Here is a 95,073-nt window from a genome sequence, read left to right as displayed (position 1 = left end):
AAATAATTACCATTATTTTTCAAAAGGTTATTCTTTTGGGGGGGTAAAGATAAATTAGCTTTTTCACTACTTTGTTGAAAAATATAGTGATTTAATAGCAAAAACTGAACAACAATATGCTAATTTTAGGCTAATTTAATGAATTGGTTTTCAATAAATAGGCCTAAAATAATTGTTTTAGGCCTATTTATTATAATTTTGTCATAATTCTTGGTGGTATTGAATAATAGCTATTGTTCTTCATTATAAATTTCAAGATTTTCAGATTCTTTAATTGATAAAGGTATTTTAGTTTCAGCTCTATTATTCTCTAATTGATTAAAATAATTATCATCAACACCTTCTGTAATATACTTGCCATTAAATACGGAACACTCTAAATGGTGAATATTGGGATTTTGTTCTCGAATAGAATCAATTAAATCAGAAAGATCTTGAAATATTAATCTATCAGCTCCGATTTCTTTTGCAATCTCATCAACAGATCGATTATAAGCAATTAACTCACTCGCAACAGGCATATCGATACCATAAACATTAGGATGTCTAATTTCTGGCGCAGCCGAAGCTAAATAAACTTTTTTAGCACCGACAGAACGTACCATTTCAAGAATTTTTTCAGATGTCGTTCCTCGAACAATAGAATCATCAACAAGAAGCACATTTTTGCCTTCAAATTCAATACGGTTAGCATTAAGCTTTCTTCTTACTGACAGTTTTCTGGCATTTTGTCCAGGCATAATGAAAGTACGCCCAACATAACGATTTTTAACAAATCCTTGTCTATAAGGTTTATCTAAAATACGAGCAATTTCAAGCGCTGCATCGCAAGATGTTTCTGGAATTGGGATGACGACATCAATATCAATATCCCTCCACTCTCTGGCTATTTTTTGTCCTAGTTTTTGGCCCATTAATATCCGTGACTGATAAACAGATACACCATTCATAAATGAATCTGGTCGGGCAAAATAAACATACTCAAAAATACATGGATAAAACTGCGGATTATCAGAACATTGCTTAGAATAAAGCTTACCATCTTGGGTAATATAAATTGCTTCACCTGGTTCGACATCGCGCATAAATTCAAAATCAAGAATATCTAAAGCGACACTTTCTGAAGCAACCATATATTCTGTTTTTTCATCATCAATAACTTTTTTACCAATAACTAACGGTCGTATACCAAAAGGATCACGAAAAGCAACCAGTCCATGACCAATAATCATTGCAACACAAGCATAAGCACCCTTAATAATTTTATGAACTTGATGAACAGCACTAAAGATATTATCTGCGGTTAATGGGTAAGTCGGAAATTTATCCAGCTCACTAGCAAAAATATTAAGTAATACTTCTGAATCAGAGCTAGTATTTATGTGACGTCTTGCTAATTCAAACACCTTATCTCGTAACTGATCAGTATTAGTTAAATTACCATTATGAGCCAATGCTATACCATACGGCGAATTTACATAGAAAGGTTGAGCTTCTGAAGGACTTGAACTACCTGCGGTTGGATAACGAATATGGCCTATACCTAAATTACCCTGCAAACGTTGCATATGATGTTCTTGAAAGACATCTTTCACCAAACCATTTGCTTTACGTAATCGAAAGCGATTTTGTTCATCAATGGTTACAATCCCGGCTGCATCTTGTCCACGATGTTGTAAAACCGTTAAAGCATCATAAATAGATTGATTAACTGTACTACATCCTACAATACCAACAACACCACACATACAATGATTACCTCAAACTTATTGAACTAAAAATGAAGACGACTGCTGTATAAAATCAAAAAACCAGCGAATAATAAAATGGAAATGCGGAATAAGTTGTGATTGCACCCAATATGGGGATTGGGATAAAGGCGTAAAGGTATCAACAAAAAAGAGCACTGCTGCAACAACTAAAATACCTCTTAATACTCCAAAACAAATTCCCAATATCCGATCGGTGCTTGATAGTCCTGTTTTTTGAACTAACTCCCCTATAATATAAGAAACAATTGCACAAACAATTAATGTCGAAATAAAAAGTATCGCAATAGCAACGGCTATCCGAATGACATCACTATCAAAATAAGTCAAATAACTAGTAATGTACATATAAAAACGACTGGCAATAAAGAACGCTAGCACCCAACTAATTAAAGATAATGCTTCTTTGACAAAACCTCTAATAATACTAATCAGTGCCGATAAAATAATCACGCCGATAATCGTAAAATCAACCCAATTCATCATAATAACTCACAATTTTTATATTAATATTTATACATCATAAAATGGTTGTTAATTAGTAATAATTACACCTTTTAATTTGGTTAAATTATTTAAATTGCTAATCAACTGTTCGGCTTGCTCTCTTTTTGCATAAGGACCCACTTGTAATTTTATTAGTTGATTTGGTCCAGGATTATTTGGTATCACTTTAACGTTATAGTTATTCAGTCTTAATAAGGCAACTAGTTCCTCAATTTTTTTCTTATTTTTTAATGCACCAAGTTGGATCATATAGGGTTTATCAGTTTGTTCAGAAGATGTTGTGATTAAAGAATCAAAATTCTCATCAATAATATCGGGCGAACCTAAAGGGCTAGGATATTGATCTGAATCAGGCGTATAAGAGGATTCGCTTTTCAATTTAACATCTTGATTTTGTTCATCTATTACACCTGATTGTAATATAGGAATGGTTGATGTTAGCGAATTAGATTTATCAGTGATTATATTTGGAGCAATAATAGCAATTATTAACAAAAATGTAGCAAAACCAACAAGTTGATTTCTAACTTTATTTGATCTACATTTAATTTTCTCTTGATTATTATCCATGTTCACATTTACCTAGTTGCCTACTGTATCCAAAACGGCAGAAACGGTATGAAATGAGCCACAAACAACAATAATATCATCTTCTTTTGCTTCTTGCATAGCCTTTTGATATGCTTCATACACCGAATCAAACGTTACAATATTCGCTACATTTTCCTCTTGTAAATACTGCTTTAATATATCCGCATTACATCCACGCTCGCCATAAAGTGAAGCGCAATACCATTGATCAGCATTAAGTATAGATAAAGTACTTTTGATATCTTTATCCTTAAGCATCCCTATCACAAATCTCACTTTTCCAACTGTTGATTGTTGCTGTTTTAATAACTCAATTTGCTTGACTAAATAACTGGCCGCGTGAGGATTATGCGCAACATCAACAATGACTATTGGTGAGGATTGGATAATTTGAAAACGCCCTATCAAGCTAGTTTTTTCAAGAGCATCATCTATTTGTTCTTGAGTGATAGAAAATGGTGAATAACTAAGGGCAGCAATTGCCGTTGCCGCATTAGCTAGAGGAACATGTGGAATCGGTAGATTTTTATATTGCTTTATCGAAGAATTAAATTGCCACGATAATTTATCAATTGGTTGATAAGCCCAGTCTTTATTTACAGCAAATACAGGACAATTTACAGCATGAGCAACGTCTAAAATGGACGATGGTATTTCAGGTTCGCCAACTATAGCGATGCTTTTAGGCTTAAAAATACCCGCTTTTTCTTGTCCAATACTTTCTCGAGTATTGCCCAGATATTCAACATGATCGATACCTATTGTTGTTATAATTGCAATATCAGCATCAACAATATTGGTGGCATCTAGTCTTCCCCCTAGCCCCACTTCTAAAATAACAACATCTAATTGAGCTTGCTTAAATTGATATAAAGCTGCCAGTGTTGCATATTCGAAATAGGTTAATAAAACATCACCTCTGGCATTTTCAATCGCAGCAAATGCTTTAACAGTATCTGATGGCGTTGATTCTTGATTATTGATTCTAACCCGCTCAGTAAAACGCAATAAATGTGGAGAACTATAAACACCAACACGCTTATCAGCAGCAAGTAAAATCATTTCTAACGTACGACAAGTTGTCCCTTTGCCATTAGTGCCTGCTACGGTGAAAATATAAGGTGCTGGTTGTAATAGATCTAATCGCTCAGCAACTGATTTTACCCTTTCCAGCCCTAATTCAATGCTTGAAGGGTGTAACTGTTCCAAGTAACAAAGCCATGTCTCAAGATCTGACATGGCATCAGGGATTTTATTTTGCATGATCAGTTAAATTGTCTCATCATTAGCGAGATTATCAAAAGGATTAGGAAGTTTCATTAATTTAGCCAATAAACTAGCAATTTTTGGTCGCATATCTCGACGATGAATAATCATATCAATTGCACCTTTTTCAAGTAAAAACTCACTACGTTGGAACCCTTCAGGTAAGGTTTCACGAACAGTTTGTTGTATTACTCTAGGACCAGCAAAACCAATTAGTGCTTTAGGTTCAGCGATATTAATATCGCCCAGCATAGCTAAACTTGCTGATACACCACCCATTGTTGGATCTGTCATTACTGAAATGTATGGCAAGCCCTCATCTTGCATTTTGGCTAAAATAGCACTCGTTTTTGCCATTTGCATTAATGAGAATAGTGCTTCTTGCATACGGGCGCCACCACTGGTTGAAAAACAAATTAGCGGGCATTTATCTGCAATTGCTTGCTCAGCAGCACGAGTAAATAAAGCACCGACAACAGATGACATAGACCCACCAATAAACGCAAATTCAAAACAAGCTACGACAACCGGAATACCTAGCAGTGTTCCTTTCATAACGACCATAGCTTCTTTTTCATGAGTTTCTTTTTGCGCAGCAGTTAAACGATCTTTATATTTTTTAGTATCTTTAAATCTTAAAATATCTTTCGGAGCAAGTTCTGCACCAATTTCGATATCAGATCCTTCATCTAAAAATCGATATAAGCGAACTCGGGCAGGAATATGCATGTGATGATCACATTTCGGACAAACCTCTAAGTTTCGGTCAAGTTCAGCTTGATAAATGACCTGCTCACAATTGCTACATTTAGTCCAAACACCACCTGGAATATTCGCCTTTTTATGATCTGACGATATATTATTTTTACTCAGAATTTTTTCAATCCAGCTCATTATAATTCTCTCATTCGGTACTCTTTACAATTAACGACGTATTGTATAATACTTTGCAATAATTCTTAATACTTGTTTTTGCTTTTATTCCAATTTATCTACAATTAGATAAAATTTTTGATACTAATTAAAAATAATACACAGCCAAACTTTAAAAAAGTTTAGATAAAACAAAAATAATAATCTAAATTAAATGTTGAATGTAACATTTAACAATAAAACTATATTTAATATGACCGCAAAAAATTATTGGTATATAATTAAAAGATAATTGTTTTTCATTTTTCAGAAATAAGGGGTTATAGATGGATAAGGAAAAATCAGCCGCACCATCATTTCAAGATGTTCTTGAATACATTCGTTTGTCACGTCGTTTAAACAAATTAAAACGCGAAATCTCAGATAATGAGAAGAAAATTCGTGACAACCAAAAGCGCGTATTATTACTTGAAAATTTAAGTGATTATATTAAACCTGATATGACTTACGAGGAGCTTCAAGCTATTATTGCCAACATGAAGAGCGATTACGATGATCGTGTTGATGATTACATTATCAAAAATGCTGAAATTTCTAAGGAACGTCGCGACATCAGTAAAAAAATGCGTGGTTACCGTTCTAATTAATTTCTTTTCAAATAATACCCTTTTCAAAAAGGGTATTATTTTCTAATTAACTAACCACCAGCAAGTTTAACTTTGAATCCTTTTTCTTCTATTAATGATTTTAATAGATCACGTTTATCACCCTGAATCTCAATTTTTCCATCCTTAACTGAACCGCCACAACCACAACGCTTTTTAAGATCGGCAGCTAATTGCTGCAATTGAGAATCATCTAAGTCAAAACCTTCGATCACACAAACACCTTTACCTTTCCGACCGGATGTCTGACGTGAAATGCGAATAATACCATCGCCTTTAGGACGAGGCTTAACAGCTTTTTCAGGTGTTATTCGACCATGCTCAGTTGAATAGACAATTGGATTATCTGACATATTAATTGCTCTTAGATGAATCAAGGGTTGATAAAATAGTCTGTAATGCTTTGCTTGGCTCATCCGCTTGAGTTATAGGACGGCCAATAACTAAATAATCTGCACCTGCTGCTTGTGCTCGTTGTGGGGTCATAATTCGACGCTGATCATCAGGAGTTGAGCCCGCAGGACGGATACCCGGTGTAACCAATTTAAAATCACTACCAAGCCGTGTTCTAAAGCTCTGTACTTCTTTGGCTGAACAAACTACACCATCAAGCCCACAGTTTTTAGCCAATAATGCTAAACGAGTTGCTTGTTCTAATGGTGATACCTCAATACCAATTTCTTTAAGATCTGAAGATTCCATACTTGTTAGTACAGTGACCGCAATTAATAAAGGTGCATCTTGTCCATATTGGTAAAGCGCATCTTTTGCTGCCTCCATCATGCGCACTCCACCACTAGCATGAACATTTGTCATCCAGACACCTAGCTCAGCAGCAGCAGCTACTGCTTTAGCTACCGTATTAGGAATATCATGAAATTTGAGATCTAAAAAGATATCGAAACCTTTTTGTTGTATCTGTTTAATAAAATCAGGACCAGCATGAGTAAATAATTCTTTACCGATTTTAAGGCGGCAATCTTTAGGTTCAACTTTATCAATAAAATTCCATGCGGATTTTGTATCAGAAAAATCAACAGCAACAATAATTGGAGATGACATAACTTAGTTATTCCTTTTAATTATAAATTTTTAACTATTCTTTTTAATAAATTCATTTAAATCAGCATAGAATATACGAGCACTTTCTTTATAGCCTTGTAATGTTTGATGTATTAAATCTGGACGAGCAAGGTCTTGTTTAAGCCAATCTTTAATAGAATGAGGGCCACCCATAGCCCGTTGCCAATCCCAAAATAGCGTTTTTTCTGATTTAGCGACTTGCTTTTGGATACTCATTACTTTAGAAAAAGACTTTGGAAAACTCTTTTCATTTAACATCGTATCAGGTGGCGTCATTAATAATATTACCGAATTTGGTGATGTTTTGCGAATTTGACGAATATTTTCCACTAAATTTTTTCGATAAGTATTAGCATCTAAAGTTTCATCAAAACTTTCATTTGTGCCATATTCAAGAATAATCAAATCACTTTTTAATGCTGATAATTCATTTAACCAGTTTGGTCCCCATTTCTGCCATATCGTCAGTTTGGCACCATTGGTCGCAATCGAAGAGACAATAATCCCAGATTGTTTATAACGAGTTAACCTTATACCACCAATTTCAATATCGCTAGTTGCTTTGATAGAAAAAGGGGCTTTAGTGATAAAAGATATTGTTTGCCAGATATCACTTTTGGATGAATAATTAATATCTATTTTTTTATCATTAGCATCATATATATTCAACAAATTAGAACTATTTTTTAAAGCTTTAAAAGTTAATTGTACTTGCCAATTTTTATTGCCAGCATTTTTAGGTAACAGTTGTATAGTCGCAACATCTTCAATTGGTTTAGCAATAAATCCACCCATCGGGAAATCTAAATTACTTAATGTACGGCTACTTAATACACTCCAATTTTCTGCTTTCCAAGTCACCTCCGCATGGCTTTGACCTTTTATCGCTATTGGGGTAACCCAACCAATCCCCGCATTACCATATTTTTGTTGCATCAATGTTCGAAATTCACCAGTAAAAAAATCTGCTGCAGAGTGAGAATCGCCAAGCTGAGTAATATTCACAACTTGATTTCTATTGTTATTTTTAGACAATGAATTTAGACGTTGGATAAATTGTTTGCTATTGGGATCGCCAAAGTCAACTATACTTGATAATGTACTTGTTCTACTTTCAGCAATACTGCAACCAACAGAAACAGTGACAATCATTACAGTAAAAATATACTTTAAAAGTTTAATCACTATCATTGTCCTCTAATTGTTTAAAAATAATTTTTTCCATAATAGCGGTGGCTAAAATTTTCTGGCCAGTGATTGTAAAGTGGATGCCATCATCAATCCTTACTTTTATTTTTCCTTTACCGGAATCAACAAAACTAGTAAATTTCTCATAAGTACAACCTAACAACTGATTAGTAATTAAAAAATGTTGTTGTACTTTTTCTATTTCAGATTGATACAACATATTTAAATACACCATGTCATCATTAAGTTTTGATTTACGCATACAAGGTGGGGCCAGCCAAAGGACTTGTACATCATGTTCATAAGCACTATTCAAAATAGCAGCTATACGCAAACGATATTGTTCTTCCCATACAGGAGATTTGTATTTCACATATTTAGGGTATCCTTTTACAGGAAAATCCCAAGGATCATTAGGCCCCAAAAATACTACAAGTAATTTAATAGAAGGATCTTTATTTAAGTTATCACTAATTGTTTTCGGCCAATTAAAGGCATTTGGATAAGCAAGACCAGTGCTTTGTTTACTAAGATCAATGCTTTCTATTTTATATTGTTTGAATAACATTTTTTTGGCATATGGTGCAACACCTTGCATTAATGAATCACCAACAAAAAAGACCTTATCATTTTTGGTTAACACTATTGGTTGTGGTTCAGAAATTAATGGGACATCACGTTTTGGCTCTTTAGGTGTTTCAATATCAGTCAATAAAGGTGTTTGATTGTTTGTGGGCTCATTCACTTGGTTATCTAATTGAGTAACTTTTTTATTATTAGAAATGGATTGATTTTGTTGTTTATTCGTTTGGTTTATTTTAACAATCTCTGGTTGTGAAATAATTAGAACATTTTTAATTAAATGAATATTGGTATCTTTTAAGTTTTCATCCTGATCGACAATTATTGCTTGTGATTCTTTTACATCTCCTTCAAAATCTTCTTTTATGAAGTCTTGGGTAACACTTCCTGTACTAAAAAGGTCGGAATGATAAGTTTGTTGCCAATAGATTAAAATTGAGCTGTGATAAATTGTAATTAGTGCAATACCGGTAATAAATAACAAAACAAAAATCTTTTTTGCTGAAAGCGTGTCTTGCTTATTTAGTAAGCAATCTGATTTTTTAAAGATTTTTTTATTATTAAAAGTGTTATTTTTCAACACCCGATTTTGCTGTCCAGTCTTTCTGGACCTATTTCTTCTATTTTTCGAAAATGTTTTTTTGTAGGTCATTTTAGTTTTTCATCATAATCAAAAATTAGCATAAATAAAATTAGGAACGCCAGAAGGTGCTAAATAGATTGTTAGCCATAGTATAAGGACAAAAAAGACTGGCAAGTAAATACTATTTATTCTACTAAGTTGTACCGCACACCACGTAGGAATATTTTTACATATTGGATATATTAAAAATACGACACATATACTTATAAGTGCCCCTATATAATGAGGTTGAACTGTGAAATTATGGCATAACGCATTTAAATAATCTAATGCATCTGCGAAGCTCTCACAGAAGAAAAATAGCCAAGTAAAACAGACATAGTGCCAAGTTAATAATCGAGCAATAATTGGTGAACGTTGCGCTATCCATCCACGACCTAAATAACGGTCTAAAATATTAAGAAAGACGATGCCTATACCATGACAAGCACCCCAAATAATAAAATTAATTCCAGCTCCATGCCATAATCCAGACAATAACATAGCTAACATCACATTAATTTGAGTGCGAACAAAACCACATCGACTGCCACCTAGAGGAATATAAATATAATCTCTAATCCAATGAGATAAACTAATATGCCAACGCTCCCAAAACTCGCGTAAATTAGAGGCTAAATAAGGAAAATTAAAGTTAATCGGCAGCCGGAAGCCTAATAAAAGCGCAATCCCAGTCACTAAGTCAGTATAACCAGAAAAGTTAAGATAAATTTGCATAGCATAAGCATATAAGCCAACTAATAAATCGATGACACTATATTCTAATGGATTTGAAAAAATTGGCGTTACCCAATTTTCACTAATTAATCCCCCCAGACAATAAACTTTTATGACTGCTAGAATAATTAGTGTAAAAGCTCGGAAAGGATCTAAAATATCTCTCGGTTGGCTTACCGCAATTTGAGGCAAAAACGTTTTTGCTCGATTGATTGGCCCTGCAATGATACTAGGAAAAAAAGCTAAAAATAAGGCAAAATCCCAAAAGTTTGCTAATGGCAATTCTCTTTTTTTAATTGAAACTAAATAACTTACCGAATGGAAAGTATAAAATGAAATGCCGATTGGTATAAGAACTGTAACAACAGGTAATAAAATTGGTAAGTTTAAAAAATTACATAATGACTGTAACTCATATCGAAAAAAATCAAAGTATTTAAATATAGCTAAATTAGTAATTGAGGCAACCAATCCTAAAATCAACCATCGCTTGGCATGATTTTGGGAGGAAGTAATCATAACAGAAATAAAATATATCGAACAAGTATAAATAAAAAGGATAATAGCAAACTGTAAACTATAGCTACCAACAATAAGATAACTTGAAATCAAAAGTAATTTATTCTGAAATTTTGGTAATACTCTAACAGCCCAATATATCGCAAAGAAAACCACAAAAATTAGACCAAATTCAATCGATAAATAACTCACTGCAATCCTTTCATTTGTAAATATATCGTTGACCAAAAACTTACTACATTATCACTATATTAATTCTGCTGCTGATAACCAATTAATTGTGATTGAGCTAAAACATTATAGATAATCAATTCTTTATTTAATCCAGTCACCGATAACAATAAATTCCTCGCCTGTAACCAAATTTGATACAACGAAGCTATTTCATCATTGTTTTTTGTCGCAAGAAGCCTGACTAAAGGCACTTGATCGCGATTAACTATGTATCGACCTACTTTTTGTTTGGCTTTTAAGGCATCGCTTAACAATGCACAAAACCAAGTAATGCGCTCAAAAAAACTTTCATGATTAAAAGTTTTAGCTAATTGCCAAAAATTATTTTGCGGTAAGATCTCTAATAAATTATCACAAAATGATTTTCTCTGCTGCCATTTTTCAGGTTGTAGTAATGTTGCTGCATTTAGTGGCGCATTTTCGCTCAATAATAATGCAGTGGCAAGTTCATTATCACTGTATAGGTGATTGTGTTGCTTTTTTAACCAATAAATAGATTGTTCTAATTTTGGAATAGGTAAAAAATAACAAAAACAACGACTGTGAATCGTGGGTAAGAATTGGCTATTATGCTCATCGCTCAAAATAAAATAGGTATTTTCTGGTGGCTCTTCTAATGTTTTTAACAATGCATTAGCCGCCGCCTCCGTCATTGAAGCCGCATGTTTGATCCAAATTATTTTATTGCCGCCTTGTTGTGATTTTTCATAAACTTTAGTCGAAATATTACGTATTTGATCAATACCAATTGATTGTTTACCTTGCTCATGTGTAATGATGTAATAATCAGGATGATGCTGAGATAAAAACAACTGGCAATTATGACAATTACCACAAGGCTCTAATTGTTGTGAAGATTGACAAATTAATAGATTAATCAGTAAATTTATCAATTCTTCTTCACCACTTCCCTGAATATAATTAATTAACAAGGCATGGTGTGCCCGATTATTAACAATCGTATCAGCAAGTTGCTGAAAAGGTAATGCTAACCAAGGATATTTATTAAAGATCATAAAACTAAAACCTAATTTATTAGCCATGAATTCAAAATAATTTCAATTTGAGCTGTCACATCTTCTATAGATTTATTAGCATCAATGGTAATAATAGTATTATCACGTTCAGCTAGTTGTAAATAACGCTGACGAATACGCTCAAAGAACGGTAATGATTGTTGTTCAATACGATCAAGTTGCCCGCGAGATCTGGCACGCATTAAACCGAGCTCTGGTGCAATATCTAAGTACAATGTTAAATCAGGTTTAAAATTACCCAAAACCTGAGCTTGCAATGTTTCAATAAAAACCTTATCGATCTGTCTCCCACCACCTTGATAAGCTTGAGTAGATAAATCATGTCGATCGCCAATAACCCATTTCCCCATTTTTAATGCCGGTTTAATTACATTATCAACCAATTGAATACGAGCAGCATATAGCATTAACAATTCCGCTTTATCGGTTAGCGGCTCATTACCAAAACCATTTTTAATAATATTTCGTAATGCTTCTGCAATTGGAGTACCTCCAGGTTCGCGAGTAAATTTTAAATCAGCAATATGATGTTGTTTTAAAATACGTGCAACTGTATTGACGGCTGTTGTTTTGCCGGCACCTTCTAAACCTTCGATGACAATAAATTTACCTGTCATACAAAATTCCCAAATGATTGATAATAAATTTATGATTAATGTTGAGTATTGTACGCTATTTTTAATAATTATTTTAGTTTAACTAAAAAACCTCTATTTCATATTATCTATGCATATGATTATTAAATTTTATTTTTATAAATAGCTATCATTAGAGCCTTGTAAAAAATATTGAGGAGTGTATACCATCTACTCACATAAAGGTAGATAATTCAAAACCATATGGATGTAATTTTTAACTAGTACAGTTATATCCCTGTACCTACAGGGAACTCATCATCTAATTGTAAATAAACTTCAGTAAATACGGTATATCCCTGTACCTACAGGGAACTCAAAATCAACAATATACTGGCGGGACTGGAACGCGGTATATCCCTGTACCTACAGGGAACTCAATATATAGCTAAGGTTCGGGTTGAATTAGGGCGGTATATCCCTGTACCTACAGGGAACTCAATTCGATAGAGTGTCAATATAAGATAGCGTGCGGTATATCCCTGTACCTACAGGGAACTCATCATCTAATTGTAAATAAACTTCAGTAAATACGGTATATCCCTGTACCTACAGGGAACTCCATGTTTCGACGGATGGCGGCAATAGCTGCCTAGGTATATCCCTGTACCTACAGGGAACTCTATCATATAAATTATAAATTAGTTATTAATAACGGTATATCCCTGTACCTACAGGGAACTCATAAATTTATCGGCAACATTTCGAGTGATTGGCGGTATATCCCTGTACCTACAGGGAACTCTTAAATTTGATATTGATGCACCTAAATACCTACGGTATATCCCTATACCTACAGGGAACTCTTTCATTCCTCTTTTAGTAAAATCAGTTAACCCGGTATATCCCTGTACCTACAGGGAACTCTTTTTATTTCAATTATATTTTTAATTTGCCAACGGTATATCCCTGTACCTACAGGGAACTCTATTTCCATCGCTACTTTTATTATGTCTATTGCGGTATATCCCTGTACCTACAGGGAACTCTAAACGAACAATTGACGATTTGTCAACGCCGACGGTATATCCCTGTACCTACAGGGAACTCGGCGCCCAAAGGAATAATAAGAATTTCGTTACCGGTATATCCCTGTACCTACAGGGAACTCTTCCCACAGCGGACGTTCAATTACTGTTAGCTCGGTATATCCCTGTACCTACAGGGAACTCGTCTAATGGCAATTTTAAATAGCCTAAATTTTCGGTATATCCCTGTACCTACAGGGAACTCTCTAAATATAGATAATTGTTTTATATAATATTTTTTAGTTAGTTAAAATCTACCAAATTTTCCTAATTTTTAAAGAACATTAACTTATTGATTTTCAATAGGTAAAAAAGATACTAACCTTAGTCCATCTAAATCTACCGGAACCCTTCTATTTGCGCCATAAGTTTGGAAGTCAAATCCTGACTCAGTATTAGTCGCCCAAGCAAGGACAACATTGCCTTCCTCAGCAAGTTTAGTAATTTGTTGCCATAGCATTTCTCTTATTGGTCTTGATATATCACCGATGTAAACCCCGGCTCTAATTTCAAGTAACCAAATTGCTAAACGACCTCGTAACCTAGGCGGGACATTTTCAGTTACTACAACACACATACTCATTTTTAGCGACTCCTAAAGCCACTGTCAGCAAGAGATTGAGGTTCTGGGATAGCGGGAGGTTGGGCATCGTCTGGAGCTGGAGGCGGTTCAATTCCACCAGCAGATAAAACTTCTTCAATAAGCGGAATTAATATTGCTAATGTTTTTTGGCTTCTAAAAATTTCACGGCAGGCCACACGAACTTCCCGATCGGGATCTGCATTGTTTTTTGCTGCTATTTCAAAAGCTTTAGGTACAACGGTATCAAATTTAATAATATCAGCAATATCATAAACAAATGAGAGAGGTTTTCCACTATGTACAAAACCGATAGCCGGTGCGTAACCGGCCGCCAAAACAGCTGCTTCGGTGATGCCATATAAGCAAGACGTGGCAGCACTTATACATTGATTAACCGTATCTCCTTTTTGCCAATCTTTGGGATCGTATTTTCTTCCATGCCATTTAACATGATAACGTTTAGCCAGTAATGAATAAGTTTCACGTACTCGCGATCCTTCAATGCCTCGTAACTGTTCAATAGAGCGACGACTCGGTGCCGGTTCACCAAATCGTAACTCAAACATTTTTTTGACCACTTTTAAACGTAAATCATCATCTAAAGCCAATTTAGCTTGATAAAGTAGTTTATCTGATCTTGCCCCGCCTGGTTGACCCGATGAATACATTCTGACGCCAGCTTCACCGACCCAAACGAGCAAAGTACCAACCGTTGCCGCTAGTTTGATAGCAGCATGAGAAACTCGAGTCCCAGGTTCTAACATTATGCAAGCTATCGAGCCCACTGGAATATGCGTTCTGATGCCGGTTTTATCAATTAATACAAACGCTCCATCTAGAACGTCAATTTGTCCATATTGCAAAAAAATCATTGACGTTCTATTTTTTAGAGGAATCGGATTAAGTGGAGCATAAACCATAATCGCGCATCCTATTGATAATGTTTTAGCAAAAATAAACCACAACCAAATCCTTTACTTTTGCCAACTCCTTGATAGATGGTATTTAAAAATAAGTCAACATCCGTTACGGTTAACACCCCTTGATAATCAACACTGCTATAAGTAATGGGTTTAAGATTGCTTTTTTTAATAAATTGCTCTTGGGTATAATTAATTACTGTGCAATCAAGTTGTTGATCATTAGTCGATAATGAAAATCCTCTGCTTTCACTTTGTTTAATTAACCAATTTATGGCAGCTTCATTCTGACGAATTTTTATCTCATTAGTATCTAAACCTTGTTGTTTAGCCAGATATTTAGCATTCATCATCACATCACTACGCTTACCATTTTTAAACACCACTGGATTTGCTCGCAGGGAAAAAATCAATTTCATACCAACGGTTAACTTTGGCTGGTATGGTTTAGTTTCTACTAAAAATAGCTCATGATTGGTTAGCGGTGCTATTTCCGATAACAGATAGTATTGATAGCCTTTGCCAATTCTCTCTTCACGAAATAAAAAGCAACGTTTTTCTTGATTAGGAAAGAGTTGCCATAACCATTGATGAATAGCATAAGGTCCTGAATTTTGCATTTTCTGTTGCATAACATAAGGAAGTCGATTTAATTTTAAAGTAACTCGAGAAAAATACATCTATTCACTCCCTTTCAAATGGCCTGAAAACTGCTGACGATCACTAAATTGCCAACGGTGACGGCTTATTGGTTGATCTTGACGACGCTGAATTTTAATTACCTCAAAGTAATCTTCTTGAATGGCCTGTTCCCAATAATATTCATCAGCAATACCTTTTAATAGTTTATCAATAACCGGATCTTGCCGATGACACTCTTGATAGTGTTTATCGGCAAAACTAAAAGCCTCACGCAATGTTCCTTGATACAAAATAGGCGATAACGGTAACGATAAAGGTGAGTTTTTTCTTCCTGCGTATAAGGGAAAAACAGGTTTAAGTAATGCTTGCTGAATTTGCTCTAAACTATAAGGTGCATTCTCAGTCTCAGTCATGACTATTTGATAATAAACGTCATTATAATATTCACGCTGTGATAATAACGTCTCTAGTTCAAGAGGGTTTTGTCGTATTTCATCAAAGCGTGTATACCAGACTTGCTTTTTATTAGCCCTAGGAGCTTGGACGGTATGAAAATCTCGAAACCAACTACTATTAGCAATAAAAGGACGAATCGCAAAATGATAATGCTGATTAAAATGATCAATCTGATTATCATCACGACGAATGCCGAGTGCAGCCGATACTAATCCCAATAAAGCAGAGCGAGAGGGAATAATATTGCTGTGGCGAACTTCGCCAACAGCAGGTTCGCCCCAAGAGGTAAATGGGGCATAAATCTGAAAAATAAGATGGTTGATCATCTTGTCCACCCCCCTATTTTTGCGCAACAAAATCTAATGCAGCACTAAGGGTTCCTTCTCCAGTTTCACTATTGAGAACATAGCGACTATCAGCACATTGACCATAAACTTTATCAAATTTATCTCGTTGCTCTTCCAAACGACTAATAGCATCATTTACCATATCTTGACTACGAATTGGATTAAAATAAGCTACCGCTAAAGAGCGCGGTTGTTGGTTACCTTTTTCTATTAATAAATAGGAAGTATATGCTCGTGAAGCAAAACTATTTTGCATCCCTGTTGGTGCAACTTTGGCGGCTGATTCAGTTAAAGCTTTTAAGGTTTTTTCAACCAATGCTTCATCACCATTTAAATTTTCGAGAAGTAAATCACGGCTGATACAGACATAAGTATAAAACAGCGCCGAAGCAAATCCACGTTCGCCCAAATGCGCTGAACCAGCATCAACATCATTATTATTTAAATCATCAACAGCAGTAAAAAAATCATCCTCAATGGTTACCGTACTTACGCCTAATGCATGAGAAACTTGACAGGCAGCTTCAATATTAAATGCCGGGCTATCAGCTAACATTCTGCCAAATAAGGCAATATCAATACTACTATTTTCTTTACGTAATAATTTAACTTCATCATCGCTAGGTTCGCGTTTTTCACTAATTAATAAATCAACTAATTGTTTAATTACTTGTTGTTCATTACTACTAATATGTACCAATTGTTCTATTTCTAAATTATCCAATGGGTCTTTTGGTGATTTTTCATTTTTTAGTTTACCAAACTGATTCGCTATTTTAATTGCACTTGCTGTAGCTATTTTTTCAGAAACGCCGTTATCAATCATTGCAGTATAGACCCAGTCTCGAGCAAAACGGCGTGAGCGAATACCAATATGATCACTTAATGATTGATAAAAACAGTCAGAAGTACGCCACGCTCTTTTTAAGCTTTGTGACGAAATACGCAAACGGTCAGTATTTCCCATTTTAGCGGTTTTTGGTCGACCTAAATCATCACGGTTTAAGTTTGAAGGAGCATAAGCGGTTAATAGATGTAATTGAATAAAAGTAGTCATGATGATTATTCCTTAGTATTATTTTTAGTTGAAAAATAGTCCATAGCCCAACGAGTAGAAAAGCGTTTAAACGGATTAGTATTAGCTGGCCAATTGTGTTCACGAGCATACCACTCTTGCATCCATAGAAAGATGCCGTCAGCAAGGGAAGTTAGATTAACGCCTTTTTCACCGCGCAACTTAACGGCACGAATTAAACGCTGACAAAATTCTTCTGGGGTTTCACTATTAAGAAGACGTTCAAATCGCAATTTAGATAAATAATTACGTTCTCCGCCTTTGATTTTTTCACTTAATTGTGCAGCAAATGGCGCTTTATCATTATTTGACTCTGCAAAAACAGCCACATTAACCAATATCTGTAATGCATGATAATGAATATCCGTTTGCGCTAATTTACTGTCGTTATTAAGAAGTTTATTAGCTAAAATCGTATAGCCATCCTGTAGAATTATTAATTCAGACAATGAAACCCGGCGTAATTCAGCACGTAATTTTCGTCCATTGTAGTTAATACCATTAAATTTACATTGCCGTTGCTGCAACATAGAAAACCATTCATCGATAATCTTTTTGTGGCTATCATTTAAGATTATCAGCTTTTTTTGGATAGTGTCTGACATGTTGTTCTCCCTACATGCAATCAAGACGGTTTATTAAGTTTAATCTTTTTGATATTTCTAAGTTTGTTAAAGTCTTTAAGTAATTTTTCTCTGGTTGTAATTTTTTTGGAACTTATCATCTGTTGATCTGGATCAGAAAAAGCAGCGTTATCGTAGATTTGAGTAATATATTTTAATAAGGTATTTGTCCAATCTAACAACAAATGAAAACGCCCATTCGGATTCTCTTTTTCTTTGATAAGTTGTTTCACAAATTGGTAAAAAGGCATTTCTGTTTCTTTCCAATAAGCAATATCAACTGAACTGGACTGTTTATTGATAGCTGTCAAGGCTTTACGCTGTAATGATAAAGTGTCTTTGCTAAATTCTAATGCTTGTTTAATCAGCTCTTTAAGATCGCTGTCAGGATCAGCTAATGCAGGATATACTGGAAAAGTGTGTTCATACCAACAGCGTGCCTTCATATTGTCAAAATCGTATCCAAAGCACCAAAGGTGATATTTTTCAGCAGATTTCAATCCTCGATTATAATGAACTCTTACCACCTGAGCTGATTGGGTTTCATCATTAGTGCTAACCATGCCTAGCCAATCGCGGTAAATTAACCCGCCAGGTTGTCCTTTAATCGCAATGGGTGCATTTGTTTTGCTATCAGTTCGATATGGTGATAAAGGATGGCGCCAGTTTTGGTATTGAACACCATAATTTTTAGTTTGATAATGGCTAATAAGCTCAGACGACTCTTCGCCACAAAGATCACAATGGCCTTGTGTTGTATTTTCAAAATCGAGCTCAATGCGACGAGGCATACCCCAAAATGCTTGACAACAATTAGCTTGTTCAGGAAATACACTTAAATTTTTAGGTGGTTCACTGGTTATGGTTTTGTTTAACCATGGGAAGACAGTTTCATCATAGCATTGTGGTTTTTCGTCATCAAGTGGCATCACATTTAACCATAATTTTTTCCATAATGGTGTTGAGGTGTTTAGCTCTGGCATCATTAAAGTAGTAATTGGTCCACCACCTCGCAAACTGACTCGATGCCCTTGTCCACCTGATGGGGCATTAATTTGTAAAGTAAATAATGCCATAACAGCACAATGTGGACAAATAGCGTTAACAAAATCACGCTTTATAAAATGGTCTGTATTTTTCTTTAGTGCATTTTCACCCGGAGCTTCAACCAATAAACTTGAAATCGGTACTTTATTACCATTCAATGGTGTAAAGTCTTGCATAAAGGCTGGTTTAGCTGCACCAAATTGCATTGCTGGTTTAACTTGTTCAAATGCCTCATCGAGTTGCGCTTGAGTTATACCTTCATGCCAATAATCTAACCATTCATCATTATCTTCAGGGGAAAAAGTAGTTTGCAGTAAACCTATAAGGAATTGATAAGCAGCACCTTGAAAATCCGGTCTAAAATAGGCTAAGTCGGCAATGGTTTCGTTAACTAACTGACTAGGTTTAATTTTACTAATATGACCATCAAAATAAACAACAGGAATCCATTCATGGTCTAACAATGATAAAGAAGACAATTTATCCCCCTTTTTTTTAGTTTAAAATAAGCGAAATATACGTTATTTCGCTTATCTGTTTAAGTTTAAATTACTTAAGTCTATATGAAGCCGATTTATTGATTTCAAAACTTAAAATAAACGACCGAATTTCTTGATCATTTATTACATTTTTTAATTCAATAGTCTATCGATTTTTTTGTAATTGCACTTATTTTGTAGTGTATTACATATTGATAATAATTTTTTAAATGATTGATAATGAATTGATGATTAATGTTGAGTATTGTACGCTATTTTTAATAATTATTTTAGTTTAGCTAAAAATTAGCTATTAATGATATAGTAAAAATAAACTTTATTATTAAGAAGAGATGATAGAGATCTTATATGCCACAAAACTTTAAAAATTATAATCAAGATCTATTAAAAAAAGTTGTATTAAAGAAAAATATAACAACAATAGTACAGCTTTCAGTGGCACTCTTGTTTATTCTTAATATTCTTTTTACTTTGCGATTACACCAGAGAACTATTATCTGCCCTAAAATTGAATTTTCATTTTTTGCTGTAGCCATCCTGCTTAGTTTTCTTCTCACTTTTTCTAGAAAAAAAATGTTGAAAAAACCATTTTTAGAACGAATTAAACAGTACCTTGCACGTGCTTTTATGATTTTTTCTTTTAATCTCCTAATTTTTTTAGGTCTACCAATAGATATCATTTATTTCTATCCTACTGAATCCAAAATTTATACCACTGAATATAAAATTACCGCGCCAGGGCCAAGTAGAGGTAAACATGGGCATTGTAAAAATGGTTTAAAGATTCTTGATAAAGATAACAATTATTTCTTTTTTCTATGCATAAATTTAAATGACAAAATAAAATATGGTACTAAAGCTCAAGTAAGAGTCAAAGAAACACCAATAGGCTCATACTTAATTGATTATAAATTATTTGTTACTAGCAAATAATTTACTAATTAATCACATTTGCAATGTCATGCAAACTATTTCAACGCACTTTCTGCCTAGTGTTATTACCTTAAAAACCGATATTATGCAGGACTTTAATTTGACGATTTGAATCACTTAATGTTTATAATACAACATTAAACATTCAGCCCTAGAAACGTTAATACATAATAATGTTACTCACATTGAGAAAGTTATGATTAAGAAGAATAATGATAATTATCCAGCAAATAATGATTTAAATAATAACAATACTGGTACACAATCCGAAATCCCATCGTTACAGAGAAAACGGCCGTTGTTTCTTTCAATCATTGATAAATTAACGCCTTTTTCCATGATTTGGGTTAGTTTGGTGTTGATGTATGGTGTTATCTGTATGTATACAAATAGAATGGGACAAGATGAGTTTTATCGTTTTATCTTTTTCTTACAAAGCCCTATTGTTGTAGTGCTAAACTGTATTGCCTTATTACTCGCTTTATTTCATTCAATAAACTGGTTTAGGTTAATGCCAAAGGTTATTTTTAAGCAAAATATTCATAAAAAGAAACAAGGATATTTACTTATTATTGGCTTATGGGGTGTAACAATTTTACTTTCATATTGCTTACTATTATTGACAATTAAATAAGTGGTATTTGATCAATGAAAAATCAAGAAACTCAACCAATACAGTCTGACTCAAAAGTGGCAAAAGGATTATTTGCTTTTGGTGGACTTTGGGCAGCTATTTTCGCACCAGTGGTATTAATCATTATTGCGTTTATCATTCCTTTTGGTAACGCAATAACGCGTTCATATATTTTAAAGTTAGCCAATACTGAATTAGGAAAATTATTTTTATGCTTAATGATTTCGCTACCAATTTGGTGTGGATTGCAACAGATTCTAAATTTATTACATCAATTTAATATCTATCCAAAGCGAGAAAAACTACTTACGTATGGTTTAGCGTTAGCATGGACAGCTCATGCAATTTATATTTTATTTGTAAGATAAAACTAGAATGATGTTAATTCATTGGCGTTATCGAGTTCACTTGTGATAACGCCATGTTTAATTGATTAATAATAAGTAATCTGCCGAACTATATTAGTTTGTTTGTTTTTTCTATTTTGTTTTGATTGTGTTGCACTCAACCAATCATTTTTCTCATTAAAAGTTAAAAATTCAGTCATATAATGAGTGGTATTTTTTCCAACTATTGAATAAGTCGACTGGATTACATTTAATCGATTTTTATCATCATATTGGTAAGAAAAATCGCTTTCATTTTTAGTTTTATTACTATATTGTGCCGATACTTTTGCTAAATGACTATTTTGATAACCAAATGCATAAATCGAAGCACCTTTTTGCACTGTTCCTACTACTTGGCCATTAGCATCCAACTCTTTTAGCTGCCATTGCACATTTTTATTAATTAAACAATTGTTATTATCAAATTGATAACTATCATTCTCAATAAAGGTAAAATCGGGCGCTTGTTTTATCTGTTCGGAGGCAATAATTCTACCTTGTGTATCGATTTTGAACTGAGTGGTGCTCCTTGTTTTATCCTCAATATCCTCAATCAGATTTTGCCAACCAGATTCGTTTTTTTGTAGATGTTCAGAATAAAGTTTTTCATTGTTGCCGGAATAAAGATCGTAATGACTTTCGGTAATCAAACCATTTGGATCATAATTCAAACTATGTTTGACAATTGAACGTATCGTACCAGTATCTAATGTAATGGTTGAAGTTCTCACTTCTTGCTTAATTCCTTTAGCTGTTGAATCAATAAAGTCTAATATTTTAAAAATATAGTTATTTGCCTCAACTTTATTTTGTTCGGGATTATCTGAACACGTCAATGCCATTGCATTTATTGAGATAAATGATAAACATGAAGCGGTTAAAAAACGGAATATATTTTTTTGCATAATGAACCTGTTAACTCGTTTACTAAACTAAATATTTAATAGTGGCTTATAGCTAAGCCACAAAGTTGTACATTTATTTTTTTCGCATTAATAATGCGTCTTCCCAATTAACCTTTTGTTCTTGTTTATGCTCTTGCTGAGCTTGTTGTTTTTCATCAGACTGTTCATCTTTTTCTACATTTTCAGGTGATCCTACTTTTTGAGCTTTTCCGATAATATCAGCATGAATTAACGTTTTAGTCGCTTTTCTCGGTGGTTTATCTAAAAATGATAGTAAAACTTTGGTGTACTCTGATTCCGGCGTATAAAACACTTTTTCTCGTGAACCTTGTTCAACAATTTTACCGTCTTTCATAACTACAATCTGATGACATATTGAATAGACTAAGGCAAGATCATGGCTAATAAACAGATAGCTAAGATGATGTTTCTCTTGCAATGATTTAAGTAAATTAATTATCTGCTTTTGAATTGTATGATCTAAAGATGACGTTGGCTCATCTAAAATTAATAGTTCCGGCCGCAATATTAAAGCTCTAGCAATCGCTATTCTTTGCCGTTGTCCACCAGAAAACTCATTTGGATAACGAAAACGCATTTCAGGATCCAAACCAACCTCTAGCATAATATCAATTACCGCTTGTTCTCGCTCTGTTTTAGTCAATTTTTTGTGCGTCATTAGACCTTCACTGATGATCTGCTCAACATTAAAGCGAGGATTAAGTGATGAAAATGGATCTTGAAATACAACCTGAATTCGGCTACGGAATGGTAATAACTTCTTACCAGATAAATTCTGGATAGGATGGCTATCAAATAGGATATCGCCTTTAGATTTTATTAAACGTAAAATAGCTAGTGCAGTGGTACTTTTACCTGAGCCAGACTCCCCAACAATACCAACTGTCTCACCTTGATGTACCGCAAAACCAATATTATCAACAATTTTTTTCTTTTTGCTGCTAAATAATCGTTTTTGAGTGACGACCTCAACATTAAGATGATTCACATTCAGCAATATACCGGGAATATCAGGTAAAGGAACCGGTTCACCACTAGGCTGAGAATTTAATAATGTTTGAGTATATTCTTGTTGTGGACGCAAAAAGATACGTTGTTTATTATTGAACTCAACAATTTGGCCATCTTGCATTACCGCTACTTTATCTGCTAATTTTTTTACTATGCCCAAATTATGTGAAATAAATAACATGCTCATATTAAGCTCTTTTTTGAGCTCTTTGAGTAGTTCAATAATTTGTCCCTGAACAGAAACATCTAAAGCAGTAGTTGGTTCATCAGCAATTAATAATTTTGGATGAGTTAAAATGGCCATGGCAATCATTACACGTTGCCTTTCACCGCCAGATAACTGATGAGGATAAGAAGCCAGTTTGCTTTTAGGATCTTTAATACCAACCCGATCGAGATATTGTAAGATTTCACCTCGAGCCACATTACGTCGCATACCTCGATGTAAAGATAAGACTTCATAAAGTTGTTTTTCAACGGTATGCAATGGATTAAGTGATACCATTGGCTCTTGAAATATCATACTAATTTTATTACCGCGAATTTTACGCAATTCTTTTTCAGAGGCATGTAATAATGATTTATCTTCAAAAATAATATCTCCTGAAGGATAAATCACTCGCTCTTTTGATAACAGCCTCAATATTGACAGTGCTGTTACACTTTTACCAGAGCCTGACTCACCGACTAATGCCACTGTTTCTTGTTCATTAATATCAAAACTAATAGCGTCAACAACTTGATTTTGTGAATGCAGGCCAGTTTTAAAGGCAATACTTAAATCAATGATAGATAATAAAGGAGAACTCATTTATATACTCCTTTGTTTGGATCAAATGCATCTCTAATTGCTTCACCAATAAAAATTAATAGTGACAATAAGATGGAAATAACTAAAAAAGAACTAATTCCTAGCCAAGGCGCTTGCAAATTATTTTTTCCTTGGAGTAATAATCGCCCTAAAGATGGTGAATCAATTGGTAAACCAAAGCCGAGAAAATCAAGTGCCGTTAGTGTTGAAATTGAACCACAAAGGATAAATGGTAAAAATGTTAATGTTGCCACCATTGCATTTGGTAACATATGACGTAACATAATTTTACTATCGCTTACTCCCATAGCTTTAGCGGCTCGAATATAATCGAAATTACGGGTTCGGAAGAATTCTGCTCGAACAACACCAACCAACGCCATCCAGCCAAATAACACCGTAATACCTAATAACCACCAGAAATTAAGCGGTAAGATACTGGCAAGCAGAATTATCACAAATAGCTCAGGTAAACCACTCCAAATCTCAATAAATCGTTGTCCTAATAGATCAACTTTTCCGCCATAATAACCTTGAATTGCGCCAATTAGCGCACCGATAATGGAGGTGAAAAAGGTAAGAAACAAGGCAAAAAACATTGATACTCTAAAACCATAAGCAATGTTTGCTAAAACATCAAATCCAGCATCGGTGGTGCCAAGCAGATGGTTTTTTGATGGTGGTGTAGGGAACGTACTGGTTGTGTCATGAATCACAGTATTATGAGTATAACGAAATGGAGGCCAAAGTATCCAACCATCAGACTCAATCTTATTTTGTACCGCCGGATCTAAATAATTAGTTTGTGTTTGAAATTGTCCACCAAATTCAGTTTCCGGATAAAAATAGAATATTGGCGAATAATAGTTATTTTGATACTTGATAAATATCGGTCGATCATTAAATATAAAATCGGAAAATAGGCTGATTATAAATAATATTGAAAATAACCATAATGAATAATACCCACGTCGATTGGATTTAAATCGTTGCCAACGTAGCTGATTAATTGAATAGTGCGTAGTCATCAGTTGCGAGCCTCAAAGTCAATACGTGGATCGATTATCATATAAGATAAATCTGATAAGAGTTTGGTAATAAGCCCAATCAATGTAAATATATACAATGAACCAAAAATAACCGGGTAATCGCGCTGAATAATTGCTTCATAACCGAGAAGCCCCAATCCATTAAGCGAAAAAATAGCTTCAATCAATACTGAACCGGTAAATAAAATTCCAACAAATGCTGCAGGAAAACCCGATACAATAAGCAAGGTTGCATTACGAAAAACATGCTTATACAGAATTTGCCTTTCACTTAACCCTTTCGCTCTAGCAGTAACAACATATTGCTTACGAATCTCATCTAAGAATGAGTTTTTGGTTAACATGGTTAGTGTGGCAAAACCACTTACTACCATGGCAATAATCGGTAAGCAAATGTGCCATGCATAATCTTTTACTTTGCCCCAAAAATCTAATTGTTCAAAATTATTAGAAATCAAACCGCGCAGCGGGAAAATATCCCAATAACTGCCACCTGCAAACAAAACAATTAATAATACGGCTAATAAAAAAGCAGGTATTGCATAACCAATGATAATTAACGTACTTGACCAAAAATCAAATCTTGAACCATCTTTAACCGCTTTACGAATTCCTAATGGGATTGAGATTAAATAAATGATTAATGTACTCCATAATCCCAATGAAATAGAAACAGGTAAACTTTTGGTAATTAAACTTAATACTGATTCACTTTTAAAGAAACTGTTACCAAAATCAAACTGGATATATTGTTTTAACGTAATGATATAGCGTTCCCAAATTGGTTTATCAAACCCATACTGCTTTTCAATCATTGCCACTATTTCAGGATCTAAACCTCGAGCACCACGATAATTTGATTTATTTTTTGGTTCGGTTAACTTTACCGGAATATTTTCACTGCCAGGCAGCAATACTTGCCCAGCTTGAGGTCCATTCTCCATCATAGCTAAAGCTTGATCAACGGGGCCACCTGGTGCAATTTGCACAATAAAAAAATTGATAGTCAAAATGATTAGTAGGGTTGGTATAATTAGCAATAATCGACGGATAAAATAATTCAACATATTAGTGTACTCTATTCTTTGTCAAACTAGCTGCTTTGTCTGCATCATACCACCAACTATCAATACCTATTGCATAAGTTGGCTGTATGGCTGGTTGCCCAAACTTGTTCCAATATGCATAATAAGTTTTGCTGTTATACCACATTGGAATCATCGGATATTCTTGAGTTAAAATACGATCAAGCGCTCGACCCAGTGAAATTAACTCACTTTGATTACCTACATTTTTAATTATTTCAGCAATAATCGAATCAATTGCCTGATTATGTAAGCCGGAACCATTATATGTAGAGTTTAAATATTCACTTCCCCAAAAAAGTACTAAATTTGAAGATGGATAGTCTATTGCACTATAATTACGTGGCATCATGTCATAATCACGCTCACGCATTCTGCGCGTCAATTGGGCATAATCTAATGAAGTTATTTTCATTGTAATCCCTAAACGGGCTAAATTTTGCTGAAATGGAATTGCATATTTGACGTCCGCACCCGTATAAGTTAATAGCTCGAATTCAAAAGGTTGCTCGGTTTTAGCATTAATTAACTTACCATCTTTAATAATCCAACCCGCTTCTTCTAACAATTTAGCGGCGGTTAATAAGTTATTGCGGTTAAAACCTTGTCCATCACTTTTCGCAATAGTATAGGCATCATCAAAGGCTTGCTCGGGAATAATATCCTTATATGGTGTTAACCATTTAAGTTCTTGTTCACTAGGTTTACCTTTTGCAGCATAAATAGTATTTTCAAAAAAGCTAAACGGTCTTTTATAACTATCATAATAAAAAGCGTGATTAAGCCATTCAAAATCGAAAGCTAAGGTTATTGCTTGGCGAACTTTAACATCTTTAAAAAGATCTTTCTGCAAATTAAACGCTAACCATCTAGTATCTACTGCAGTTTCGACGTTTTTTTCTTGCTTTATGATATCTTTTGAATCAAAGTATTTTCCTTGATATTGAGTAAACCAGTTTTTAGGTTGCCCTTCACCTCGAAAATCGTATTCCCCAGCTTTAAATGCCTCTAGAGCAATACTATCATCCATATAATAATCAATACGCTTTTCATCAAAATTATCTAAACCTTTATTAACAGGTAAATCTTTTGCCCAATAGTCAGGATTACGCTTATAAACCACATACTGTCCCATTTTATAATCACTAATATAATAAGGACCGCTGCCAATAGGAGGGTTGCTTAACGGCTCGGAAAAATCACGATCTTGCCAAAAATGTTTAGGTAAAACATGCATACTACCAACAAAAGAAAGTAATTTTTCACGATCGCTTTCTGGTAATTCAACACGGACTCGATAATCATCTATCACTTTAACATTTACCCCTTTGTTATAAACTCGATATTGTGAAACACCTTCGGTCATAAATTTATGAAAAGTAAATTCCACGTCATATGCCGTTATTGGCTTACCATCCTGAAAACGTGCATTAGGATTAATCGAGACTTCTGCCCAACGATAACTATCAGAATAAGTAATTGAAGTGGCTATCAGTGGATAAAAGCTGGAAATATCATCGGCTGTTGAGGTAAAAAGAGAATCATATAACTCACCAGAATAATGTTCAGGTGCGCCACGACTAGCATAACGGTTAAAATTATCAAAGGTACCTATTTCATGTAGTTTGATAATCCCACCTTTAGGGGCATTGGGATTCACATATTCTAGATGGTCAAAATTTTCAGGATATTTCGGATCACCCAATAACGAAAAAATGGTTTTATGGTAAATATGCTCGGTAGGTTGACTCGGTTCAATGTCGTCAATCGGCTGGGGGACAATAGTCTCAATTGATGAGTTAGCTTCTAGCGTTGTATCTGACAGCAAAGTGATATTTGGTTCTTCTTCGGCATAGATAGTCATTGAACAAAATAATAATCCACTCAAACAGCTTGAGATGAATAACTTTTTGATATTTTTTTTTCTTTGACTAATCATCCTAATTTAGTTCCTGTTTTATCAACAATTTATCAAAATAAGATTTTACCCTATTGAGTATTAAAAATTTCAAACAATTTAGAATACGCTAAATAACATAGTAAGTTAACTATTTTGCCAAACTTCCAGCGAATGAGCAAAACCTTATTAATAAACTTAATAATAAACGGCGATTATAACATTAATTGTTATCAATATTTGTTTAAGATTTATTCTTTTATAGAAAATAAATTTTTAACTAGATAAGAATAAATCGTCATGATTCATAATAAAAAAATTTTGAGGAACGGGGTTTTTTAGTATAAAAATTTAGCAATTTAATCGATATTATTTTATTATTTTAGAATCATTAATGATACTGAGCTAAATAATCCAACCAGTTAATCATCTAAAATAAGGATATCCGTTTTAATGCTTGAATCATTCTACAAATATTGGGGAAAATGCCAACAAGGCGATCAGTCAGATAATTATCACCTTTTAGCCTACCACAATTTAGATGTTGCAGCTTGTGGATATCATATAGTAAAAAACAATTATTTTAATTCTGCAGAGCTATTTGAACAGATTGGTTTTTCATCAGATGAGACTGAAACAGCAGCCCTTTGGTTCGCCTATTTTCTAGCTTGGCATGATATTGGCAAATTCGCTAATGGATTTCAGCAATTATTCAAACACAATAATCCCAATCTCGTCGCCCCAGATCCAGCCAAAAGTTATTTAACTCGACATGATTCTCTTGGACACTGGTTATGGAAGAATTATTTAATGCAAGAATCAGAAATCCAATTAGAACATTACAATTATAATATTGACCAAATATATAATATCTGGTTATTAATCATGACCGGCCACCATGGCAAGCCGCCAATCTTAGATGCCAAAGGCAACTTAGCATTTAATTCACAAGATAAACAAGCATCTTTAGATTATATTAAAGCAATTAATAAGTTGTTTATCGTAGATAATCGGTTAGCTGGCTACCACACTAGTTTTTTTGATAAAAAATTTCGCAAAATTCTCAGCAAATTGAGCTGGTTAATCGCAGCCATAACCGTTATTAGCGATTGGTTAGGTTCCAATGAGCAATTTTTCCCTTTTTGTTCAAAATCAATGGAGTTATCAGAGTATTGGGCAAACTATGCACTCGCTAATGCTGAAAAAGCCGTAGCAACTTTACCTAAAAGATCCTCCATTACTCCTTTTAATGGTATTAAAAACCTGTTTCCATTTATAGAAAAACCGACACCACTACAACAACAAGCACTATCCTGCCAATTAACCAATATTGGACCTGAATTATTTATTATGGAGGATGTCACCGGTGCCGGTAAAACCGAAGCATCCATGATTTTGGCACATCGATTAATGGCTGCCGGGAAAGCACACGGTATTTACATCGGTATGCCTACTCAAGCAACCGCTAATGGTATCTATCAACGAACGGCAGAGGTCTACGGCCAATTGTATCAAGCCGACAGCCATCCATCACTGGTTTTGGCTCATGGTGCAAGTTACATGAATCCGACTTTTACTCAAACAATAATTAATTTAGATAATATTAGTCAGCAAAAATATCTCAACAATGATAATTCAGCCAGTAGCGAGTGCAATGAATGGTTTGTCGATACTCGTAAAAAGTCATTACTGGCGGAAGTTGGGGTTGGTACGTTGGATCAAGCTTTGATGGCTGTAATGCCATTTAAACATCAATCTTTGCGATTATTAGGGTTGCGTCATAAATTACTTATTTTAGATGAAGTTCATGCTTATGATAGTTATATGGTAAAACTATTAGAATCATTATTGCATTATCATGCATCGCAAGGTGGCAGTGCAATTATTCTTACTGCGACTTTACCATTTTTTCTGCGCGAAAAATTGCTTAACGCCTTCTATAGTGGATTAACATCAACACCATCATCTTTAACAGTTAATACAGATTTACCTTTTCCTTTATTTACTCAACTAAATCAAAAAAGCTTAGTCGAACAAGCAATAGAAACAAGAGATGAAGTAAAGCGACAAGTTAAGATTGACTGGATTGATAATATCAATTCCGGTATCGAAAAAATAAAGAGTACAATTGAGCAAGGAAAAATTATTTGTTGGATAAAAAATAGTGTGGCTGATGCCATTAGTTTATATCAACAAATACAACAAAATTTGCATCTTGATAGTAAGCAAATTTTGCTATTTCATAGTCGTTTTGCTTATTGTGACCGTTTGGCTATCGAGCAAAAAACTATCGAATGGGCGGGGAAAACTTCAAATCATACAATTCGTACAGGTAAGGTTATTATTGCTACTCAAGTCATTGAGCAATCATTAGATCTTGATTTTGACGAAATGATTAGTGACATTGCACCTATTGATCTATTGATTCAACGTGCAGGACGTTTACAAAGGCATGTACGCGATAAACAAGGCAATATCAAACCATCTACAGAGCAAAATCGTCCCATTGATGATCGTAACAAACCAATATTGACCGTTTTTGCACCAACGTGGGATGATGATCCAAGCGAAGATTGGCTAGATAATCCAGAATTTCGCAATACTAAATATGTTTACGCTAATCATGCCTATTTATGGTTTACCCAACGAGTTTTACGTGAAAGAGGTGTTATAACAATGCCTGAAGATGCGAGACTACTTATAGAAGCTGTTTATCGCCATGATCTTGAACCACCAGAAGGTTTACAAGAAGCTTTTTATCAAGCACTAGGACAACAACTTGGCCAAAGCTCACAAGCTAAAAGTATCACATTAAATTTTAATAAATGCTATAGCCGTGAACAATTCAATGGTGAATGGGATAAGGAAATTGAAGTTTCTACCCGTTTATCAAAGGATAATGTTGATCTTTATTTAGCATATCAACATGAAGATAAAATTCTGCCTTACTCAAGTAGTAGTGAGTATGCTTGGGAACAAAGTCATCTTACAATTAGTGCATCTAAATGGGCTAGGGTTAAAAATGACATTCCACAACTTGATCAACAACATCTAGAAAAATTAAGACAACAAATACATAGATCTAATGCAATAATTGTTTTAATTAAGTTAGAAAAAGAATCTTCCTTTTATACTAAAGAATTAGGTTTTTATCTTAATTAATTTAATCCACATTTAAAAAGTAATAATTCTATCTTCTAATAAATTGATTAAAATTTAAACCAATAAAATTGGTGAAAAATGACGACTGTATATTTCAATTATAAAACAATTAGTTATAATTAGAGTGTTCCCTATACACATAGGGATAAACCGAGCAAAAAAGGAAAAATCGGGAATGGCTCAAAGTGTTCCCTATACACATAGGGATAAACCGCTAAATTTATTGAAATTTTAGACGGTGATATTGTGTTCCCTATACACATAGGGATAAACCGGTTGGGCTTCTTTTGTCGCTGATAATTTACCAGTGTTCCCTATACACATAGGGATAAACCGCAAATACCAACCTCAATTATACCCCCTCGTCAGTGTTCCCTATACACATAGGGATAAACCAAGGTTTTAATTTAGTAAATGGTAAGGCAGTTAGTAGATAGGCTACACTAATTCGTACAACTTTTTAAAGGATAAGATAAACTACCCTAAAAAAAGAAAATACGATGAAAATAAAACGACGAGGGAGACCAACCTATACTGATGATTTTAAACAGCAGATGGTAACGCTTTATCAACTTGGTAAAACACGCAGTAAATTAGTTTTACAGTATCAGTTAATGCTATCAGCATTAGATAGAGGGATAACAAAATACTCCACAACAGATTCATTCAAGTTAAAGATAATCGAAGCATTGAAGATAATGAGTTACTAGCCCTACACAAAGAGAATAAACGGTTATTGATGGTAAACGATATCCTAAAGCAAACTAAACTAATTTAGCATAATAGGGATTACTCAATGTTGCATTGGGTAATGACTTTGGTAGAACTTCTATTTTTGCCTACAAAAACAACCTGTAAGGAAAGTAGCCAGAAAAAGTCCAATGATTGACATTAAGTGATGTCATAGTTTTTTCATAAAATCTATACCAATTCTTAAACTATTCTTCAACTTTAATGGTATAAGTTTTATTAAATTTATTTCCCCGACATGACATTGTACCGTAAGTGATTCCTGAGAGTTTTATTGTGATTGCTCCTGCAACTTTAGGTGTTCCCTTTATTTTAAGATCATTAAAGGAAACATGGGTACCAAAATCAGTTGGAGATAATTCAAGTCCAGAGTTTTCAGGTTCTATTTTATAGTGAAAAAGGTGTTGAATAACACGAAGGTTAATATCAACTACAGCATTATAGGGCACACCCAATGTGGCATTAGGTAAAGATTCCGGTAGGACTTCAACTTTTTCTGTACAAAAACAACCTGTAAGGAAAGTAGCCAGAAAAAGTCCAATGATTAACATTAAGTGATATCGTAATTTTTTCATATAGTTTATTTAGCTTAATTAAATTTGCTGTTAATAAGTATTTTTCATTCACTTCCTTATTTGTTTCAATGCCATTTAATTTTCAATTCTTGATATATCGATCTAAATTTCAGTTCAAAAAAAACACTTAAAATCATTATTTACACCTGAATGATTATCTTTTCTTTTTAGCTTTTAACTGTAAATATTTTAACTATTTTGTTGGACTAAATACAAAATATTGAGTATTGCAGTTTTGGCTTGATGACTGTTTTTCCAACAAGTTGAGCCAGTTAATAATGCGCCTTTATTAAGAATTTCATCTAACGAGGCATTGCGTAATTTATCAAAAGAATCAAGTTGCATCTCTTCAAGTCTTTCAATAATTTTAGTGCCAACAAATTTTAATTCTAATAATTGTTGGCGTTCGGTTTCTGAAAAAGCCATATCTTTCCTATTAAGTTATACAGTTATATTAATTTACTTTTAAACTAGGTTGTTTAGTTTTTTCCATTTCCTGATTTTAGTTCTAAAGGATTTAAATGGTGCAACTGAATTAATGTGGATAAATCGTGCTACAGGCCACGCTGAAGGATAAGGCTTTGTCCAATTACGAGCATCTTTAGTAAAGAGCGTATTATCATCTAATGACTCAATCCAACTATTCCAAATAGACAATTTTTGCTTAAATAATTGGATCAGTTCTTGTAATGAATCATCTTGATAAATCTTATAAAAATGTTGGTATAATTCACGTAACTGATTCCATTTGTATCCTTCCGCTGGCAATATAGGCGTTTGCCCAGCAAGTTCGGCATCATCCCAAGATTTTACAAGATCTAACCATCCTAATTGATAAGCTATCATTTGGGCGGGTGTTCGATCAACACCTTCAATCAGCTTATCTTTTTCCGCTTCGGTTAATCCACTGAATTCATCAATAAATAGCTTAGCTGTTTTATTAATTTCATCTAATAGTTGTTGTTTATTGGTGTAATTCATATCTGATTACCTTTCATCTTTATATCATTTTAATCAATCATATCAATACTATAGTTTTGGGTCAAAAGACATATTTAATTTGCACCAATTTAGCCCATCCGATCAAATAAAGTGCGTTATCTATTTTTATTCATATTGTTTATAAGCTAAAAATACCAATAGTCAGCCTACACCATAAACGTCTATTGCTACTATAAAATATTGTATCTATAAGTTTATTAAATAAAAAACACAGTTCATCATCTATTTGGCATAACTTTTGCATTACCTTAAATAACAATGAATCACCACCAATTGTATGTTTAAAGAGGTATTACTATGTCAATAATGAGCAAATTAAATACATCCATTAAGTTAACTTGTTTAGCAGTTGGTTTATTCACAACTAATCTAATCTATGCGGCTGAAAATACCATTAAAATTGGTGTACTACATTCCCTTTCTGGTTCGATGGCAATTTCAGAAAGTACCTTGAAAGATACACTTTTAATGCTTGTAGATGAACAAAATAAAAAAGGTGGTGTGTTAGGTAAACAAATAGAAGCTGTGGTCGTCGATCCAGCATCAAATTGGAGTCTTTTTTCAGAAAAAGCACGAGAACTACTAGCAAGAGATAAAGTCTCAGCAGTATTTGGCTGTTGGACATCGGTATCAAGAAAATCGGTTTTACCTATCTTTGAGGAACTTAATGGCATTCTCTTCTACCCGGTACAATATGAAGGAGAAGAATCCTCAAAAAATATCTTCTATACCGGCGCAGCACCAAATCAACAAGCCATTCCTGCTGTAGATTATTTGAAAAAAGAATTTAATATTGAACGTTGGGTTTTAGTCGGTACTGATTATGTTTATCCTAGAACTACTAACAAAATTTTAGAAACCTATCTTAAAGACCATTATGGTGTGAAAGATAGTGACATAATGATTAACTACACACCATTTAGTCATTCTGATTGGCAATCTATTATTGCTGATATCAAAAAATTTGGCGCAACAGGTAAAAAGACAGCCGTGATATCAACCATCAATGGTGACGCCAATGTTCCTTTTTATAAAGAATTATCTAACCAAGGTATTACAGCAAACCAATTACCGGTCATTGCTTTTTCTGTAGGTGAGGAAGAATTATCAGGTATTGATACGGCCCCATTAGTCGGTCATTTAGCAGCATGGAATTATTTCCAATCTCTTGATACTGACTTAAACAGTGAATTTATAGATAACTGGCACAACTTTACTAAAAGTGATAAACGGGTAACAAATGACCCAATGGAAGCCACATATATTGGATTTAATATGTGGGTAAAAGCGGTAGAAAAAGCAGGTACCGATGATCCAACCGCAGTTCAAAATGCATTAATAGGTGTAACAGTACCTAATTTATCTGGTAGTTATGCAGTAATGATGCCAAACCATCATATTACTAAACCTATTATGATTGGAGAAATTCAAAACGATGGTCAATTTGAAGTGGTTTATGAGCCAGCGGGTACTATTGTTGGTGATGAATGGTCAGATTATTTACCTAGCTCTAAATCAATGATTGCAGATTGGCGAGCGCCATTAGCATGCGGTAAATATGATGTGAGTAAAAAAGTTTGCCTAAAAGATTAATCGGGGAGTTATATCTCACCATATCTCTGCAATAAAAATGCAAATGCAAAACCGATCATTGGTTAATTAATATGACGAGCAGAAGCATAGGAATGAATAATGAAAAAAATGATATTGATTTGTCTGTTATGGATGATCACCAATCTAGCAACAGCAGTACTACCAGAACATTTTGAACAAAGACTAGCCAAAGGTTCGCTAACTGAAAAACAACGATTAATCAGTGAAATGATTAAAGAAAATGATGCAACAATACAGCCTCTTTTTAATGCATTAGTTGAAGGTAACTTATACTGGCTGCAGACCAATAGTACACTAGCTATAAAAAAGGATAATCAATTTGTTAATTGGAATAACAAGCAAGTACTGGATGTGCCTAAAAATAAGTTTAAACGTATTGCTATAAACAATAATATTCGCCAATTAGTTGCCGAACATCAACTTCAAATGAAGCTAAGTAGTAATACTATTCCAACAAGACGTATTGCAGCAAAAGAGCTTTTTGGACATATTCAATCACCATCACAAATGAATTTCATTGTTGAGCGGTTAGCACAAGAACAAGATAGTGAAGTTAAACAGCGATTACTTGAAGCATTATCATTCGCAAAGCTGACTAATTGCGATGAAAATGAATGTTTGGTTCTGTTGACACAACTTAGTCAAGTGACTAACCCTATTTTTGTTCAGAAACTACAACAATTGACTGCAACTAATGATTCACAAATCGTCAAAGATACGGCACAAAAACTACTTGATAAATTAACCCAAAAAAAAGCGATGTATGAAAAAACTGAACAAGTCTATTTTGGTATTAGTTTAGGTGCAGTACTTGTACTTGCTGCCATTGGACTCGCTATTACCTTTGGGGTTATGGGCGTGATTAATATGGCGCATGGTGAATTAATTATGATTGGTGCATATACCACATACGTGATGCAACAACTATTGCCTAACTATCCAGGCATAGCGTTAATTCTCTCTATCCCTGCTGCATTTTTGGTATGCGGTGCGGTAGGAATGTTAATAGAAATAAGCGTGATTAGATATCTATATGGTAGACCTCTCGAAACCTTATTAGCTACTTTTGGTATCAGTCTATTATTACAACAGTTATTCAGAACAATATTTTCACCGTTAAATAAAGCAATCATCACGCCGAGCTGGATGCAAGGTTCAATTCAGATCAATGACTTTTTATCGCTCACGATTAATCGGCTATATGTTATTGGTTTTAGCTTAACCATTTTCATTATTTTGTTATTGATTATGAAAAAAACAGCTTTAGGACTTAATGTCAGAGCTATTTCGATGAATCCATTAATGGCAAGATGTTTAGGCGTTAAAGCCAGCTGGGTAAATGCGCTAACCTTTGGCCTTGGTTCCGGTATAGCCGGTCTGGCTGGTGTAGCCCTTTCACAAATCACCAATGTTGGCCCAAATCTTGGTCAAAATTATATCATTGATTCATTCATGGTAGTGGTATTTGGTGGTGTTGGTAATTTATGGGGAGCATTAATTGCTGGCTTAATTTTAGGGTTGGCCAATAAATTTTTAGAGCCAATTACTGGAGCCATGTTAGCTAAAATTGTGGTGCTTATTAGTTTAGTACTATTTATTCAAAAACGACCTCGAGGTCTTTTTCCACAACGCGGTCGAGCTGTAGAGGGATAAATATGTTAACAAAATATTTTAAACAAGATAATGGCGCTTATGTTCTATTTTGTCTAACTTTATTAGTCAGTTATTTAGTAATAGCTAATCTCTTTTTCCCAACTAATAGCCTATTTTATGTTGGTAATCAGACTATTATTTTAGTCAGTAAATATCTATGTTATGCCTTGCTTGCACTATCAGTTGATTTAGTTTGGGGATATTTAGGCATTTTAAGTTTAGGTCACGGTGCTTTTTTTGCACTCGGTGGCTATATGATGGGAATGTATTTGTCTGTACAGGGAGAAAATGGTTCGACCATTCTGCCTGAATTTGCTTCATTTATTAATTGGCAAAGTTTACCTTGGTATTGGCAAGGCTCAGATAATTTTTTAATTACTTTGCTATTAATTATGCTAATACCTGGATTATTAGCTTTTATATTCGGTTATATGACTTTTCGTTCCCGTGTTTCTGGAGTTTACCTTTCAATTATTACACAAGCACTCACCTTTGCATTAATGCTAGCTTTTCAACGCAATGAGATGGGATTTGGTGGCGATAATGGCCTGACTAACTTTAAATATTTATTAGGTTTTTCAATCACCAGTAATGGAATGCGGATAACATTATTACTTATTACCTTAATGGCTGTCATTATTAGTTATCTGATATGTTATCAATTAATTAAAAGTAAATTGGGTAAAGTGATTATTGCTATTCGAGATGCCGAACCACGCATTAGGTTTGTTGGGTATCGAGTTGAAAATATAAAATTAGCTGTTTTTACTTTTTCAGCCATATTAGCTGGTATTGCCGGAGCGTTATATGTGCCACAAGTAGGAATTATCACACCCATTGAATTTTTACCTCTAAATTCAATCGAAATTGTCGTTTGGGTTGCTGTCGGTGGCCGAGCGACTTTATATGGTGCCATTGTTGGTGCATTTTTAGTTAATTATTGCAAATCACTTTTCACCGTATGGTTCCCTGACCAATGGTTATTTGCTTTAGGCCTTCTGTTTGTATTAGTTACTTTATTTCTTCCAAAAGGTATTGTTGGTTTAATCAATCTAATTATATCTAAAAAATACAAACTAAAACTATTGGAGGCAAATATATGAATAAAAAAAGTTTAAATAAAAAATTAAAATCAACCTCTTCTTTGCTTAAAGATTTTGAAGCACTACCACAACCGGATTTGGATACCAGTAAAGGTATTATTCTTTACTTGGAAGGCATTAATGTTAGTTTTGATAACTTTAAAGCGATTAATGATTTAAATCTTTATATTAAACAAGGTGAATTACGCTGTATTATTGGTCCTAATGGCGCCGGTAAAACGACGATGATGGATGTAATCACTGGTAAAACAAAACCACAAGTAGGTACAGCATGGTTTGGTCAAAAACTCAATTTATTAACTATGGATGAACCACAAATTGCCCAAGCCGGCATCGGTCGCAAATTTCAAAAACCAACTGTATTCGAAGCCCTAACTGTTAATGACAATTTAATGCTAGCAAATGCTGGGAAAAAAACAGTTTGGCATACTCTTCGCCATCGAGTTAACAAGATTGAACAAGAACAAATAGATGAGATACTTCTACTAATTGGTTTAATGAACATGCGTCATGAATATGCAGCTATTTTATCTCATGGACAAAAACAGTGGTTGGAATTAGGGATGTTATTAATGCAAAAACCTCAACTACTATTAGTTGATGAACCTGTTGCCGGGATGACAACTCAAGAAATGGATAAAACCGCAGAATTATTAAACTCGTTAGCGGGCAAACATACGTTAATTGTTGTTGAACATGATATGGATTTCGTCAGACAAATTGCCAAAACTGTTTCAGTATTGCATCAAGGTTCAATATTGGCGGAAGGAAATATGGAACAAGTACAAAATAATCCTAAAGTAATTGAAGTCTATTTAGGACAATCTACTACTGGGAGGAACGTTAATGTTGCTTAAATTATCTAATATCAATCAATTTTATGGACAAACACACATTTTATGGGATATCGATCTGTGTTTAGCCAAAGGTAAATGTACATGCCTAATGGGACGTAATGGCGTTGGCAAAACTACTCTAGTACAGTCTATTATGGGAAATTTAAAAATCAAAAAAGGCAATATACAATTTAATGATACCGATATTACCTATAAATCTATCGAAACCCGTGCCTATATGGGAATAGGTTACGTTCCACAGGGTAGACAAATCTTTTCTCAACTAACTGTTGAAGAAAACCTACGGGTAGGTTTAGCTGCTAAAAGATCCCGCTCGGCAAAAATACCTGATTTAGTTTATTCGTTATTCCCGGTATTAAAAGAGATGAAAAATCGTTGTGGCGGCGATCTATCTGGGGGACAGCAACAACAATTAGCAATTGGAAGAGCTTTAGTTATCGAACCATCATTATTAATTTTAGATGAGCCAACTGAAGGTATTCAGCCCAATATTGTACATGATATAGGCGCTATCATTAATCGACTCAATCATGAATTAGGTTTAACTGTATTATTAGTTGAACAAAAATTACCTTTTATTCAGATGGTTGCTGATGATTTTTATTTACTTGACCGAGGACGAAATATTGCTAATGGAGCCTTACAACAACTAACACCAGATTTAATTAAAAATTATTTAACGGTATGATTCAAAATAATACAGCTCAAAACAATGCTAATGGCTGGTTAGGTAAACTATCACTATCTTTTGCGAACCGTTTTGTAAATGGTGGACTACAGCGAACTGAGTTAGTTGATCGTCAACAACAAGGACCTTTAACTGTACAACGGCCATTTTATCCAGAAGGAAAACCTTGCCATATATATTTACTCCATCCTCCGGGGGGAATTGTGGGGGGCGATAAACTTGAGCTAGATATTTTTTTAGATCACGATAGCCATCTATTAATGACTATGCCCGGAGCAAGTAAATTTTATCGCAGTCAAGGCAATATTGCACAGCTAAAACAAAAGTTTACTTTAGCGCCAAATAGTATTATTGAATGGTTACCCCAAGAAAATATTTTTTTTAATGGTACTAATGCTAATTTAACGACTGAATTTAATTTAACATTAAATAGCCGATTGCTTGGGTGGGAAACATTGTGCTTTGGTCGACCAGTTATGCAAGAAAAGTTTGGACAAGGCAATATCAAAAGCCGTTTAACAATTAATTTACCGGATGAATTAGGTCTTGATGAGCACTTAAAAATTATTGATGGTAATTGTGCTCCTATAGGTAATTACACATATAGTGCAACTTTATTTGCCTATCCGATTAATCTAGCCATTTTACAACAAGTGCAAAAAAGACTTGAAAATAGTAAGGTTCCAATCGGTGCAACTACTCTAGGGCAATTATTGACCGTTCGTTTACTAGCAAATGATAACCAAATTTGCCAACAATATTTACATCAATTATGGACATTATTGCGTCCGTTAATTATCAATTTACCCACATGTCCACCTCGAATTTGGGCAACCTAGCTTAATTATTATAAATGCGATGAGAAAATAACGATGAAACTAACTCCGAGAGAAAAAGATAAATTATTACTGTTTACAGCAGCATTGGTTGCCGAAAGGCGAAAAGCACGAGGGGTAAAATTAAATTATCCTGAATCAATAGCACTAATTAGTGCCGCAATTTTAGAAGGCGCTAGAGATGGTTTAACCGTTACTGAATTAATGAATTTGGGGCGAAAAGTCTTAACGCGTAACGACGTAATGGAGGGAATTGCCGATATGATCCAAGATGTTCAGGTTGAAGCAACATTTCCTGATGGGACTAAATTAGTTACTGTTCATAATCCTATTATTTAAAAGGTAAATTATATGATTCCAGGCCAAGTGATTGTACAAGCGGGTAATATTGAATTAAACAAAAATCGCAAAACCATTCAAATAACAGTTGCTAATCATAGTGATAGACCTATTCAAATAGGCTCTCATTATCATTTTTTCGAGGTTAATCCAGCCTTAAAATTTGAGCGTGCCAAAAGTTATGGATATCGCTTAGATATTGCAGCCGGTACTGCTGTAAGGTTTGAGCCTGGGCAAAGCCGTACTGTAGTGTTAGTTGAACTAGCAGGTAAAAGGCAAGTGTATGGATTCCAAGGTGCTGTAATGGGTGCATTAGATAATAAAGGAATTGAAAATGAGTAATATTTCTAGACAAGCGTATGCAGAAATGTTTGGCCCAACCACCGGAGATAAAGTTCGCTTAGCCGACACCGAGTTATGGATACAAGTTGAAAAAGATTTCACTACTTACGGCGAAGAAGTTAAATTTGGTGGTGGGAAAGTAATCCGTGATGGTATGGGACAAAGCCAATTATGTGCAGATTTGGTTGCCGATGTTGTAATAACCAATGCTTTAATCATTGATTATTGGGGAATTGTTAAAGCTGATATTGGTATTAAAAATGGACGTATTTTAGCTATTGGTAAAGCGGGAAATCCCGACATACAACCAGATATAACCATCGCTATTGGTGCTAGCACTGAAATTATTGCTGGCGAAAATAGCATTGTTACAGCAGGCGGAATTGACTCTCATATCCATTTCATTTGCCCACAACAAGCTGAAGAGGCTATATGTTCAGGAATAACTACATTTATAGGTGGTGGTACCGGCCCAGCGACGGGAACAAACGCAACCACGTGTACACCAGGTAAGTGGCATATCGAAAAAATGTTACAAGCTTGTGATAATTTACCTGTAAATGTTGGGTTATTAGCTAAAGGGAATTGCAGTGTTATTGAGCCATTAATCGAACAAGTCAATGCCGGCGCTATTGGATTAAAATTACATGAAGATTGGGGCTCAACACCACAAGCAATAAGTAATTGCCTTGATGTAGCCGATAAGATGGATGTACAAGTAGCTATTCATACCGATACTTTAAATGAATCTGGTTTTGTTGAAGACACTCTTGCTGCCATTGGTGAGCGAACCATTCACACTTATCATACGGAAGGCGCAGGAGGCGGCCATGCACCCGATATTATAAAAGCCTGTGGTTATGCTAATATTTTACCTTCCTCCACAAATCCTACACGTCCTTATACTATCAATACTATTGATGAGCATTTAGATATGTTGATGGTTTGTCATCACTTAGATGCTGGAATTGCAGAAGATGTTGCTTTTGCCGAATCAAGGATACGCAGAGAAACTATTGCTGCGGAAGACATATTACATGATTTAGGTGCATTTTCTATGATTTCATCAGACTCTCAGGCCATGGGACGAGTGGGCGAAGTTATCATAAGAACATGGCAAACTGCTCATAAAATGAAAACCCAACGTGGCCCATTATATCCAGATAATCAACAAAATGATAATTTTAGGGTTAAACGTTATCTAGCTAAATACACCATAAATCCAGCGATTACCCATGGTATAAGCCATGAAGTAGGTTCTATTGAAGTAGGAAAATTAGCCGATTTAGTCATTTGGCAACCTGCTTTTTTTGGCATAAAACCAAGTTTAATTATTAAAGCGGGAATGATTGCTTACGCCGAAATGGGTGATGTTAATGCCTCAATTCCCACACCACAACCCGTACACTATCGCCCTATGTTTGCTAGCTTAGGAAAAGCAGGTTTTTTATCTAGAATGACATTTATTTCACAAACAGCTGCCGATTTAAATGTAGCAAAAAACTTGGGATTAAAAAGTTTGATTGGTGTGGCAAAAAATTGCCGTCAGATTAAAAAACAAGACATGATCCATAACTCATGGCAACCCAATATTGAAGTGGATGCCCAAACCTATGAAGTAAAGGCCGATAACAATCTATTGAGTTGTGAAGCTGCATCTATCTTACCAATGGCACAGAGATACTTTTTATTTTAATAAATTGAGAACATAACATCATGATAATTTTAACAAAGATACTTACTAAACCATTAACAAAAATACAACTACAGTCTGTCAAATACTGTACTAAATTAGATATTGATAGCCGAATAAAAAGCCGCAGCAAAATAGTGCTTAATAGTGGTCAGGAAGCCGGTGTTATATTACCTAGAGGTTTATTAATTCGCGGTGGTGATTATCTTGCAACAGAGGATGAATCAATAATTATTGAAGTATTGGCTGCAAACGAAAATGTATCCACAGCCTACTGCAATGATAAATTGTTGTTAGCCAGAGCATGTTATCATTTAGGTAATCGTCATGTTCCATTACAAATTGCTACAGACTTTGTTCGTTATCAACACGATCATGTGTTGGATGAAATGCTAACCCAATTAGGAATTAAAGTACTGGTTGAACAAGCACCATTTGAACCGGAAGCTGGAGCCTATCAAAGTAGTGCGATTGGCCACCATCATCATCATTAAGATTAAAAAAACATGCTGCAATATTTACGTAACTTACAATTAGCCAGTGCAAACTTACCTGTTGGGGGATTCACCTATTCTCAAGGATTAGAATGGGCAGTTGAAGCCAAATGGGTGACTAACCAACTCGAAACCAAAGATTGGCTGATACAACAAATGTATAGCACATTGCGCTTTTGTGACTTACCTATTTTGGCTCGACTATATCAATGTACTATCGATCAAGATGAACAAGGTTTTAGTTATTGGATTAAAAATTTACTACGTCAACGAGAAACAAGTGAATTAAGACTTGAAGAACAGCAACGAGGAAAAGCCTTTTTTCGATTCCTAGAAGGATTAGGGTTTATTCATCCATGGCAAAATTTATTAATACAGTCACAAATTGCCGGATTTGCTTGGTATGGTGCGACAAATAAAATGTCGTTAGAAGATCTACAAATCAGCTGGAGTTACAGTTGGCTCGAAAGCAACATTATGGCGGCGATCAAATTAGTACCTTTAGGACAGCAAGCAGGACAACAGCTGATTTATCAATTATCAACATTATTACCTTCAATTATTAAGCAAGCAAATGATGTTAAAGATGATGATATTGGCGCAGGATCGCCTTTAGTAGCTATTGCCAGTAGTTGTCACGAAACACAGTACTCAAGACTGTTTCGATCATAAGTTAAACTCATAAAATTATAGAAAAAAGAGAAGAAAATATGAATACCATTACACATACACCACTAAGAATTGGCGTTGGCGGACCGGTAGGATCAGGAAAAACGGCCCTACTTGAAATGCTATGTAAAACCATGCGCAACAAATATCAATTAGCCGTTGTCACTAACGACATTTATACAAAAGAAGATCAGCGTATATTAACCGATGCAAAAGCATTAGATCCCGAACGTATTGTTGGTGTTGAAACTGGTGGCTGCCCACATACGGCAATTCGTGAAGATGCATCAATGAATTTAGCTGCAGTTGAAGGATTAATGGAAATGTTTCCACATCTAGATATTATTTTTATCGAAAGTGGAGGTGACAATCTTAGTGCAACTTTTAGCCCTGAGTTGGCCGATTTGACTATCTATGTCATTGATGTTGCTGAAGGAGAAAAAATTCCACGAAAAGGAGGTCCTGGTATAACTAAATCAGACTTTTTAGTCATTAATAAAATTGATCTGGCTCCCTATGTCGGTGCTTCTTTAGCAGTAATGGAATCTGATACCAATAAAATGCGCATTGATAAACCATGGGCATTTACTAATTTACGGACTAAACAAGGATTAGATAAAGTCATTGAATTTATTGAAACCAATGGTTTATTTTAATTCGTTTTATCGTATACCCAACATTATCCAGATAAATAATAATGTTGGGAAAGTTAAAAACTAGGCATAAACATTTAACCTAGCAATTAACCCCCTTAAATTAAAGTTTTAATAATAAGTTAGCGTAATTATTTTTCTTTATGCTGAAAATGCTTTAATTCTTCATCAATAAAATATCTAACTAAGTTAGCATACAATTCTTTAATGACATCACCATCGAGACCTAACTCATTAGCCCAAAGCTTTCGTTGTTCAAGCATACTGTCAAAACGCTCTTTAGCTTGCACATCTACTGTGTTTTTCTTAAATTTACTTGCTTCTTTCACATATTCAAATCGAGTAGATAATAGTTCAATCACTAGGTGATCAATTCGATCTATTTCAGCTCGAATATCACTCATACCATTGCACTTTTTTGGCAAATGAATAGGATTATAATTCATAATATTAGCCCACTTTATTATTCAGTTAGCTACATTATAGCCCTCTATGTATTTACATGAAATTTATTTGCTATTTTCAGTTGCTTTAGTTTTAATGTCCTTAATGTAAAGCTCTGGATTATCCAATAATGGTTTTACTTTTTTTATTAGTTCATCAGCTCGTTGTTTTTGTCTATTTTCACATTGCTTAATACTAAATAACAAAATAGTTAATATAATTAAGACTAACTTAAATTTATTCATCTCTATTCCACTTCTAAATTATCGCCATTCTTACCAATTTAGAACGGTTGCTACAGTCTGGGGGATTTCTATCATATTTAATTAAATTGTCTATTTCATTAACTATTGACTGCATTAGGGTAAATAAAAAACCACTTAATAAAAGTGTCCAACTTTATGGGGTCACTTCACTTGGGCGGTTTGTGTAAATTTTAATTGTGAATTTTTGGCTACTCACAGGCAATAATCTGTCAAATACAAATTATCAGTACCCATCTAGAATTCATTATATAAATCATAGACAAAATAAAAGCTCTAAAAGGCTTTTTTATCTCTGATTGAAATTACTAAATACTTTATATTCAATAAATTGATTAGTTGCTTTTATTATTTCTAATTCTGCACCTTTATATCTTATAACTTTTGATTCTGATAAGTCATATTCAACATTATTTGAAAATGCAGGGCGAGCAAAATCATTATTAAATTCTTTATACCCAATATTAATCTTATGCCCTACTTTACCGTTATAGATTAGTATCTGCTGGAACGCGTTTTGATAAGTTACATTTTTCTTTTGGTAGGAAAATGCAGCATCACCTTTACATAAAGAAGCACCGCTAACAGTAATAATACATAGGTCATTATCGTGTTTATTAGTTCTAATCCCTACAGGTATATCAGCAAAGGCTGATTTTCCTACTGTTACTCCAGAATTTAACTCATTTAAACCAAAAAACAGATACTTTTTATCTTCACCTACTTTAGGGTACTCTCCGGCATGAATAGTAAAATCCACCATCCCACTAACAACTGTAGTTTGAGGAAAATAAACAACATCCCTTGCCGCTACTGTACCCTGTCTAACCATATCATCGCCAATAAATGTTTTGGTAACAACATTCAAATCGGGATAGCTTATTTGCTTTGTTTCAGCTACATAATTATACTTCACCGAGTTACAAGCGGTTAAAGCCAAGCCAAATAAACTTAAAAAGATTATTTTTTTCATACCATCTCCTTGATAATTAAATCTCGGTAATAGTATGAAAAATAGATAAGAATATCAATTACAATTTCGACTGAACATTTGTTGAGTTACACATGGCGTTTCATACATAACCGGAATAATTACATATAATTTCTGATATGTTTTGATCAGCCTGTTTAACTGACATTCTGATGAGTCTTTTTCGACATCAATAAACAGTCGCCTTACTTCCATATTGCTTGCGTAGTTTTCTACAACAGAGCTAGATTGGATACGGCCATTACCTAAGGTGATTTAATGGTTAGTTAATACTTGCCATTCTCTCCAAGTATTAAATATTGTCCCCCACCATGCATCAATATCTCAGGTTTGCCATCTTCACCAACTCGATACATTCTGTTGGAATCAACAGGCCGCTATTTTTACGGGCACTTGCTATCGAAATACTTTTATTGCGCCTAATGCGGTCATATATAATACTAAGTCCAAGGTTACGGATGAACGCTTTATGGCAATTATGATAAGCCTAGCTGCTAGTTAATATGCAGTAGTAAGTGTTGTTTCTGTGATTTGCATAACGGTTGTTGCTTCCTCTGATTGTTGCTGTTTACGTAATCATTGTTTAGCATCATTAGGCTTAGCGAACTCATTAAGTAACGGTCTAACAATAGAGGCGGAACTATTGTTTTGCTTTATTTTACTAACCAAATGTAAATCTGGCTCTTTGTAAGGTATAACATTGCCAAAGTGAAATATTACTCTTCACCAAGATATGTCACCATTGCGCTCATTAAATCGCATATCTTCGTTGTTGATTACTAACACTATCGCTAGAATCTTGCCGGAATAGGGTTGTTTATGTTTAAGGTCAATTGTGAACTTATCACCACTAGTGATTGTTTTAAACCTTCACCATTGCCGATATAAGGATTTAGATGAGTATTATTGTTTATTGAATTGGTGGAGCCAAGGGGGATCGAACCCCTGACCTCAACGCTGCCAGCGTTGCGCTCTCCCAGCTGAGCTATGGCCCCTAAAGGGATAAAAAACTGTGGCTAATAATATGCAACTAGTTAAAGGGTGTCAAATAATTTAATATTATTTGCTCAAAAAACAAGCTAATAAAGCTCTGTCAGGCGATGACAGAGCTCAAATGATTAACGTAAAATCGCGTTTTGATCCGCGCCTTCTGCTTCAACTTTTGGTGGCATAAAGTGTTCACGTTTAACACCCAATTTAAGTGACATATAAGCAGCCACATAGATTGATGAAATCGTCCCTAACACAATTCCTACACCTAATGTTTCAGAGAAACCTTTTAACATTGAACCACCGAAGATATATAAGATAATAACTACCGCTAAAGTTGTGCCGGATGTCATTAAAGTTCGGTGTAATGTTTGAGTTAACGAGATGTTGATAACGTCATATGGCGATGCTCGTCGAATTTTTCTGAAATTCTCACGAATTCGGTCGAATACAACGATAGTATCATTAAGTGAATAACCAATTATAGATAACATTGCTGCAATAATGGTTAAATCTAATTCACGCTCAAAGATTGATAAATAGCCGGCGGTAATGACTACATCATGAGCTAATGCTACAACTGCACCCGTACCAAATCGCCATTCAAATCGAAATGCAATATAAATTAAGATACAAATTAATGCTGCACAGATCGCCAAAATACCATCTTGTGCTAATTCAGAACCAACTGTTGGACCAACGAACTCAATTCGCTTAATTTCAGCATTACTATCAATATCTTTATGTACTAAATTAGAGATTTTAGTACCTAATGCATTATCAATCGCGGATGATACACTACCCTCATTTTGATTGGCGGTGGCTAATCGGATAATAATATCTTTACTACTGCCATAATACTGAACGACAGGCTCATGATAACCTGCATCACGTAAACTATTACGTAAATCATCAAGGTTTACGGGTTTAGTTACTGTCAGTTCAACCGTTGTACCACCGGTAAAATCCTGTCCAAGATTGAAGCCTTTAACAAGAATAACCACAAATGATGCAACAACCAACAACATTGAGATAATAAAAGCAATGAAGCCAAATTTTAAAAAGTCGAATACTCTTCGTCCATGATTTAATTCTCTAACATCATGATTTTCTTTTTTATTAATAGTCACAATAAACCTCTAAATTGATAACTTATTGACGCGACGACCACCATAAATAAGATTGGCCAGAGCTCGAGTCCCTACGATCGAGGTAAACATCGATGTTACAATACCGATACCTAATGTAATGGCAAAGCCTTTGATCGAACCTGTACCTACAGCATAAAGAATAATCGCAGTTATTAATGTGGTAATATTGGCATCAAAAATACTACTCCAAGCACCAGCATAACCTTCGTTAATTGCATGTTGGACACCTCGACCATTACTGAGCTCTTCTTTTATACGCTCATTAATTAAAACATTTGCGTCGACCGCCATACCAACAGTTAGCACGATACCGGCAATCCCTGGCATACTTAATGTTGCCCCAGGTAACAAAGACATCGCACCAACAATTAGAATTAAGTTTGCAACTAATGCAAGACTAGCAAATACACCAAACAGACGATATACCACTAACATAAAGATTACCGAAATTAATAATCCCCATATACAAGATTCTAAACCTTGAGTGATATTTTCTTGCCCCATTGATGGACCAACGGTGCGTTCTTCAATTATTTGGATCGGCGCAATCAATGCCCCTGCTCTTAATAATAGTGATAAATTTCTAGCTTCATCAACACTACTGATCCCTGTTACTTGGAATCGGTCACTAAAAATACCTTGGATCGTTGCTATATTGATAACTCTCTCTTGTTTTTCAAGAATAGGTTTATCATTTTCATCACGTTTTCCAGTATCTTTATATTCAACAAATAATGTTGCCATTGCTTTTTTCAGATGCTTCTGTGTAAAATCAAGCATGGTTTTGCCACCAGCACTGTCTAAGTTAATAGAAACTTCTGGCTGGCTATATTCATTTACTCTAAATGCAGAATCGGTAATATGATCACCTGTTAATACTACACGTTTATAAAGTAACACCGGCCGACCATTTTCCATATATTTTATTTCAGAACCATATGGAACACGCATTTGACCATTTAGAATAGCTTCTAAGTTAACTGAACCATCTTCATTTACTTGTCTAAACTCTAGCGTTGCAGTTGCGCCTAAAATTCGTTTAGCTAATGCTGTATCTTGAATACCAGGTAACTCAACAACAATACGCTCAGAGCCTTGACGTTGCACAATTGGTTCAGCAACGCCTAGTTGATTAACACGATTACGTAAAATAGTGGTATTTTGTTGTACTGCATCGCTTTTAGCTTGTTGTAGACGATGTTGGCTAACACTAATAACAATGCTATTTTCACCTTGCGAGTTTAATTCATAATCTTGTAATCCATTAATTTTAGTAATGGCTTTGTTTCGATCTTCTGTATTATCGAACTGCATTAAAATTTGTTGATTACCACTTTTATTTAATGCTTTGTACTTTAAATCATTTTTTTTGAACTCTGCTTTTAAATTTTCAATTGACTGTTCTGTCAATTTACTTAACGCAGTAGTCATATCTACTTCCATTAAAAAGTGTACACCGCCACGCAAATCGAGCCCTAATTTCATGGGTTCGGCACCAATCATCGTTAACCATGATGGCGTCGCAGGCGCTAGATTTAGTGCAACAGTATAATCATCACCTAATTCTTGTGATATTATTTCCTTAGCTTTCAGCTGAGCATCATTATCACTTAAACGAATTAAAATAGATTTATTTTCATAAACCAGTGATTTAGGTTCAATTTCATTTTTCACCAAAAGTTGTTTGACTTTATCTTGCGTAGCAACATTAATTTCGGCACTATTTGAACCTGAAATTTGTATAGCGGGATCTTCACCATAAATATTTGGAAGAGCATAAAGTAGGCCGACGCAAATCACGACGACCAACATAATGTACTTCCACAAAGGATAGCGATTTAGCACGACATATTCTCTTGTGGGATTAGATAATTAATACAATGAATTATAATAGGAAAATCTATTATAATGATTTCATTGTTCCTTTTGGTAATACTGATGTGATAAAGTCACGTTTGATAACAACTTCAGTTGTATCATTTAACTCTAACACAATATAACCATTTTCATTAACTTTTGATACTCGACCAATAAGTCCACCATTAGTTAATACTTCATCGCCTTTTGAAATAGAAGCCATTAACTCACGATGTGCTTTAGCACGTTTTTGTTGTGGACGCATAATCATAAAATAGAAAAATAGCCCAAACACAACTAACATGATAGGTAAAAAATAAGGATTTGTTTCAGCACCAGCGCCATCTGCTGCGTATGCGTTAGAAATAAAAAAGTCCATATTGGTCCTCTTAATGTATATAAAAATATTAAAGTGCAGAATTATAACACAATAAATAAATCGATTATTAACTATTTCTTGCTAACATCTTTCAAGTCAACAACTAATATCGTTACTATTAATTATATTATTCAATTAACTAAATATAGCACCAGCCAACAATGAGCTAGCAAAAAAATTAAGTCGTTAAATATTGTGCCATACTAACTAAGTTAAATAACCATTTAGGATAAACACCACATACGATGGTTAACAATGCTGCAATGATAATAAATAATTCACTCACTTTTATATCTTGCCATTTCAATTTAATAATAGAATTATTACTTGAAAAATCATCACGATTGATAGGTTTGATATAAAGATTAAGAATAAGTCTTGAGTAGAAATATAATCCTATAGTACTACCAATCACTACTGCAGCAATTAACCACCACAATTCAGCAGTCACACCTAATAACACCAAAAGAAAACGTCCCACAAAACCTGCTGTAAGTGGTGCACCTGCTAGAGATAATAAACCAGCTCCCATTGCTAGAGCTAAAACAGGTCGACGCCAAAATAATCCAGAAAGATCAATGTCCTTTTCATGATCTTGTAATTCATTGGAATGGGACTCTAAGCTGATCACACCTAAGACACAAATGTTGGCAAAAATGTAGCCAATTAAATAAACACCTATTGTTTCTAAAGCGAGCACTTGATATTGCACGGCAATTAAAGCCAGCAATAGATAGCCAAAATGGGCAATGGAGGAATAAGCCAATAACCTTTTTAAGCTACTTTGCATTAATGCCGATAAATTTCCCAATAGAATTGAACAAAAGGCCATAATAACCAAAATAACACGAATTGTTTCATTATTTACTATCGGTGCTAATAAAAACAGTCTAGCAATCGCACAAAACACGGCGACTTTACCTACAGTTGATAGTAGTAATGAAACAACTGTTGGCGCTCCTTGATAAACGTCGGGTAACCAAAGTTGAAAAGGTACCAGAGAAAGTTTAAAACCAATACCAACTAACATTAAACAAATACCAATTAATAATAAAGTACTTGGATAAGTCATAGTTGATAATTGATAACTTAATCCACTAAATGTCAGTTCTCCAGTAGTTGCATAATAGAAAGCAATGCCCATTAACAAAAATGAACTAGCAATGGCGGATAAAATCATATATTTAATCGCAGCTTCAAGAGCATGGGTTTGAATATACTGATAGCCAATCAAGCCAATAAATGGAATCGAAAGCAACTCAATGCCCAGAAAGAATGACATTAAATGGCTAGCATAAACTAAAGTGACGCCACCTAACGCCATAAACAGTAAAATTAAATAGAATAACCCATGGTTGATTTGTTCTTGTACAAACCATCGATAAGCTAATGATGAAACAACAATTGAAATGATTAAAATTAAGCAGGTATAAAGTAAACCATAACCATCACAAGTGAATAACGCAGTAACATGATGAGCACGCCATTCATTATTAGCTGTTTCCTGCGGTGAATTATCAATCAGAGGTAACGGTCCAACCATATCATCACTTTCTGCAACAGACTCGGTAACTTCTGCATTTTCTGAGGTGCTAATTTCTTGCTCCGTAGGTACGGTCGCAATAGCGACTGTTTGTTCTGTTGTAGAAATTTTATCAGTATCCTCTGGTAGAGAAGAAACCGATATTTCCATATTGTCACTACTAATATCTGATATTACTTGGGTATTAAACGAGATTTTATATCCCAAAATTCCTGAGCAAACTAATGCAAAAATCAATCCAGATATAGTTAAAGCAGCACATATTTTGGTATTTATTTTGAAAATAAATAGTGCGATGAGCAAAATTATTATGGCAAAGCTCAATATAAATATTGGCAATAAAGCTATCATAAGTTATTACTCTCCCACACGTTCAGTAATTATATATTGCAGTGTTCGGTTAACAATAGAATAAGACATATCTAAAACCATTTTTGGGTATAATCCAATAAAAATTAATACAATAAGAACACTAGACAATAGAAAAATATCTTTTTTACTCAGCAAGTGTTTTGTAACAGTAATTTTGTCAACAACGCCATAAAAAATAGGTTGCATACGAATAATTAAGGATATCGACAATAATAATAATCCAATTGCCAGTAAAATAGTGTAATAAGGATATGAGTTATAATTACCTAATAACATCATATAATTACCAACAAAGTTAGCCGTTCCAGGAATCCCTAAAACAGCCAACATAAAAAATAGAGTAAAAGAAGACAAATACTTTACTTGTTCTTTTAACCCAATAAATTGGTTAATGTTTCGAGTTAAATAGCATTCTGCTAATAAACCACTTATTATAAACATGCCAACAATAGCTAAATTAATCGCTATCATTTGAATAACAACACCTTGATAAGCAATAACTGATCCGCTGTAGATAATAGCCGTCATAAACCCCATTAAAGCAATATGGATATAAGCAATCAGTTTCTTAATATCGGTTTGATTAAAAGCAAGTAATGCGGTATAAAACAAAGTACATATAGCTAATACTAAAATAAACGGCATAATCGATAACGAAGCATTAGGGAAAAGCGGTATCACAAAACGTAATAAACCAAATGCCGCGGTATTAACTAATAAACCACTTATCATCATCGAACCGCTTGTTGAAGATTCGATATGTGCCTCAATAAACCAATTATGAAAAGGAATTAAAGGAATACGTATAATAAAAGCCGCTAAAAATCCTAGCATTAATAAAAATTCGGTACGACTAGAAATCGGCGTTTTAGTTAGAATTTGATAATCAAAAGTCCACTTTCCTGTTAGATTCCAATTGATCAAAGCCAACGATACAATTGATATGAGCATTAGTAGGCTACTTATTTGAGTATAAATTAAAAATTTGCTAGCCCCGCTAAAACGTAATTGAGAATTTAAATCACGTCTGCCCCACAATGAAATTAAAAAATAAATTGGAATAGCTACCGCTTCCCAGAAGAAAAACATTAAAAACAGATCAGTAATTACGAATAACATCATTATGGCTGATGTCATAAATAATACACATAAATAAAATAATCCGACATTATTAAGATTTTCTTTACTAGAATAAACAATAACTAACAATACAATAAAGAGTGTTGAACTAATAACAACTAAAGATAAACCATCTAATACTAGATGAAAATGAATACCGAGTAGTGGAATCCAATCAAAGTTAATTTCTTCAATCCAGTTTGGACTTTGCTCTAAAGCACTATTTGCATTTGCCCATAACATAATTGCCAAAATAAATGTGATAAGTATGGTGATAAGAGCAATCATCATTGGTAAACGTTGCCAACGCAACTGTATATCGGTTGAAGTCACGATTCTTTGTAAAAATACATGACAAAACCAGCCAATAAATCCACCAATTACAGGTAAGAAAACAAGCCATAACAACATTAAGTTCACACCTTTATCAAATAAAAATCAATAACATTAATATAATAATGCTACCTATTACCATGGAAACCATATACCATCTTATTTGTCCATTTTCTAAACTGACAATATAGGCATTTATTTTCTTTATCCCCCACATAATCCAGTCATCCCACAACGCTAATGGATCTTTTTTCAGTAAATTAGCTAAATAAATATAGGGTTTTACAAAAAAATTATTTAATAAATAATCAAATCGCCAATCACTTTTACATAATCTTCCCAATGATTTAAACATTGGAGTATTAAGAATTTCATGAACTTCTGGATTAGGATGTGCATAAAGAATATATGCAATAACTAAGCTTAATAAGGTTACAGCACTAAGCAATATTCTAAATGAAATGCGGCCTTGTATATCTAGATTGGCCACAGGGATTATGCCCTGTATCGATAATGGTAAGTAGATAAACAGTGCAGTAGTGAATATCAATAAGATAAAAATAGGATAATAATTTATTTTTTTGATTTTTATTATTTTTTCAATTTTACTCGTATGATGGAAAATCAAAAATATCAAACGCCAAATACATAAACTAGACAATAAAATACCTAATAAACCTATAGTACCAGCCATTAAGTTATCTTGAGCCATTAATCCCCAAATAATATCACCTTTAATATAAAATGATGCAGAAATCCACGGTAAGGCACTGAGCGATAACATAATAATTAAAAAAACTGCATATAAGACACGATTAGACTTTAACAAACCACCAAGTTTATTAATGTCCCTTTCACCTTGGTTTTGTTTAATTAAAATTGCTGAAGCAAGAATAAGTAAGGTGCTAGTGACCGCATAGTTGATCAAACAAGTTAATGACAAATCCCAACTCTTCGTCGAAAATGCATAAAATAGATAACTTATTTGCGCTAAATTGATATAAGTTATAATACGTTTTATATCATTTTGAACTAAAGCAATACTACTAGCGAAAATAACTGTTAAAGAAGCAAATACAAGCATTATATAAAGCGTATCACTCGCCATCATAAACAGATTACTTAGTCTTAAAACCAGATAAACACCAGCCAATATCACCGTAGAAGATTGCAATAAAGCTACAGCTGGCATAGGCGCTAATGTTGTTTCTGTAAACCATGAATGCATTGGGAAGAGAGCCGACTTACTCATAGCACCAAGGAATAACATTAACGTAATCCAAAAAATAATATCTGAATCAACGGCTAAGTCATTATGTGCTTTTATTAAAATATCACTGATTTTTAATGTTTCTAAAGTTTGATAAAGTAAAAATATACCTATTATTAAGAAAATATCAGTTAAATGCATCATAACAAATGCTTTAACGGCAGCATAACTATTGCGGGCTTGTTTATAGTAGATACCAATAAGTAAGTAAGTACTTATACTTACACCTTCCCAACCAAGTAACATAACAAACAAATTATCGACAAGAACAACAGTTAACACACTTGCTATAAGTAAATTGCTATATGCATAAAAAGTATAAATATCTTTTCTTGATTTCAAATAACAAGCAGCAAAAAAATAGATCAATAAACCAAAGAATGATATTAATACTAAGAATGTTAAAGATAAGCCATCTAGAGTTAAAGATATAGGAACTTCAAAACCACCGACGGAAAACCAAGTCCATAAATTTCTGGTATAAACCAATGTCATATCGGGAACTGTATTGGTAATAAAATCAATACAAGAAAATATTGTTATTAAACCAACAAGAAAGATAGTACAAATGCCGATTAACATAACACTGATGGATTGTATTTGTCGCCCAAAACAGAGTAATATCAAAAAAGATAGCAATGGAACAATGATAGTTAAATAAAGTAAATTCATCCTTTCATTTCACTCAATGAGTCAATATTAAAGTTTCTACGTCGATAAATTAATTTTACCAGTAAGGCAAGCCCGACAGATATTTGAGCTAAAACGGTCGTTACAGCTAATATTGCAAGCACCTCTCCATCAGATTGTTGCCAATAACTACTTGCGGTAAAAAGTGCTGCAATGGCACCACTATTCATGATCACAAGACTTAATAATAAAAAATAGAAATTACGCCTAATCATTACTCCTAAAAGTCCTATGACAAATAAGATAGAAGCAAAAATCAGACCATACATAAGTGGTATCACATTATTTCTCCGACAACATTTGATACATAAAATGATAAGATATAACTGCAGCACCTAATAATAAAAATGCTGCTAACTCGGCCATTAATATATAAGCATAGATTGACATTTGGTGCATCAATTCATGTGATTGCTTGAATTGTGTATAGTCAGTGGTCACTATGCCATAGATAAGAGCAACCAATAAAATAAACGCTAAAACCAATGGCCCTAGCCAAATTTTAGGACTAATACCACGTTTACCATTTTCAACATTATCACGACGTATTTCTAGCGTTAAAGAAAAAGTCCAAAACAGAATCACTGCTCCACCAATAAAAAAGAGGATATATAAAACAGCTGAAATATATGTTTCTAGTAAAATAAATATTAATGCTGATGCAAAAAGTGATATAGCCAGATATAAAATTGCTTTTTCTACACGCTGACAAAAAATCGCTTTTATACTTGAAAAAACAGCAATTATCGATGCGATATAAAAAACAGCGATCATTAATTCATCCAATACTTATTCATAATGACACTAGTATATACTTAATTGACAATAATATACAGTTTAGTTACGTTGTGTTAACACAAAAATGTATTTCTAAATAAAATTTTAACTTTTTGTAATAGTAAGAATATTCATTCAGCAAATATAATAAAAACAATAGAAATAATAAAATTCATAAAATTTTATTATTTAAATTCAATACAACATTGTTATAAAGTATATATCCTGAGCAATTAACCTATATTTACACCTTTTTCTTTAAATTGTCGTTTTAATCATACAGCTTGAAGGATCTTAGGCAAAAATATAAACAAGTAGAGAACAGAATGAATAGTCAATACTCATCAATGCGAAGCAACGTCAATATGTTAGGCACCCTATTGGGCGATGCGATTAAACGCGCAACAGGTAATGAAACTTTCGATTTAGTCGAAAAAATCCGTCAGTTATCCAAATCGGCGCAACAAGGAAATAAACAAGCGCATAATGAATTACTTACGTTAATTGAGAATCTTAATGATCAAGATCTACTTCATGTTGCACGTGCATTTAATCAGTTTTTAAATTTAGTTAACACAGCTGCAGAGTATTATGGCATTTCTCCCCATGGTGAAGCATCAAGCAGTCCTAAAAAGATGACTGAATTATTCAAATCACTTAAAAATTTGAATTTTGCCCCTCAGACTATTTCACAAGCGATTGATAATTTATCTATTGAGTTAGTACTTACTGCTCATCCAACGGAAATCAATCGCCGTACAATGATTAATACTTATACCGCAATAAATAGTTGCTTATCACAACTTGACCATAATGATTTAGCCGACTATGAAAAAGAACGGATTATGCGTCGTTTAAAACAGCTCGTTTGCCAAGCATGGTATACCGATGAAATTCGTAAAAAACGCCCTACTCCTCTTGACGAAGCTAAGTGGGGATTTTCGGTTATTGAAGATAGTTTATGGGAAGGTGTTCCTCTATTTTTACGTGAGTTCAATGATCAACTAGTGGATTCTTTTAATGAAGAACTATCCGTTGAACATGTCCCCGTTAAATTTACCTCATGGATGGGCGGAGATCGAGATGGCAATCCTAATGTCACAGCGAAGGTGACAGAAAAGGTCATGTTACAAGCCAGATTAAAAGCAATCGAATTATTTTTAGCAGATATTCAGATTTTAGTCCGTGAATTATCCATGACAGAATGTAGTCAATCGGTTATTGATTTATTGAACGAACAAAATAAAACAGCATCAGAGCCATATCGAGCCGTAATGAAACAACTACGCTCTCGTTTAGTTAAAACCCACAGTTATATCATTTCACTATTGAATAATGAGCAAGTTTTAGCGCCAGCCGATCTGTTGACTAAAAACGAACAATTATGGACACCACTTTATATCTGTTATGAATCTTTAATAGAAAATGGCATGTCAACTATTGCTCATGGGCCATTATTAGATACATTAAGAAGGATTAAAAGCTTTGGATTGCAATTAGTTCGATTAGATATTCGCCAAGATAGTTCTGTGCACACAGAAGCATTAGACGCCTTAACCAAAGAACTGAATTTAGATAGTTATGCCTCATGGACAGAAGAAGAAAAACAGGCATTTTTATTAGCTGAATTACAATCTAATCGACCACTACTTCCTTATAATTGGCAACCAGATGAAATGGTACAAGAAGTATTAGATACCTGCCGAGTTATCAAAAAAGCTGGTGAGGAATCAATTGCTTCTTATGTAATTTCAATGGCCAAAGCACCTTCTGATATTTTGGCCGTTTATTTACTACTAAAAAGTGTTGATTGCCAAAAAAATATCCCTGTTGCTCCGTTATTTGAAACCTTAGAAGATTTAAATAATGCTAAATCTGTTATGCAAAAACTTTTAGATATTCCTTGGTATCGTGAAAAGATCAATGGCAAACAGATGGTAATGATTGGCTATTCAGATTCAGCGAAAGATGCCGGAACACTTGCAGCATCATGGGCACAATATCGCTCACAAGAAGAGTTAGTCAATTTATTTGAAAAATATAATGTTAACTTAGTATTATTCCATGGTCGTGGTGGTTCAATTGGACGTGGTGGTGCTCCAGCTCATGCGGCTTTACTTTCACAACCACCAGGATCACTTAAAGGTGGTTTACGCGTTACAGAACAAGGTGAGATGATTAGATTTAAGCTTGGTTTACCTGAGGTTGCACTTAGTAGTTTAATGCTTTATGCCTCAGCGATTTTACAAGCAAATTTACTTCCTCCTCCAGAGCCTAAACAAGTCTGGCGAGATATTATGGATGAAATGTCTGATTATTCTTGCCAATGCTATCGAAGCTATGTTCGAGAAAAACCTGAATTTGTTGATTATTTTAGAGCAGTTACACCAGAAGCTGAACTAGGTAGATTACCATTAGGTTCCCGCCCACAAAAGCGTCGAACAGGTGGGGGAATTGAAAGCTTACGAGCAATACCATGGATTTTTGCTTGGACACAAAACCGTTTAATGGTGCCATCATGGCTCGGTGCTGGTAGTGCTCTTAGAGTTGTTATCCATGAAGGTAAAAAAGAACAATTGCAAGATATGTATCATAATTGGCCATTTTTTAATGCTCGTTTAGGAATGCTTGAAATGGTTTATGCTAAAGCTGCACCAAATATTCATGAATATTATGAACAACGTCTAGTTTCTTCTGTATTATGGCCATTAGGTGATGAACTAAGGAGTTTATTAACTGAAGATATCAACACGGTACTTACTATTACAGATGATATTAGCTTAATGGCAGATTTACCGTGGATTGCCGAATCAGTCGCATTGCGTAATACCTATATTGAACCACTTAACTTATTGCAAGCTGAATTATTGAGTCGTTCTCGTAAAAATAATGATGAAAATAGTATCGTTGAGCAAGGATTAATGATAACTATTTCAGGGATTGCAGCGGGAATGCGAAATTCAGGATAATAAAAAAGGGCTTATTCGCCCTTTTTATTTTGAGAAAGTTGTTCCAGATATGCTTTAGCATCTTCATCACCTTGCTCGCTAGCTTTAGTGAACCAATAGATGGCTAAATTGGTACTTTGTTTAACATTTTGACCTTCAAGATATTTAATGGCTAAATTGTATTGAGCATCAACACTTCCTTGATTAGCAGCTTTCTTATACCAATCTATAGCTTTCTTTTCGTCTTTCGGGACCCCACCACCAACATCATACATAACAGCAATATTATATTGAGCATCAGCATTGCCACCTTCGGCAGCTTTAGTAAACCAATGAGCCGCTTGAGTATTATCAGGTCTTGTTCCTGAGCCAGTTGCATACATAATGCCTAAATTATACATAGCCAATACATTTCCTCGTTCTGCGGCTTGCGTATAAAAATAAAGTGCAGCAACGTAATCCTGAGTTAAGCCATCACCATTTTGAGACATTAATCCTAAATAATATTGTGCTTCAGCATTGTTATCTTTAGCAGCTTTACTAAACCAATCAGCGGCAATCATTCGATCTTTTTCTACATCATCACCAAAGAAGTACATAATACCCAAATTTAAGTAAGCATCATAAACACCTTGATCACCAGCTTGACTAAAATAATTAATCGCAGCAGAAATGTCTTTAGCAACGCCCTCACCATGTTTATACATTAACGCTAAATTATATTTAGCTAACGGGTAATTCTGATCAGCTGCCAATTTAAAAAATTTGAAAGCTTCAGATAAATTTTCTTTAGTTCCTAATCCATTTTGATACATATAAGCTAAATTATTTTGTGCCTTATCTAATCCTTGTTCAGCTGCTTTATTGAACCAAAAAAAGGCCCTTAAATCATTAACCTCAACGCCTAATCCTTGTTTATAAATGGTGCCGAGAGTATATTGTGATTGCATGTCACCCTTTTCAGCAGCAAGCAATAAAGAAGGTATTAGTGAACTAGGATCGCTCACTTTTAATTCAGTATCAGGCTGTGTTTTAGCTTCACTTGCCATTACTCCACATGAGATAAATAACATCAAAGCCAATATAATTTGGAGTTTTTTCATAATTGTCTAAATGCCATAATATTGGCGATAATTATACATAATTGCACCAAAAGGGAATAGTTTTTGTTTTACAATAAACTTTATCCATTACTTTCCCATCATTAGTCAAGTTAATGATCTTATTTTATACTTTTCTGATAAAAATTAATCTACTTATCTTTTATCCATAAAAATAATTTATAATAATTAAGTAAATATATTATAAACCAAGTTCGTGCCAAATTTCATCGACATGGGCTACCACTTTTTCATCTTTAGTGATAATGCTACCCCACTCTCGATTTGTTTCGCCCTGCCACTTATTTGTAGCATCCAATCCCATTTTAGATCCCAAACCAGACACTGGTGAAGCGAAGTCTAGATAATCAATTGGGGTATTATCAACAAATGTAGTATCTCGATGTGGATCCATTCTTGTAGAGATTGCCCACATAACATCTTTCCAATCCCTTGCATTAATATCATCATCACAGACAATAATAAATTTAGTATACATAAATTGTCTTAAATAGGACCATACGCCCATCATGACTCTTTTAGCATGCCCTGGATATTGTTTTTTGATTGTAACAATAGCAATACGATAAGAGCATCCCTCTGGTGGAAGATAAAAATCAACAATTTCAGGAAATTGTTTTTGTAATATCGGAATAAACACTTCATTTAATGCTAATCCCATTACTGCTGGTTCATCTGGTGGCCTACCGGTATAAGTAGAATGATAAATTGCATCTTTGCGTCTAGTTAAATGAGTCACCGTAAACACTGCAAATTTTTCAACTTCATTATAATAACCAGTATGATCACCATAGGGGCCTTCAGCAGCTAGTTCGTTGGGATTGATATAACCTTCAAGAATAATTTCAGCTGTCGCTGGCACTTCTAATTCATTTGATAATGACTTAACAACCTCAGTTCGACTATTTCTTAACAATCCTGCAAAAGCGTATTCTGATAATGTATCAGGTACCGGCGTAACAGCACTTAATATAGTTGCCGGATCTGCACCTATTGCGATACTAACCGGAAAATTTTCATTTGGATGAGATTTTTGCCATTCAGCAAAATCAAGCGCGCCACCTCGATGCGATAACCAACGCATGATTAATTTATTTTTACCTAATAATTGTAAGCGATAAACGCCAATATTTTGACGCTCTTTATGAGGTCCTTTGGTTACTGTTAACCCCCAAGTTATAAGCGGAGCTACATCTTCAGGCCAACAATGCATAATAGGTAATTGTGTTAAATCGACTTCATCATCTTTAAAAATTAATTCCTGACAAGGTGCTGAAGAGCGACGTTTTACCGGCATATTGAGAACTTGTTTATATTTAGGCAAAATATTAAAAAACTGTCGAATACCTTTTGGTGGTTCAGGCTCTCGTAAAAAAGCGAGTAATTCGCCAATTTCTCGCAATTCCCTGGTTTCTTCTCGTCCCATCGCCATAGCGACTCGTTTAGCCGTACCGAAAAGATTACACAATACAGGAATTTCATAACCAATTGGATTTTCAAATAATAATGCCGGACCTTGTGAACGTAATACACGATCAGCGATTTCTGTCATTTCAAGATGAGGATTAACCGGATAACTAATTCGTTTCAGTTCACCTTGCTGCTCAAGGTAATCCAAAAAATCCCGAAAATTAGATAATACCATTATTACTCCTCTCAACTCTAAATTACGTTAACCAAATACAGGCGGGTAAATATTAATTAAACTGCATCAAAGTTCTCACTATATAGGAACTTGTTTTATTTGATTACACTCAACAATTTTAGGTAAAAAGATTTGAAACTGTTGCAGATCAACCTCAGTAAATTTATTTTGTTCTAATTGATAAAACAAATAATCTTCAGCTTTATTATCAGTTTGAATCGAAGTTAACCAATAATTACGATCATCACCATTTTCATTAGCAAAAATTTTAATGATGCTATTTTCTCTTTTATCGGGTTGCTTATGTAATTTATAATTAATAATTTTTTCAGCGATATGTGAATCATATCCACCAAAAGTGATGTAATTACCTTGGTTAGCATTGCATTTTTTTATATTTATCTCAGCATAGCTATTTGGTATTAAAAAGAATAAATTAAACAATAAAATGCTACATTGGCTAAATTTCATTTTTGGTCTCTTAAATTAATTTTCTCAATTGTCCCAATTTTACAAATAGCCTCACAATTATTTGGTGATACAGTAAGATTGGCTGCACTATTTATAGTTAACCATTGATAAGATAAATGTTCAGTAAGCATTGGCGTTATCTCATCACAAAGAGGTAAATAAAACCAATGTTCTTTATTCATCTTTACTTCTGGTGCATATCGATATCTAAACTGAGGGAAAATTTCGAATTCAACCACATGTTTTGCATCAATTAATTTAAGATTTTTTCCATTAATATCTATACCGGTCTCTTCAAAAACCTCACGAATTGCCGTATCCCTTGGTAATTCATTTTCTTCCAAACTACCTGTAACTGATTGCCAAAAATTAGGATCATCTTTACGTTGCAACATAAGAACACGCTGAGAGTTTTTACAATAAATAACAACTAATACTGACTCAGGGTTCTTATACTTTTGCATATAAATACCGTTACTTTTGGCTTACTTCAATACCAAGTTCTTTTAATGCTGCAGAATTAGCTGGACTAGGTGCATCAGTTAATAAACATGTTGCTGCAGTTGTTTTTGGAAAAGCGATAACATCACGGATATTATCAGTTCCAGTTAATAGCATTGTTAATCTGTCTAGGCCAAAGGCTAAACCTGCATGAGGTGGCGTACCATATTTTAATGCATCAAGTAAGAAACCAAATTTTTCACGCTGATCATCTTCATTAATACCTAAAATTGAGAATACGGCTTGTTGCATTTCACTTCGATGAATACGCACAGAACCACCACCGACTTCATAACCATTAATGACCATATCATATGCATTAGCTACCGCATTTTCAGGGTTACTAATTAATTGCTCTGGAGTGAAATCCTTCGGTGATGTGAATGGATGATGCATAGCACTTAAGCCTTCGTCTGTTTCTTCAAACATAGGGAAATCAACAACCCAAAGTACTGCCCATTTATTCTCATCAGTTATACTTAAATCTTTACCAACTTTCAAACGTAAAGCCCCTAATGCATCACTAACAACTTTATAACTATCTGCACCAAATAGTAAAATATCACCATCTTTAGCATCAGCACGATTCAATAAAGCTTCCATTTGAGATTCATTAAAGAATTTAGCTACTGGGCTTTGTACACCAGCTAAACCTTTGTTACGTTCATTAACTTTGATCCACGCCATACCTTTAGCACCATATACCGAGATAAATTGGGTATAATCATCTAATTGTTTACGCGTTAATTGTGCACCATTTGGTACGCAAAGCAGTGCAACACGGCCTTTAGGATCATTCGCTGGCGTTGAAAATACTTTAAAATCGATATCTTTTACTAAATCAGCCACATCAATAATTTCTAGTGGGTTACGTAAATCTGGTTTATCACTACCAAATCGTCGCATTGCTTCAGCAAAAGTTAATATTGGAAAACTACCTAAATCGACATTTTTTACATGTAACCAAAGTTCGCGAATCATTTTCTCCATAATTTCACGTACTTGTTCAGCACTCATAAAAGACGTTTCAACATCAATTTGGGTAAATTCTGGCTGACGATCAGCGCGAAGATCTTCATCACGAAAACATTTAACTATTTGATAATAGCGATCAAAGCCTGACATCATAAGTAGCTGTTTAAATAACTGTGGCGATTGTGGCAGTGCATAAAACTCACCATTATGAACACGACTTGGTACAAGATAATCTCGAGCCCCTTCAGGTGTTGCTTTGGTTAACATTGGTGTTTCGATATCTAAAAAGCCATGTTCATTCATGAAAGAACGAACAAATGCGGTAATTTGGGCTCGAGTTTTGAAAATAGTAGACATTTCCGGACGACGCAAATCAATATAGCGATATTTTAAACGCTGTTCTTCACTGTTATTTTGATTAAAATCAAGAGGCAATACATCACTACGATTAAAAATAATCAGCTCTGTGGCCAAAATTTCAACTTCGCCAGTCGCCATATCTTTATTAACTTGACCTTCAGGCCTTGCTCTTACTTTCCCTTTAATTTGAATACAAAATTCATTACGTAATTCGCCAGCTAATTCATGTGCTTGTGGGTAATCAGGATCAAAAAAAACTTGCACAATTCCTTCACGATCACGCATATCAATAAAAATCATTCCACCTAAATCTCGGCGTTTATTGACCCATCCACATAGTGTGACTTCTTGATTAATATAACTTGCGTTTAATTGTCCGCAATAAATTGTTCTCATTAAATATATCCTGTGTACAATTGTCAAAAATGATAATTATTATAGAGCAATTTATCGGGGGATAAAGACCATCTATAAAAATAATCCTTATTTAATTTATTTATACTCAGTTTATGATAATAATTTTAATTTATATAATCATTTATAAATTTATTTAAATTCAATAAGATAATTAATCAAATTACATCTTTTATAAATAAATTTGAAAAATGATTAATTTAATAACTTGTCATATCTGATATTTATTAATAAGCTTTAGGATTATTTAAATATTGTTTATTGGATATGAAAGCTTTAATTTCAATTGATTATACTAATGATTTCATTGCTGATGATGGAGCATTAACGACTGGCGCTGAGGGTCAACAAATTGAATCAGAAATGATAAACATAACTCAATCATTTATTAAAAATAATGAGTTTATCGTTTTTGCTATTGATGCCCATAATCCTTTAGATAAATACCATCCGGAAAATTCGCTATTTCCCCCTCACAATATTGTTGGGACTATTGGCCAACAATTATTTGGTAAATTACAGCAACTTTACCAGCAATATCAATATTCAGACAATATCTACTGGATAAATAAACGTCACTACTCAGCATTTTGTGGTACGGATCTTGACCTCCGTTTACGCGAAAGACATATCACTGAAATCCATCTAATTGGCGTTTGTACTGATATTTGTATTTTACATACGGCTGTAGATGCCTATAACTTAGGCTATAAATTAGTTATTCATCAAAATGCTGTTGCAAGCTTTGATCCAATTGGCCACCAATGGGCTTTAAAGCATTTTCAAAATACCTTAGGAGCAACCGTAGTATAAGAAGTGTAATGTGAAAATAAATAAAAAAATGAAGAAGGAGCAAGAATGGAAGTTTTACGAGACTATAAATTGCATTTAATTGCCTTTTTAGTAGTAATTATTAGTGAACTTATCGGCAAACAAACTATATGGATTATTGCAGTTTTTCCAATGCTATATGCAATGATTTTTGGTGGCATCATCAGCTTCCCTAAATTAAAAATATTTACCAACAAAAATATGCTAAATGCAAGTCTTGTAATGATGGTTACATTAATGTTACTTGTTGCAAAACTTGGTGTAGCAGTGGGTCCCCAAATTGATATGATTTTAGCAGATGCTAAATTAGCTCTAATCTTTCAAGAATTAGGTCATTTTGCCGGAACCATTTTACTGGGCCTACCATTAGCAATGATCTTAGGTATGAAACGAGAAGCTGTTGGGGCGACCTATTCCGTTGCCCGTGAACCCAATATAGCCATTGTAGCAGATAAATATGGTTTAGATTCACCCGAAGGTCGGGGTGTAATGGCTATGTATATATGTGGTACTCTTTATGGTGCAATTTGGTTGAGCATTCTTGCTAGTCTAATAGCTCATTTGGATATTCTTCATCCTTATGCTTTAGCCATGGGAGCTGGCGTAGGAAGTGGAAGCATGGTGGCGGCATCACTTGCCCCGATAATTGATTTATATCCAGATTTATCAGAAAAAATTAACGCTTATGCATCAACAGCAAATTTAATGTCTAGTATGGTTGGTATATATATTTATACGCTCTTTTCTTTACCTTTTGCTTCTTTTATGTATAACTCGTTAGCCCGTCTTCGACGTAATAAATAAGGATCCAAAAATGAAGATTTTAGAAACAATTTTTGTGCTTATTTTAGTTGCCATTATTATGGCTGCTGGAAACAGTGTGGGTTATAAAATTGATATTATTTCGTCGCTTGAAGCATTAGCAGTGCTAGTTATTATATCCATTGTAGGATTTTTATTAAGTAAGTTACCAGGACTTAAAAAATTTCCAGTAATTTTATGGGTATCGGTTGTTGCTGCCGTAGCTTCTTCACCTATATTCCCATACCATAAAGAATTGGTTGCAATTACAGATCAAGTGACATTAACTGCTGTTTGTACGCCTATACTTGCCTATGCTGGATTAGCTATCGGTAAAGATCTTGCACTATTTAAAAATATCTCTTGGCGCATTATTCCCGTATCTTTAGCTGTTTTTTCTGGTACATTTATTTTTGCTGCTATAATTGCTCAAGTCACACTACACTGGGAAGGCGTTATCTAAATTTAGATAAGGATTTTATTTATGACAAAAGAAGAACTAAAGAAAAAAGTTTGCGATGCAATTGCAAATCGAAAAACAGATATCAAGTCAATTGCTGAGGCAATTTGGTCAGAACCAGAGCTTGGCTACAAAGAACATAAAACCGCTAAAAAAGTAGAAGATGCTTTTGAGAAATTAGGTGTTCCTTTTAAAAATAAATTAGCCTTAACCGGTGTGAAAGGTCGTCTTAAAGGTGGTAAAGGTAGCAAATATAGTGTAGCGGTTATTGGTGAGCTTGATGCGATTATTTGTGCTGACCACCCTGCTGCTGATGAAACATCCGGCGCTGCTCACTGCTGTGGACATAATGCGCAAATCGCTAATATGATGGCTGTCACTATGGGACTAATTGACTCAGGAGCAATGGAGTTTTTAGCTGGTGATGTAGTACCATTTGCCGTTCCTGCCGAAGAATATGTTGAAATTACTTATCGAAATCGATTAATAGAAGAAGGTAAGATTAAATATATTGGTGGTAAACCAGAATTAATTTCTCGCGGTGATTTTGATGATGTTGATATGGCATTACAAATCCATTTAACCAGTGTACCCAATGAACGCCAAGATGGTTTTATTGAGATCTCAACTACAAGCAATGGCTTTATTGGTAAACTAATTAAATATAAAGGTGAAGCATCCCATGCTGCCGCAGCTCCTCATGCTGGTGTAAATGCATTAAATGCAGCTATGATGGGAATGATGGGTGTACATGCTATCCGTGAAACATTTCAAGAAAAAGATTATATTCGTTTTCATCCAATTATTACCCAAGGTGGTGATTTAGTAAATGTTGTACCAAGCGATGTAAGAATGGAAAGTTATGTGCGAGCAGGTAATGTACCAGCCATGATTGACGCTAATGAAAGAATTAATCAAGCACTAAAGGCAGGAGCAATGGCTGTTGGTGCTACTTGTGAAATTAAAGATCTTCCAGGTTATCTGCCATTAAATAATAATCCAACACTCAATGATTTTCTAAAACAAAATGCTGAAAATTTAATTGGTGAAGAAAATGTTTCAATTGCACCTCATATGACAGGAAGTACCGACACAGGTGATCTATCGCATATTATGCCAGTAAGTCATCCTTGGATTGGTTCGGTTAGAGGCGTGTTACATGGTAAAGATTACACAGTATTTGATGAAGATATGGCTTATATCCGCCCTGCCCAAATGATGGCCTGTACCATTATTGATTTACTTTATGATGATGCTGAATCAGCTCAAACACTAATGGCAAATTACAAGCCACTTATGACAAAAGAAGAATATTTAACATTCCTATCTGGTTTTGATAAATAAAGTTAAAAACTTGGCACAATCATGTGCCAAGTTTTTGTTATACTATACAAATCATTATCAACTATAACTATCACTTCATATGTTAACGCTTTCTGATCAAGAATTGCTACGCTACAACCGACAAATCACTTTGCATGGATTCGATATCGACAAGCAGCAAATACTAAAAGATAGTACAGCATTAATTATAGGATTAGGCGGGTTAGGTTGTGCCGCTGCCGTCTATTTAGCAGCATCAGGCATCGGTAAACTAACATTGATTGATTTTGACAAAGTATCAGCGTCGAATTTAAATAGACAAATTTTATATACTCAACAATCAATAAATCAGTATAAGGTTGAAGTCGCAAAACAAGCATTATGTAATATTAATGCCGATATGATTATTGAAACAATTAATCAGAAACTAAGCGATAATGAGCTAATTTCTCTAATCAAACAACATGATATCGTTATTGATTGCACCGATAATTTAACCAGCCGTGAACAAATTAATCGCTGTTGTTTTATCGAAAAGAAACCATTAATTTCTGGTGCAGCAATCCGCATGGAAGGTTTACTCACTGTATTCAATTATCAAGAGAATCAACCATGCTATCAATGCTTAAGTCAATTATTTGGGCAAAACCAGCTGACTTGTATTGAAGCGGGTGTAATGGCACCATTAGTTGGTATGTTCGGTTCAATGCAAGCTCTAGAGGCAATCAAAGTACTTACCAATTATGGAAAGCCTTTAATTGGTCGAGTTCTAATGATTGATAGTATGACAATGGAATTTAACCAAGTCATATTTACTAAACAAACTAATTGTATTGTGTGTGGAAACCAACATGCTAAACAGGATTGAAAATGCAAATAAATCGTATCATTTTAGCACCAATGGAAGGGGTTCTTGATTATCATGTGCGGCAAATATTGACCGAAATCAATCAATTTGATTATTGTGTAACTGAATTTGTAAGAGTAACCCAGCATAAATTATCAAACCGAACTTTTTATCGACTATGTCCAGAACTTTATAATGAAGGAAAAACCTTATCAGGAACACCAGTCCGAGTTCAACTATTAGGACAATCTCCTGAATGGATGGCAGAAAATGCCATTAAAGCGCTTGAACTAGGTTCTTATGGCATAGATATCAATTTTGGTTGTCCTGCTAAAACCGTTGTTGGCAGCCATGGCGGTGCTTATTTATTACAATATCCCGAGCAAATATTGAAGATTGTAACGCAGGTTAGGACAGCAATTGGCTCTATCCCAACTTTATCGGTTAAAATTCGATTAGGTTGGGATGATAAATCTCACTGTTACGAAATAGCCAAAGCAATTGAACAAGCTGGCGCTAATGAAATTGCTATTCATGGACGAACCAAAATAGATGGATATAAAGCCGAGAAAATTGATTGGCCAACTATTGGTAAAATTAAACAAAAATTAACCATTCCTGTTATTGCTAATGGTGAAATATTTTCTGCTGAAGATGCTAAAAATTGCATAACACAAAGTCATACAAATGACATTATGCTAGGTCGAGGAATACTTAATATTCCTAATTTAGCCAACACAATTCGTTTTAATCATTCACCATTAAATTGGCATCAAGTAATGCAATTACTACTTCGTTATGCAATGACATCAATCGAAGATGTTAAACCACTTTACCATTCGGCTAGGATAAAGCAGTGGTTAGCTTATTTAAGGCAATATTACCCACAAGCATCAATATTATTACCTGAAATCAGGCAACTAAAATCACAAAATGATATCTGCGAATTCCTGAAAAACCGCCTAGCTAATTAGAGGTAATCTAATCGATTTTATTGTCTATATTTCGTGTCTTATTAAAATGATATTGAGTAGTGATATTAAGAATTATGCAAATTAATGAACTAAACAATAACAACAAAAACAATTTATGAATACTATTAAAAATAGCATTAAATGAATCAACATAATATTTTGATGGATTATTATCGATAAAACTAAAGACAATAAAAATCACCGATAAAATCAAAATACTTGATATTGATATGCTTTTAACAAGTTTTCCATATCGAATTTTATTAGAGAAAATCGTAAAATTCCGCTTACTTACGATAAGACCTAGTAATACTGCAAACAAATAAATAGCCGCTAAATAATTATGTAATGTACCGGAAAATAGCGCTGTAAAAGCGTTACTTTCCAAAATATAACCTTTCAATAATATAAAACAGCTAAAAGTAGAAAAAACAATATGATGAATTTGTGAGTGATTCTTTTCAGTTAAAAGAAACTTATTTGGGCTTTTAACAAAATACCCTTTAGAGAATTCAATTAAATAATATAACAGCAAAGCTTCAAGTAAATATCGAATAATAGCAAAGGTTATGCTAAGAAATATTTGTTCGAACGGCGATAGAGTTTGCAAGTGGATGTTAGTATTTATCGAAATAAAATAAGCTATAATTGAATAAATCGACATTAAAATGATTAATGAAATGACATTAATTCTATTAACTATATTAATGTGGGCTGAATACAGAAATAACGTTAAAATACCAAACGTCCATAGAATTTCAACCAAACAAACATCTAAAAGAATTCGCAAAAAGAATGATGAATTAAAAAAAAGATGCCAAAATAGACTTTGTGGCAATAAAATATCTGCTTGTGAAAATAAAGCAAATATATTCAATAATATGCTTATTAAAAAGTAAATTAAACAGCCTATCAACGGTAGCTTAAAAAAACTCTTTTCCATATGTATATTGCATTTCATTTCATTTCCTTTCATTCATTCTTTTTTACTATCAAATTTTAAAAAATAATATTTAGTCACTTTATTTAAAATTAGATAAGTTAATAAAAGAAAAAGTACAACTAAAAAAAGCAGTTTAACATAATCTAAGATTAACGAGTAATAATCAAAATAAAAACTTCTAGGCTTTCCTCTAAGAAGTAAAAAAATTAAAACATTAAGTAACAACAAGATACTGGATACGAATACACTTTTAAACAACCTTTCATATTGAAATTCATCAAAAGAAATCATGAAATTTTTTTTACTAGCACGCATACAAAATAGTATAAAAAGAACAAAAATAAATTTTAAATTAGGATTAACATATTTATCACAAAAAACTTCAATTATTTGAAATCCACTATAAAAAATTGGACAAATAAATGCTAAAAAAAGTATCGCATGAATTAAACTACTATTTTGGGGCGTTAAACGAAAAGCTTGCCGATGTTTAAAAAAAAATTTTTTTGATAATTTAATCAAATAATACAGAAATACAGAATAAAAAATATAATGAAGAAAAGTGAATGCAGAATAACATAATATACGCTGTGATGAAGAAGATAGCACATCAATATAAGTGTCAAAAAAACACCATATACAAATAGTGATGCCTGAATATATTAATATTAATAGCATTAATAAAAGGACATTATGTATGTTAACAAGATAAATATTATTAAAATGAAAAAATAATGTTAATAATCCAAAAAGCCATAACGCTTCGAAAAATTGATATAAAAAAAACGAATCTAATAAGTTAACGGAGTTAAGATAATCCCAAAGTGATTCTTGTGAAAAACCTATATCTGGTAGATAAGAGTAATACAAGATAATCAATAAAAAACTCAGAAACAAATTAATTGTACATCCTATTATCGACAATTTAAAAAAAGATGCTTTCTCCATTTAACGTCCTTATTATCTATATTTATTCAATTCGTTTAATAAAATGCTTTATTTTAAAACCCATTAAAGCCAGTGTTCCAAAATAGATAAAAATACCGATAATAACCAACAGTAATAACCGTCCGACTCTGGCTAACATTGAGCCAGTTGACCAATCGGGTAATAACTGTGCACCAAACCACAAAGTAAAAGACATCAATATAACAGCAATAATTACCTTGATTAAAAATCGATACCAGCCAGGTTGAGGTTGATAAAGATTCTTTTTACGCAATTGCCAAAATAATAAACCGGCATTAAAACAAGCAGCAAGCCCAATTGATAATGAAAGTCCTGCATGTTGTAATGGCCCAATAAATGCCAAATTCATTAACTGAGTTAATATCAAAGTGACAATAGCTATTTTAACGGGGGTTTTAATATCTTGTCTGGAATAAAACGCAGGAGCCAATACTTTAATTAAAATCAGCCCTAGTAAACCAATTGAATACGCAATTAATGCACGTTGAGTCATTAACGTATCATTCAAAGTAAATTGCCCATACTCGAAAAGAGTTGATATTAATGGTTTTGAAATAACACCTAATGCTACAGTACTTGGCAAAGCTAATAAAAAGCAGAGACGAAGCCCCCAATCTAATAGCTCTGAATATTGTTTGTGGTCACCTTTAGCAAAACTTTTAGCTAAAGATGGCAATAAAATAGTCCCTAGTGCCACACCGAGTACACCGGCAGGAAATTCCATAAGTCGGTCAGCATAATACATCCAAGAAACAGAACCAGAAATTAAGAATGATGCAAATATTGTGTTAATGATTAACGATATTTGACCAACCGAAACACCTAAAATTGCAGGACCCATTTGTTTTAATACTCGCCAAACACCACTATCTTTAAAACTAATCCGTGGCAAAACTAACATACCAATCTTTTTTAAATATGGTAGCTGATAAAGCAGTTGTAAAATACCACCAATAACTACCGAAACAGCAAGTGCAAGTACCGGAGGATTAAAATAAGGAGTTAAAAATAATGTACAAACTATCATACTTAAATTAAGTAAAGTTGGTACAAACGCAGGAACAGAAAAACGATTCCAAGTATTAAGTATGGCACCAACTAATGATGCAAGTGAAATAAAAAAGATATAGGGAAATGTTATTCTCAACATCACAGTAGCAAGCTCAAACTTTTCAGTTGAATCTTGCATAAATCCGGGGGCAGTTAACATTATTATAAAAGGTGCAGTTATAACACCAATTAAGGTAACAATAGCTAATACTAACGTTAGTAGCCCAGCGACATAAGCCACAAAAGTACGTGATGCCTCAATACCTTGTTGATTTTTATATTCAGCTAAAATTGGTACAAACGCCTGTGAAAATGCACCTTCGGCAAAAATACGGCGAAGCAAGTTTGGTAATTTGAAAGCAACAAAAAAGGCATCAGTTGCCATTCCTGCACCAAAAAAACGGGCAATAATTGCATCACGAACAAAGCCTAAAACGCGTGATACCATTGTCATTGAACTAACTGTAGCTAAAGATTTTAAAAGATTCATATATAATTTATGTACAAAGTACATAGCCAAAAACGATTAATTAGGCATAGTCTACAAACTATTGTTCTAAATCACCATGATTTTTTAATAAGCAATATTTTTAACAGCTACCGTCAGAGAATACTGACGGTAAATAAACTAACGATCTTTTAAAGGTATAAATGACATAAGTTGACCAATGTTTTTATAGGCTGGACGTATAATTCGACGATCATCAAAATTAAGTTCTTCAATACGATGAGCACACCAACCTACAATTCGCGACATAGCAAATAATGGTGTATACACTTCTTTAGGTAAGCCAATCATGTCATAAACAAAACCAGAATAAAAATCGACGTTAGCACAGACTTGTTTTTTGGTTCTGGCATTTTTACGATTCACCACTGCATGAATAGCTCGTTCTTCTAATAAATTTAAGAAGTTATACTCTTTTTCACGGCCTTTTTCTTGAGCGAGTTTATATGCCATCTCTTTTAGTAACATTGCCCGAGGATCTGATACCGTATAAACAGCATGACCAATACCATAAATTAACCCTTTTTGATCAAAGACCTCTTTATTTAAAATACGTTGTAAATAAGCATCAATTTCATTTACATCAGCCCAATTTTTAATCTCATCAGCAAGATGTTTAAGCATTTTTCCGACTTGTAAATTTGCTCCACCATGTAATGGGCCTTTCAATGATCCAATCCCGGCGGCAATTGATGAGTATGTATCAGTACCAGTTGAACTTGTTACCCGAACGGTAAAGGTCGAGTTATTACCACCACCATGCTCAGCATGAATAATCATCGCTAAATCAAGTACTCTTACATCTAACTCTGTATATCCTCCTGATCCTTTCATCATATAAAGAAAATTTTCCGCAATTGAGAAATCCTCATGAGGATGGCGAATATGTAAGGATTTACCTTTAGCGCTATGGCTTAACATATTATAAGCATACGCAATAATAGCTGGAAATTTTGCAATCAGATCTATGGATTGACGCATTAAATTATCGCGAGAAGTATCATCTGGCTGTGAATCATAAGTATACATTTCTAGAACAGTTCGAGCCAAAATGTTCATTACATCGTGCCCTTCAAGCTCCATAATTGCAATCTTGGTTTGCTTTTCTAATGCCATTGATTCACAAAGTAAACGTGAGAAATCACGTAATTCTTCTTTATCGGGCAAAGAACCAGATAAGAGTAAATAAATAGTCTCTTCGAAACCTGTACGTTGTTCTTTTTGTGCATTATGTACTAATTCTTCAATATCAATACCACGGTACAATAATTTACCTGCGATGGGTTTCAATGAACCATCATCTAAGCGTTCATAACCTAGTACATCGCCAATTTTAGTTAATCCTACCAAAACGCCAGTATGATCGGCATTACGCAATCCACGTTTTACATTAAATTGTTCAAATAGCTGTGATTCAATTTTGCTCGTGTTTTTAATCGTTTCCGATAATTTATAAACCAAAAACTTTTCTTTCATTAATCACCTCCCTTTTGAACTATAATTTATCAATTACTGCTTGAGTAAATTGGGTTGTTGATAGTGATTGTCCATTGTGCATAAAGCGCGCTAAATCTGCAGTTGCTTTGCCTGATTGAAATAAGCTTTCCATAGCATTAGTAATTAGTTGTCCAACTTCATGCCATCCTAAATATTCAAACATCATTACGCCAGATAATAATAGTGATGATGGATTAGCTTGATTTTGACCAGCTATATCCGGGGCAGTTCCGTGGGTTGCCTCAAAGATAGCATGTCCGGTTAAATAGTTAATATTAGCGCCTGGTGCTATACCTATTCCTCCTACCATCGCAGCTAGCTGGTCAGAAACATAATCACCATTAAGGTTTAATGTTGCAACAACAGAATAATCTTCCGGTTTTAATAAGGTATTTTGTAAGAACGCATCACAAATAACATCTTTTATGATTAATCTACCGGCTGATTTAGCGGTTTGTAATGCTTGTTCAGCTGCAGCCTTACCCTCGGCTTTTTGAATTTTGCCATATTGATTAATGGTGAACACCGCGTCAGAAAATTCTCTTTCCGCAAGTTCATAGCCCCATTGCTTAAATCCACCTTCAGTAAATTTCATAATATTACCTTTATGAACTAAAGTAACCGACGGTAATTTATGTTGTAGTGCATAGTTAATGGCAGATCGAATTAAACGTTCCGATCCCTCAATTGAAACAGGTTTAACACCAAAAGCTGATGTATTAGGAAAACGTACTTTGCTCACTTGCATTTGTTCAGATAAAAAATGATAGAACTTTTCAGCTTCAGCAGTACCTTGTTGCCATTCAATCCCGGCATAAATATCCTCGGTATTTTCACGGAAAATCGTCATACTGACCTTTTCAGGATGCTTTAATGGTGATTCAACCCCTTTAAACCAGCGCACAGGGCGTAAACAGACATAAAGATCTAATTCTTGTCGTAACGCAACATTAAGTGAACGGATCCCACCACCAACAGGTGTCATTAATGGCCCTTTGATACCAACAAGATAATGTTTAAAAGCATTCATGGTATCATCTGGAAGCCATGTACCATTTAGGTTATATGATTTTTCGCCAGCAAGTACTTCTTTCCATTGAATACTACGCTTACCTTGATAAGCTTTTTCAATAGCTTTATCAAAAATTGTTTGAGCAGCCTGCCAAATCTCTTTGCCAACACCATCACCTTCAATAAAAGGAATAGTTGGATGATTTGGGACGACTAATTGTCCATTTTCAATTGAAACTTGCTGATTCATATTGTCTCTTCCTCTTATCTGTTACTTAAATTCTTCTTTTAGCTTATTTAATGCACTACCCGCTTTAAACCACTCAATTTGTGCGTGATTGTAAGTATGTGCAACAGCAAAAGATTCTATGCTACCATCATGATGATGAAGGGTTAATGTTAGATTTTTACCTGGAGCAAAATCACTAAGTCCAGTAATGCTGATTTGGTCATCTTCTTGAATTTTGTTGTAATCATCCTTATTAACAAAAGTTAGCGCTAACATACCTTGTTTTTTCAGATTCGTTTCATGGATACGAGCGAAAGATTTAACGACAATTGCTTTAACATTCAAAAAACGAGGCTCCATTGCAGCATGCTCGCGAGATGACCCCTCTCCATAATTCTCTTCGGCTACTACTATAGAACCCATTCCTTGCGCTTTTAATTTACGAGCCAAAGCAGGTACTTCAATATAATCACCAGATTGAGTATCTAAAACACTATTGGTTTTTTGATTGAAGGCATTAACAGCACCAATTAACATATTATTCGAAATATTATCTAGATGACCGCGGAATTTTAACCATTTACCGGCCATTGAAATATGGTCTGTGGTACATTTACCCGTTGCTTTAATCAACAATGGTTGGCAGAGAATATCTTTACCATCCCATGGAGAAAAAGGTGCAAGCTGTTGTAAACGTTCAGAATGCGGATCGATATTTACTTCAACCGAACCACCATCAGCAATTGGCTTTATATATCCGGCATCATCGACAGCAAATCCTCGTTTTGGTAACTCATCACCGATAGGTTCCGGCAGCTTAACTTTTTCACCTTTATCATTAATTAGTTCATCAGTTATTGGATTAAAACTTAATTTACCAGCAATCGATAATGCAACAACAATTTCGGGCGAACACACAAATGCATAAGTGTTTGGACTACCATCATTTCGTTTAGCAAAATTACGATTAAACGAAGTAACTATCGAATTTTTGTGCTCATCGGCAACATCATCACGACGCCATTGGCCTATACAAGGACCACAGGCATTAGCCATAATATCTGCTCCTGCTTGTTCAAAACACTGCAAAATACCATCACGTTTAGAAGTATATTTAACTTGTTCTGAACCAGGATTAATAATTAGTTTTGCATTTACTTTTAAGCCTAATTTATTGGCACTATCGATTACAGAAGCAGCTCGCATCATGTCTTCATATGAAGAGTTAGTACATGAACCAATAAGACCTACCTCCATATTATCAGGATAATCATGTTGTTGAACTGCGTTTGCTAGCTGTGAAATTGGATAAGCTAAGTCAGGTGTAAATGGACCATTTACATAAGGCTCTAACGTCGACAAATCAATTTCGATAACTTGATCATAATAGCTTTCTGGAGCATCTAAAACAGCTGCATCAGGATTAAAACAAGAGATTAATGTATTTGCTAAATCAACTACCTCTTGACGACCGGTCATGGTTAGATAATCAGCTGATTTTTGGCTATAAGGAAATATTGAAGTGGTCGCTCCTACTTCAGCCCCCATATTACAAATCGTAGCTTTACCAGTAGCAGACAACGACTCAGTACCCTCTCCAAAATATTCAATGATTGAATTGGTGCCTCCTTTGACGGTTAGTATTCCAGCCAACTTTAAGATGACATCTTTGGGAGAGGCCCAACCGGATAATTTCCCAATTAATTTTACACCGATGATTTTCGGCATTTTCAATTCCCATGGCATACCAGCCATAACATCAACCGCGTCAGCCCCACCAACACCAATAGCAATCATCGATAAACCACCAGCATTTGGTGTGTGTGAATCAGTACCAATCATCATTCCACCCGGAAAGGCATAATTTTCAAGTACCACTTGATGAATAATTCCGGCATCAGGTTTCCAAAATCCAATACCATATTTGTTCGATACATCACGTAAAAACTGATAAACTTCATGGTTATTACTTTCAGCAATAATCAGGTCATCATGAGCATTTTTATAGGCTTGTATCAGGTGATCACAGTGAACTGTTGATGGAACAGCAACTCGTTTACGTCCAGAATTCATCAGTTGTAATAAAGCCATTTGCGCAGTTGCATCTTGCATTGCAACCCGATCAGGTGAAAAATTTACGTAATCCTCCCCCCTTTTATAAGCTTTCAGTTCTTCATCTTCGGCAAGATGAGCATAGAGAATTTTTTCCGTCAATGTTAATGGTTTTCCAATTTTCTGGCGGATAACATCAATTTTTTGTGGATAACTCTGATAAATACCTTTTATTAAATCAATATCGAAAACCATAATGAAGCTCCCATTGCTGATATTATAATATCCTTTAAAGCTCTATTCACAAGTGCAACAATTGAATATTTATTCTTTTTTTTTGATTAATTATTCGCATAATATAGCATTGTTTTTATTTTATGCAATCCTATCGTAATTGCTACTATCAATATTATTAGCAGTAATTAGTTTAGACTTGTTAACTAGTACAAATTCTATACTAGCGGAATATTAAATATTATGCACATTAAAGAAAATTCAAAATTAGCAAATTGCATAAGTAAAAATAATGTGAAAATTTTGAGGAGAGGGGTTTTTGAAGCCATAAAATAACAAAAACAGGATGTTTTTTGATATTAATAAATGACTTTTTTACAACATCTAAATTTTATTTTAAGTTTTTTAGCATTAATCTCATTATTCAAATTAGTTGTGCTTTAGATCAGAATTATTTAATCAGTCGCTAAAAGATAAGAATAATTAAAAAAGGGAATACTATTCCCTCTTTAATGTATTAAAACTTAATTTAACTCTGATAAATATTTATCAATAATTATAATTTATAACTAGCAGTTAATAAGAAAGCTCTAGGCGTGCCTGGCATACTACTTGATCGCCAATACTCTTTACCCAATAAATTAGTTACTGCTAAGGTTACATCAACAGATCGTGTTTGATAACCAACTGCCACATTCCATGTTCCATAACCGGGACGTTTAACCAGATTTTTATCATCGTTATACATTGAGCCTTTATAATTAAATTCTACTTCGGTAAACCAATTCTCGTAAGGTAAATAGCGAACACCAATATGACCACTATGTTTGGCTGTGTTAGATAAATACTTACCTTTATTATCAGGTGTTTTTTTATCTTTATGAACTTTAGCCTGTTGATAACCAATACCACTATTGAGATACCAATTTTTACTCAATTGTCCTATTGCGCTTAATTCTATACCTTGGCTTTGATCACTACCTCTAACCTGCCAATTATAAGGGGCATTGATGGCATCTGGTTGATAACGAACATTATACAGTTCAAGGTCATAAAGAGCTATTTGAGAAGATAGCTTATCATTAAACCAATCACTCTTAATCCCGATTTCATACTGGCGTGAATATTGAGGTTTATCATCATAAACCGTCTTAGAATCTGTAGCAATGGTAATCAAACCTCGACCACCATAAGGTGCAAAATTTTTACTATAAGAAGCATAAAAACTTTGTGACTCTATTGGCTGCCAAATTAATCCTATCCGTGGACTTAAAGAGTGACCATCATAAGAGCGACTTTGATGATTTAATTTATTATCCGAAGCAAACTCATAATTATCATAACGTAATCCTGCCAGTAATTTCCATTGTTCAGTAAAACTAATGAGATCTTGCCAATATAATCCTTTAGATGTAGCTTTATGATTTGTCTTAGTACTTAATTTATTGTAACGAGGCTTTTTAGAGTTCCAGTGAGGATGAAACGGATCAATCGCTTCTGGATATTCACTAGTTAAAGCTAATCGAGGTTGTCGTTTTTCAATATTATATTCAATTCCGATTAACATATCATGAGCTATACTTGCCGTAGCAAATTTACCCGCTAAATCAAGCGTATTACTATAGGTTTTGTTTGAAGTTTCTTGCCATGCTCGACGGAATTTCAATTTACCTTGGTAGTTACAAGAGGTATTTCTACTAGTTTTTCCATTCAGATCACAATAAGTACCCGCATAAAGATGATCAAAATTTTGATCTGCTTTACGATACAAGTTTGTTAATTTGATAGACCAATCATGATTAAATTGGTAGCCTATTACCGAACGTAACGAATTAAAATTATCTTTGACATAGTCATCTGGATGCGAATAAGCTGTTTTGATCGAAACACCTTTAGGTAAATCATAATAAGCTGGAGCCCGATCTGGTTTACGCCATAATTTATCATTAGTATATTGCACTAACCAATTAAATCCTTCCAAATTATCATACAATAAACTTGGAGAAATCATTGTATCGCGTTGTTTAATTCCTTTACGGAAACTTTTATCCGATTGATGATCAATGGTCATTCGTACCGCAAGCTTATCATGTAAAACATGGTTAATATCTACCATTCCACCATATTTATCCCAAGATCCACCACGTATACTTAATATCTTTGGAGAATCAAAGTTGGCTTGTTTACTGATCATATTTATTATTCCGCCACCAGAACCTCGGCCATATAGTACCGAGGCAGGCCCTTTTAATACTTCAATTCGCTCGATATTAGCGGTACTTTGCCTAACCTGTCCGCTCGCACGAACACCATCTCGATAAATATCACCAGAACTTGCGGAAAAACCTCTAATTTTTATGCCTTCATCCCGCATATCATAAGTTGCATCAACACCAGGCAATTTATTGACAATAATACTTAGGTCACTTTGTCCATAAATTTTCTCTTGTTCAAGATTAACCGAATTGATCGTTTGTGGTATATCCTTAATATCAAAGGATGTTTTAGTTGCTGTTGATGATTTTTTTATGCGCTGATCATTATTATCCTTAATAGTTGCGACAACTTTCATAGTTTCAATTTCATTATCATCATTAACTTTTTCTTGGGCGTTAACTATAAAAGCTGCTGAGCCCAATATACAAGGTAAGACTAATTGATTAACTAATTTCATTATTTTTCCTATTATTTGCAGTGTTATCTAATTAATTTCCAAATAACAACAAATAATGATAATGATTATTATTTACCTTTACAAATTATTTTATATTTTTTAACTAATTAAAAATTGGTTATCAACACATATCTTATTGAAATTAATTCATATTATTAGAATAATTTAATTAATTTTAGTTAGGAAACAACTTACTAGTTTAAGGAAGTTTTAGAAATGATAAAAAATTTAATAAAAGATAATAAAAATAAGTTTTGACGAATTTGTCGAACGCAAACGCTCTCATCGCTTTATCTATTGATTTTAATTGAGTTGCTTTTTTAATGATGGAGAAGAAGTGGTGGGTCGTGAGCGATTCGAACGCTCGACAAACGGATTAAAAGTCCGCTGCTCTACCGACTGAGCTAACAACCCATTTTGATAATATGACTCTTGTGAAATAACTTTTTGTTTCAAGCAATTTCGGGTTGCTATAATACTTAGAATTGTAGAAAGGCGCAACCCTTTTATTGCTATTTTTATTCGATAGCTGGTTATTTATACACTTTATTATAAGGATGCCAGTTTTTTATTTGCTTGCCTAACTGCATTTTTATCTTTAGCGTATTTACTTACCACTTGTTGGAAAACAGTTTTAGCATTTTTTTTATCACCTTTATCAAGGAAGATAACACCTACTTTATAAAGACTATCAGCAGCTTTTGGTGAAGAAGGAAAATCTTTTACTACTGTTGCATAATAGAATGAAGCATCATCTTTTTTGCCTTTTTTATAACAAAGTTGACCTAGCCAATAGTTGACATTTGCACGATAATTTGTCTTTGGATAAGCTTTTAAGAAATTTTGAAAGGCAACAATAGCATTATCGCTTTGTTTGTCATCATTTATGAACTGCATGATGAAATTATAATCAGCTTTATCATTTCCTGATGTCGACCAGCCAGATAAGTCTGAAGATGATTGCTCTAAAGTTACAGTTGAATCGGAACTGTCTTCTTGTGATCCTGTATTGGAATTATTTACAGAGAAACCATTACCGTTAGCGATTTCCTGCAAAATCATTTTTTGACGTTCAATAGCCTGATTAAGCTGGTGCCGTGTCTCTTCTAATTGGCCACGTAGTGTATCTAAATCAGATTGTAGATCACTAATCTTTTGTTGGTTCTGAATGATTAACTGCGCTTGAGCTTGTATTGCTCTATCCACGTCAGAACTACCTGCTGCACAACCATAACTTGCAAACAAAAGAAATAAGGACAATGTGATTATTTTTTTATACATATTATGTAAACTCAACGTGAACTTTGGAAACAGAAAACGGCTGATAAATCAGCCGTCATTAGATAGGATTAGAATCCAGCGTAAGTAACTACTGCACGACGGTTTTTAGCATAAGCTGCTTCGTTGTGACCTAATACTGCTGGTTTTTCTTTACCATAAGAAACGATTGATAGTTGTTCACCAGAAACACCATTACCTTGTAAGTAAGATTTAACTGCTGATGCACGACGTTCACCTAAAGCGATATTATATTCTGGAGTACCACGCTCATCGGCATGACCTTCGATAATAACATTTAAGTTAGTTGTACGAATAAATACAGCATGTGCATTTAATAATGTTTCATATTCTGCTTTAACATTGTATTTATCATAATCAAAATAAACAGTGTTAACTTGTTTTAGTTTTTGAAGTTGCTCTAAAGCTTCTTTTGATAAAACACCATTACCACCTACTTTGCTAATGCTGTTTGAAGCACATGCAGTTACAGCCATTAATGGTAAAGCAACCGCAGCTACTTTAAGAAATTTAGAAATTTGCATTGTATTAACTCCTTTTTTTTAAATAAATTTTACATCTAACCAACTTCAAAGTAACTCCCGTTACTAACTAGAAAGATTAGAAGCATATATTATAACGACCTTAACATTTACACAATTTTAATAATGTTATTATTGCTTAAAATTTAGTCAATCTTATAAATAAGGTGACCAAGAAGGAAATTTTACTTGCCCATCTGTCGCAGGTAAACTTGCCTTAAAATTACCATCAGTTGAAACAAGATTTAAAATAGTACCCAAACCTTGTGAAGAACTATAGATAATCATAGTACCATTTGGAGCAATACTCGGGGTTTCATCTAAGAAAGTATCAGTTAATCGTTGATATGTATTACTTTCTATATCATATCGAGTAATATGTTGCTCACCATTATTAGTAGATATTACAGCAATGAACTTACCATCTGGAGATACGCGTGCATTTTGATTTTGAGTATTGTCCCAAGTGACCCGTTGTGATTCCCCACTACTAATATTAATTGAATAAAGTTGCGGACGGCCAGCCTGATCAGAGGTATAAACTATGGTTTGATTATCTGGCATCCAAGAAGGTTCTGTATCATTACTACGTCCTGATGTTATTTGGGTAATCTTTTTAGAACTCAAATTCATCATGTACAAATTTAAACTTCCCCCTTTTGACAAAGCAAAAGCTAATTTTTTTCCATCAGGCGAAAATGCCGGTGCGCCATTGTGTTGAGGGAATGAAGCAATTGTTTCAACCGCACCACTGTCTAACGTTTTTAAAACTAAAGCAGAACGACCACTTTCAAAAGTTACATAAGCTAATTTTTTACCATCAGGAGACCAAGTGGGCGACATTAAAGGTTCTTTAGAGCGATGCACTGTGATTTGATCATAGCCATCATAATCTGATACACGCAATTCATGGGTATAAGGTCCTTTTTTGTTTTTTACCACATAAGCGATACGAGTTCTAAATGCACCCTTAATACCGGTTAATGCCTCAAAAATTTCATCACTTACTGTGTGAGAAGCATAACGTAACCAACGTTGTTCTATAGAAAATTGATTCTCAGCTAATACGGTACCTGGTCTTTCAACAGTATCAACTAATTGATAAGTTATAAGATATTTTCCTGAAACATCTGGTTGAATTGATCCTACTACAATAGCAGAAATACCCATATTACTCCAAACACCTGAATTAACTTCGGAAGCAGTAGTTGGCTTTTGTGGCATTGCAGCTATGTCAATAGGATTAAATTTACCACTATTACGCAAATCGGATGCGACAATGTTATCTACAAGTTGGGGAGGTTGTCCGCTGCCAGTCCATTTAAATGGTACAACAGCAATAGGTTTAGCTGAACTAACTCCATCAGTAATTACAATTCTAACTTCAGCTGTAGCCATCATTGTAGATAATAAAACAAAACAAGCTATCAAAAAGCGAGAAGCAAATTTGATCATCTTAAATTCCTTAATCAAAGCGAAATACCCTAGGTTAAAATATTTTTAACCCCATATAAAGAAAAGTAAAAGTATTTTAAAATTGAAATATTACAATTAATTAATAATAGATACTATGCTTTACAAAATATAGTTAATTTTACAGCGAGAAAGATAGCCGATATTAAATAACAAGTCTATAGCCTTTTGAGTAAAAAAGATTTTTTTAATTTATACTATTATATCTTTTTAAAATCCACAAATACATTGTTTATTATCTATACTATTCCGAATTAGAGTAAGTTAAAAGTGATTGATGAGTCTTTTTATATAATTTGAAGCTAAAAAAATGGAATTAATATTTCTATCAATAATTGAAACAATTGTCAGAAAAGAAAAATATCAGTAATTTTTATCTATTATTTTTGGCAAGTTTCACAATAAAAAGTGTTACGCTGTCCTATTCTATTAGACTTAATATTAGATTGACAAATTAAGCATTTCTCACCTTCTCGGCCATATACTTGGAGGTTCTGAACAAAGTAACCTGGCTTACCATCAGATTGAACAAAATCTTTAAGTGTCGTTCCTCCTTGTTCTATAGATTTTGTAAGTACCAGCTTAATTGCTGTTACTAATCGTTTACATTCGGCTAATGTTAAGCTACTAACTTTTCGATTCGGATTAATTCTAGCTAAAAACAATGATTCTGATGCATAAATATTACCAACACCAACGACAATATGATTATCCATAATCCAGCTTTTGATTGGTATTTTTCGATTTTTAACTTTTTCAAATAAATAATGAGCTGAAAAGTCATCACTCAACGGTTCTGGTCCCAAGTGCTTCAATTGAGTTAATTCGTCAATCGAATGAGTCCATAACCATGAACCAAAACGCCTTGGATCGGTATATCTTAATCTCACGCCATTTGCTAATACTAAATCTACATGATCATGTTTAGCTGGTGGTTGATTTGTCTCTAATATCCGCAAACTACCAGACATTCCCAAATGAATGACAACCCAATCATGAGTCAGCTGTAATAGCAGATATTTGGCACGCCTTTTAACATCTACTATCACTTGCCCTTGAATATTATTAATTGTTTCATCTATGGGCCAACGAAGCTTTGGATTTCGGACAACAATCTGCTTAATAGCTTGGCCTTTCAAATAAGGTAAAATACCTCGTCGACTTGTCTCAACTTCTGGTAATTCGGGCATATAATAACCTCATTTAATTATTTAACAAGTCTGTCACCCAACTTGGTGCCTGTTGGCTAGCCGAACATAAACTTTGAGGATTATTTGTCCATGCAGGTAAACTACGTACACCACTTCCATCACACTGCCATTGTCCATTAATATCAATAGGTACCATAAATATATTTTGTGGCACAGGAAGTTGTAACCTTTTTGGCGGATTATTTTGTAAGTATTCGCTATATATTTTTAAGGCACCCGTTGCCCCCGTTAATTTCATCGGAGAATGATCATCAAGACCTATCCAAACTACGGCAACATTTTTACCATCAATTCCTGTAAACCAGCTATCACGAGAATCATTACTGGTCCCGGTTTTCGCAGCTAACTTAAATGATCCATATTTAGCTTTTAAAGAACGCGATGTTCCCGATTCAACTACTTGTTGCATCGCATAAGTCGTCAAATAAGCCGACTGTTGAGAAACAGCTTGAATTTGTTGTGGGTAACTTTGATAAACGAGTTCGCCCTTATCGGACAATACATATCTTAAAATTGTTAATGGTGCCCGTTGACCATTATTCGAAATAGTTTGGAACATCTGTGCGGTTTCTAAAGGTGTTAGCTCTAGCGCACCCAATAATCGTGATGGTAAATTCGGAATACGATCTTCAGGAACACCTAATGCTTGTAAAGTATTCTTGGTTGCATCTAAACCTAACGCCATACCTAAATTAACGGTAGGGACGTTAAGTGAAAGGGCAAATGCATCAATTAACATCACGTTATCGCGATACTTACGATCAAAATTCTTTGGTTGCCAATAACCACCATTATCCAACTTTATCGATAATGGGCTATCATCAAGCCAAGTATTAAGCTGATAATGTGCCGGTTGGCCTAATGCTGTTAAGTAAGTTGATGGTTTTGCAAGTGAACCAATTGCTCGTCTTGTTAACCAAGCACGATTATAACCAGGATAACGAGGTTCAGCACTACCAATAATTGCACGAATTTCACCAGTTTCACGACTGACAATAACCATTGCAGTTTGTAGATCTTTATTCGTAGATTTACGTAAATTTTCAATTTCCTTGGTTACAGATTGTTCAGCTGCAGCTTGAGCTACAGGATCAAAGGTGGTGAATATTTTCATACCGGAAAGGTGATCTGCTTTATCACCTAACTGTTTTCTCAGCTCACTACGTACAACTTGCATAAATGCTGGTTGTGGAGATATCACTCCTCCTTTTGGTAAAACAGAAAGTGGACGCTGACTGAGTAGGTTGAATAACTCCTCATCTATAATCCCTTGCTGTTCAGCAAGCTTTAAGACAACATTACGGCGCTCAATCACTTGTTGTGGTTGTGTCCAAGGATTATAATATGAAGCGCCTTTTACCATACCCACTAATACAGCTTGTTGATCCAATGATAATTCATTAACTGGACGGCCAAAGTAATAAAGACTTGCTAATGGGAAGCCATGGATCTCTTCACTACCAGCTTGCCCTAGATAAACCTCATTTAAATACAGTTCTAAAATACGTTCTTTACTATAACGAGCATCTAAAATTATAGCCATATATGCTTCACGTATTTTACGGCTTAAGCTTCTTTCATTAGTCAAAAATAGGTTTTTAACTGTTTGTTGTGTTAATGTACTGCCACCTTCAGTTCGACCAGTAGTCAAATTGACAAAGATAGCTCGACCAATAGAATATAAACTTACACCATGATGGTCATAAAAACGTTTATCTTCAGTTGCAATTAAAGTTTTAACTAACGAATCAGAAAACTCTTTTAACGGGACAAAAAGGCGTTGTTCACCATTAGGTGAATGCATCATGGTTATTAATTTAGGGTCGATCTTAAGCAAACCAAAGTCACGACCAGTATCTAAATTAGATATACGATCAATTCTATTATCATAAAAAGTAATTCTGACACGAAAAGCTTGCTCTTCGCCATCAGGGAAAGTAAATGGTCGTCGATAAATCTCAACAGAATCATTTTGGACAATAAATTCGCCAGGACGAGTTGCTTTACTATCTTGCTGACGATATTGTGCACCTTTTAACAACGTAACAACATCACTCAGGCTATAATCACTATCAGGTTCAAGATCAACAATTTGCCCATACACAGCAGCTGGTAATTCCCAGACATTACCATCGATCCGTTCTTTAATTTGTTGATCTAAATAAATTCCATAAACAACAGTTACTGCAACAAATATAAGAAATAACTTAAATAGCAACCACCAGATACGGCGCCACCATGATTTGTTATTTTTCTTCGAAGTTTTTTTATTAGATGTCTTTTTCGTTGTTTTTTTCAAACTGCACCTGATATTTATTTTAAATAAAATTGTCTTATGATAGCACAACTTTTTACTGATGCATTGGCCTTCTTTCGCATAAGAATTTTTAGTTTAAATAATAAATTTGAAGACAATAATTAGTTAAAAACTAAGCTGAGATTTAATATTTTCAACTTTTTCTACAAATGCTTTCTTAGATTTACCTGTCAAACCATCATTAATTGGCAAACTAGCAGTTAATGGATTAACCGGTTTGTTATTAATATGTAATTCAAAATGCAAATGAGGTCCTGTTGAACGTCCAGTATTACCAGACAAACCAATTTTATCGCCTTGCTTAACTTGTTGTCCTGGTTTTACTAAAATTTTATCAAGATGCATATAAGCTGTCATATATTGCCTACCGTGTCGAATGGCAACATAGTTACCGGCAGAACCACTATATTTCGCAATAACAACCTCACCATTACCAACCGATAAAACGGGCGTTCCTCGAGAAACAGCAAAATCAACACCATTATGCGCTGTAACAATACCTGTAACTGGATTTACACGGCGTGGATTAAATCCTGATGAGACACGAGCTTGCTTTTCCAAAGGATAACGGAAAAAACTTTGAGACAAACTACTAGCATTAATATCGTAGTAATTACCATCATCAGCCAAAATAGCATAATAATCCTTAGTTCCATTTTGAATTCGAATACCAAGAATTTTACTATTAGATAATATTTTACCATGCATTTCACGTGACAAATATACAGCAAATTTATCACCAGCTTTTAAGCGGCGAAAATCCAATCGCCACTGCAAAGCTCGAGTAATAATACCGATTTCATTGCTCGTTAAGCCTACTTTACGTGCATCTGCAACAAAACTAGTTTTAAGATCACCTTTAATGACAACATTTTCAGAAATACTTTCTATAGTTTCAGAACTTTCTATAAATTTATTGCCTGACTTTTCAAAAATTCGAATATTATTGCTTGATATTGTCCAATTGAAAGTTAACAAATTATGGTTATCGTCAGTTGTCCAACTTAATTGTTGACCAATTCTTAAATTGGCGAGCTGTTTAAAATTATTTGTTAACTGTATAACATCATTTCGATTAACATTATAGCGATATAAAATATCATGTAATGTATCTCCACGCACAATAGTATATTGAATAGTATTATCTTTTTCTTCGGAAATATCATCTAATTCATCTTTAGCTATATCATCTTCTGGAACATCGGATGATTCAGTAACATTTTCCGATTTTGATTTATCACCAACAATATCTAACCGACCATCACCAATAGCAACTGATGATGTTGATGTATCTTTTACGGTGGTTTGCACTTGTGAATTTAACGGAACATACACTGTACGATCTAAATTTAAAGGACGCCACAATATAGTTACTAAAATCACAACAACGAGGACACCTAATATTGAAAAATAAGGAATCTTCAAATTATTTTTTTCAATATCAGGGGATTTAATCTGCTGTACCAAAATTAACCTTAACTATCTATTATCTAAATTATTTTTTATCTAAACAATCCAACAGTTCTTGTGTCAATGCAAATAAAAAGTGTGAATATGAATCTTTTGTTATCGGGATACCTGTCCCTAATGGATTTAACTCACCAATTCGGACATCCGTACCTTTCACTACTTTTTTAATTATTGCTGGGCTAAACTGTGGCTCTCTAAAAACACAGACAGCTTGATGTTCAGCTAATTCTTTTTGAATTGCATAAACTGTTTGAGCACCAGGCTGTACTGCTGGATTTATGGTAAAACTTCCTAGATTCTTTAATCCGAAATGCGATTCAAAATAACCATAAGCATCATGAAACACAAAATAGCCTCTATTTTGGACGTTAATTAGTTTTTTTGCAATGTTTTGTTCGGTTTTTGATAAATTTGTAATGAATTTGTCTAAATTTACATCAAGTATCGCTGCTTTATTGGGGTATAAATTAAGCAGTTTATTATGAATTGACTTAGCAATGATTTTAGCAATATTGGGAGAAAGCCAAATATGTTCATCATATTCACCATGATGATGATCACTACTAGTATGCATATCATTATGATGTTCATCTTCTTGATGATTTGTACGAAGTAAAGTTTTAATTTCAGCAATATCCATTAATTCAATTTGTTTCTGGTGATCAATATTTTTTAAGACAGTTGGCATAAAAGTTTCCATATCCTCACCAACCCAAATTATGAAATCTGCATTTTTGATTTTAATTAAATCAGAAGGTTTCAATGAATAATTGTGTGGTGAAGCACCATCCGGTAATAATATATCAGTATCTATTACACCTGATGCGATTGCTTCGGTAATAAACCCAATAGGTCTTACTGAAGAAATTACCGTTGCATTAGCATTAGCTATTAGTCCCAAAATAGATAAAAAAGCTAATAAAAAAAAACGGATAAACTTTATAGTGCTGTTAGTTAAATTTTTCACATTATCATCCAATATTTATAAAATATGATGGAATAAACCAAAATGGTTGTTATAATATAACATAACATATTGACCAGCAAGGACTAATAATATCATGGCACAATTAATGTCTCTTGATAATATTTCCGTTGAAATAAATAAGCAAAAAATATTATATGATATTTCATTAACAGTTAATTTAAATCAAATTATTACAGTATTAGGGCCAAACGGTGCTGGTAAATCAACGCTTGTAAAAGTTATCTTAGGTTTAATTGAACCAACAACAGGTACTATTAAACGTACCTCTGATTTAACTATTGGCTATGTCCCTCAATCCATAAATTTAAATCCAACTTTACCGATTACTGTAAAACGTTTTATGCGGTTAAATAAACAGTTAAGTCAAATAGATATTCATAAAACATTATCATTAGTTAAGGCTGAATATTTGATAGATCGATCCATGCATCAACTATCAGGTGGTGAACTGCAGCGAGTTCTTTTAGCACAAGCATTAGCCAAACGCCCAAAGTTACTCATTCTTGATGAACCTACACAAGGTGTTGATGTTAATGGACAGGTACTGTTATATGATTTAATTATTGATGCAAAAAAACAATTTAACTGTGGTGTATTAATGGTTTCACATGATTTACATTTAGTCATGGCAAAAACTGATGAGGTAATTTGTTTAAACCACCATATTTGTTGTTCAGGAACACCAGCAAGTGTTTCAAATGATCCTGAGTTTATTTCGCTTTTTGGACAACATGGCGCTTCACAAATGGCTTTATATAAACATCATCACAATCATGACCATGATTTTTGCCAACATCAACATAATCAAAAAATTATATTACCTGACCAACGAGGAAAAAAACAATGATAGAGTTACTGTTACCCTCTTTACTGGCAGGATTAAGTTTAACCTGTTTGACAGGACCTTTAGGTACATTTGTTGTTTGGCGAAGAATGTCCTATTTTGGCGATACATTATCTCACGCAGCATTGTTAGGGGTAGCTTTTGGTTTTCTTTTAAATATCAATCTATTTTATGCCATTATTTTAGTAACATTGATATTAGCTATTGGATTATTATGGTTAGATTCTCAAAAGCAACTTCCTGTTGATACTTTACTGGGTATTTTAGCTCATAGCGCTCTTTCATTAGGTTTAGTTGTAATAAGTTTAATGAATAATATACGCATTGATTTAATGGGCTATCTATTTGGTGATCTTTTATCTATAACGATGTTTGATGTTTACCAAATAATCATCTGTGTAGTAATAATTGGACTATTGCTTGTGTGGCGATGGAATCATTTTTTATTTATTACGGTTAGTGAAGAATTAGCATTTAGTCATGGAATTAATGTACCAATAACAAAATTTATTCTAACCATACTATTAGCATTAACGATAGGTATTGCTATGAAATTTGTTGGCGCTTTAATAATTACAGCACTGTTAATCATCCCAGCAGCTACTGCAAAATACTATGCTAAAAATCCTGAATCAATGGCAATTATAGCAATATTAATTGGCATGTGCTCAATCATTGGTGGCATACTATTTTCATTAGTTTATGATACGCCTACTGGTCCTTCTGTTGTATTAAGCAATACTTGCTTATTTTTTATATCACTATTTATTTCTAAATTATTTTTAAGTAAGAAAAATTAAAATGTTTGCAAAAATATAAAATTTATTGCGAGAAGCTACGTATTTTTCTATCTATTATTTATAACAATTTTTAATTGCTAATAAGCTATCAAGAATTTCAATGTTATTGATGATAAGATTATGTCTCTCGCTATTATTTTTACTAGAGCCTCTATTGGTATACAAGCACCTCAAATTAACGTCGAGGTACATATTAGTAATGGTTTACCGGGCTTCGTACTTGTTGGTTTACCAGAAGCAACAGTAAAAGAATCTAAAGACCGTGTTAGAAGTGCTATTATCAATAGTGGTTTTACATTTCCAGCAAAGAAAATAACCGTTAACTTATCCCCTGCAGATCTTCCTAAAGAAGGAAGTCGTTTCGATTTACCTATAGCTATTGCTATTCTTGCAGCAACAGAACAGATACCAATGGATCACCTTGCTAAATATGAGTTTTTAGGTGAATTAGCCCTTTCGGGTGAAATTAAGGCGGTGAAAGGAGCGATCCCAGCAGCCATATCATCGAAAAAAAATAATCGTACTTTAATTATTTCAGCTGAGAATCAATCTGAAATATCGTTAATACATCAAAATCACACTTTAATTACGCATAATTTATTGCAATTATGTCAATATTTATATAATGAAATTAACTTACCATCAGTCGAATATAGACAATATCAAGAAGAAAATGATCAACACGTTAGCCTACAAGATATAATTGGTCAGGAACATGCTAAAAGAGCGTTAGAAATTGCAGCAGCCGGTGGACATAATTTATTATTGATAGGACCACCAGGAACAGGTAAAACAATGTTAGCAACACGGTTAACGTCATTATTACCACCCTTATCAGATGATGAAGCACTTGAAAGTGCTGCAATTGCAAGTCTTGTTAACTCAAATGGTTCAATACAAAATTGGCGAACAAGACCATTTAGATCTCCACATCACAGTGCATCAACAGCTGCACTAGTAGGAGGTGGATCAATTCCCAGACCAGGCGAAATTTCATTAGCACATAATGGAGTTTTATTTTTAGATGAGTTACCAGAGTTTAACCGTAAAGTTTTAGATGCACTAAGGGAGCCCATAGAGTCTGGTGAAATTGTTATTTCAAGAGCTAATGCAAAAATAAAATTTCCCGCAAAATTTCAACTCATAGCGGCAATGAATCCTAGTCCTACAGGTCATTATCAAGGCACTCATAACAGAACAACACCTCAACAAATAATACGTTACTTAAATAGACTATCTGGGCCATTTTTAGATCGGTTTGATATTTCTATTGAAGTACCACTACTGCCAAAAGGTACATTAAGCCAAAAGATTACAACAACAGAATCAACAAAAAAAGTAAAAAAAAGAGTGATTGAGACAAGAAAGATTCAAATGATAAGAAATAACAAATTAAATAGTCAATTATCACCAAAAGAAATTCAAATACATTGCTTACTAAGTGATGAAGATAATAATTATTTAGAGCAGGCTTTAATTAAGTTAGGTCTCTCAGCTAGAGCATGGCATCGGATATTAAAAGTATCGCGCACTATTGCTGACTTAGACGGTTCAAAAAACATAGAACGAAAACATATTTCTGAAGCGCTGAGTTATCGTTCTATGGATCGTTTATTAATTCAATTGCACAAAAATATTGGCTAAAGCATTAATCATCACTATCAACAAAATCATCACTTACATCAACTTGAGGTTTCCCTCCTGATAATGTGTGAAAACGTTTTGGTTTATTAATTTTAGAAAGGTATTTTATCCACACTTTTTCATAATCAGTAGATGGTTCTTTTTTCCCTTTACAAACCGCAACAAAAGATTTTTCTTCTGGAGTAGCTGGCTTTTTAACTTCTGTATCAAGATCTCTAAAAGCACAACCATATTTTTCTAAGATCTGAGCTTCCTTGATAGTAAAATCACCATGACGAGAAAGACCTCTTGGATAATTCTTGTTATCAAAAAAACGTTGTTGACTTACAAAACTCTCAGCCATTTTATATCCTCTAGATTATAAATTTTGTTGGGCGGGAATTATAATTGACAAAGTAAATATGTAAACAAAATTTTTTTATTTATGTAAAGAAATTTGAATAAGTGATTAAATTTAGAGCAAAATAACTTCTTTTATGGCAGGGGCGGAGAGTCTCGAACTCCCAACACCCGGTTTTGGAGACCGGTGCTCTACCAATTGAACTACGCCCCTAGAAAAAGGTGGCGGAACGGACGGGGCTCGAACCCGCGACCCCCTGCGTGACAGGCAGGTATTCTAACCAACTGAACTACCGCTCCACCGTATTTGGTATGTATAATATATAAAATTTAAAAGTCTGGCGGCACCCTACTCTCACATGGGTAATACCCACACTACCATCGGCACTACGGCGTTTCACTTCTGAGTTCGGCATGGGGTCAGGTGGGACCACCGCGCTATTACCGCCAGACAT

The 95,073-nt window shown here is 34.0% G+C and carries 84 protein-coding genes, 4 tRNA genes, 1 rRNA gene and 2 CRISPR repeat arrays; of the genes, 28 read left to right on the top strand and 61 right to left on the bottom strand.

Going from position 1 to position 95,073, the window contains the following annotated elements; translation table 11 throughout:
- Positions 1–230 precede the first annotated feature (230 nt).
- Genes purF through accD form a run of 5 tightly spaced genes read right to left on the bottom strand, consistent with a single transcriptional unit; the run spans position 231 to position 5,027 of the window.
- Positions 231–1,748: an amidophosphoribosyltransferase gene (purF, locus tag B6D18_RS03335; RefSeq protein WP_086363134.1), complete on the bottom strand. Its 1,518-nt coding sequence runs from the start codon at positions 1,746–1,748 to the stop codon at positions 231–233.
- A gap of 18 nt (positions 1,749–1,766) precedes the next feature.
- Entirely contained in the window at positions 1,767–2,252 is a 486-nt protein-coding gene (locus B6D18_RS03330) for a CvpA family protein (RefSeq protein ID WP_086363141.1), read from the bottom strand.
- A 51-nt stretch (positions 2,253–2,303) separates the two neighbouring features.
- Positions 2,304–2,846: an SPOR domain-containing protein gene (locus tag B6D18_RS03325; protein WP_086363133.1), complete on the bottom strand. Its 543-nt coding sequence runs from the start codon at positions 2,844–2,846 to the stop codon at positions 2,304–2,306.
- Between the two features lie 12 nt (positions 2,847–2,858).
- Positions 2,859–4,130 carry a bifunctional tetrahydrofolate synthase/dihydrofolate synthase gene (folC, locus tag B6D18_RS03320; RefSeq protein ID WP_086363132.1) on the bottom strand — a complete coding sequence of 424 codons (1,272 nt, stop codon included), beginning with the start codon at positions 4,128–4,130 and terminating at the stop codon, positions 2,859–2,861.
- A 6-nt stretch (positions 4,131–4,136) separates the two neighbouring features.
- Positions 4,137–5,027 (bottom strand): acetyl-CoA carboxylase, carboxyltransferase subunit beta, encoded by an 891-nt coding sequence (gene accD / locus B6D18_RS03315; RefSeq protein WP_086363131.1) that lies wholly within the window; start codon positions 5,025–5,027, stop codon positions 4,137–4,139.
- A gap of 305 nt (positions 5,028–5,332) precedes the next feature.
- Here accD and tmaR point away from each other — a divergent pair, with 305 nt between their 5' ends.
- Positions 5,333–5,653, top strand: coding sequence for a PTS system regulator TmaR (gene tmaR / locus B6D18_RS03310; RefSeq protein ID WP_065577725.1), 321 nt, complete (start codon positions 5,333–5,335; stop codon positions 5,651–5,653).
- A 50-nt stretch (positions 5,654–5,703) separates the two neighbouring features.
- Here the strand turns inward: tmaR and yciH are convergent, their stop codons facing one another.
- The 14 genes from yciH to casA all read right to left on the bottom strand — a co-directional run bounded on the left by yciH (position 5,704) and on the right by casA (position 19,509).
- Positions 5,704–6,024 carry a stress response translation initiation inhibitor YciH gene (gene yciH / locus B6D18_RS03305; RefSeq protein ID WP_086363130.1) on the bottom strand — a complete coding sequence of 107 codons (321 nt, stop codon included), beginning with the start codon at positions 6,022–6,024 and terminating at the stop codon, positions 5,704–5,706.
- A 1-nt stretch (position 6,025) separates the two neighbouring features.
- Positions 6,026–6,733, bottom strand: a complete 708-nt coding sequence (gene pyrF, locus B6D18_RS03300) for an orotidine-5'-phosphate decarboxylase (RefSeq protein ID WP_086363129.1) — start codon at positions 6,731–6,733, stop codon at positions 6,026–6,028.
- Between the two features lie 30 nt (positions 6,734–6,763).
- The gene (locus tag B6D18_RS03295) at positions 6,764–7,939 is read right to left on the bottom strand and encodes a GDSL-type esterase/lipase family protein (RefSeq protein ID WP_158092513.1); all 1,176 of its coding nucleotides are present in this window, start codon (positions 7,937–7,939) and stop codon (positions 6,764–6,766) included.
- A complete protein-coding gene (locus tag B6D18_RS03290) occupies positions 7,932–9,107 on the bottom strand; it encodes an SGNH family hydrolase (protein WP_158092512.1) in 1,176 nt (391 codons plus the stop codon). Before B6D18_RS03290 ends, B6D18_RS03295 begins: the two co-directional genes overlap by 8 nt.
- 87 nt (positions 9,108–9,194) lie before the next feature.
- Positions 9,195–10,595: an MBOAT family protein gene (locus B6D18_RS03285; protein WP_086363126.1), complete on the bottom strand. Its 1,401-nt coding sequence runs from the start codon at positions 10,593–10,595 to the stop codon at positions 9,195–9,197.
- A 59-nt stretch (positions 10,596–10,654) separates the two neighbouring features.
- The gene (gene holB / locus B6D18_RS12570) at positions 10,655–11,653 is read right to left on the bottom strand and encodes a DNA polymerase III subunit delta' (protein WP_158092511.1); all 999 of its coding nucleotides are present in this window, start codon (positions 11,651–11,653) and stop codon (positions 10,655–10,657) included.
- A gap of 11 nt (positions 11,654–11,664) precedes the next feature.
- Positions 11,665–12,291 (bottom strand): dTMP kinase, encoded by a 627-nt coding sequence (gene tmk, locus B6D18_RS03275; RefSeq protein WP_086363124.1) that lies wholly within the window; start codon positions 12,289–12,291, stop codon positions 11,665–11,667.
- Positions 12,292–12,537: 246 nt separating this feature from the next.
- A CRISPR array of direct repeats spans positions 12,538–13,542; the repeat unit is 29 nt; unit sequence CGGTATATCCCTGTACCTACAGGGAACTC.
- A gap of 84 nt (positions 13,543–13,626) precedes the next feature.
- Positions 13,627–13,920 carry a type I-E CRISPR-associated endoribonuclease Cas2e gene (gene cas2e, locus B6D18_RS03270; protein WP_065577731.1) on the bottom strand — a complete coding sequence of 98 codons (294 nt, stop codon included), beginning with the start codon at positions 13,918–13,920 and terminating at the stop codon, positions 13,627–13,629.
- A gap of 2 nt (positions 13,921–13,922) precedes the next feature.
- Positions 13,923–14,840 (bottom strand): type I-E CRISPR-associated endonuclease Cas1e, encoded by a 918-nt coding sequence (cas1e, locus tag B6D18_RS03265; RefSeq protein WP_086363140.1) that lies wholly within the window; start codon positions 14,838–14,840, stop codon positions 13,923–13,925.
- A gap of 11 nt (positions 14,841–14,851) precedes the next feature.
- Positions 14,852–15,520 carry a type I-E CRISPR-associated protein Cas6/Cse3/CasE gene (gene cas6e, locus B6D18_RS03260; RefSeq protein WP_086363123.1) on the bottom strand — a complete coding sequence of 223 codons (669 nt, stop codon included), beginning with the start codon at positions 15,518–15,520 and terminating at the stop codon, positions 14,852–14,854.
- The gene (cas5e, locus tag B6D18_RS03255) at positions 15,521–16,264 is read right to left on the bottom strand and encodes a type I-E CRISPR-associated protein Cas5/CasD (protein ID WP_086363122.1); all 744 of its coding nucleotides are present in this window, start codon (positions 16,262–16,264) and stop codon (positions 15,521–15,523) included.
- A gap of 13 nt (positions 16,265–16,277) precedes the next feature.
- Positions 16,278–17,342: a type I-E CRISPR-associated protein Cas7/Cse4/CasC gene (gene cas7e, locus B6D18_RS03250; protein WP_086363121.1), complete on the bottom strand. Its 1,065-nt coding sequence runs from the start codon at positions 17,340–17,342 to the stop codon at positions 16,278–16,280.
- Between the two features lie 5 nt (positions 17,343–17,347).
- Positions 17,348–17,965, bottom strand: coding sequence for a type I-E CRISPR-associated protein Cse2/CasB (casB, locus tag B6D18_RS03245; RefSeq protein ID WP_086363120.1), 618 nt, complete (start codon positions 17,963–17,965; stop codon positions 17,348–17,350).
- 20 nt (positions 17,966–17,985) lie between these two features.
- On the bottom strand, positions 17,986–19,509 hold the full coding sequence (casA, locus tag B6D18_RS03240; RefSeq protein WP_086363119.1) for a type I-E CRISPR-associated protein Cse1/CasA: 1,524 nt from the start codon (positions 19,507–19,509) through the stop codon (positions 17,986–17,988).
- A 369-nt stretch (positions 19,510–19,878) separates the two neighbouring features.
- On the opposite strand from casA, the gene B6D18_RS03235 reads away from it, so the two are divergent.
- From B6D18_RS03235 to frdD, 3 genes are all read left to right on the top strand, one after another.
- Positions 19,879–20,463 carry a hypothetical protein gene (locus B6D18_RS03235; RefSeq protein WP_086363118.1) on the top strand — a complete coding sequence of 195 codons (585 nt, stop codon included), beginning with the start codon at positions 19,879–19,881 and terminating at the stop codon, positions 20,461–20,463.
- Between the two features lie 196 nt (positions 20,464–20,659).
- Positions 20,660–21,097: a hypothetical protein gene (locus B6D18_RS03230; RefSeq protein ID WP_086363117.1), complete on the top strand. Its 438-nt coding sequence runs from the start codon at positions 20,660–20,662 to the stop codon at positions 21,095–21,097.
- 14 nt (positions 21,098–21,111) lie between these two features.
- Complete coding sequence (frdD, locus tag B6D18_RS03225) at positions 21,112–21,465, top strand: fumarate reductase subunit FrdD (protein WP_086363116.1); 354 nt, start codon at positions 21,112–21,114, stop codon at positions 21,463–21,465.
- 65 nt (positions 21,466–21,530) lie between these two features.
- Here the strand turns inward: frdD and B6D18_RS03220 are convergent, their stop codons facing one another.
- The 5 genes from B6D18_RS03220 to B6D18_RS03200 all read right to left on the bottom strand — a co-directional run bounded on the left by B6D18_RS03220 (position 21,531) and on the right by B6D18_RS03200 (position 28,232).
- Positions 21,531–22,391, bottom strand: a complete 861-nt coding sequence (locus B6D18_RS03220) for a hypothetical protein (protein WP_086363115.1) — start codon at positions 22,389–22,391, stop codon at positions 21,531–21,533.
- 73 nt (positions 22,392–22,464) lie between these two features.
- Positions 22,465–24,234 (bottom strand): microcin C ABC transporter ATP-binding protein YejF, encoded by a 1,770-nt coding sequence (yejF, locus tag B6D18_RS03215; RefSeq protein ID WP_086363114.1) that lies wholly within the window; start codon positions 24,232–24,234, stop codon positions 22,465–22,467.
- Positions 24,231–25,262, bottom strand: coding sequence for an ABC transporter permease (locus B6D18_RS03210; RefSeq protein WP_086363113.1), 1,032 nt, complete (start codon positions 25,260–25,262; stop codon positions 24,231–24,233). The genes yejF and B6D18_RS03210 overlap by 4 nt, the downstream gene beginning before the upstream one ends.
- Positions 25,262–26,350, bottom strand: coding sequence for a microcin C ABC transporter permease YejB (locus B6D18_RS03205; RefSeq protein ID WP_086363112.1), 1,089 nt, complete (start codon positions 26,348–26,350; stop codon positions 25,262–25,264). The genes B6D18_RS03210 and B6D18_RS03205 overlap by 1 nt, the downstream gene beginning before the upstream one ends.
- Position 26,351: 1 nt before the next feature.
- Entirely contained in the window at positions 26,352–28,232 is a 1,881-nt protein-coding gene (locus tag B6D18_RS03200; protein ID WP_086363139.1) for an extracellular solute-binding protein, read from the bottom strand.
- 486 nt (positions 28,233–28,718) lie between these two features.
- On the opposite strand from B6D18_RS03200, the gene B6D18_RS03195 reads away from it, so the two are divergent.
- Positions 28,719–31,427 (top strand): CRISPR-associated helicase/endonuclease Cas3, encoded by a 2,709-nt coding sequence (locus B6D18_RS03195; RefSeq protein WP_086363111.1) that lies wholly within the window; start codon positions 28,719–28,721, stop codon positions 31,425–31,427.
- A 123-nt stretch (positions 31,428–31,550) separates the two neighbouring features.
- A CRISPR array of direct repeats spans positions 31,551–31,824; the repeat unit is 30 nt; unit sequence AGTGTTCCCTATACACATAGGGATAAACCG.
- Between the two features lie 103 nt (positions 31,825–31,927).
- Positions 31,928–32,137, top strand: coding sequence for a hypothetical protein (locus B6D18_RS03190; protein ID WP_086363110.1), 210 nt, complete (start codon positions 31,928–31,930; stop codon positions 32,135–32,137).
- A gap of 228 nt (positions 32,138–32,365) precedes the next feature.
- On the opposite strand, the gene B6D18_RS03185 is transcribed toward B6D18_RS03190, so the two are convergent.
- The 3 genes from B6D18_RS03185 to B6D18_RS03175 all read right to left on the bottom strand — a co-directional run bounded on the left by B6D18_RS03185 (position 32,366) and on the right by B6D18_RS03175 (position 33,733).
- Positions 32,366–32,752: a hypothetical protein gene (locus B6D18_RS03185; protein ID WP_144063945.1), complete on the bottom strand. Its 387-nt coding sequence runs from the start codon at positions 32,750–32,752 to the stop codon at positions 32,366–32,368.
- 189 nt (positions 32,753–32,941) lie between these two features.
- The gene (locus tag B6D18_RS03180) at positions 32,942–33,178 is read right to left on the bottom strand and encodes a Pathogenicity locus (RefSeq protein ID WP_086363108.1); all 237 of its coding nucleotides are present in this window, start codon (positions 33,176–33,178) and stop codon (positions 32,942–32,944) included.
- 39 nt (positions 33,179–33,217) lie between these two features.
- On the bottom strand, positions 33,218–33,733 hold the full coding sequence (locus B6D18_RS03175; RefSeq protein WP_086363107.1) for a ClbS/DfsB family four-helix bundle protein: 516 nt from the start codon (positions 33,731–33,733) through the stop codon (positions 33,218–33,220).
- A 318-nt stretch (positions 33,734–34,051) separates the two neighbouring features.
- Here B6D18_RS03175 and urtA point away from each other — a divergent pair, with 318 nt between their 5' ends.
- From urtA to ureG, 12 genes are all read left to right on the top strand, one after another.
- Positions 34,052–35,347 carry an urea ABC transporter substrate-binding protein gene (urtA, locus tag B6D18_RS03170; RefSeq protein ID WP_086363106.1) on the top strand — a complete coding sequence of 432 codons (1,296 nt, stop codon included), beginning with the start codon at positions 34,052–34,054 and terminating at the stop codon, positions 35,345–35,347.
- Positions 35,348–35,446: 99 nt separating this feature from the next.
- Positions 35,447–37,021 carry an urea ABC transporter permease subunit UrtB gene (gene urtB / locus B6D18_RS03165; RefSeq protein WP_086363105.1) on the top strand — a complete coding sequence of 525 codons (1,575 nt, stop codon included), beginning with the start codon at positions 35,447–35,449 and terminating at the stop codon, positions 37,019–37,021.
- A gap of 2 nt (positions 37,022–37,023) precedes the next feature.
- Positions 37,024–38,124, top strand: a complete 1,101-nt coding sequence (urtC, locus tag B6D18_RS03160) for an urea ABC transporter permease subunit UrtC (protein ID WP_086363104.1) — start codon at positions 37,024–37,026, stop codon at positions 38,122–38,124.
- On the top strand, positions 38,121–38,981 hold the full coding sequence (gene urtD / locus B6D18_RS03155) for an urea ABC transporter ATP-binding protein UrtD (protein WP_086363103.1): 861 nt from the start codon (positions 38,121–38,123) through the stop codon (positions 38,979–38,981). The genes urtC and urtD overlap by 4 nt, the downstream gene beginning before the upstream one ends.
- Positions 38,974–39,669: an urea ABC transporter ATP-binding subunit UrtE gene (gene urtE / locus B6D18_RS03150; RefSeq protein WP_086363138.1), complete on the top strand. Its 696-nt coding sequence runs from the start codon at positions 38,974–38,976 to the stop codon at positions 39,667–39,669. The genes urtD and urtE overlap by 8 nt, the downstream gene beginning before the upstream one ends.
- Complete coding sequence (locus B6D18_RS03145) at positions 39,666–40,508, top strand: urease accessory protein UreD (RefSeq protein ID WP_086363102.1); 843 nt, start codon at positions 39,666–39,668, stop codon at positions 40,506–40,508. Before urtE ends, B6D18_RS03145 begins: the two co-directional genes overlap by 4 nt.
- 33 nt (positions 40,509–40,541) lie before the next feature.
- Positions 40,542–40,844 (top strand): urease subunit gamma, encoded by a 303-nt coding sequence (gene ureA, locus B6D18_RS03140; protein ID WP_086363101.1) that lies wholly within the window; start codon positions 40,542–40,544, stop codon positions 40,842–40,844.
- 12 nt (positions 40,845–40,856) lie between these two features.
- Positions 40,857–41,186: an urease subunit beta gene (locus B6D18_RS03135; protein WP_086363100.1), complete on the top strand. Its 330-nt coding sequence runs from the start codon at positions 40,857–40,859 to the stop codon at positions 41,184–41,186.
- On the top strand, positions 41,179–42,882 hold the full coding sequence (ureC, locus tag B6D18_RS03130) for an urease subunit alpha (RefSeq protein WP_086363099.1): 1,704 nt from the start codon (positions 41,179–41,181) through the stop codon (positions 42,880–42,882). The genes B6D18_RS03135 and ureC overlap by 8 nt, the downstream gene beginning before the upstream one ends.
- A gap of 20 nt (positions 42,883–42,902) precedes the next feature.
- Complete coding sequence (gene ureE / locus B6D18_RS03125) at positions 42,903–43,373, top strand: urease accessory protein UreE (protein ID WP_086363098.1); 471 nt, start codon at positions 42,903–42,905, stop codon at positions 43,371–43,373.
- 12 nt (positions 43,374–43,385) lie between these two features.
- On the top strand, positions 43,386–44,045 hold the full coding sequence (locus B6D18_RS03120) for an urease accessory protein UreF (protein WP_086363097.1): 660 nt from the start codon (positions 43,386–43,388) through the stop codon (positions 44,043–44,045).
- Between the two features lie 38 nt (positions 44,046–44,083).
- Entirely contained in the window at positions 44,084–44,698 is a 615-nt protein-coding gene (ureG, locus tag B6D18_RS03115; RefSeq protein WP_086363096.1) for an urease accessory protein UreG, read from the top strand.
- A gap of 128 nt (positions 44,699–44,826) precedes the next feature.
- On the opposite strand, the gene B6D18_RS03110 is transcribed toward ureG, so the two are convergent.
- The 12 genes from B6D18_RS03110 to B6D18_RS03055 all read right to left on the bottom strand — a co-directional run bounded on the left by B6D18_RS03110 (position 44,827) and on the right by B6D18_RS03055 (position 56,871).
- Positions 44,827–45,141 carry a chorismate mutase gene (locus B6D18_RS03110; protein WP_086363095.1) on the bottom strand — a complete coding sequence of 105 codons (315 nt, stop codon included), beginning with the start codon at positions 45,139–45,141 and terminating at the stop codon, positions 44,827–44,829.
- 63 nt (positions 45,142–45,204) lie between these two features.
- A complete protein-coding gene (locus B6D18_RS03105) occupies positions 45,205–45,384 on the bottom strand; it encodes a hypothetical protein (protein ID WP_086363094.1) in 180 nt (59 codons plus the stop codon).
- Positions 45,385–45,691: 307 nt separating this feature from the next.
- Positions 45,692–46,375 (bottom strand): hypothetical protein, encoded by a 684-nt coding sequence (locus B6D18_RS03100; RefSeq protein WP_086363093.1) that lies wholly within the window; start codon positions 46,373–46,375, stop codon positions 45,692–45,694.
- A gap of 937 nt (positions 46,376–47,312) precedes the next feature.
- Positions 47,313–47,388, bottom strand: a tRNA-Ala gene (locus tag B6D18_RS03095).
- Between the two features lie 123 nt (positions 47,389–47,511).
- Positions 47,512–48,507 (bottom strand): protein translocase subunit SecF, encoded by a 996-nt coding sequence (gene secF, locus B6D18_RS03090; protein WP_086363137.1) that lies wholly within the window; start codon positions 48,505–48,507, stop codon positions 47,512–47,514.
- A 15-nt stretch (positions 48,508–48,522) separates the two neighbouring features.
- Entirely contained in the window at positions 48,523–50,379 is a 1,857-nt protein-coding gene (gene secD / locus B6D18_RS03085; RefSeq protein ID WP_086363092.1) for a protein translocase subunit SecD, read from the bottom strand.
- A 58-nt stretch (positions 50,380–50,437) separates the two neighbouring features.
- Entirely contained in the window at positions 50,438–50,770 is a 333-nt protein-coding gene (gene yajC / locus B6D18_RS03080; RefSeq protein ID WP_086363091.1) for a preprotein translocase subunit YajC, read from the bottom strand.
- Positions 50,771–50,948: 178 nt separating this feature from the next.
- Positions 50,949–52,463, bottom strand: a complete 1,515-nt coding sequence (locus tag B6D18_RS03075) for an NADH-quinone oxidoreductase subunit N (RefSeq protein ID WP_158092510.1) — start codon at positions 52,461–52,463, stop codon at positions 50,949–50,951.
- A 207-nt stretch (positions 52,464–52,670) separates the two neighbouring features.
- Positions 52,671–54,215: a NuoM family protein gene (locus B6D18_RS03070; protein ID WP_086363089.1), complete on the bottom strand. Its 1,545-nt coding sequence runs from the start codon at positions 54,213–54,215 to the stop codon at positions 52,671–52,673.
- A gap of 16 nt (positions 54,216–54,231) precedes the next feature.
- Complete coding sequence (locus tag B6D18_RS03065) at positions 54,232–56,079, bottom strand: NADH-quinone oxidoreductase subunit L (protein ID WP_086363088.1); 1,848 nt, start codon at positions 56,077–56,079, stop codon at positions 54,232–54,234.
- Positions 56,076–56,378: an NADH-quinone oxidoreductase subunit NuoK gene (gene nuoK, locus B6D18_RS03060; RefSeq protein ID WP_086363087.1), complete on the bottom strand. Its 303-nt coding sequence runs from the start codon at positions 56,376–56,378 to the stop codon at positions 56,076–56,078. The genes B6D18_RS03065 and nuoK overlap by 4 nt, the downstream gene beginning before the upstream one ends.
- Before the next feature lies 1 nt (position 56,379).
- Positions 56,380–56,871 carry an NADH-quinone oxidoreductase subunit J gene (locus tag B6D18_RS03055; RefSeq protein WP_086363086.1) on the bottom strand — a complete coding sequence of 164 codons (492 nt, stop codon included), beginning with the start codon at positions 56,869–56,871 and terminating at the stop codon, positions 56,380–56,382.
- A gap of 329 nt (positions 56,872–57,200) precedes the next feature.
- On the opposite strand from B6D18_RS03055, the gene ppc reads away from it, so the two are divergent.
- The gene (gene ppc / locus B6D18_RS03050; protein WP_086363085.1) at positions 57,201–59,843 is read left to right on the top strand and encodes a phosphoenolpyruvate carboxylase; all 2,643 of its coding nucleotides are present in this window, start codon (positions 57,201–57,203) and stop codon (positions 59,841–59,843) included.
- 11 nt (positions 59,844–59,854) lie between these two features.
- On the opposite strand, the gene B6D18_RS03045 is transcribed toward ppc, so the two are convergent.
- From B6D18_RS03045 to aspS, 5 genes are all read right to left on the bottom strand, one after another.
- Positions 59,855–60,925, bottom strand: a complete 1,071-nt coding sequence (locus tag B6D18_RS03045) for a tetratricopeptide repeat protein (protein WP_086363084.1) — start codon at positions 60,923–60,925, stop codon at positions 59,855–59,857.
- 199 nt (positions 60,926–61,124) lie between these two features.
- The gene (ubiD, locus tag B6D18_RS03040; RefSeq protein ID WP_086363083.1) at positions 61,125–62,588 is read right to left on the bottom strand and encodes a 4-hydroxy-3-polyprenylbenzoate decarboxylase; all 1,464 of its coding nucleotides are present in this window, start codon (positions 62,586–62,588) and stop codon (positions 61,125–61,127) included.
- Positions 62,589–62,666: 78 nt separating this feature from the next.
- Positions 62,667–63,059 (bottom strand): hypothetical protein, encoded by a 393-nt coding sequence (locus B6D18_RS03035; RefSeq protein WP_086363082.1) that lies wholly within the window; start codon positions 63,057–63,059, stop codon positions 62,667–62,669.
- Positions 63,056–63,523, bottom strand: a complete 468-nt coding sequence (gene nudB, locus B6D18_RS03030; RefSeq protein WP_086363081.1) for a dihydroneopterin triphosphate diphosphatase — start codon at positions 63,521–63,523, stop codon at positions 63,056–63,058. The genes B6D18_RS03035 and nudB overlap by 4 nt, the downstream gene beginning before the upstream one ends.
- 10 nt (positions 63,524–63,533) lie before the next feature.
- Entirely contained in the window at positions 63,534–65,291 is a 1,758-nt protein-coding gene (gene aspS, locus B6D18_RS03025; RefSeq protein WP_086363080.1) for an aspartate--tRNA ligase, read from the bottom strand.
- Positions 65,292–65,576: 285 nt separating this feature from the next.
- Between aspS and B6D18_RS03020 the strand changes: the two genes are divergently transcribed.
- From B6D18_RS03020 to dusC, 6 genes are all read left to right on the top strand, one after another.
- Positions 65,577–66,122, top strand: coding sequence for a cysteine hydrolase family protein (locus tag B6D18_RS03020; protein WP_086363079.1), 546 nt, complete (start codon positions 65,577–65,579; stop codon positions 66,120–66,122).
- 45 nt (positions 66,123–66,167) lie between these two features.
- Positions 66,168–66,944, top strand: a complete 777-nt coding sequence (locus B6D18_RS03015; RefSeq protein WP_086363078.1) for a DUF3100 domain-containing protein — start codon at positions 66,168–66,170, stop codon at positions 66,942–66,944.
- A 10-nt stretch (positions 66,945–66,954) separates the two neighbouring features.
- Entirely contained in the window at positions 66,955–67,404 is a 450-nt protein-coding gene (locus B6D18_RS03010; protein WP_086363077.1) for a hypothetical protein, read from the top strand.
- A gap of 21 nt (positions 67,405–67,425) precedes the next feature.
- A complete protein-coding gene (locus tag B6D18_RS03005; RefSeq protein ID WP_086363076.1) occupies positions 67,426–68,745 on the top strand; it encodes an amidohydrolase in 1,320 nt (439 codons plus the stop codon).
- Positions 68,746–68,824: 79 nt separating this feature from the next.
- On the top strand, positions 68,825–69,592 hold the full coding sequence (locus B6D18_RS03000; RefSeq protein ID WP_086363075.1) for a molybdopterin-synthase adenylyltransferase MoeB: 768 nt from the start codon (positions 68,825–68,827) through the stop codon (positions 69,590–69,592).
- A 2-nt stretch (positions 69,593–69,594) separates the two neighbouring features.
- Positions 69,595–70,545, top strand: coding sequence for a tRNA dihydrouridine(16) synthase DusC (gene dusC, locus B6D18_RS02995; RefSeq protein WP_086363074.1), 951 nt, complete (start codon positions 69,595–69,597; stop codon positions 70,543–70,545).
- 1,913 nt (positions 70,546–72,458) lie between these two features.
- On the opposite strand, the gene murJ is transcribed toward dusC, so the two are convergent.
- From murJ to znuA, 13 genes are all read right to left on the bottom strand, one after another.
- Positions 72,459–73,997, bottom strand: a complete 1,539-nt coding sequence (gene murJ / locus B6D18_RS02980; protein WP_086363071.1) for a murein biosynthesis integral membrane protein MurJ — start codon at positions 73,995–73,997, stop codon at positions 72,459–72,461.
- Between the two features lie 138 nt (positions 73,998–74,135).
- Positions 74,136–75,491 carry a citrate synthase gene (locus B6D18_RS02975; protein WP_086363070.1) on the bottom strand — a complete coding sequence of 452 codons (1,356 nt, stop codon included), beginning with the start codon at positions 75,489–75,491 and terminating at the stop codon, positions 74,136–74,138.
- Positions 75,492–75,510: 19 nt separating this feature from the next.
- Entirely contained in the window at positions 75,511–76,773 is a 1,263-nt protein-coding gene (gene icd, locus B6D18_RS02970; RefSeq protein WP_086363069.1) for an NADP-dependent isocitrate dehydrogenase, read from the bottom strand.
- A gap of 21 nt (positions 76,774–76,794) precedes the next feature.
- Positions 76,795–79,059: an aconitate hydratase gene (locus B6D18_RS02965; RefSeq protein ID WP_086363068.1), complete on the bottom strand. Its 2,265-nt coding sequence runs from the start codon at positions 79,057–79,059 to the stop codon at positions 76,795–76,797.
- A 535-nt stretch (positions 79,060–79,594) separates the two neighbouring features.
- Positions 79,595–81,712 (bottom strand): TonB-dependent siderophore receptor, encoded by a 2,118-nt coding sequence (locus B6D18_RS02960; protein WP_086363067.1) that lies wholly within the window; start codon positions 81,710–81,712, stop codon positions 79,595–79,597.
- 338 nt (positions 81,713–82,050) lie between these two features.
- A tRNA-Lys gene (locus tag B6D18_RS02955) sits at positions 82,051–82,126 on the bottom strand.
- A 135-nt stretch (positions 82,127–82,261) separates the two neighbouring features.
- Positions 82,262–82,993, bottom strand: a complete 732-nt coding sequence (gene ybgF, locus B6D18_RS02950) for a tol-pal system protein YbgF (protein WP_086363066.1) — start codon at positions 82,991–82,993, stop codon at positions 82,262–82,264.
- Positions 82,994–83,061: 68 nt separating this feature from the next.
- Positions 83,062–83,535 (bottom strand): peptidoglycan-associated lipoprotein Pal, encoded by a 474-nt coding sequence (gene pal, locus B6D18_RS02945; RefSeq protein WP_086363065.1) that lies wholly within the window; start codon positions 83,533–83,535, stop codon positions 83,062–83,064.
- A 153-nt stretch (positions 83,536–83,688) separates the two neighbouring features.
- A complete protein-coding gene (tolB, locus tag B6D18_RS02940) occupies positions 83,689–84,984 on the bottom strand; it encodes a Tol-Pal system beta propeller repeat protein TolB (RefSeq protein ID WP_173795300.1) in 1,296 nt (431 codons plus the stop codon).
- 401 nt (positions 84,985–85,385) lie between these two features.
- Entirely contained in the window at positions 85,386–86,195 is an 810-nt protein-coding gene (mutM, locus tag B6D18_RS02935; RefSeq protein ID WP_086363063.1) for a bifunctional DNA-formamidopyrimidine glycosylase/DNA-(apurinic or apyrimidinic site) lyase, read from the bottom strand.
- A 13-nt stretch (positions 86,196–86,208) separates the two neighbouring features.
- Entirely contained in the window at positions 86,209–88,515 is a 2,307-nt protein-coding gene (gene mrcB / locus B6D18_RS02930; RefSeq protein WP_216818819.1) for a bifunctional glycosyl transferase/transpeptidase, read from the bottom strand.
- A 123-nt stretch (positions 88,516–88,638) separates the two neighbouring features.
- Positions 88,639–90,000 carry a murein DD-endopeptidase MepM gene (gene mepM / locus B6D18_RS02925; protein WP_216818818.1) on the bottom strand — a complete coding sequence of 454 codons (1,362 nt, stop codon included), beginning with the start codon at positions 89,998–90,000 and terminating at the stop codon, positions 88,639–88,641.
- Positions 90,001–90,028: 28 nt separating this feature from the next.
- Complete coding sequence (gene znuA, locus B6D18_RS02920) at positions 90,029–90,946, bottom strand: zinc ABC transporter substrate-binding protein ZnuA (RefSeq protein WP_086363135.1); 918 nt, start codon at positions 90,944–90,946, stop codon at positions 90,029–90,031.
- 118 nt (positions 90,947–91,064) lie between these two features.
- Between znuA and znuC the strand changes: the two genes are divergently transcribed.
- From znuC to B6D18_RS02905, 3 genes are all read left to right on the top strand, one after another.
- Positions 91,065–91,838: a zinc ABC transporter ATP-binding protein ZnuC gene (gene znuC / locus B6D18_RS02915; RefSeq protein ID WP_086363061.1), complete on the top strand. Its 774-nt coding sequence runs from the start codon at positions 91,065–91,067 to the stop codon at positions 91,836–91,838.
- On the top strand, positions 91,835–92,635 hold the full coding sequence (znuB, locus tag B6D18_RS02910) for a zinc ABC transporter permease subunit ZnuB (protein WP_086363060.1): 801 nt from the start codon (positions 91,835–91,837) through the stop codon (positions 92,633–92,635). Before znuC ends, znuB begins: the two co-directional genes overlap by 4 nt.
- Before the next feature lie 120 nt (positions 92,636–92,755).
- Positions 92,756–94,279, top strand: a complete 1,524-nt coding sequence (locus B6D18_RS02905) for a YifB family Mg chelatase-like AAA ATPase (RefSeq protein WP_086363059.1) — start codon at positions 92,756–92,758, stop codon at positions 94,277–94,279.
- Positions 94,280–94,283: 4 nt separating this feature from the next.
- Here the strand turns inward: B6D18_RS02905 and B6D18_RS02900 are convergent, their stop codons facing one another.
- From B6D18_RS02900 to rrf, 4 genes are all read right to left on the bottom strand, one after another.
- Complete coding sequence (locus B6D18_RS02900) at positions 94,284–94,622, bottom strand: DUF413 domain-containing protein (protein WP_086363058.1); 339 nt, start codon at positions 94,620–94,622, stop codon at positions 94,284–94,286.
- A gap of 134 nt (positions 94,623–94,756) precedes the next feature.
- Positions 94,757–94,832 (bottom strand) — tRNA-Trp (locus B6D18_RS02895).
- Between the two features lie 9 nt (positions 94,833–94,841).
- Positions 94,842–94,918: transfer RNA gene (locus B6D18_RS02890), tRNA-Asp, on the bottom strand.
- A 36-nt stretch (positions 94,919–94,954) separates the two neighbouring features.
- Positions 94,955–95,070, bottom strand: a 5S ribosomal RNA gene (rrf, locus tag B6D18_RS02885).
- Positions 95,071–95,073: the final 3 nt, after the last annotated feature.

Source organism: Gilliamella sp. A7 (assembly GCF_002142015.1).
Classification (GTDB): domain Bacteria; phylum Pseudomonadota; class Gammaproteobacteria; order Enterobacterales; family Orbaceae; genus Gilliamella; species Gilliamella apis_A.
The sequence above is the reverse complement of the archived record's forward strand: the minus strand, read 5'-3'. Positions and strand labels throughout refer to the sequence as shown.

Coding starts and splice junctions, on each gene's coding strand:
- purF (WP_086363134.1), bottom strand. CDS start 1,748: ATGTGTGGTGTTGTTGGTATTGTAGGATGTAGTACAGTTAATCAATCT.
- B6D18_RS03330 (WP_086363141.1), bottom strand. CDS start 2,252: ATGAATTGGGTTGATTTTACGATTATCGGCGTGATTATTTTATCGGCA.
- B6D18_RS03325 (WP_086363133.1), bottom strand. CDS start 2,846: ATGGATAATAATCAAGAGAAAATTAAATGTAGATCAAATAAAGTTAGA.
- folC (WP_086363132.1), bottom strand. CDS start 4,130: ATGCAAAATAAAATCCCTGATGCCATGTCAGATCTTGAGACATGGCTT.
- accD (WP_086363131.1), bottom strand. CDS start 5,027: ATGAGCTGGATTGAAAAAATTCTGAGTAAAAATAATATATCGTCAGAT.
- tmaR (WP_065577725.1), top strand. CDS start 5,333: ATGGATAAGGAAAAATCAGCCGCACCATCATTTCAAGATGTTCTTGAA.
- yciH (WP_086363130.1), bottom strand. CDS start 6,024: ATGTCAGATAATCCAATTGTCTATTCAACTGAGCATGGTCGAATAACA.
- pyrF (WP_086363129.1), bottom strand. CDS start 6,733: ATGTCATCTCCAATTATTGTTGCTGTTGATTTTTCTGATACAAAATCC.
- holB (WP_158092511.1), bottom strand. CDS start 11,653: ATGATCTTTAATAAATATCCTTGGTTAGCATTACCTTTTCAGCAACTT.
- tmk (WP_086363124.1), bottom strand. CDS start 12,291: ATGACAGGTAAATTTATTGTCATCGAAGGTTTAGAAGGTGCCGGCAAA.
- cas2e (WP_065577731.1), bottom strand. CDS start 13,920: ATGAGTATGTGTGTTGTAGTAACTGAAAATGTCCCGCCTAGGTTACGA.
- cas1e (WP_086363140.1), bottom strand. CDS start 14,840: ATGGTTTATGCTCCACTTAATCCGATTCCTCTAAAAAATAGAACGTCA.
- cas6e (WP_086363123.1), bottom strand. CDS start 15,520: ATGTATTTTTCTCGAGTTACTTTAAAATTAAATCGACTTCCTTATGTT.
- cas5e (WP_086363122.1), bottom strand. CDS start 16,264: ATGATCAACCATCTTATTTTTCAGATTTATGCCCCATTTACCTCTTGG.
- cas7e (WP_086363121.1), bottom strand. CDS start 17,342: ATGACTACTTTTATTCAATTACATCTATTAACCGCTTATGCTCCTTCA.
- casB (WP_086363120.1), bottom strand. CDS start 17,965: ATGTCAGACACTATCCAAAAAAAGCTGATAATCTTAAATGATAGCCAC.
- B6D18_RS03235 (WP_086363118.1), top strand. CDS start 19,879: ATGCCACAAAACTTTAAAAATTATAATCAAGATCTATTAAAAAAAGTT.
- B6D18_RS03230 (WP_086363117.1), top strand. CDS start 20,660: ATGATTAAGAAGAATAATGATAATTATCCAGCAAATAATGATTTAAAT.
- frdD (WP_086363116.1), top strand. CDS start 21,112: ATGAAAAATCAAGAAACTCAACCAATACAGTCTGACTCAAAAGTGGCA.
- B6D18_RS03220 (WP_086363115.1), bottom strand. CDS start 22,391: ATGCAAAAAAATATATTCCGTTTTTTAACCGCTTCATGTTTATCATTT.
- yejF (WP_086363114.1), bottom strand. CDS start 24,234: ATGAGTTCTCCTTTATTATCTATCATTGATTTAAGTATTGCCTTTAAA.
- B6D18_RS03210 (WP_086363113.1), bottom strand. CDS start 25,262: ATGACTACGCACTATTCAATTAATCAGCTACGTTGGCAACGATTTAAA.
- B6D18_RS03205 (WP_086363112.1), bottom strand. CDS start 26,350: ATGTTGAATTATTTTATCCGTCGATTATTGCTAATTATACCAACCCTA.
- B6D18_RS03200 (WP_086363139.1), bottom strand. CDS start 28,232: ATGACTATCTATGCCGAAGAAGAACCAAATATCACTTTGCTGTCAGAT.
- B6D18_RS03195 (WP_086363111.1), top strand. CDS start 28,719: ATGCTTGAATCATTCTACAAATATTGGGGAAAATGCCAACAAGGCGAT.
- B6D18_RS03190 (WP_086363110.1), top strand. CDS start 31,928: ATGAAAATAAAACGACGAGGGAGACCAACCTATACTGATGATTTTAAA.
- B6D18_RS03185 (WP_144063945.1), bottom strand. CDS start 32,752: ATGAAAAAATTACGATATCACTTAATGTTAATCATTGGACTTTTTCTG.
- B6D18_RS03180 (WP_086363108.1), bottom strand. CDS start 33,178: ATGGCTTTTTCAGAAACCGAACGCCAACAATTATTAGAATTAAAATTT.
- B6D18_RS03175 (WP_086363107.1), bottom strand. CDS start 33,733: ATGAATTACACCAATAAACAACAACTATTAGATGAAATTAATAAAACA.
- urtA (WP_086363106.1), top strand. CDS start 34,052: ATGTCAATAATGAGCAAATTAAATACATCCATTAAGTTAACTTGTTTA.
- urtB (WP_086363105.1), top strand. CDS start 35,447: ATGAAAAAAATGATATTGATTTGTCTGTTATGGATGATCACCAATCTA.
- urtC (WP_086363104.1), top strand. CDS start 37,024: ATGTTAACAAAATATTTTAAACAAGATAATGGCGCTTATGTTCTATTT.
- urtD (WP_086363103.1), top strand. CDS start 38,121: ATGAATAAAAAAAGTTTAAATAAAAAATTAAAATCAACCTCTTCTTTG.
- B6D18_RS03145 (WP_086363102.1), top strand. CDS start 39,666: ATGATTCAAAATAATACAGCTCAAAACAATGCTAATGGCTGGTTAGGT.
- ureA (WP_086363101.1), top strand. CDS start 40,542: ATGAAACTAACTCCGAGAGAAAAAGATAAATTATTACTGTTTACAGCA.
- B6D18_RS03135 (WP_086363100.1), top strand. CDS start 40,857: ATGATTCCAGGCCAAGTGATTGTACAAGCGGGTAATATTGAATTAAAC.
- ureC (WP_086363099.1), top strand. CDS start 41,179: ATGAGTAATATTTCTAGACAAGCGTATGCAGAAATGTTTGGCCCAACC.
- ureE (WP_086363098.1), top strand. CDS start 42,903: ATGATAATTTTAACAAAGATACTTACTAAACCATTAACAAAAATACAA.
- B6D18_RS03120 (WP_086363097.1), top strand. CDS start 43,386: ATGCTGCAATATTTACGTAACTTACAATTAGCCAGTGCAAACTTACCT.
- ureG (WP_086363096.1), top strand. CDS start 44,084: ATGAATACCATTACACATACACCACTAAGAATTGGCGTTGGCGGACCG.
- B6D18_RS03110 (WP_086363095.1), bottom strand. CDS start 45,141: ATGAATTATAATCCTATTCATTTGCCAAAAAAGTGCAATGGTATGAGT.
- B6D18_RS03105 (WP_086363094.1), bottom strand. CDS start 45,384: ATGAATAAATTTAAGTTAGTCTTAATTATATTAACTATTTTGTTATTT.
- B6D18_RS03100 (WP_086363093.1), bottom strand. CDS start 46,375: ATGAAAAAAATAATCTTTTTAAGTTTATTTGGCTTGGCTTTAACCGCT.
- yajC (WP_086363091.1), bottom strand. CDS start 50,770: ATGGACTTTTTTATTTCTAACGCATACGCAGCAGATGGCGCTGGTGCT.
- B6D18_RS03075 (WP_158092510.1), bottom strand. CDS start 52,463: ATGGAAATATCGGTTTCTTCTCTACCAGAGGATACTGATAAAATTTCT.
- B6D18_RS03070 (WP_086363089.1), bottom strand. CDS start 54,215: ATGTTGTTATGGCTTGTTTTCTTACCTGTAATTGGTGGATTTATTGGC.
- B6D18_RS03065 (WP_086363088.1), bottom strand. CDS start 56,079: ATGAATTTACTTTATTTAACTATCATTGTTCCATTGCTATCTTTTTTG.
- B6D18_RS03055 (WP_086363086.1), bottom strand. CDS start 56,871: ATGATCGCTGTTTTTTATATCGCATCGATAATTGCTGTTTTTTCAAGT.
- ppc (WP_086363085.1), top strand. CDS start 57,201: ATGAATAGTCAATACTCATCAATGCGAAGCAACGTCAATATGTTAGGC.
- B6D18_RS03045 (WP_086363084.1), bottom strand. CDS start 60,925: ATGAAAAAACTCCAAATTATATTGGCTTTGATGTTATTTATCTCATGT.
- ubiD (WP_086363083.1), bottom strand. CDS start 62,588: ATGGTATTATCTAATTTTCGGGATTTTTTGGATTACCTTGAGCAGCAA.
- B6D18_RS03035 (WP_086363082.1), bottom strand. CDS start 63,059: ATGAAATTTAGCCAATGTAGCATTTTATTGTTTAATTTATTCTTTTTA.
- nudB (WP_086363081.1), bottom strand. CDS start 63,523: ATGCAAAAGTATAAGAACCCTGAGTCAGTATTAGTTGTTATTTATTGT.
- aspS (WP_086363080.1), bottom strand. CDS start 65,291: ATGAGAACAATTTATTGCGGACAATTAAACGCAAGTTATATTAATCAA.
- B6D18_RS03020 (WP_086363079.1), top strand. CDS start 65,577: ATGAAAGCTTTAATTTCAATTGATTATACTAATGATTTCATTGCTGAT.
- B6D18_RS03015 (WP_086363078.1), top strand. CDS start 66,168: ATGGAAGTTTTACGAGACTATAAATTGCATTTAATTGCCTTTTTAGTA.
- B6D18_RS03010 (WP_086363077.1), top strand. CDS start 66,955: ATGAAGATTTTAGAAACAATTTTTGTGCTTATTTTAGTTGCCATTATT.
- B6D18_RS03005 (WP_086363076.1), top strand. CDS start 67,426: ATGACAAAAGAAGAACTAAAGAAAAAAGTTTGCGATGCAATTGCAAAT.
- B6D18_RS03000 (WP_086363075.1), top strand. CDS start 68,825: ATGTTAACGCTTTCTGATCAAGAATTGCTACGCTACAACCGACAAATC.
- dusC (WP_086363074.1), top strand. CDS start 69,595: ATGCAAATAAATCGTATCATTTTAGCACCAATGGAAGGGGTTCTTGAT.
- murJ (WP_086363071.1), bottom strand. CDS start 73,997: ATGAATCTTTTAAAATCTTTAGCTACAGTTAGTTCAATGACAATGGTA.
- B6D18_RS02975 (WP_086363070.1), bottom strand. CDS start 75,491: ATGAAAGAAAAGTTTTTGGTTTATAAATTATCGGAAACGATTAAAAAC.
- icd (WP_086363069.1), bottom strand. CDS start 76,773: ATGAATCAGCAAGTTTCAATTGAAAATGGACAATTAGTCGTCCCAAAT.
- B6D18_RS02965 (WP_086363068.1), bottom strand. CDS start 79,059: ATGGTTTTCGATATTGATTTAATAAAAGGTATTTATCAGAGTTATCCA.
- B6D18_RS02960 (WP_086363067.1), bottom strand. CDS start 81,712: ATGAAATTAGTTAATCAATTAGTCTTACCTTGTATATTGGGCTCAGCA.
- ybgF (WP_086363066.1), bottom strand. CDS start 82,993: ATGTATAAAAAAATAATCACATTGTCCTTATTTCTTTTGTTTGCAAGT.
- pal (WP_086363065.1), bottom strand. CDS start 83,535: ATGCAAATTTCTAAATTTCTTAAAGTAGCTGCGGTTGCTTTACCATTA.
- mutM (WP_086363063.1), bottom strand. CDS start 86,195: ATGCCCGAATTACCAGAAGTTGAGACAAGTCGACGAGGTATTTTACCT.
- znuC (WP_086363061.1), top strand. CDS start 91,065: ATGGCACAATTAATGTCTCTTGATAATATTTCCGTTGAAATAAATAAG.
- znuB (WP_086363060.1), top strand. CDS start 91,835: ATGATAGAGTTACTGTTACCCTCTTTACTGGCAGGATTAAGTTTAACC.
- B6D18_RS02905 (WP_086363059.1), top strand. CDS start 92,756: ATGTCTCTCGCTATTATTTTTACTAGAGCCTCTATTGGTATACAAGCA.
- B6D18_RS02900 (WP_086363058.1), bottom strand. CDS start 94,622: ATGGCTGAGAGTTTTGTAAGTCAACAACGTTTTTTTGATAACAAGAAT.